The 108,393-nt window shown below is 39.2% G+C and carries 95 protein-coding genes, 2 tRNA genes and 1 other RNA gene; 68 read left to right on the top strand and 30 right to left on the bottom strand.

Annotated elements, in window-relative coordinates; genetic code table 11:
• The first annotated feature begins 493 nt into the window (after positions 1–493).
• From nfsB to V6260_RS13410, 5 genes are all read left to right on the top strand, one after another.
• The gene (nfsB, locus tag V6260_RS13390; protein ID WP_341594654.1) at positions 494–1,162 is read left to right on the top strand and encodes an oxygen-insensitive NAD(P)H nitroreductase; all 669 of its coding nucleotides are present in this window, start codon (positions 494–496) and stop codon (positions 1,160–1,162) included.
• Positions 1,163–1,218: 56 nt separating this feature from the next.
• Positions 1,219–1,851 carry a putative quinol monooxygenase gene (locus V6260_RS13395; RefSeq protein ID WP_341594655.1) on the top strand — a complete coding sequence of 211 codons (633 nt, stop codon included), beginning with the start codon at positions 1,219–1,221 and terminating at the stop codon, positions 1,849–1,851.
• A gap of 286 nt (positions 1,852–2,137) precedes the next feature.
• Positions 2,138–3,553 (top strand): TolC family protein, encoded by a 1,416-nt coding sequence (locus tag V6260_RS13400; RefSeq protein WP_341594656.1) that lies wholly within the window; start codon positions 2,138–2,140, stop codon positions 3,551–3,553.
• The gene (locus tag V6260_RS13405; protein WP_341594657.1) at positions 3,543–4,862 is read left to right on the top strand and encodes an efflux RND transporter periplasmic adaptor subunit; all 1,320 of its coding nucleotides are present in this window, start codon (positions 3,543–3,545) and stop codon (positions 4,860–4,862) included. Before V6260_RS13400 ends, V6260_RS13405 begins: the two co-directional genes overlap by 11 nt.
• Positions 4,859–7,942 (top strand): efflux RND transporter permease subunit, encoded by a 3,084-nt coding sequence (locus tag V6260_RS13410; RefSeq protein ID WP_341594658.1) that lies wholly within the window; start codon positions 4,859–4,861, stop codon positions 7,940–7,942. The genes V6260_RS13405 and V6260_RS13410 overlap by 4 nt, the downstream gene beginning before the upstream one ends.
• Positions 7,943–8,078: 136 nt before the next feature.
• On the opposite strand, the gene ssrS is transcribed toward V6260_RS13410, so the two are convergent.
• A non-coding RNA gene (gene ssrS / locus V6260_RS13415) (6S RNA) lies at positions 8,079–8,261 on the bottom strand.
• A gap of 193 nt (positions 8,262–8,454) precedes the next feature.
• Between ssrS and V6260_RS13420 the strand changes: the two genes are divergently transcribed.
• Genes V6260_RS13420 through V6260_RS13435 form a run of 4 tightly spaced genes read left to right on the top strand, consistent with a single transcriptional unit; the run spans position 8,455 to position 12,744 of the window.
• Positions 8,455–9,018, top strand: coding sequence for a UPF0149 family protein (locus V6260_RS13420; RefSeq protein WP_149593990.1), 564 nt, complete (start codon positions 8,455–8,457; stop codon positions 9,016–9,018).
• A 38-nt stretch (positions 9,019–9,056) separates the two neighbouring features.
• Positions 9,057–10,379: a Xaa-Pro aminopeptidase gene (gene pepP, locus V6260_RS13425; protein WP_341594659.1), complete on the top strand. Its 1,323-nt coding sequence runs from the start codon at positions 9,057–9,059 to the stop codon at positions 10,377–10,379.
• Positions 10,380–10,393: 14 nt separating this feature from the next.
• On the top strand, positions 10,394–11,581 hold the full coding sequence (ubiH, locus tag V6260_RS13430; RefSeq protein ID WP_341594660.1) for a 2-octaprenyl-6-methoxyphenyl hydroxylase: 1,188 nt from the start codon (positions 10,394–10,396) through the stop codon (positions 11,579–11,581).
• A complete protein-coding gene (locus V6260_RS13435) occupies positions 11,578–12,744 on the top strand; it encodes an FAD-dependent monooxygenase (RefSeq protein ID WP_341594661.1) in 1,167 nt (388 codons plus the stop codon). The genes ubiH and V6260_RS13435 overlap by 4 nt, the downstream gene beginning before the upstream one ends.
• Positions 12,745–13,032: 288 nt before the next feature.
• On the opposite strand, the gene V6260_RS13440 is transcribed toward V6260_RS13435, so the two are convergent.
• Entirely contained in the window at positions 13,033–14,232 is a 1,200-nt protein-coding gene (locus tag V6260_RS13440; protein WP_341594662.1) for an alpha/beta hydrolase-fold protein, read from the bottom strand.
• A 344-nt stretch (positions 14,233–14,576) separates the two neighbouring features.
• Between V6260_RS13440 and rpsF the strand changes: the two genes are divergently transcribed.
• The 9 genes from rpsF to alr all read left to right on the top strand — a co-directional run bounded on the left by rpsF (position 14,577) and on the right by alr (position 20,730).
• Positions 14,577–14,918 carry a 30S ribosomal protein S6 gene (rpsF, locus tag V6260_RS13445; RefSeq protein WP_008110420.1) on the top strand — a complete coding sequence of 114 codons (342 nt, stop codon included), beginning with the start codon at positions 14,577–14,579 and terminating at the stop codon, positions 14,916–14,918.
• Positions 14,919–14,961: 43 nt separating this feature from the next.
• Entirely contained in the window at positions 14,962–15,279 is a 318-nt protein-coding gene (gene priB, locus V6260_RS13450; RefSeq protein WP_004588456.1) for a primosomal replication protein N, read from the top strand.
• A gap of 12 nt (positions 15,280–15,291) precedes the next feature.
• Positions 15,292–15,519: a 30S ribosomal protein S18 gene (gene rpsR, locus V6260_RS13455; RefSeq protein ID WP_002962753.1), complete on the top strand. Its 228-nt coding sequence runs from the start codon at positions 15,292–15,294 to the stop codon at positions 15,517–15,519.
• Positions 15,520–15,554: 35 nt separating this feature from the next.
• Complete coding sequence (gene rplI / locus V6260_RS13460; protein WP_058548074.1) at positions 15,555–16,007, top strand: 50S ribosomal protein L9; 453 nt, start codon at positions 15,555–15,557, stop codon at positions 16,005–16,007.
• A gap of 186 nt (positions 16,008–16,193) precedes the next feature.
• Positions 16,194–16,742, top strand: a complete 549-nt coding sequence (locus V6260_RS13465; RefSeq protein ID WP_341594663.1) for an RNA polymerase sigma factor — start codon at positions 16,194–16,196, stop codon at positions 16,740–16,742.
• Entirely contained in the window at positions 16,735–17,211 is a 477-nt protein-coding gene (locus tag V6260_RS13470; protein WP_341594664.1) for a hypothetical protein, read from the top strand. The genes V6260_RS13465 and V6260_RS13470 overlap by 8 nt, the downstream gene beginning before the upstream one ends.
• Positions 17,212–17,220: 9 nt before the next feature.
• Positions 17,221–18,159 carry a DUF4097 family beta strand repeat-containing protein gene (locus V6260_RS13475; RefSeq protein ID WP_341594665.1) on the top strand — a complete coding sequence of 313 codons (939 nt, stop codon included), beginning with the start codon at positions 17,221–17,223 and terminating at the stop codon, positions 18,157–18,159.
• A gap of 112 nt (positions 18,160–18,271) precedes the next feature.
• A complete protein-coding gene (dnaB, locus tag V6260_RS13480; protein WP_341594666.1) occupies positions 18,272–19,651 on the top strand; it encodes a replicative DNA helicase in 1,380 nt (459 codons plus the stop codon).
• Complete coding sequence (gene alr, locus V6260_RS13485) at positions 19,651–20,730, top strand: alanine racemase (RefSeq protein WP_341594667.1); 1,080 nt, start codon at positions 19,651–19,653, stop codon at positions 20,728–20,730. Before dnaB ends, alr begins: the two co-directional genes overlap by 1 nt.
• A 31-nt stretch (positions 20,731–20,761) precedes the next feature.
• Here alr and V6260_RS13490 read toward each other — a convergent pair whose 3' ends face one another.
• Complete coding sequence (locus V6260_RS13490) at positions 20,762–21,001, bottom strand: DUF2960 domain-containing protein (RefSeq protein WP_002963045.1); 240 nt, start codon at positions 20,999–21,001, stop codon at positions 20,762–20,764.
• A 100-nt stretch (positions 21,002–21,101) separates the two neighbouring features.
• Between V6260_RS13490 and V6260_RS13495 the strand changes: the two genes are divergently transcribed.
• The 3 genes from V6260_RS13495 (at position 21,102) to V6260_RS13505 (ending at position 22,976) form a co-directional block, all read left to right on the top strand.
• On the top strand, positions 21,102–21,353 hold the full coding sequence (locus V6260_RS13495; RefSeq protein WP_008135690.1) for a hypothetical protein: 252 nt from the start codon (positions 21,102–21,104) through the stop codon (positions 21,351–21,353).
• A 201-nt stretch (positions 21,354–21,554) separates the two neighbouring features.
• Complete coding sequence (pnuC, locus tag V6260_RS13500) at positions 21,555–22,172, top strand: nicotinamide riboside transporter PnuC (protein WP_341594668.1); 618 nt, start codon at positions 21,555–21,557, stop codon at positions 22,170–22,172.
• Positions 22,173–22,175: 3 nt separating this feature from the next.
• Complete coding sequence (locus V6260_RS13505; protein ID WP_341594669.1) at positions 22,176–22,976, top strand: phosphotransferase; 801 nt, start codon at positions 22,176–22,178, stop codon at positions 22,974–22,976.
• A gap of 5 nt (positions 22,977–22,981) precedes the next feature.
• On the opposite strand, the gene V6260_RS13510 is transcribed toward V6260_RS13505, so the two are convergent.
• Positions 22,982–23,164, bottom strand: a complete 183-nt coding sequence (locus V6260_RS13510) for a helix-turn-helix domain-containing protein (RefSeq protein WP_341594670.1) — start codon at positions 23,162–23,164, stop codon at positions 22,982–22,984.
• 248 nt (positions 23,165–23,412) lie between these two features.
• On the opposite strand from V6260_RS13510, the gene V6260_RS13515 reads away from it, so the two are divergent.
• Together V6260_RS13515 and V6260_RS13520 are read left to right on the top strand one after the other, a co-directional pair.
• Positions 23,413–23,487: transfer RNA gene (locus V6260_RS13515), tRNA-Arg, on the top strand.
• Positions 23,488–23,915: 428 nt separating this feature from the next.
• Positions 23,916–25,136 (top strand): HD-GYP domain-containing protein, encoded by a 1,221-nt coding sequence (locus V6260_RS13520; protein WP_341594671.1) that lies wholly within the window; start codon positions 23,916–23,918, stop codon positions 25,134–25,136.
• Here the strand turns inward: V6260_RS13520 and V6260_RS13525 are convergent.
• Positions 25,096–25,419, bottom strand: coding sequence for a hypothetical protein (locus tag V6260_RS13525; protein ID WP_341594672.1), 324 nt, complete (start codon positions 25,417–25,419; stop codon positions 25,096–25,098). The genes V6260_RS13520 and V6260_RS13525 overlap by 41 nt on opposite strands.
• Before the next feature lie 284 nt (positions 25,420–25,703).
• Between V6260_RS13525 and V6260_RS13530 the strand changes: the two genes are divergently transcribed.
• Positions 25,704–26,966: an outer membrane protein transport protein gene (locus V6260_RS13530; protein WP_341594673.1), complete on the top strand. Its 1,263-nt coding sequence runs from the start codon at positions 25,704–25,706 to the stop codon at positions 26,964–26,966.
• A 117-nt stretch (positions 26,967–27,083) separates the two neighbouring features.
• Here the strand turns inward: V6260_RS13530 and V6260_RS13535 are convergent, their stop codons facing one another.
• The 3 genes from V6260_RS13535 to pepA form a co-directional block, all read right to left on the bottom strand.
• Positions 27,084–29,939, bottom strand: a complete 2,856-nt coding sequence (locus tag V6260_RS13535; protein ID WP_341594674.1) for a valine--tRNA ligase — start codon at positions 29,937–29,939, stop codon at positions 27,084–27,086.
• A gap of 53 nt (positions 29,940–29,992) precedes the next feature.
• Positions 29,993–30,439 carry a DNA polymerase III subunit chi gene (locus V6260_RS13540; RefSeq protein WP_341594731.1) on the bottom strand — a complete coding sequence of 149 codons (447 nt, stop codon included), beginning with the start codon at positions 30,437–30,439 and terminating at the stop codon, positions 29,993–29,995.
• Positions 30,440–30,593: 154 nt separating this feature from the next.
• Positions 30,594–32,105, bottom strand: a complete 1,512-nt coding sequence (gene pepA / locus V6260_RS13545) for a leucyl aminopeptidase (protein ID WP_341594675.1) — start codon at positions 32,103–32,105, stop codon at positions 30,594–30,596.
• Positions 32,106–32,413: 308 nt separating this feature from the next.
• On the opposite strand from pepA, the gene lptF reads away from it, so the two are divergent.
• Complete coding sequence (gene lptF / locus V6260_RS13550; protein ID WP_341594676.1) at positions 32,414–33,526, top strand: LPS export ABC transporter permease LptF; 1,113 nt, start codon at positions 32,414–32,416, stop codon at positions 33,524–33,526.
• Complete coding sequence (gene lptG, locus V6260_RS13555) at positions 33,523–34,590, top strand: LPS export ABC transporter permease LptG (protein ID WP_341594677.1); 1,068 nt, start codon at positions 33,523–33,525, stop codon at positions 34,588–34,590. The genes lptF and lptG overlap by 4 nt, the downstream gene beginning before the upstream one ends.
• A gap of 76 nt (positions 34,591–34,666) precedes the next feature.
• Here the strand turns inward: lptG and V6260_RS13560 are convergent, their stop codons facing one another.
• Entirely contained in the window at positions 34,667–35,167 is a 501-nt protein-coding gene (locus V6260_RS13560) for an RDD family protein (protein WP_138682113.1), read from the bottom strand.
• Between the two features lie 282 nt (positions 35,168–35,449).
• On the opposite strand from V6260_RS13560, the gene V6260_RS13565 reads away from it, so the two are divergent.
• A tRNA-Leu gene (locus V6260_RS13565) sits at positions 35,450–35,534 on the top strand.
• Positions 35,535–35,969: 435 nt separating this feature from the next.
• On the opposite strand, the gene V6260_RS13570 is transcribed toward V6260_RS13565, so the two are convergent.
• A complete protein-coding gene (locus tag V6260_RS13570) occupies positions 35,970–37,253 on the bottom strand; it encodes a sensor histidine kinase (RefSeq protein ID WP_341594678.1) in 1,284 nt (427 codons plus the stop codon).
• Entirely contained in the window at positions 37,250–38,599 is a 1,350-nt protein-coding gene (locus V6260_RS13575; protein ID WP_341594679.1) for a sigma-54 dependent transcriptional regulator, read from the bottom strand. Before V6260_RS13575 ends, V6260_RS13570 begins: the two co-directional genes overlap by 4 nt.
• 355 nt (positions 38,600–38,954) lie before the next feature.
• Here V6260_RS13575 and V6260_RS13580 point away from each other — a divergent pair, with 355 nt between their 5' ends.
• The 7 genes from V6260_RS13580 (at position 38,955) to V6260_RS13610 (ending at position 47,325) form a co-directional block, all read left to right on the top strand.
• Positions 38,955–40,205, top strand: coding sequence for an efflux RND transporter periplasmic adaptor subunit (locus V6260_RS13580; protein WP_341594680.1), 1,251 nt, complete (start codon positions 38,955–38,957; stop codon positions 40,203–40,205).
• 11 nt (positions 40,206–40,216) lie between these two features.
• Positions 40,217–40,951 (top strand): ABC transporter ATP-binding protein, encoded by a 735-nt coding sequence (locus V6260_RS13585; RefSeq protein ID WP_282098398.1) that lies wholly within the window; start codon positions 40,217–40,219, stop codon positions 40,949–40,951.
• An 81-nt stretch (positions 40,952–41,032) separates the two neighbouring features.
• Positions 41,033–43,465, top strand: a complete 2,433-nt coding sequence (locus V6260_RS13590; protein ID WP_341594681.1) for an ABC transporter permease — start codon at positions 41,033–41,035, stop codon at positions 43,463–43,465.
• A 212-nt stretch (positions 43,466–43,677) separates the two neighbouring features.
• Entirely contained in the window at positions 43,678–44,667 is a 990-nt protein-coding gene (locus V6260_RS13595; protein WP_341594682.1) for a fatty acid desaturase, read from the top strand.
• Positions 44,668–45,067: 400 nt separating this feature from the next.
• A complete protein-coding gene (locus V6260_RS13600; protein ID WP_341594683.1) occupies positions 45,068–46,360 on the top strand; it encodes an amidohydrolase in 1,293 nt (430 codons plus the stop codon).
• A gap of 232 nt (positions 46,361–46,592) precedes the next feature.
• Positions 46,593–47,006, top strand: a complete 414-nt coding sequence (locus V6260_RS13605; protein WP_007377055.1) for a GFA family protein — start codon at positions 46,593–46,595, stop codon at positions 47,004–47,006.
• 97 nt (positions 47,007–47,103) lie between these two features.
• Complete coding sequence (locus V6260_RS13610; protein ID WP_024605837.1) at positions 47,104–47,325, top strand: hypothetical protein; 222 nt, start codon at positions 47,104–47,106, stop codon at positions 47,323–47,325.
• Here the strand turns inward: V6260_RS13610 and V6260_RS13615 are convergent.
• Positions 47,314–48,510: an MFS transporter gene (locus V6260_RS13615; protein WP_341594684.1), complete on the bottom strand. Its 1,197-nt coding sequence runs from the start codon at positions 48,508–48,510 to the stop codon at positions 47,314–47,316. The two genes, V6260_RS13610 and V6260_RS13615, sit on opposite strands and share 12 nt — an antisense overlap.
• A 106-nt stretch (positions 48,511–48,616) precedes the next feature.
• On the opposite strand from V6260_RS13615, the gene V6260_RS13620 reads away from it, so the two are divergent.
• Positions 48,617–49,408 (top strand): helix-turn-helix transcriptional regulator, encoded by a 792-nt coding sequence (locus tag V6260_RS13620; RefSeq protein ID WP_341594685.1) that lies wholly within the window; start codon positions 48,617–48,619, stop codon positions 49,406–49,408.
• Between the two features lie 331 nt (positions 49,409–49,739).
• Here the strand turns inward: V6260_RS13620 and V6260_RS13625 are convergent, their stop codons facing one another.
• The 3 genes from V6260_RS13625 to V6260_RS13635 all read right to left on the bottom strand — a co-directional run bounded on the left by V6260_RS13625 (position 49,740) and on the right by V6260_RS13635 (position 53,250).
• A complete protein-coding gene (locus V6260_RS13625) occupies positions 49,740–51,800 on the bottom strand; it encodes a TonB-dependent receptor (RefSeq protein ID WP_341594686.1) in 2,061 nt (686 codons plus the stop codon).
• A 74-nt stretch (positions 51,801–51,874) separates the two neighbouring features.
• Positions 51,875–52,531: a YoaK family protein gene (locus V6260_RS13630; RefSeq protein ID WP_341594687.1), complete on the bottom strand. Its 657-nt coding sequence runs from the start codon at positions 52,529–52,531 to the stop codon at positions 51,875–51,877.
• 29 nt (positions 52,532–52,560) lie between these two features.
• The gene (locus V6260_RS13635; protein WP_341594688.1) at positions 52,561–53,250 is read right to left on the bottom strand and encodes a substrate-binding periplasmic protein; all 690 of its coding nucleotides are present in this window, start codon (positions 53,248–53,250) and stop codon (positions 52,561–52,563) included.
• A gap of 124 nt (positions 53,251–53,374) precedes the next feature.
• Here V6260_RS13635 and V6260_RS13640 point away from each other — a divergent pair, with 124 nt between their 5' ends.
• From V6260_RS13640 to V6260_RS13650, 3 genes are all read left to right on the top strand, one after another.
• Positions 53,375–53,623, top strand: a complete 249-nt coding sequence (locus V6260_RS13640; protein ID WP_341594689.1) for a TIGR03643 family protein — start codon at positions 53,375–53,377, stop codon at positions 53,621–53,623.
• 76 nt (positions 53,624–53,699) lie between these two features.
• Positions 53,700–54,062, top strand: coding sequence for a hypothetical protein (locus V6260_RS13645; protein WP_341594690.1), 363 nt, complete (start codon positions 53,700–53,702; stop codon positions 54,060–54,062).
• A 23-nt stretch (positions 54,063–54,085) separates the two neighbouring features.
• Complete coding sequence (locus tag V6260_RS13650) at positions 54,086–55,168, top strand: endonuclease/exonuclease/phosphatase family protein (RefSeq protein WP_341594691.1); 1,083 nt, start codon at positions 54,086–54,088, stop codon at positions 55,166–55,168.
• 209 nt (positions 55,169–55,377) lie between these two features.
• On the opposite strand, the gene V6260_RS13655 is transcribed toward V6260_RS13650, so the two are convergent.
• The gene (locus V6260_RS13655) at positions 55,378–55,719 is read right to left on the bottom strand and encodes a hypothetical protein (RefSeq protein ID WP_341594692.1); all 342 of its coding nucleotides are present in this window, start codon (positions 55,717–55,719) and stop codon (positions 55,378–55,380) included.
• Between the two features lie 402 nt (positions 55,720–56,121).
• Between V6260_RS13655 and V6260_RS13660 the strand changes: the two genes are divergently transcribed.
• Positions 56,122–56,469, top strand: a complete 348-nt coding sequence (locus tag V6260_RS13660) for a hypothetical protein (protein ID WP_341594693.1) — start codon at positions 56,122–56,124, stop codon at positions 56,467–56,469.
• A gap of 158 nt (positions 56,470–56,627) precedes the next feature.
• Here V6260_RS13660 and V6260_RS13665 read toward each other — a convergent pair whose 3' ends face one another.
• Together V6260_RS13665 and V6260_RS13670 are read right to left on the bottom strand one after the other, a co-directional pair.
• Positions 56,628–58,004, bottom strand: a complete 1,377-nt coding sequence (locus V6260_RS13665; protein WP_341594694.1) for an NAD-dependent succinate-semialdehyde dehydrogenase — start codon at positions 58,002–58,004, stop codon at positions 56,628–56,630.
• A gap of 218 nt (positions 58,005–58,222) precedes the next feature.
• A complete protein-coding gene (locus V6260_RS13670; RefSeq protein ID WP_341594695.1) occupies positions 58,223–58,738 on the bottom strand; it encodes an NUDIX hydrolase in 516 nt (171 codons plus the stop codon).
• Positions 58,739–59,126: 388 nt separating this feature from the next.
• Between V6260_RS13670 and V6260_RS13675 the strand changes: the two genes are divergently transcribed.
• The 6 genes from V6260_RS13675 to V6260_RS13700 are packed head-to-tail and all read left to right on the top strand — an operon-like array spanning position 59,127 to position 65,319.
• Positions 59,127–60,467 carry a sigma-54 dependent transcriptional regulator gene (locus tag V6260_RS13675; RefSeq protein ID WP_341594696.1) on the top strand — a complete coding sequence of 447 codons (1,341 nt, stop codon included), beginning with the start codon at positions 59,127–59,129 and terminating at the stop codon, positions 60,465–60,467.
• Between the two features lie 34 nt (positions 60,468–60,501).
• Entirely contained in the window at positions 60,502–60,711 is a 210-nt protein-coding gene (locus tag V6260_RS13680) for a histidine kinase (RefSeq protein ID WP_058548035.1), read from the top strand.
• 43 nt (positions 60,712–60,754) lie between these two features.
• Entirely contained in the window at positions 60,755–62,239 is a 1,485-nt protein-coding gene (locus V6260_RS13685) for a sensor histidine kinase (protein WP_341594697.1), read from the top strand.
• Positions 62,240–62,701: a response regulator gene (locus tag V6260_RS13690; protein ID WP_341594698.1), complete on the top strand. Its 462-nt coding sequence runs from the start codon at positions 62,240–62,242 to the stop codon at positions 62,699–62,701.
• Positions 62,702–62,712: 11 nt separating this feature from the next.
• Positions 62,713–64,683 (top strand): ATP-binding response regulator, encoded by a 1,971-nt coding sequence (locus tag V6260_RS13695; protein WP_341594699.1) that lies wholly within the window; start codon positions 62,713–62,715, stop codon positions 64,681–64,683.
• Between the two features lie 15 nt (positions 64,684–64,698).
• A complete protein-coding gene (locus tag V6260_RS13700) occupies positions 64,699–65,319 on the top strand; it encodes a fumarylacetoacetate hydrolase family protein (RefSeq protein ID WP_341594700.1) in 621 nt (206 codons plus the stop codon).
• On the opposite strand, the gene V6260_RS13705 is transcribed toward V6260_RS13700, so the two are convergent.
• The 3 genes from V6260_RS13705 to V6260_RS13715 form a co-directional block, all read right to left on the bottom strand.
• Entirely contained in the window at positions 65,270–66,193 is a 924-nt protein-coding gene (locus V6260_RS13705; RefSeq protein WP_341594701.1) for an ABC transporter substrate-binding protein, read from the bottom strand. The two genes, V6260_RS13700 and V6260_RS13705, sit on opposite strands and share 50 nt — an antisense overlap.
• A 116-nt stretch (positions 66,194–66,309) precedes the next feature.
• Positions 66,310–67,362 carry an aldo/keto reductase gene (locus tag V6260_RS13710; RefSeq protein WP_341594702.1) on the bottom strand — a complete coding sequence of 351 codons (1,053 nt, stop codon included), beginning with the start codon at positions 67,360–67,362 and terminating at the stop codon, positions 66,310–66,312.
• An 18-nt stretch (positions 67,363–67,380) separates the two neighbouring features.
• Positions 67,381–67,809, bottom strand: coding sequence for a thioesterase family protein (locus tag V6260_RS13715; RefSeq protein WP_341594732.1), 429 nt, complete (start codon positions 67,807–67,809; stop codon positions 67,381–67,383).
• 225 nt (positions 67,810–68,034) lie between these two features.
• Between V6260_RS13715 and dinB the strand changes: the two genes are divergently transcribed.
• Positions 68,035–69,087 (top strand): DNA polymerase IV, encoded by a 1,053-nt coding sequence (gene dinB / locus V6260_RS13720; protein ID WP_341594733.1) that lies wholly within the window; start codon positions 68,035–68,037, stop codon positions 69,085–69,087.
• Between the two features lie 129 nt (positions 69,088–69,216).
• Positions 69,217–70,737, top strand: coding sequence for a leucyl aminopeptidase family protein (locus tag V6260_RS13725; RefSeq protein WP_341594703.1), 1,521 nt, complete (start codon positions 69,217–69,219; stop codon positions 70,735–70,737).
• Between the two features lie 70 nt (positions 70,738–70,807).
• On the opposite strand, the gene V6260_RS13730 is transcribed toward V6260_RS13725, so the two are convergent.
• Both V6260_RS13730 and V6260_RS13735 read right to left on the bottom strand, forming a co-directional pair.
• The gene (locus V6260_RS13730; protein ID WP_341594704.1) at positions 70,808–72,445 is read right to left on the bottom strand and encodes a methyl-accepting chemotaxis protein; all 1,638 of its coding nucleotides are present in this window, start codon (positions 72,443–72,445) and stop codon (positions 70,808–70,810) included.
• Between the two features lie 138 nt (positions 72,446–72,583).
• Positions 72,584–74,809, bottom strand: a complete 2,226-nt coding sequence (locus tag V6260_RS13735) for a S9 family peptidase (RefSeq protein WP_341594705.1) — start codon at positions 74,807–74,809, stop codon at positions 72,584–72,586.
• A gap of 111 nt (positions 74,810–74,920) precedes the next feature.
• Here V6260_RS13735 and V6260_RS13740 point away from each other — a divergent pair, with 111 nt between their 5' ends.
• Positions 74,921–75,325 (top strand): HIT domain-containing protein, encoded by a 405-nt coding sequence (locus tag V6260_RS13740; protein ID WP_341594706.1) that lies wholly within the window; start codon positions 74,921–74,923, stop codon positions 75,323–75,325.
• A 31-nt stretch (positions 75,326–75,356) separates the two neighbouring features.
• On the opposite strand, the gene V6260_RS13745 is transcribed toward V6260_RS13740, so the two are convergent.
• Complete coding sequence (locus V6260_RS13745) at positions 75,357–77,057, bottom strand: dipeptidyl-peptidase 3 family protein (protein WP_341594707.1); 1,701 nt, start codon at positions 77,055–77,057, stop codon at positions 75,357–75,359.
• Between the two features lie 298 nt (positions 77,058–77,355).
• Between V6260_RS13745 and V6260_RS13750 the strand changes: the two genes are divergently transcribed.
• Positions 77,356–78,195, top strand: coding sequence for an HDOD domain-containing protein (locus V6260_RS13750; RefSeq protein ID WP_341594708.1), 840 nt, complete (start codon positions 77,356–77,358; stop codon positions 78,193–78,195).
• A 66-nt stretch (positions 78,196–78,261) separates the two neighbouring features.
• On the opposite strand, the gene rdgC is transcribed toward V6260_RS13750, so the two are convergent.
• Together rdgC and V6260_RS13760 are read right to left on the bottom strand one after the other, a co-directional pair.
• On the bottom strand, positions 78,262–79,179 hold the full coding sequence (rdgC, locus tag V6260_RS13755; RefSeq protein ID WP_341594709.1) for a recombination-associated protein RdgC: 918 nt from the start codon (positions 79,177–79,179) through the stop codon (positions 78,262–78,264).
• A 123-nt stretch (positions 79,180–79,302) separates the two neighbouring features.
• Positions 79,303–81,054 (bottom strand): sensor histidine kinase, encoded by a 1,752-nt coding sequence (locus tag V6260_RS13760; protein ID WP_341594710.1) that lies wholly within the window; start codon positions 81,052–81,054, stop codon positions 79,303–79,305.
• A gap of 452 nt (positions 81,055–81,506) precedes the next feature.
• On the opposite strand from V6260_RS13760, the gene V6260_RS13765 reads away from it, so the two are divergent.
• The 14 genes from V6260_RS13765 (at position 81,507) to V6260_RS13830 (ending at position 97,661) form a co-directional block, all read left to right on the top strand.
• Positions 81,507–81,872, top strand: coding sequence for a response regulator (locus V6260_RS13765; protein WP_341594711.1), 366 nt, complete (start codon positions 81,507–81,509; stop codon positions 81,870–81,872).
• Between the two features lie 228 nt (positions 81,873–82,100).
• Complete coding sequence (thrA, locus tag V6260_RS13770) at positions 82,101–84,518, top strand: bifunctional aspartate kinase/homoserine dehydrogenase I (protein ID WP_341594712.1); 2,418 nt, start codon at positions 82,101–82,103, stop codon at positions 84,516–84,518.
• Between the two features lie 9 nt (positions 84,519–84,527).
• Complete coding sequence (gene thrB, locus V6260_RS13775) at positions 84,528–85,463, top strand: homoserine kinase (RefSeq protein ID WP_341594713.1); 936 nt, start codon at positions 84,528–84,530, stop codon at positions 85,461–85,463.
• An 11-nt stretch (positions 85,464–85,474) separates the two neighbouring features.
• The gene (thrC, locus tag V6260_RS13780) at positions 85,475–86,758 is read left to right on the top strand and encodes a threonine synthase (protein WP_341594714.1); all 1,284 of its coding nucleotides are present in this window, start codon (positions 85,475–85,477) and stop codon (positions 86,756–86,758) included.
• A gap of 269 nt (positions 86,759–87,027) precedes the next feature.
• Complete coding sequence (glyA, locus tag V6260_RS13785) at positions 87,028–88,284, top strand: serine hydroxymethyltransferase (protein ID WP_341594715.1); 1,257 nt, start codon at positions 87,028–87,030, stop codon at positions 88,282–88,284.
• Positions 88,285–88,652: 368 nt separating this feature from the next.
• The gene (nrdR, locus tag V6260_RS13790; protein WP_002961761.1) at positions 88,653–89,102 is read left to right on the top strand and encodes a transcriptional regulator NrdR; all 450 of its coding nucleotides are present in this window, start codon (positions 88,653–88,655) and stop codon (positions 89,100–89,102) included.
• Between the two features lie 2 nt (positions 89,103–89,104).
• A complete protein-coding gene (gene ribD, locus V6260_RS13795; protein ID WP_341594716.1) occupies positions 89,105–90,238 on the top strand; it encodes a bifunctional diaminohydroxyphosphoribosylaminopyrimidine deaminase/5-amino-6-(5-phosphoribosylamino)uracil reductase RibD in 1,134 nt (377 codons plus the stop codon).
• A 16-nt stretch (positions 90,239–90,254) separates the two neighbouring features.
• Positions 90,255–90,908, top strand: a complete 654-nt coding sequence (locus tag V6260_RS13800) for a riboflavin synthase (RefSeq protein ID WP_341594717.1) — start codon at positions 90,255–90,257, stop codon at positions 90,906–90,908.
• Between the two features lie 29 nt (positions 90,909–90,937).
• A complete protein-coding gene (gene ribBA / locus V6260_RS13805) occupies positions 90,938–92,050 on the top strand; it encodes a bifunctional 3,4-dihydroxy-2-butanone-4-phosphate synthase/GTP cyclohydrolase II (RefSeq protein ID WP_341594718.1) in 1,113 nt (370 codons plus the stop codon).
• Positions 92,051–92,150: 100 nt separating this feature from the next.
• Positions 92,151–92,615 (top strand): 6,7-dimethyl-8-ribityllumazine synthase, encoded by a 465-nt coding sequence (gene ribH / locus V6260_RS13810; protein ID WP_002961753.1) that lies wholly within the window; start codon positions 92,151–92,153, stop codon positions 92,613–92,615.
• Positions 92,616–92,630: 15 nt separating this feature from the next.
• On the top strand, positions 92,631–93,041 hold the full coding sequence (gene nusB, locus V6260_RS13815; protein ID WP_341594719.1) for a transcription antitermination factor NusB: 411 nt from the start codon (positions 92,631–92,633) through the stop codon (positions 93,039–93,041).
• Positions 93,042–93,086: 45 nt separating this feature from the next.
• Complete coding sequence (thiL, locus tag V6260_RS13820; RefSeq protein WP_341594720.1) at positions 93,087–94,061, top strand: thiamine-phosphate kinase; 975 nt, start codon at positions 93,087–93,089, stop codon at positions 94,059–94,061.
• On the top strand, positions 94,058–94,543 hold the full coding sequence (locus V6260_RS13825) for a phosphatidylglycerophosphatase A (RefSeq protein ID WP_341594721.1): 486 nt from the start codon (positions 94,058–94,060) through the stop codon (positions 94,541–94,543). Before thiL ends, V6260_RS13825 begins: the two co-directional genes overlap by 4 nt.
• 31 nt (positions 94,544–94,574) lie before the next feature.
• Entirely contained in the window at positions 94,575–97,661 is a 3,087-nt protein-coding gene (locus V6260_RS13830) for a diguanylate cyclase domain-containing protein (protein WP_341594722.1), read from the top strand.
• Between the two features lie 74 nt (positions 97,662–97,735).
• On the opposite strand, the gene dxs is transcribed toward V6260_RS13830, so the two are convergent.
• The 3 genes from dxs to V6260_RS13845 form a co-directional block, all read right to left on the bottom strand.
• Complete coding sequence (dxs, locus tag V6260_RS13835; protein WP_341594723.1) at positions 97,736–99,598, bottom strand: 1-deoxy-D-xylulose-5-phosphate synthase; 1,863 nt, start codon at positions 99,596–99,598, stop codon at positions 97,736–97,738.
• A 105-nt stretch (positions 99,599–99,703) separates the two neighbouring features.
• Positions 99,704–100,591: a (2E,6E)-farnesyl diphosphate synthase gene (gene ispA, locus V6260_RS13840; protein WP_341594724.1), complete on the bottom strand. Its 888-nt coding sequence runs from the start codon at positions 100,589–100,591 to the stop codon at positions 99,704–99,706.
• 2 nt (positions 100,592–100,593) lie between these two features.
• On the bottom strand, positions 100,594–100,836 hold the full coding sequence (locus tag V6260_RS13845; protein WP_341594725.1) for an exodeoxyribonuclease VII small subunit: 243 nt from the start codon (positions 100,834–100,836) through the stop codon (positions 100,594–100,596).
• A gap of 318 nt (positions 100,837–101,154) precedes the next feature.
• Between V6260_RS13845 and pomA the strand changes: the two genes are divergently transcribed.
• The 4 genes from pomA (at position 101,155) to V6260_RS13865 (ending at position 105,490) form a co-directional block, all read left to right on the top strand.
• Entirely contained in the window at positions 101,155–101,922 is a 768-nt protein-coding gene (gene pomA, locus V6260_RS13850; RefSeq protein ID WP_341594726.1) for a flagellar motor protein PomA, read from the top strand.
• A 2-nt stretch (positions 101,923–101,924) separates the two neighbouring features.
• Positions 101,925–102,848 carry a flagellar motor protein MotB gene (locus tag V6260_RS13855; protein WP_341594727.1) on the top strand — a complete coding sequence of 308 codons (924 nt, stop codon included), beginning with the start codon at positions 101,925–101,927 and terminating at the stop codon, positions 102,846–102,848.
• A gap of 157 nt (positions 102,849–103,005) precedes the next feature.
• Positions 103,006–103,494, top strand: coding sequence for a hypothetical protein (locus V6260_RS13860; protein ID WP_341594728.1), 489 nt, complete (start codon positions 103,006–103,008; stop codon positions 103,492–103,494).
• A gap of 70 nt (positions 103,495–103,564) precedes the next feature.
• The gene (locus tag V6260_RS13865; protein ID WP_341594729.1) at positions 103,565–105,490 is read left to right on the top strand and encodes a DNA topoisomerase III; all 1,926 of its coding nucleotides are present in this window, start codon (positions 103,565–103,567) and stop codon (positions 105,488–105,490) included.
• Between the two features lie 25 nt (positions 105,491–105,515).
• On the opposite strand, the gene V6260_RS13870 is transcribed toward V6260_RS13865, so the two are convergent.
• Complete coding sequence (locus V6260_RS13870; protein ID WP_341594730.1) at positions 105,516–106,826, bottom strand: amidohydrolase; 1,311 nt, start codon at positions 106,824–106,826, stop codon at positions 105,516–105,518.
• A 113-nt stretch (positions 106,827–106,939) separates the two neighbouring features.
• Between V6260_RS13870 and V6260_RS13875 the strand changes: the two genes are divergently transcribed.
• Positions 106,940–107,797 carry a tetratricopeptide repeat protein gene (locus V6260_RS13875; protein ID WP_211000783.1) on the top strand — a complete coding sequence of 286 codons (858 nt, stop codon included), beginning with the start codon at positions 106,940–106,942 and terminating at the stop codon, positions 107,795–107,797.
• Positions 107,798–108,393: the final 596 nt, after the last annotated feature.

Below are 108,393 nucleotides of genomic sequence, written 5' to 3' on the forward strand. Positions count from 1 at the left end.
TTCGACTCGGTTAGTCGGCACCATTTATTTAAAGCCTCGCTTAATTGCGGGGCTTTTTGTTTTGGATCTTAGAATTAAAAATACCCATAGTTAATAGCTAAGCAACTGACTTGTAATCAGTAGTCTGTATAAGTTACCCATTCGACTCGGTTAGTCGGCACCATTTATTTAAAGCCTCGCTTAATTGCAGGGCTTTTTGTTTTGGATCTTAGAATTAAAAATACCCATAGTTAATAGCTAAGCAACTAACTTGTAATCAGTAGTCTGTATAAGTTACCCGTTCGACTCGGTTAGTCGACACCTTTTATTTAAAGCCTCGCTTATTGCGGGGCTTTGTTGTATCTGTAATTTATTCAAGGTCATTATGGGTAAAATGTTCCATATTCATTGGGTTGTTTCTTCCTTTTTCTATTGCCATATTTTGCGCACAATTACCTCATCGAAAAGCAAAGACCTTGACTTATGTGTTTTCAATCCGAGATAAGGGAGGTTTATGACTCAAGATATTACTCATTACGCAAAAAATAGACAGTCAGCTAAAGCGTACAATCCAATCAAAAAGATCTCTGCTGACAATATTGAAAAAATTAAAGAGTTACTTAGATTTAGCCCTTCAAGTGTTAACTCACAACCTTGGCATTTTATATTAGCGTCTAGTGATGAGGCTAAAACCAAAATAGCTAAATCAACAGAGCGTTTATTTCCATTCAACAAAAAATCAATTTTAGATGCATCACATGTACTCGTGTTTGCTAGTAAATTAGATATTGAGCAAGACTATTTATTACGTATTTTAAATCAAGAAGAAAAAGATGACCGTTTTGTAGCAGACCCAGTCGTGTTTAAGGAGCGTATGCATGGTGGCCGTAATATGTTTATTAACTTGCACAAACAAGATTATAAAGACGTACAGCATTGGATGGATAAGCAAGTTTATTTAAACTTAGGCGCATTTTTATTGGGTGTATCTACTTTAGGAATTGATGCAACGCCAATGGAAGGAATTGAAGTTAGCGTACTTGATGAAGAGTTTGGTTTACGCGAAAAGGGTTATTCAAGTTTAGTTGTTGTTCCTTTGGGGTATAGCGACGATGAAAATGACTTTAATGCCACTCTTCCAAAGTCGCGTTTAGAGTATTCAGAAATTTTAACTGAAGTTTAATTTTTACTTACTGCATTGGTTTAACTGATGCGGCGCTAATTTCTTTGGAGTTAATTATGATCACGCAAATAGTTAAATTTAATATTAAAGACGAATACATAAATCAATTCAAAGCGCTGCTTGAAGATGATAAGCAAGGCGCTAAAGCCGAAACAGGCCTACTGGAAATGCGTTTATATCAAGATAAAAATGCATCTGGAGTCTTTTTTGCTTACGAGCGTTTTGAAAACCAAAATGCAGTTGATTACCATGGTGATCAAGTGTATACACACGCTTTATTACAAGTTTTACCTGAGATTAGCCAATCAGCACCAGAGGTTATGCTTCTTGAAACCACTGCTCCTGCACCACTTTACGAAAGTAATCCAAAAACCATAAGCCCAGAAGATGATGTGTTTATTTTATTTTTTATATTTAAAATTAAGCCAAGTTTTAAAGAGCAGTTAATAGAGCATTTTGAAACGCATGTAGAGCAAACTCGTATCCAAGAGCCCGGTAATCTAGTGTTTGACTTATATAGCATTGAAAACAACACCGATACATTAGTTGTATACGAACATTGGCGAAATGAGTCGGCTCTTTGGGATATTCACTTTAATCAGCCGTACGCGCTGGAAACAGCAAAACTGTTAGAGCAAGCTGTTATTGGTGATATGAAACAGTACATGAGCTTTGTTACTGAAATTTAAGCTCTTTACAATTCGCTATAATATTGCCTTGTTAGTGACCTATTTTACTATTGTAATAATAGGTTACTAATTTAATACAGTGTGTGTAACTTCCTACCTAGCAAATGTCATGCGTTATGGCGTTTACTTTTTAACATTTAAACTTGATCAAACTCTCATTTTTGCCGTATAACTGGCTATTATGTTAGTTCATCGCTAGCTATGTAATGTTATGTAAAGTAGGTTGAGCAAAAGTTGCCAAAGTGCTTGAATTACGTTCATAAATAGCAGTAATTTAGGTTTAATTATGATTTGGCAATGCAAGCCAACCCTACTGGCAATTAGTGTGATGCTGCTCAGCGGTTGTGCGAGTAATTTAAACTCGTCTCAGCGTTTAGAACAGCCCGATGATGTGCCAAAGCAGTGGCAACAAAAAGCATCAAATTCAGTATTAGCAGTAAAAAACGATTGGCTTACACAGTTACAAAATCCTACGCTTAACAAATTTGTACAACAAGCACTTAAAAATAACCAACAGCTTTTGCAAACGAGTTATGATGTTGAAATTCAAAAGCAGCAGCTAATAGTATCTGGCGCAGCACTTTGGCCAAACTTAGATATATCTGCTCGCACAAGTCGAAGTAAAGATAATCGCCCTGTTAGTTACGATAACGCAAGTTCAGTCAGTTTAGATTTAACTTATGAAGTTGATTTATGGGGAAAACTGTCTGATTCTAAGCGTGAGGCTAATCTTAACTATTTAGCTCAACAAGCACGCTTTGAGCAAGCTAAGCAGCAACTGGTCGCAGATGTTGTTACCAGTTGGTTTGATGTCGTTTCAGCGCAGCAGTTGCTAGATCTATTTAAACGCAGAGAAGAAAACGCCCAACAAAGCCTAGAAATAATTGAATCAGGCTATCGTCAGGGGATTAATGAAGCACTTGATGTGTACCTTGCTCGAAACGAGCTTAACACTGAGCGCACTCGCATAGCGACGCAGCAAGCCAATTTATCGGCCTCATCGCGTATTTTGGAACGCCTGCTAGGCGAATATCCAAAAGGTGGTATTAGCGCTAATAGTGACTTACCCGTTATTAATACCGATATACCTTTAGGTTTACCATCAGAACTTATAACGCGCAAACCCACATTGCGTGCTAGCTGGTATGAGCTTTTAGCTACCGACGCAGCTTTAGCTTATGCACACAAACTGCGTTTTCCTAGTTTAAATTTAACGGCTTCTTTGAGTGATAGCACTGACAGAGTAAGCGATTTATTTTCTCCTTCAAGCCTTGCATGGTCGTTATTAGGTAGTATTTCAGCACCGCTTCTTGAAGGCGGGCGCTTAGAAGCAAATGAAGAAATAGCGCGTCTTAATACTCAAAAGCAAGAGCAGCTTTATTTACAAACGCTTTATGACGCTTTTGGCGATGTTGAAAATGCAATTTCGCAGCAGCAGTCCCTCAAAGCTCAATATACAAGCACACTAGAGGCACAAGAAAACGCCCTCGCAGCAGAGCAGCTTTCGTTTGAGCAATATCAAAGTGGCTTGGTGACTTATACAACGGTACTTGATGCTCAAGACCGTTCTTTTGACGCGCAAAGTTCTTTAATTGAAATCAAAAATCAATTAATAGCTAACAGAATTAACTTACACATTGCCCTTGGTGGTGATTTTGCAAAACCCTCAAGTGAACTAAAGAGCAATAACAATGAAAACTAAACCTGCAAAAATTTTAATCCCTGCCGTAGTTATCGTGGCGACTTTATTAATTGTTATGTTTATTAAAGGTAATCCACCTGAAGCTAGGCGTTCAGGTAAGCCACCTAAAGCAATAATAAGTGTTTCAGCACTTGAGCTAAAACCGCAAAATTACCAAATTATGATAGACAGCTATGGCACGGTAAAACCGCGTACGCAAAGCTTATTGGTAGCCCAGGCTTCGGGGCAAATAATTGACGTAAGCGATGACTTTAGAGAAGGCGGTTTTTTTGAAAAAGGCGATGTACTTTTAAAGTTAGATGATAGAGATCACCAAGCTGAAGTAAAGTCGGCGCAAGCTAATTTATTAAGTGCAGAGCAAAGCTTACTTGAAGAAAAAGCCCGAGGACAGCAAGCCATAACTGATTGGCAGCGTTTAGGTGGCTCTGAAAAAGCAAGTAGCTTAGTGCTTCGTGAACCACAATTAGCAGCCGCTGAGGCAGAAGTTTTGTCAGCGCAGGCTGCACTTGAAAAAGCACAGCTTGATTTAGAGCGAACAAAAGTAACAGCGCCTTATGCTGGGCGTATACTCAGTCGCAGTGTTGACTTAGGGCAAGTGGTGAGTAATAACACGCAACTTGCCACTATTTATGCAATCGACAGTGTTGAGATCCGCCTGCCTATTAAAAATAAAGATTTGTCGTTTGTTAATTTACCAGAGCAGTACCGTGATGGCGCTAAAAACCAAGCAGGTTCTTTAGTTGAGTTTACCTCTGATTTAGTAGGAGAGCAGCAATGGCAAGGGCAGCTTACACGCACTGAAGGCGCTATAGATGAAAATGCACAGCAACTTTATGTTGTTGCTAAAATTGATGACCCATACAAAGCGACAGCTAATAATCAATACCCTATCAAAATAGGACAATACATAAAGGCGCAAATTACCGGGAAAACAGTGTCTGATGCACTCATAATTCCTAATAGCACCATTTACCAAGGCACTTACGTTTACATAGTGCAAGAGGGTGTACTTAAACGCAAAGACATCACGCTTGCTTGGCAAAACGCGACACAGGCAATGATAAAAACAGGCCTAACTGCGGGCGATAAATTGGTGCTAACACCACTTGGACAAGTGAGCTCGGGTACTCAAGTGAGTATTTTAGGTGAGCAAAATGCAGAGCAAACTAAAGGAAAAAGTGCGCAGGGGCAAGGCAGAGGAAAGCGCATGACAGCAGAGCAGCTTGAGGAAAAAGCAAAAGAGTTGGGTATTAGCGTTGAAGAGTTAATGAAAAAGCGCCGCGCTGAAAAACAAGGAGGCAGACCATGATAGCTTGGTTTACTAAAAACCATGTTGCTGCCAATTTATTATTAGTAACATTATTATTGTCGGGGCTTTTTAGTTTATCAAATAAGATACCGCTTGAAGTTTTTCCGTCTTTTGAAACTGATATGATAAGCGTAAATGTAAGCTTATTGGGCTCAACACCAGAAGATGTAGAGCAAGGGGTGACTATACGTATAGAAGAAGCAGTACAAGACTTAGAGGGCATTAAACAAATATTTAGTCGCTCATCAGAAGGTTCTGGTTCTGTTACTATCGAAGTAGAAAGCGGCTACGACCCTCGTGAATTACTCGCTGATATAAAAAGTCGAGTAGATGCAATTAATACCTTTCCTGCTGATGCTGAAAAGCCTGTAGTGGCTCTTGCTGAGCGAATTAGAGATGTAATTGCTGTTACCGTATCAAGTGTTTATGGCGAAAAAGAAACCCTTGAATACGCCGAAAAAGTCCGCGATGATATTTTGCGTCTACCCAACGTAACGCAAGTAGAGCTAAGTGGTGTTCGTGATTACGAAATTGCTATAGAAGTAAGCCAAGATACCCTTCGTCAGTACGATTTAAGCCTTGCAGAAATATCCAGCGCTGTCGCTAATTCGAGCAAAGATATTTCTGCTGGTAACTTAAAAACGCAAGGGGGAGATGTACTTATTAGCTCTAAAGGGCAAGCTTATCGTAAAGATGAATTTGCCAGCATTGTGGTAAAAAACCAAGCAGATGGCACCATTATTCGCCTAGGGGATATTGCATTAATCAAAGATGACTTTGAAGAAACCCCAGTGCGCACTCGCTTTAATGGTAAGCAAGCGGCCTTTATTGATGTGTATCGTATTGGTCCGCAAAGCGCGATTGCAGTTGCAGATGATGTAAAAAATTACATTAAAGAAGAGCAAAGTTCATTACCTCAGGGTTTTGAGCTCAGTTATTGGGATGACGACTCAGAGCTTGTTAAAAGCCGTATTTCAACCTTAACAACTAATGCGCTACAAGGCGGTATTTTAGTTCTTGCTTTACTTACTTTATTTTTGCGCCCGGCCATTGCATTTTGGGTGTTTATTGGTATTCCGGTTTCATTTATGGGCGCGTTTATAGCCATGCCTATATTTGGCGTAACACTTAATATTATGAGCCTATTTGGCTTTATATTAGTGTTGGGAATTGTGGTAGATGACGCCATAGTAACCGGCGAAAACGTCTATACCCACTTAAAAACAGCCAAGTCTGGCGAACAAGCTGCCATTATGGGTACTCAAGAGGTCGCAACCCCCGTTACTTTTGGTGTATTAACAACCGTTGCCGCATTCCTACCTTTAGCCTTTATTGAAGGAGCGCGGGGTGCCTTATTTGCTCAAATTCCGGTGGTGGTTATTCCGGTATTACTATTCTCATTGATTGAATCTAAATTTGTATTACCGGCGCATTTAAAATATATAAAACTGCGTCATGAACAAAGTAAACCTTCAAAGTTCGATGTTCTTCAGCAGCGTTTTGCAGATGGATTTGAAAACGCTATTTTAAAGTACTATCAACCAATATTAAATTTAGCGCTGCGCCATAAGCTGGCATCGGTTAGTTTATTTATCGGTGTGTTTTTTATCATCTTAACCATGATCACCAGTGGTTGGACTAAGTTTGTGTTTTTCCCGCGTATCCCAAGCGAAACAATAAAAGTAGAGCTTACATTGCCTACTGGGACTCCGTTTGAAGTGACTAATAAATACGTGATTGATATGTCGCAAAAAGCGCAGCAATTACAAGAGAAATACCGCGATCCGGATACCGGTGAGAGTGTTATTTTAAATATATTAGCAACAACAGGTGGGCGAGGAGGCGTTTCTAATTCAGGCTCTGTGCGCTTTGAAATTACACCTGCTGAAGAGCGCGAATCAGACATAGGTTCCAGTGAGCTTGCAAGTGAGTGGCGTGATTTAATTGGGATTATACCAGGGGCAGAAAGCCTCACGTTCAGAGCTGAAATAGGACGAAGTTCAGATCCAATAGATGTGCAGCTAAGCGGTACCTCGTTAACTATTTTACAAGATGTAGCTGATCATATTAAAACACGCTTGGCTACTTACCCAACGGTATTTGATATTGCAGATAGCATGTCAGATGGTAAAGAAGAGTTACGCATAGAGCTTACCGATCAAGGTTTAGCGCTTGGATTAAATAGATCCGATGTTGCAGGGCAGGTACGTAGCTCGTTTTATGGCTCGCAGGTACAGCGTATTCAACGTGGTCGCGATGATGTGCGTGTAATGGTGCGTTTACCTATTGATGAACGTCGCTCAGTTGCTGATTTGAAAAACATATTAATAGACACCCCCTCAGGTGGCTCAGTACCGTTGTCACATGTAGCTACGCTAAGTGCTGGGCAAAGTCCATCGACTATTTACCGTATAGATCGTTACCGTACTTTAAATATTACCGCTGATATAGAAAAAGATAACACTAACATGACGGTGCTTCAGGCCGATTTAGCTGAGTATTTAGATGGTTTAATGCAGCAATATCCTGGTGTTGATTACAAACTCGAAGGTGAAGCTAAAGAGCAAAGAGAGTCGTTTGGCTCACTCGGCTGGGCACTCATTTTTGTGTTCTTTATAATTTATGCATTACTAGCTATACCGCTTAAATCGTACATGCAGCCAATTATTGTAATGAGCGTTATACCATTTGGAATGATTGGTGCCGTGGTTGGGCACTGGATCATGGGCATGGATTTAACCATTATGAGTTTGTTAGGTATGCTTGCACTCATTGGTGTTGTGGTAAATGACTCGCTGGTTTTAGTTGATTTTATTAATAAAAAGCGCAGTGAAGGTGGGGCTATAATTGATGCGGTTAAGGCTGCTGGTGCATCACGCTTTCGCCCAGTAATGTTAACCAGTTTAACTACATTTATAGGCTTAATGCCGCTGTTATTTGAAAAGGCAACGCAAGCACAATTTTTAATTCCAATGGCGGTAAGTCTCGGGTTTGGGATTATTTTTGCGACCTTTATTACGCTATTACTAGTACCAATAAACTATATGCTGATGGAGCGGTTTCAGGGTTGGTTTAAGTAAATAAGCGTAAGCATTTAAAATTTAGCTGTAAGTAAGAAATTGCTTGCAGCTTTTTTTTGCCAAAAATTATAAAAATAATGTACGAAGGTATAGCAAAAAATGAATAAGTAATAAGAGGGTGTATAAAAATAAGAAGGTGTTCCCCAAGATACGGTACCCGGTTTCAGTCCTGAAACCAGAAGGTTTCAGGGCGGAAATCTGCGGTCTACCGTAGGCTTCTCGGTACATGCCGAGCTTGCACAATAGTAGACGAACAGAAATCCTGGTATAAAATTTATCGGCTCAGGGACTTAACCAAGCTCCGGTACCCCAGGGAACAATTTAAGTATATAAGACATAATCCAATCCTTAAACCCTAAACGTAAAAAATTAAACCGTTCGCTTAGTTTTCCCACAGCTTTAACTCATCATTTACTTTATCGCATGGTTTTTGAGCTTGATCATACAATTAATTGGAGTTGCTTTTTATCGAGTGGTAGCATTGGTTTAACTAGCAAAGTGAAGATATAAACATGAGCGATTTACCAGATTACGAAAAAGCCCAGCTGCTTTTAGAAAAAAATGAAATTTTTGTATCACCTGCAGAAGCCCACGGCGTTATTAGTGGCTTATTAGCATGTGGGTTGAGTATTGATGACAAAGAATACTTAGGCTTATTAAGCGACGTATTCAACGATGGTGAATCGTTTAGTAACGATTTAAAGCAATTTTTTGGCACTATTTATAAGCAAGTAGTTGCAAGCTTTAACGATGAAGCCTTTGCGTTTGATTTATTTTTACCAAGTGACGACGAAACACTCATCGATCAGGCAAATGGCCTCGTATCATGGGTTGCAGGCTTTATGCTTGGCTTTGGTTTAAAGCAAAAAGATTACGGTAAGTTATCGGCAGATGTTAAAGAGGTTATTAGTGATTTTAGCGAGATCACTCGTCTAGATACCACCTTTGAAGAAACCGAAGAAGACAGCAATGCGCTTCATGAAGTGATTGAGTATGTACGTGTGTCAGCACTGCTTTGCTTTGCAGAGTTAGGTAAAGAGCAAAAAGCACAAACAACTAAAAAAACTCTGCATTAAACATTCACTTTTAAAACAGCAAAACGGGTTGGTAAATAATGGTTGAAATAGATAAGTCAGAATTTAAAGCACGTCGCGAGCGCTTACTTGCACAAATGGATGCAAACAGTGTGGCAATTATTCCTGCCGCCAGTGAAGTTACCCGCAGCCGCGACACTGAATATGCTTTTAGACAAGATAGCGACTTTTTTTACTTAACTGGTTTTAACGAACCCGATGCTGTTTTAGTGCTTAGTAATAACAGCGAAATACCTAGTACACTTTTTTGCCTTGATAAAGATAAACTAGCCGAAATTTGGCATGGCCGCAGAATAGGCTTTGATAAAGCTAAAAGCGACTACTTGTTTGATGAAGCTTACCCGCTAAGTGAATTAAACGATAAGCTAGTAACTATACTAACTGAAAAAGATGCAATTTATTTTGCACAAGGCGCTTATCCTTCATTTGATACTAAAGTGTTTTCGTTACTCGGTACGCTTAGAAGTGGTGCGCGAAAAGGCCTTAAAGCACCGAGTACTTTAAAAGAGATACGTGGCCTTATTCATGAAATGCGTTTGTTTAAATCGCCAAGCGAGATAGATGTTATGCGCGAAGGCTGCGAAATTAGTGCCCGAGGGCACATGCGGGCAATGCGCTATTCACATGCTGGGGCTGCTGAATTTCAGTTAGAGGCAGAGCTGCATCATCATTACGCTATGAATGGTGCGCCGCACCCCGCGTACGGCACCATTGTTGGCAGTGGCGATAACGCTAATATTTTGCACTACACGCAAAATAGCGATGTGTTAAAAGCGGGTGACTTAGTATTGATTGACTCTGGTTGTGAGCTACAAGGTTATGCTGCTGATATTACACGTACCTTCCCTGTAAATGGGCAATTTAGCGAGCCGCAAGCCGCGCTTTATAATATTGTGCTTAAGGCGCAAGAAGTGGCTTTTGAAGAGGTTAAACCCGGCGGGTTTATGTCGCACGCTAATAAACGTGCAATGGAAGTGATGACCCAAGGTTTAATCGAACTTGGTATTTTAACCGGCGATTTTGACGAGCTAATGGCAACAGGGGCATGCAAAGAATATTACATGCACGGGCTTGGGCATTGGCTTGGTTTAGATGTTCACGATGTTGGCGCTTACAAAGTAAATAACGTTGAGCGTGCATTTGAGCCGGGTATGGTGCTCACTATAGAGCCAGGGCTTTATATAAGCGAAGATTCAAACGCACCGCAGCAATACAAAGGTATAGGTATTCGTATTGAAGATAACTTACTTGTCACCGAGTCGGGGCACGAAAACTTAACTCAAAGCGTACCTAAAACCATAAACGATATTGAAGCACTTATGCAAAGCGCTAAAAGCGCATAAGCTTGGAGAGTAAAGTGGCTAAGCAGTTTGATGTTGTAGTTATTGGGGGCGGGCTTGCAGGAGCTAGTTGCGCGCTCAGTATTGCTAAAACAAACCCTTCACTCACTATTGCGGTAGTAGAAGCAAATCCAGTAACGGGCGATTACCACCCAAGCTTTGATGACAGAAGCATAGCGCTTGCTCAGCAATCGGTTGAGTATTTACAGCGCTTAAATTTGTTTGATAAAAACGCACCGTATACTGCGGCGATAAAAAAAGTAAGCGTGTCGGATCGCGGTCACTTTGGTAAAACGCATATTAGTTGCGACGAGTTTGCTAAGCCCTCACTAGGTTACGTCGTTGAGGTAAACCCATTTGGCCGAGCACTCTATCAGCGATTAACACAGGCGAGCATTTCACTTTATTGCCCCGACAGTGTAAGCACTATTAAGCAAAGCCTAAACAATAACGAAATTACCCTACAAAGTGGCGAGCAATTAAATACTAAGCTACTTGTTATTGCCGATGGTGCACAATCTCCAACCCGCAAATTACTTGGTTTACGCTTTAATACTCAGCCCTATGAGCAAGGCGCTATTATTGGCAATGTTGAAGTTGCAGGTGGGCATTACAACCATGCCTACGAGCGGTTTACCGAGTACGGCCCTATGGCACTTTTACCAATGAGCAATAACCGTTACTCGTTAGTGTGGTGTATGAAGCAGCAGCAAGTTGAGCAGCATACCGCCTTAAATGAAAGCGACTTTTTAAATGCCCTACAAAGTGCATTTGGTTACCGAGCAGGACAATTTATAAAAGTGGGCACACGTACAAGTTATCCACTGGTTTATGGCCAAGCAGAATCATTAATGGCACATCGTACAGTAGTAATTGGTAACGCCGCGCATGCTATTCACCCTATTGCAGGGCAGGGCTTTAATTTAGGCCTACGTGATGTACAAGTACTGAGTGATTTAATTGCAACGAGTAAAAACGAATTAGGCAGCTATGCGTTTACCCGTGAGTATTCACAAAAGCGCAGTAGCGATATAAACACCGTAATGAGTTTAACCGATGCACTTGTTAGACTTTTTTCGAACTCATCGCGAGTGCTCGCATTGGGGCGCAGTATTGGGTTGTTTTCGATGGATTTATTTCCCGCATTAAAAGCGCCATTAGCCAAACAGTTAATGGGGCAAGTTAAACAAGGTAGGCGTTTATGAAGCAAGCACAGGTTTGTATTGTAGGTGGTGGCTGCGTAGGGCTAACACTGGCACTTGGATTAGCAAAAGCCGATATAAGCGTAGTTGTACTCGACGGCGCACCAAATCAAGCATTACCAACTAACGAATATGGTTTGCGCGTAAGTGCGCTAAGCATTGCAAGCCAAACTTTGTTTGAGCAATTAAACGTGTGGCCACACATAATGGCAGAGCGAGCGTGTGCCTATACGCATATGGACGTACGCGATGCCGACAGCTTTGGCAAAATAGCCTTTAATAACGAGCAGCTAGAGCTTGATCACTTAGGCCATATAGTAGAAAACGACATTATTCGTTTTGCACTTATAAAAGAGCTAGCGCAACAGCCAAGTGTCACACTCATGTTTGATACCGAGTATCAACAAATACACCAAAGTGAGTCCGACGTATTTATAACCCTTAAAAGCGGCGAGCCTATTATTGCTAAGCTGCTGGTGGCGGCCGATGGCGCAAATTCAGCTATACGCAAACAATTTAATATGGCGCTCAGCTTTAAAGATTACGACCACCACGCGCTAGTTGCTACGGTTAAAACTAAAGAGCCACATGCAAGCACCGCGCGCCAAGTGTTTTTACCAACTGGGCCACTCGCGTTTTTACCTCTGAGCGATGCAAATACGCATTCAATAGTATGGTCTACCAGCCCAAACCACTGCGATGAGCTCCTTGCAATGGATAACACTGCCTTTAATAAAGCCGTTATGGCTGCAATAGATGGCCAATGCGGTTTGTGTGAAGTGCAAAGTAAACGCGCTGCTTTCCCACTTAAAATGCGCTACGCCCAGCAATGGGTTTCAGGTAAAGTGGTACTCATTGGCGATGCTGCACATACAATCCATCCACTTGCAGGGCTAGGTATGAACCTAGGCCTAAAAGATGCGGCTTATTTAATTGAGCTACTCACAAGTGATAGTAAGGAGTTTGCAAGCACGCGCACACTTCGCGATTACGAGCGTACCCGTAAGCTCGATGCGCAAAAGCACATAGCCATGATGCAAGGGCTCAAAGAGTTATTTGAAGGTGTAAACCCAGTTAAAAAACTTATTCGTGGAGTCGGGCTATCTTTAGTTGATAACCTAGGCCCAATAAAGCATCTATTCGCCAAAGAAGCGATAGGAAAATAACGTAGGTTGGGAAGAGCGAAGCCTAACAGATAAAGTAAAATGGTTAATTTTTAGCTTTCAGCTGTTAGCTTCCAGCAAAAAAAAACGATGTTTAGTTTAAACATCGGTTTTTTGTTTAAGTGACTTTAAATAGATTAAAAGCTGTGCTTTTCACGCGGGCAAGCTCGGCGTCTACAATAAATTTTAACCACCCAGTTTGGTTCTAATTGTAGGCGTACAGCTTGCTGACGCGACGAGTGGAGCTCGTAATTACTATCGTTAGTTAAAAAACGCTTTGCGTTAAATCAGCTACAAATTCTCTTGTGCTTCACTCACCATATCTTGTAGTGCATCAACTAACATTGGATCTCGCGAGTTTTGTTTAGCAAGCTTTAGTGCGTATTTCATGCTAGTAACGGCTTCTTTAAACTTTTTGTCAGCCGTGTAGCCTTGTGACAATCGCATGTGAGAATAAGCGGCATTAGGATAATCGCGAGTAAAGTGTTTAAGCGTAGTTATCGCTTTTTTAAAGTTACCAAATTTTTGCTGGCTATGGGCAAATTCTACGTACACGTCTTGTGGAATTTTAAGCTCAAAACCGTATTTATCACTTAGCGCTTGGTAGTAACCAGTAATAAGGGATACATCAGCAAACTTTCCGTGCTCGTCAGTCACTTTGAATATTAGGTCACTAAATAAGGTAATTAGGCTATCGCTAAGTGCTGGTAGTATGGTGCCCATATGAGAAAAAGTAGGGTAATGCTTATACTCCCATTTTAGCTGCGTAGGCATTTGTTGTTCTAAATTTACTAACGTATTTAGCACACCTGTATAAAAGCGTGACCCTTCACTTGCTACACTAATAAATAACTCTTGAGCGCCTTTAGGGTTTTTAGCGTATTTAATAATGTTATTTTTTAACTCTTCATCACTCCACCAACTATTTGGGCTTATAGCTATGTAGTTGTTAAATAATTCAGGCTGATTAACTAAAGTATAAAGCGCTAATGTACCAGCATTAGAGTGACCAATTAAGGTGTTGTAGCCGTTAGTTGAGTAATTACTGTTTATGTAAGGCATGAGTTCGTTAGACACAAACTTTAAAAAATTGTCGGTTTGCCCAGCGTCAGGCCACTTATTTTTAACAAAGGTTTGAAATTCAGTTTTTGGCTCACCTTGTACTTTAGGTAAGTAATCACGAACGCGGTAGGTTGTATCAACACCAACAAGCATGGCATTAGGTATCTGCTCGTAATCAACAAGGGATTTTATAACGCCAGATGCCGTATGAAAGTGCTCAACACCATCAAGTAAATAAATAACATAAAGCGGCTGATCGTCTTTTACGGTTTCAGGTATAAAAATTCTGATAGGCCTGTCTTCGTTAAGTATTTTGGATTGTAGAATAACTTTTTCACCAACGGATATGTCGGTTGCAGAGGTGTTTGCATAGCTTAAAAAAGAGGTACTAACTGTAAGTACTAACACAAGCGATAGTAAGAGCTTCATAAATATCCTTATTTAATAATGTGTTGTTTAATAATTGCACGGCTTAAAGTTTGAGTAAATGTTTATTTTTTAGGGGCAATTGTAGAGCTTAAGTAATTAACAGCTACGCTTTTCACAAGAGCAAGCTCAGTGCCTACTTATGGGTGTGCAGCTCGCTGGCGTGATGAGTAAAACGGGCAATATTTACCTCTATAAACTTATCTATTAAAGCTTAAAAAGCTGCTTGCTTAATTATCAATCTAAGCGTAAAATGCGCGCTCATTTCGGCTTTTAAACTATTAATTCCTTGCCTTAAACCGACCGGCCGAAACGGTAGAAGGCTCTATTAACCGTAAGGAATATCCATGCGTCATTACGAAATCGTATTCATGGTTCACCCTGATCAGAGTGAGCAAGTATCTGGTATGATCGAACGTTATACTGGTTCTATCACTGAAGCTGGTGGTACTATTCACCGTCTTGAAGACTGGGGCCGTCGTCAACTGGCTTACCCAATCAACAAGCTTCATAAAGCTCATTATGTTCTTATGAACGTTGAAGCACCTACTGAAGTAATCAGCGAGCTAGAAACTACTTTCCGCTACAACGATGCAGTGCTTCGTAACTTAGTTATGCGTACTAAAAACGCTGTAACTGAAGCGTCTCCTCTTGTAAGAGAAGAGAAGAAAGAAGCACCAGCTGCTTAATTGTTTTGAGTCCTAGCATGGCACGTAGTCAGCAGTTAGTGTAATGGTTAGCCCATATATGAATCAGCTGGTTATATCGGGGGTTGTTTGTAAAACACCCAAGTTTAGCCAAAGCCCTGCAGGCATACCGCATTGTATTTTTGTTGTAGAACATAAATCAATGCAGACCGAGGCAGATCTTAACCGTAATAGTTACGTTAGGCTTCAGGTTGTTGCCAGTGGTAAGCAAATGCAACAACAGACTCAACATTTGCACGTTGGGCAGGCATTGCAAGTGAGTGGTTTTTTAAATCGCCACGAAGGTCGTAACGGCCTTAGCCAATTGGTTTTGCATGCTCAGCATATAGAAAGAATTATTTGAGGAATTAATCTCATGGCACGTTATTTCAGACGTCGTAAGTTCTGCCGCTTTAAAGCGGAAGGCGTACAACAAATCGATTACAAAGATCTAGCTACTCTTAGAAACTATGTTACAGAAAGTGGCAAAATCGTACCTAGCCGTATTACAGGTACTAGCGCTAAATACCAGCGCCAGCTAGCAACTGCTATTAAGCGTGCTCGCTACTTAGCCCTTCTTCCATACACTGACTTACATAAGTAAGCAGCGGATTAACAGTTTTTAAAAGGTGTAGAAACATGCAAGTTATTCTACTAGATAAGATCGCTAACCTAGGTAGCCTAGGTGAACAGGTTGTAGTTAAATCTGGTTTCGCACGTAACTTCCTTTTCCCGCAAGGTAAGGCAGTTCCTGCGACTAAAGCTAACATTGAAACTTTTGACGCACGTCGCGCAGAACTTGAAGCGAAAATCGCTGAACAGTTAGTTGCTGCACAAGCACGCGCTGACAAACTAGAAGCATTAGCTGAAGTTACTTTAGTATCTAAAGCTGGTGACGAAGGTAAGTTATTCGGTTCAATCGGTACTCGTGACATCGCTGACGCTATCTCAGCTGTTGGTGTTGAAGTTGCTAAATCAGAAGTTCGTTTACCTCTAGGTACTATCCGTGAGACTGGCGAATTTGATGTTGCAATCGCAGTACACTCAGACGTAACAGCTACTATTAAAGTAATCGTTATTGCTGAAGCTTAATTTTTAATTAAGCCCAAAAAGCCGTGCTTTTAGTGCGGCTTTTTTGTGTCTAAAATTCCTCTAAACGCCTTCTAAATATCCCCAAATAAATATTTTTATTATTTATTTAAACCTTTTTTGTCTGTCTTTGCGTCTTACTAATCAATAAACTAAAAACATAAAAATAACTAAAAGGCGATATCACGGATGTTACACGTTAAACCCGAAAACGCGCCCATGTGCGAAGCTGCATTAATTGAGCAAGTTAAATCGGGTGACCAAGGTGCATACAAAGCGTTATATGAGCTGCACATAAAACGTGTTTACGGTTTATGTTTGCGCTTATTGGCCGACGAAGCGCACGCTGAAGATGCAGCCCAAGAAGTGTTTGTACTGGTGTGGCACAAAATAGCGCAGTTTGACGGGCGTTCTCAGTTTTCTACTTGGTTATACAGTGTGGCAAGTAACGTGGCGATTAGTTATGTACGTAAGCACAAAAGCTGGTTAAACAAAGTAGTAAGTATTGAACAAAGCGGCATGGATGAGCAAAGCGCACAAAGTTGTAAAGGTTTAAACGGGTTAGATAAATTAATTGTTCGCTTACCAGAGCGTGCCCGCATGGTTTTTGTTTTATATGCTATTGAAGGCTACCGCCACGAAGAAATAGCTAAGCAATTAGGCATGGCTGTAGGGTCTAGTAAATCGCAATATCATCGCGCAAGGCAGTTATTACAAGAGTGGTACGAGTATGAGTAAGCAAAATTTTGATGACTACTTAAATGAGTCTTTAAATAATTTAAATAAAGACATAGCACCTAATAAACCGCTTTGGGCGGGAGTCGAACACGCCATAGTGACGGCAAAGCCAAGTGCAAATAATAAATCATTGTGGCCAAAATTAACGTCTATTGCTGCTTGTAGTGTGGCCGCATTGCTTGCTGTAAATATGTTTATAAACAATAACGAGCCTAGCCAGGTAATGGTTATGAGCGATTATTTTAAAGCGCAAAAGCAAAATTTATTAGTGCAGTATAAAAACCAAGATGCACTTACCAATAACTGGCAGGCACAGCTACAAGAACTGGAAGAAGCAGAGCAAGCAATCAAACAAGCGCTTGAAAACGAGCCTCAAAATCAAGCGTTACTGACTATGCTGGCGCAAGTTTACCAGCAGCAACTCGATTTAATAAACAAGGTGCATGCACCGCGTTGGCAGCAAATATAGGGGAATAACATGAAAGCAATTTTACTCGGATTAAGCCTATTACCACTAAGTGTATTAGCGGGTGATAAAATAGATAAGCAAATAGGCGTACCAAGCGGTGGCACTATTTTCATTGAAAACCAGCGTGGCGATGTACAGATAACTGGTTGGGATAAAAATGAGTTTAAAGTATCTGGTGAGCTTGATGATAAAGCACAAGGCTTTGAGCTAAAAACAACAGGCGATAAAACCGAGTTTATAGTAAAAATGCCAAGCAATTTGGGCTGGGGAAACAATGGTGATGGCTCTAACTTAACTGTATTTATGCCAAAAAACAGTGGTTTAGAATTTGTGGGTGTTAATGTGTCGGTGGTAGCTAAAGCTCTTAAAAATGGTGTTGAAGTTGATGTAGTTAATGGTGAAATTACCGTTGATGATATTACTGGCAATATTAAGCTCTCCACGGTAAATGGTGATGTAAACGCAGAAAATTTAAACGGTAATATTCAATTTGAAACCGTAAACGGTGAAATTAACGATAGTCAATCAAGTGGCGAGCTGCGTTTTAGTGCCGTAAATGGTGATATCAAATCAAGCTCAACAGCAAGTGATGTACGATTAGAAAACGTCAACGGCGATATTGATTTTACATTATCGAGCATTAAAAATTTACGTATCAATACCGTAAATGGTGAAGCCGAAGTACACATTAAAGAGCTGCTAAAAGGTGGTGATGTGCGTTTTGAGTCGGTTAGTGGCGATGGTGAGTTTTATTTCCCGCAAAGTGTATCAGCTAAATTTGAAATTAAAGCCCATGCTAATGGTAAAATTATTAATAAAGTAACCCGCGATAAAGTAAGCAAAGCTAAATACGGCCCTTCAAGCGATTTAGAGTTTAGTGCAAATGGTGGCAATGCAAATGTTGAAATGGATACGATAAGCGGGCGTATAGCGCTTCGTACTAAATAGCCTATTTAGCGTGTATGATTACAAAAAGCAGGAAAAGATTTCCTGCTTTGCTATTTGCACAGCCCCGCCAAGTCGATAGAATAGAGCCATTCAATTTTAGTACTGTGAAGTTATGGCCAAACCAGATAAGCAAGTCGACACCCTTAAAGTTCCTCCCCATTCAATAGAAGCTGAACAATCTGTTTTAGGTGGCTTAATGCTTGATAATCAAGCTTTTGACCGCGTAGCTGAGCTTGTTGTATCGCAGGACTTTTATACCCGCACGCACAAGTTAATTTTTGAGGCGATGACGGCGCTTGCTGAAATTGGCGATCCGATAGATTTAATTACAATTTCAGAAAGCCTAGAAAAAAATAATCAACTTGCTGGTATTGGTGGTTTTGCTTACTTAGCTGAAATAGCTAAAAACACCCCAAGTGCCGCTAATATTGATGCTTACGCAAACATTGTACGTGAACGTGCTGTTGTACGTGAAATGATTGGCGTGGCAAATGAAATTGCAGAAGCGGGTTTTAATACCGAAGGGCGTACTAGTCACGACCTACTCGACTTTGCCGAAAGCAAAGTATTTAAAATTGCTGAGCAACGTACAAAAAGTACGGAAGGCCCGCAAAGTATTCATAACATACTCGAAAAAACCGTTGATAAAATAGAAGAGCTATATCAATCGCCACAAGATGGTGTAACGGGTGTAAGTACAGGTTATGCTGACCTTGATAAAATGACCACAGGCTTACAACCTTCTGATTTAATTATTGTTGCAGCACGTCCGTCGATGGGTAAAACCACCTTTGCGATGAACCTTGCAGAGCACGCGGCTATGACTCAAGATAAGCCAGTGCTTATATACTCATTAGAGATGCCCTCAGAACAAATTATGATGAGGATGCTCGCATCACTTGGTCGTATTAACCAAACTAAGGTACGTACCGGCCAACTAGATGATGACGATTGGGCGCGACTTTCATCAACGATGGGCTTGTTGATGGAAAAAGGCAAAATGTATGTTGATGATGCATCGGGGCTTACACCTACCGATGTACGCTCGCGTGCAAGGCGTATAGCGCGAGATCATGGTGGTATTAGTATGATCATGGTCGATTACTTACAATTAATGCGTGTACCTAGCTTATCGGATAACCGAACACTTGAAATTGCAGAAATCTCGCGCTCTCTTAAGTCGCTTGCAAAAGAGTTAAAATGTCCGGTTGTTGCGCTTTCGCAGCTAAACCGTACGCTAGAGCAACGTGCCGATAAGCGCCCAATTAACTCAGATTTACGTGAGTCAGGGTCGATAGAGCAGGATGCCGATTTAATCATGTTTATTTACCGTGACGAAGTTTACAACGAAGACAGTACCGATAAAGGCATTGCCGAAATCATCATAGGTAAACAACGTAACGGCCCAATTGGTAAAGTGCGTTTAACATTCCAAGGTCAATTTTCTCGCTTTGATAATTACGCGGGGCCAGCGGTAGATGACGATTACTAATGCGCTTAGCCACTGCTGAAATTAATTTAACTGCACTTGCGCATAATTTAGCGCAAGTTAAGTGCTTTGCACCTAACAGCAAAGTAATGGCAGTGCTAAAAGCAAATGCTTACGGGCATGGATTAGTAACGATTGCGCAGCATTTAAATAATGCTGATGCATTTGCTGTAGCACGTATAGATGAAGCCTTAGCGCTTCGTGCAGGCGGGTTAACCAAACCAATAGTGCTGCTGGAGGGCTTTTTTAACAAAGCCGACTTACCTATTCTACTTGCCAATAATTTTCAAACTATTATTCACGATGAGTACCAATTAGCGGCGCTTGAAAAAGCAAAGCTTGATGCGCCAATAACATGCTGGCTAAAAGTAAATACAGGTATGCATCGATTAGGTATTGCGCCAGAGCAGTTTGAAGCGTTTTATAACCGCTTACAAAAAACACCTAACGCTAAAAATACGGTTAATTTAATGACCCACTTTTCGTGTGCTGATGACGTTGATAATGCTAAAACGGTTCAACAAATTATGCTATTTGATAACTTAGTAAATGGCATTGACCAAGCACATTGCTTATCAAATTCAGCGGGTATTATTGCATGGCCAAGCGGCCATGGTGATTGGGTACGCCCTGGGCTTATGCTCTATGGTGTATCGCCAATGGCAAATAGCATTGGGCAACAACACAAGTTAAAACCTGTTATGCGTTTAACTACGCGCGTAATTGCAGTACGAAATGTGCCTGCTAATGAGGCTGTTGGATATGGTGGCCGTTGGAAAAGTGATAAACCAACCAAGTTAGCTGTTGTGGCTATGGGTTATGGTGATGGCTATCCTAGGCATGCTAAAGAAGGCACGCCCGTTATAATTGGTGAGCAACGTTATGGTATTGTAGGTAGCGTAGCTATGGACATGATTAGCGTAGATATAGGCGCTAATGAGCATAATATTAAAGTTGGCGACAGAGTCACTATGTGGGGCCCTGAACTACCAGTTGAAGAAATAGCACTATGCGCTGATACCATTCCTTACGAGCTATTATGTAATATTACACCACGCGTAGGTTATGAGTATCAGCCGTAGTTAGTTTTTAGCGTATACCAATTGGGTGTAATTACTCTTTTATGAAGTAAATGTCGCTAAAGCCCATACGGGCAAATTCTTGGTCGCGAAAGTTACGAACAGAAGCAGACCCTTTTGAGGTCATTTCTATTTGGCGTACCATGTTTAAGTAATTTGTTAAATCAATACCCTCGGCAGCAGCAATAGCTTGATACATGTCGTGGTATTTATCTTTTGCGAAGTTAATCTCGCGCGGTTGGTTTTTAAATGTATACGTTATTCTGCGTGCCATAATAAGCTCAGTAAAATTGAGTGTTAGTCTAATTTTACACTGATTTGAACTGGCATTGAATGATTTGTTTAAATCAAATAATTAAAAAGTAGAGTTTAAAATGAAATTATCAGTAGAGATCAGTAAATATCCACTTCACCAAGATTACATTCCGTTTATTAAAGGCTTTATTGACCGCTTAAACGAATACGAAGATTTAAAAGTGATTACTAATACACTATCAACGCAAATTTTTGGTGATTATGATTTAGTAATGCAGGTGTTAAATACCGAAATTAAGCGCTCATATGAAGAATTTGGTAAAGCTATTTTTGTATGTAAGTTTCTCTCTGGCGATTTATCGCCTGAATAACCTATAATACCAACCTGCATAAATCTTTGATCAATTTAACGAATTAAATTGCACTATAACGTCATTAAAAATTTTTTATTTAGAACAACTAGATACAAAAATTTTTGCCTAGTTCTAGCGTGATTTTCTTAACGTTAAATAGACCCCGTATATAAGCAGATTGGTATAACAATCGGCACAACTAAACGGTAACTGCATAATATGGACTTATTAACACAAACCTTAAGCGGTTTTACAGCAATGTCGCATTGGGAATACATTGCGGTAGGGTTGTCGATGGCGTACTTATTATTGGCAATAAAAGAAAGCTTATGGTGTTGGCCAGCAGCATTTTTTAGCACGCTCATTTATACAATAATGTACTGGAATGGCGCACTACTCATGGAGTCATTACTTAATTTTTATTATATGTATATGGCTGTATTTGGGTGGGTTGTATGGCGAAAGGGCAAAGCTGAGAATTTAAATATTACATCATGGTCGATAAATCGTCATGCTGTTTTAATTAGTTTAACAACCGTAGCTGCAATTACAATTGGTTACGTTATGCAAAACTATACGCATGCCGATTTTGCTTATCTTGATAGTTTTACAACATGTTTTGCCGTAGTAACTACTTACTTAGTTGCTAAGAAAGTCCTCGAAAACTGGCTGTACTGGATTGTAATAGATGCCGCTTCTATGTATTTATATTATGAAAAAGGCTATTACCCAACGCTTGCGCTATTTATATTTTATACCATTATGGCGGCGTGGGGATTTAAAACCTGGTACGAAGAGTACGAACAAAGCCAAGCTAAGCCTTTAGCACAGCTTTAATTAATGATTGAGCATACCCAGTTAGTAAAAGTGTGTAGTGCGTTTATAGAGCCTACAAGTATTGTTTCAACGGAGCGATTACTTAATGGCTTTAGTAACGATAACTTTTTAATACGCACGCAACAACACGCTTATTTATTAAAATACTATAAGTCAAAGTGGCCGACAGTTGGCTTGAAAGCACAGCATGACTTGAGCAATCAACATATTTGCCCCAAGCCAATTTGGACCGATGAAGTTAATAAATATGCAGCTTTTGATTATATTGAAGGCGATATAGCGCAAGCTAGTTTTTCAAAGGACCTTATTAATAAGCTTATTAAAGTACACAACTATACTGTTTCTACTACGCGAATGAATATCACTAGGGAACTTATTTTTTATCAATGTAGTAATGTATATCAACAAAATAAATCGCATCTAGAACGAGCGTTAAAAGCCATTGCAAATATGCCTTTTAACGAAGGCTTTTGTCATAATGATTTGGTAAAAGAAAACATTATTGTTAATGATTCAGGAATGTATTTAATTGACTTTGAATATGCACAAATTAATGATGTTTACTTCGATTTAGCGGCCATTGTTGTGAGCTTTAATTTAGGCGAACGTTGTAAATCAGCGCTTTTAGAGAATTATGAAAGTTGTGTAGAGCATGAGAGTGGGTTTTATTCATCAATGTACAAGCTTGATTGTTATACATTAGTTTTTCTAGTTTTATGTATTGGTTGGTATGAGCAGCGCGACGTAAACTCGAAATCTCTAGGGTTACGCGCGCAGCTAACTAAATTAATCAGTCATTTATAAAGCTCTTAAAGGCCACCGAAACGTGCGGCAAGCTCTTTGTATTTAGCAACTTCATCGGCATCAAATTGTGGATCACCATTTTCATCTTCTGATTTAGCAATAAGTAAACTTTCTCTGGCAAGTCGTTTTACTCGCTCAGACTTTACGCCTAAAAACTCAGCTGTTTGCTCAGTTGACATTAAACTCATAATTACTTCCTCGTATTAATATTTATAAACAGCACTATATAATAGTGATTTTGTTATAAAGTCGTTACTATTTTTTTATAATAATACGAATAAATAACGCGTTTTAAGCTTATTGGGAAGCATTTTATTTGAAATAGCTTAATTTGCGACCATGTAAACGATTGGCGCTGGCAATTATCTAAAGATATCTTTATCATTGCTGACGCTAAAGCACTGATATCGCGAGTTAGTGTGGCGGCAACAAATGTGCTCTCGTGGTGAAATGGATATCACGTGGCCCTCCGGAGGCTGAGTTGTAGGTTCGATCCCTACCGAGAGCGCCATTTGCTTTAATATTATTAGTGATAGTATTCGTTATCACTTCATTACTAGTGACAAAGTAATATTATAACTTTCTAGGCCTGAGGCCTCAAATCTGACGCTTACTACGTTAAAGATTTATTACGACATAGATGATTGAAGTTGTGTGATGCAAGAGTGGCTGTTGATAACAACTAAATCATGAATTTTTGTCCTGTTATTGACGACGTTTTCACCTCAAAATAATTTACTTAATTAAGTAAATTGGTATCATTAAATACACCATTCAGCTTAATGTATTTTATTGCTATTTATATTGAATCGCTTTTAATGATGTTAGATATAGTCCTTTTTGGTCATATATCATTAACTATAACTCAAAAGCTAGACTTTTATGCTTAATAAATGTTATTTAATGAACTGATTCCCTAACTATAGACCCTCTATTTCTATGCTAATCACTTTACCTATATCTGAACTTAGACCTGGCATGTACGTTGATAGCGTTACTAAGCAGCAGGAAGAGATCAATAATATAAAGATAAAAACAAGTGGTTTAGTAAAAGACACATCTATTATAAAACGCCTAATTGCTGAAGGTGTATTAGAACTATCTATTGATTTTGATAAAAGTGATATAGCTATCCCTGCTAAATATCAAAGTGAAGTCGATACTAAAGATACTCAAAGTAGCATTAGGAGAAGACAAGCTCCATCGAAAGTCATAATGACGGTACAACATGAATTTGCAAAAGCAAGTCATGCATATGATCAGTATGATCGTAAACTACAAGTTTTATATAGTGATTTATCATCTGGGCTTAGCATAAATAAAACACTTCTTGATGAAATTGTTAATGATATCGTCGCATCTGTTTTTCGAAATGAAAATGCTATGACTATACTAACGCGTATCAAAGATAAGCATAGTTACAATTGGCGTCATATGATTAATTGTGCAATATTTGCTGCAGTATTTGCAAAGTATCTAGGGTATGAAAGAGCGGTAGTAGAAGAATTCGCTATGGGAGCTTTAATACATGATCTTGGGCAAGCAAAGTTACCACAAGGTATTTTTTCAAAACCTGGGAAAGTTACAAGTAGTGAACTAATAGCGATAAAAAAACATGTTTCTCAAGGTTTAGGACTAGTAAAAAATGAGAAAGGGGTCACTTCATTAATGGTTGATATGATAGTTAACCATCATGAACGATTAGATGGAACTGGCTATCCTCGAGGCGTTACTGCTAATGAATTAAGTAAGCCAGCTCGGATTATGGCAATTGTAGATGTGTATGATGCAATGACTGCTGATAGGCCCCATCAAGATGGTGACGAGCCTATAAATGTTTTACGCTACTTATTAGCTAATAAAAAAATGTTTGATAGTGAGCTAGTACAACACTTTATTAAGTGTTTAGGTGTGCATCCTGTGGGAACTATTGTAAAGCTGACTAACGAACGGCTAGCACTAGTGCTAGAAGGTAATAAGCTCAACCCAATCAAACCTAAGGTAAAGCTATTTTATAACGCTAAACACAACCACTATGTTACCGCAAAAGATATAGATTTAAGTGATGAATTTGAAGAACTTAAAATTTTAGCAAGTGTAAAACCCGCAGACTATCAAATTAATTTGTCTCGTTTACTAAAAGAGCATTTGTTGATGTAGTTTTCTTACATTTTTTGTATTTACTTTTCTTTTGCGAAATAATCGCTCCTAAAAAACAACTCCCCATCAAAATTAACCATAATAAAGTACCTAACTCTACATGAAGCGCAAAACAGCACAGCGCAAAAGAGGTTAATGCATTTAGCATTGCTCCTAGCCAATAATAATTTACCGGGTTATCACATTGCCCAGCTTGTGTGCATGCGCAATAGTTTGCTTTACAGAAGAAAAATACACTTGCACCGCAAAATATTAGTCCTGCAATAATAAATGAAATGATCACAGCGTTACTTCCTTAGTGATTTTATAAAGAGTGTAATTTGCTCTATATTTCAAGTCAATCTAAATGATAATTAATTACAATTAGAGCTAATGCTCTAATACCACACTTCTCGTCCGATGAGTTTTAAATAGTTGTTAAAATGTCGTTAAAAAACATGTTTTTTGCTATTTTTTGACGTATTCATAGAGTTTTTTACAAAAAATTAAGGTAGTGTAGCCAGGTTTCAAACCCTAATAACAACACACATAGCTACCCAAACAGTTTGTTTGGTTAAGGATTCAACAATGAAATTTTCTAAAACTCTTATTGCAGCTTCGCTTGCATTTGTTTCGGCTGATAGTTTTGCAGCTGCGTTTCAATTATCAGAGCAGAATGCATCGGGTTTAGGCCGTGCATATGCTGGAGAAGCCTCTATCGCAGACGACGCGTCTGTAGTTGCTCGTAATCCAGCACTAATGACTTTATTCAAAGACAAGCAGCTAAGCGTTGCAGCTATTGGTGTAATTCCAGATGTAAGCTTAGAAGGTGAAGGCGCACCAACTGGTATTGATCAATCTTCATTAGATGACGATAGCATTGCACCAAGTGCAGTGGTACCAGCTGCTTATTTCACAATGCCTTATAATGATAAGGTTTCACTTGGTTTTGGTGCATTTTCTAACTTTGGTTTATCAACTGATTTTGATGATGATTATTCGGCAGGTCAAATTGCCGGTAAAACAGAAATATTTACTGTGAACTTAAACGCGAGTGTTGCATATAAAGTAACCGATAAATTTAGTTATGGTATTGGTTTAAACGTAATTTATGCAGATGCAGAAATTGTTCGTCATTTAGGCACTACTCCATTACCTATACCTGCTAAAACTGAAGTTGTAAACCTTGAGGGTGATGACACTGGCTATGCTTTGAACATTGGTTTAATGTATCAACTAGATGATAACAGCCGTTTTGGTTTTAATTACCGTACAGAAACAGATATTACATTTGAGGGTACTTACTCTAACCAGTTACCTATGACAGCAATGACACCACAAGGGTTATCTGGAGCCGAACTTCCGGGCTCTGTAGAGATAACACTTCCAGCAATAGCCGAGTTTTCAGGTTCTCATCAGTTAGATGAAAAACTAGGTCTTCATTACAGCATTTTGTGGACAGGTTGGAGTAGTTTTGATTCATTAGAAGCACTAGTTACACCAACATCTGGTGATAAGTTTAGTGCATTTAATAAAGATGAAAGCTTCTCTGATTCATATCGTTTTGCCGTTGGTTCAGACTACCAGTTAAACGAAAGTCTATTACTTCGTGCAGGTGTAGCATTTGATGAGTCTCCAGTTTCACAAGATCACCTATCGATTTCTATTCCTGATACAGATCGTTTTTGGTTCTCATTTGGTGGTAACTACGCAATTGATAAAAACTCAGACGTTGATCTTGGTGTAAGTATTATCCGTGGTAAGACTCAGAACTTTGAGGAAGAAGACTTTGAGTTCGAATCTAAAGGTCATGCAGTACTTATTGGCGCTCAGTACAACTACAAATTCTAATATTTGTATAAATGCTTAGAGTTTAGGCTCTGGGCACAAAAAAGCCGCTCACTTTAATTAAAGTGAGCGGCTTTTTTAATGCCTATTAAATAGTGTTAATAGGCATTCTATGAAAGCTTATAAGCTTTCTATTTTAGTTTTTTGCTCAAGTAGCTTAGTTTTAGCGTCAGTGAATTCAGCTAATTTAGCGTTTTCTTTTGCAAGTACAGCCTCTGGTGCGTTGTTAACAAACTTTTCGTTAGCGAGTTTGTTTTGCACTTGTGCTAAGCCCTTTTCAGCTTTTTCTAGCTGCTTATTAATACGTGCAAGCTCAGCTTCAACGTCAATTAAGCCCGCCATTGGGATCATGATTTCAAGATTGCCAACATAAGAGGTTGCACACGCAGGTGCTCCGTCTTTGTTTTCAAGCATGGTAAACTCTTCAAGCTTCGCAAGTGATGCCAAAAATGATTTGTTTTCTTCAATACGGCGCACATCGTCGCTCGATGCATTAGCAAGTAATACGCTCAGTGGCTTACTTGGGCTAATGTCCATTTCACCACGAATGTTACGAATAGCTAAAATGAATTGTTTAACCCACTCTAAATCGTCCATTGCTTGTGCATCAACGCTTGCTTCATTATAAACAGGGAAGCCTTGTACCATAATGCTAGTGCCTGTAGTTTCAAGGCCTGCAAGTGGTGCTACACGTTGCCAAATTGTTTCAGTGATGTATGGCATCATTGGGTGCATTAGGCGTAGTAAGCTCTCAAGTACGGTAATAAGTGTATTACGTGTACCGCGCTGTTGTGCTTCACTGCCTTTAAATAATACGGGCTTAGTTAGCTCTAAGTACCAATCACAGAACTGGTTCCAGGTGAATTCGTAAAGTGTATTAGCGGCTAAATCAAAGCGGTAGTTATCAAGGTGCTCAGTGTAGGTTTTAACGGTTGCTTCATATTGGCCTAAGATCCAACGATCAGCTAACGAGAATTCTTTTTCAGCATCGTTTGCAAAGCCACAATCTTGCTCTTCTGTGTTCATTAGTACGTAACGACTCGCGTTCCATAGTTTATTACAGAAGTTACGGTAACCCTCAAGGCGGTTCATGTCCCAGTTAATATCACGGCCGGTAGATGCCATTGCTGCAAGGGTAAAGCGAAGCGCATCGGTACCGTGAGCTTCAATACCATTTGCAAATACTTTGCGGGTATCTTTTTCTATTTTTGCAGCAAGTTTTGGCTGCATCATGTTACCAGTACGCTTTTGTACTAAATCTTCAAGCTCAATGCCGTCAATCATATCTAGTGGGTCAAGTACGTTACCTTTAGATTTCGACATTTTATCGCCGTTGTCGTCACGTATTAAGCCCGTTACATACACTGTTTTAAATGGCACTTGTGGTTTGCCATTTTCATCTTTTATAAAGTGCAGCGTCATCATGATCATGCGCGCAACCCAGAAAAAGATAATATCAAAACCTGTTACCAATACGTCAGACGGGTGGAAGGTTTTTAAATCATCGGTGTTTTCTGGCCAGCCTTGCGTTGAGAAAGTCCAAAGCGCAGACGAGAACCAAGTATCAAGTACGTCTTCGTCTTGGCTGAGTGTTACGCTATCTGCGATGTTGTTTTCACGGCGAACTTCTGCTTCATCGCGACCAACAAATACATTGCCTTCATTGTCGTACCAAGCTGGGATACGGTGACCCCACCAAAGCTGGCGTGAAATACACCAATCTTGTACATCGTTCATCCACGAGAAGTACATGTTTTCGTATTGCTTAGGTACAAATTGAATGTCGCCGTTTTTAACTGCATCTTTTGCAGGTTCAGCAAGTGGTGCAACACGTACATACCATTGGTCGGTAAGTAGTGGCTCAATTACCACACCAGAACGGTCGCCGTAAGGAACGGTTAGGCCATGGTCTTCAATTTTTTCAAGTAGGCCAAGTTCTTCAAATTCAGCCACAATTGCTTTACGCGCTGCAAAACGGTCAAGGCCGTGTAAGCGCTCAGGAATTGGCGCATCAAACTCAAGTTCTTTACCGTCAAAGGTGTATGTTTCACCTTGCGTTAAAATAGCAGCGTCTTTATCGAAAATGTTAATCATTGGCATCTTGTGACGTTTGCCAACTTCGTTATCGTTAAAATCGTGTGCAGGAGTGATTTTTACGCAACCTGTGCCTTTGTCTTTATCGGCATGTTCATCTGCAACAATAGTAATACGACGATTAACGATAGGTAGTAAAATGTCTTTACCGATTAAGTCTGTGTAGCGTTCGTCATCTGGGTTTACTGCAACACCCGAGTCACCAAGCATAGTTTCAGGGCGCGTGGTGGCAACAATAATATAGTCTTTACCGTCTTGTGTTTTAACGCCATCGGCTAATGGGTAACGTAAGTTCCACATGTGCCCTTGTTTGTCTTTGTTTTCAACTTCAAGATCAGAAATAGCTGTGTGTAATTTTGGATCCCAGTTTACTAGGCGTTTACCACGGTAAATTAGGTTTTCTTTGTGAAGGCGTACGAATACTTCTTTAACAGCTTCAGATAGGCCATCGTCCATAGTAAAACGTTCACGGTCCCAATCAACTGATGCACCAAGGCGACGTAATTGCTTAGTAATGGTGCCGCCTGATTCGTTTTTCCATTCCCAGATTTTATTAATAAAATCTTCACGGCCTAAATCGTGGCGAGTTTTACCTTCTTCAGCGTGTAGTTTGCGCTCAACCAACATTTGCGTTGCAATACCTGCGTGGTCAGTACCTACTTGCCATAATGTGTTGTTACCTTGCATACGTTTAAAACGCGTTAGGGTATCCATTATTGTATCTTGGAAGGCGTGGCCCATGTGCAAGCTACCAGTGACATTTGGCGGCGGGATCATAATTGAATATGGTACGCCTTTGCCAGATGGCTTAAAGTAGCCTTTTTGTTCCCAGTCTTGATATAGAGACTGTTCAATATCTTGCGGATTGTAGGTTTTATCCATTACACAGAACCTTAAATAAGTACTTAAATTAGTTGGTTAGTTTGCCTGATTGGCTAGCTATTTATATCTTGCGTGGTGAGATTGGCACCGAGTTGACGTAGCTTTTTAAAGCGTTCGCGAGCAGCTTGCTTAGCACTACGTTCTACGGGGACAAAATCAAAAACTTGGTTAAACCGACGAATAAAATCCGGTAATTGAGTGGCCAAGTTAATTAAAACTTTACGATTGCCAACAGGTGGCGTAATGCCAATCTCTACAGGTGCGCCGCCTTTTGGGCCCTCACCTTGTAGATTATGTGGCACAAAACTATCTGGGTCGAATGCCCAAATTATTTCATCAATGGCACAGGCAGTTTCGTTATCGTTTACACAAATAAATACACGCTGCCCATTTCGATACTGATCGGCCGCAACTTGTGCAGCCAAAGTAAAATGATCATCAGCCTGGGCTTTAGACTCATCTTGTTGCTTTAGAACGAAAAATTTAGCGTTCATGTTCATTGTATCGGGGTTTCCCATGACATTGAATGCATACCAATTTGATACACACAAATTAAGAGGCAGATTTTGCCATATAACCTGGTTTGCTTCAATTAATACACAAATAAATAAGGCGCCAAATGGCGCCTTATAAGTAGCTTTTTACAGAGTATGTTTAATCTTGAGCGGCTTCACTTATACCGGCTCTGTTTAATAAATACTGAGTAAGCATAGGAACAGGACGGCCAGTTGCGCCTTTTTTAGCGCCACTGCGCCATGCTGTACCGGCAACATCTAAATGTGCCCAATTATACTTTTTAGTAAATTTAGATAAGAAACATGCTGCAGTAATAGTTCCCGCAGAACGCCCGCCTAAGTTTGTAAAATCGGCAAATGGGCTTTCTAGTTGATCTTGATAGTCATCCCATAACGGTAACTGCCATGCACGGTCGCCACTTTGCTCAGAGGCTTTTAATAAGTCATGCGCCAGCGGGTTATGATTTGAAAGTAACCCCGTAGCATGTGCACCAAGGGCCACAATACATGCGCCAGTTAATGTTGCTACATCAATAACTGTATCTGGGTCAAAGCGCTCAACGTATGTAAGTGCATCACATAATACTAAGCGGCCTTCAGCGTCGGTATTAAGTACCTCAACAGTTTGCCCTGACATTGTTGTTAATATATCACCTGGGCGATATGCATTAGAGCTAGGCATGTTTTCACAGCCTGCTAAAACACCAATTACGTTAATCGGTAATTGCATTTGTGCTAATGCACGCATTGCGCCAATAACACCCGCTGCACCGCCCATGTCGTATTTCATTTCATCCATGGCTTCGCCAGGTTTAATAGATATACCGCCTGAATCAAACGTTAGGCCTTTACCAACAAGTACAATAGGGGCTTGGTCATCGCTTGCGCCTTTGTAGTTAATAATAGACATAACAGATTCATTATCACTACCACGGCCAACTGCTAAGTATGAGTTCATACCAAGCTCTGCCATTTTTTCTTCGCCAACAATATCAACAGTAATATTATCAAAATTGGTTGCCAGCTCTTGAGCTTGCTCGCCTAAATACGCAGGGTTACAAATATTAGGTGGCATGTTAGCCACGTCTTTGCACAGCTTACTGCCTGCTGCAATAGCTAAACCGTGCTCAATAGCGCTTTCGCCAATAGTAAGTTCGCGACGAGTAGGCACATTGAATACCATTTTACGAAGTGGGCGACGCGGGTCTACTTTTTTACTTTTTAGCTGGTTAAACGTATATAAACAATCTTGCGTTGTTTCTACTGCTTGACGAACTTTCCAGTAAGTGTCGCGACCTTTAACGTGTTGCTCTGTTAAAAAACAAACAGCTTCCATAGAGCCAGTTTCGTTTAAGGTATTAATAGTCTTAGAAATAATTTGTTTATATTGCTTATCATCAAGCTCACGTTCTTTACCACAACCAACAAGCAATATGCGCTCGCTTAATACATTTGGTACATGATGAAGTAATAAAACTTGCCCTGGTTTGCCTTCTAGGTCGCCACGGCGAAGTAAATTTGAGATGTAACCATCACTGATTTTATCAAGTTGTTCACCAATGGGGGATAACCTACGTGGCTCGTAAACGCCAACTACAATACATGCGCTGCGTTGTTTTTCTGGGCTACCACTTTTTACGTTAAATTCCATTGTCACTCCTGATTTTGAGTCATTTAAGTTATAAATTGGGGCTAAAAAATTATTTTCTAGTCTTAATTACGTAACTTATGTAGAGATAGTTTTAATTTTAACTGACTTTACTAGACTCTTACTGTGTAATTGAACTTTATATGCTTAAGGGCTACTAATGCAACATTATATCCTGCACTTAGGTAGGATAATTAATTTTGATGGCTTATAATAATAGCCTATTTGCCAGTTTTAACTGGGTAAAATAGCTATTTAACTATTCAACACTCACTTTTGTAGTGAAATTCCATGTTTAACAGGGGCGAGCATTGCTTATTTTTCGTTATTTGACCGCTGAGGTTTTAAAATCGCAGGTCGCCGTATTTTTAACTTTAATGACTATATTTTTGTCACAGAAGTTTGTTGTTATTTTAGGTGATGCTTCTGAAGGCAGTATTCCAGCTAAATTAGTGCTATCTATGATTGCACTAAAACTTCCGCAACTTGCCTCGCTAATACTTCCGCTGAGTATATTTTTAGGCATTATTTTGGCTTACAGCCGTATTTACGCCGATAGCGAAATGACCGTACTTAAAGCTTGTGGTGTAAGTGAGTGGTATGTGGTGCGCGTGACGCTTATATCAAGTGTTGGACTTGCCATATTAGCCGCAGCACTGACTATGTATATAGCACCGTGGGCAAGCGAGCAAGAGTACCAATTAAAAGAGCAAGCTAAAGCTGATGCAGGGTTATCAGCACTCAGAGCTGGGCGTTTTCAAGAAACTGGTAACGAAAAAGCCGTGGTGTTTATTCATAATATTGAAAATGGTGGTAAAGAGCTCAATAAGGTGTTTGTTGCACAGTTGCCTGATAGTGAAAAAGACAACCTTGCACGTTTGGTCTATGCCGAGCAAGGTGTGGTGGTTGAAGCTGTAAATGGTGAACAACAGCTAGTTCTTACTGACGGCAAGCGCTACGAAACTGATGGCAAAACACCAGCACTTAATTTAACGGAGTTTGATGGTTACAGCGTACAAATCCGAGAGCAAGAAATAGAGCACCAACGTCGTAAATTAGAGGCTGTGCCAACCAATCAATTGCTCGCAATTAATACTTCTGAATCTATAGCGCAGTGGCAGTGGCGACTCGCAATTCCGTTATCAATCCCATTACTTACCTTACTGGCAGTTCCATTAAGCGTGGTTAATCCTCGTCAAGGTAAATTTGCAAAACTAGTGCCGGCTATTAGCTTGTACTTAGGCTACTTTATTTTACTAAATGCCGCTAAATTTGCAGTTGAAGATGGTAAAATCCCGCCTTCAATTGGCTTGTGGTGGATTCACCTGAGCGCCTTGTTTATTGGCGGATTATTAATTATAAAAGGGCGGCCACTGGGCGTCTGGCTTAAGGCCATTGTCACTAAGCGGGAGTTAGGCTTATGATGAAAACACTTGATTGGTATTTAGGCCGTAGTATTTTACAAACGACAGGCTTTGCATTGTTGGTATTAGTTGGTATTAGCACCCTAATTAAATTTATCGACCAGTTAAAGTCAGTTGGGCGCGGTAGTTATGATTTAATGGTAGCTATGCTTTACACACTTTACACAATACCGAGTGATTTAGTGGTGTTTTTCCCGATGGCTGCATTAATCGGAGGCTTAACCGGCCTAGGTGCACTTGCTTCAAACAGTGAGCTTGTCGTAATGCAAGCAGCTGGTATGTCACGGTTGCAAATAATTGGCTCTGTAATGAAAACGGCTATATTTATGGCTGTCTGTATGATGGCTCTAGGTGAGTGGGGAGCACCTGAAGCGCAGCTACATGCAAAAGAGATGCGTAATCAAGCAATACATGGTGGCGATGTATTTAATGCTCAAAAAGGTGTTTGGGCAAAAGATGGCAACAACTTTATTAATATTGAAGATGTAGATCAAAACGGAAAGTTAAATGGTTTGCACATGTACCACTTTGATAAATCGTTGGATTTAACGCAAATAACAAAAGCCCGTGAGGCCGTAAGCCGAGATGAAGGCTGGTTATTACGTGATGTAAATAAAGTACATATAACAGATGATGAAATTAGCAGTGAACAAATAAAAGAAGAGTTTTATCCATCGCAATTAACAGCTGAAAAGCTAGGTGTGGTATCGGTAAAACCTGAGTCATTATCGTTTACTGGGCTTTGGTCATACTTAGGCTACTTAAAGCAAAATGAGCAAGATACAAGCACCTACGAGTTAGCGTTATGGCGAAAAATAATGCAGCCAGTATCGGTTGCGGTTATGTTGCTGGTGGCGCTGTCGTTTATATTTGGCCCGCTGCGAACTGTAACAATGGGCGCACGTATTATTATGGGTGTGGTGACAGGTATTGTATTTCATCTAACGAATGAAATATTTGGCCCTGTGGTTATGGTTTACCAAATACCAGCAATTATTGGTGCGGTGCTACCGAGTGTAATATTTATAAGTTTTGCTACATACCTTATGAATAAGCGGGTGTAGTATTATTGCTAAGCATTAAAAAAGGGTGACCACTTCAAATGGTTACCCTTTTTGCTTTTAGCCACTTTAATTAGTACTAATCAAGCTCGCGGTAAATGCGTTTATTTTCTTCTTTGGTAAGCGCTATTACCTCTGTTTTAGAGAGATAGTCTTGCAGTGCTTTATTGTTTTTAAAATCAACTAATACCAGCAAATTACCTAAACCAAGCAATGCACAAAGGCTGCGAATAATAGCCTGTGGCCAGCTAATTAAGTTACCTTCAAGAGTTTGCACCTTTAAACGCCATGCACGCATACCGATTGTTTGACCGCTTTTAGTCCAAAAATAGCCAAAAAATACCAAGGTAACAATAACAAGTAGGGCGCTTCTAATACTTGAAAATAATAACGATTCTTGAATAAGTGCCGATACATCTTCAGCGCCATTTAAACTAATAACATCGAGGATAATAAGCCCTTGTACGGCAAACAAATAGAGTACAACCGTTAACATAGCAAACGCAATAATGGCTAACGTATCGTAGACTAACGACGCAAAGCGACGCCAAAAACCAGCACGTGGAAACTCACCCGACATAAATATACTCTCACTATTAATATGCGCGCTAGTTTAGCAAAAAAGCTTACAAATACTAAGCGCTATAGTTTAGCGATACTATTTAACCTAATAATTACTTTTATAAATGTTAATAGGTGGCTAAATGTTAAGCGGTTGATCATGCTAATGTCATAAAGTGCTTGCTGCTCCCCCTATTGTTTGTATAATGCTTGGCATAGAGACGAAGGCACATAAATAATCCTTAGCTCTAAAGTGGTTTTTCTTTATCTTCTCTTGTTTAGAAGGTTAAAGAAAAATGATGCCAGCGTGATGAAATTGGTAGACATGGGGGATTCAAAATCCCCTTCCGAAAGGAGTGGCGGTTCGAGTCCGCCCGCTGGTACCACTTTTTACAACCTCTGCTAGTTTTAGCAGAGGTTTTTTTATGCCTGAAATTTGAGTGGGGTGGACTCGGGCGCCACTCAAGTGGCGCTAATATCAGTTACAGTCCGCCCGCTGGTACCACTTTTTATAACCCTAACCAGATTGGTTGGGGTTTTTTATACCTAAAATTTATGAAGGCTTACTCGAGCCCACTGAAGTGGCGCTAATATCAGTTACAGCCCACCTGCTGGGTGAGAGTGAACCGAAACGAAGTTTCGCAGTTACTCGAAGTGAGTTCATGGATGAACGATGGATACTGCTTCAGGGATGAATTAAGTATTCGTAATAAAATTTGTGGGGCGGACTCGAGCACCACTGAAGTGGCGCTAATATTAGCTATAGTTTACCTGCTGGGTGAGAATGAATCGAAACGAAATATCATAGTTGCTTAAATCTACTATATTGGCAGTAAAATTGTAGCTACAGCGCCTTTGATGTCACCTCTATTTACTAAATTCAAACTGCCATTGTGTTGCTCAATTACGTTACGACAAAAGCTGAGACCAATGCCCTGGCCTTGTTGTTTAGTGGTGTAAAACGGCACAAATATATTATCCGGGTTTGCAAGGCCATGTCCGTTGTCAGAAATAGTAATGCAGTTCACCGTGTTTTGAGTGTTAATTTTCAATGCTATTTTAACCGGGCAGGAACTGGCTTCTATGGCATTTTTTATCAGGTTAATAATTACTTGATGTAAAAATGTACGATCGGCATTAAAAGTTGGGCAGTTAATGCTACGAGTAAACTCAACATCAGGGTAAATAGCGCAAACTTGATTAAAAAAAGCCTGACTGTCTATCGTAACAATGTTGAGTGAAAGGGCTTTATTTATATCACCGTAGCGGGTTACAAACTCATTTAGGTGATTACAACGCTCACTTATTACGTTTAACGCTTGTGCCTGACGCGGCTCGGTAAGTTTTACCGCGAGGTTTTCGGCCATACCAATTACCGGAGTAAGCGAATTACGAATTTCGTGGCCGAGTACGCGAATTATTTGCTGCCATGCTTGTAGTTGGTTTTCGCGAAGAGCAGAGGTGATATTAATCATTACAATAAGTTGATGGCAACTGCCTAGCTCTATAAATTCACTGTGGCGTATCTGCCATTGCTGCGCAGTAATCGCATCGCTGAGTTGCCAATGAGCATCATGCTTTATAAGCCCTAATGCCTCTGCACTTGAGTAGCGCATAGTTTGCCATGGTGTATTTTTAAATTCGCTATATGCGTTGTTGGCATAGCTCAGCTTATTGTTTTGATCGAGCACCATTATTGGTACATTAAAGTGCTCAATTAGCTGATATACCAAAAATACATGCTGATCATAACGTGATTTCTTTTTAAATAATTCTTCACTTAAAGTAATTAAGCTTTGCTGCAATCGGTTGATGCTTCCGCCTTGGTAGCTCGGTTTAACGAGTTGGTTGTAGTCCTCATTCAAAATAGCATCTAGGTGGGCATGGTTACGATTAAAGCTACTTATAACTTTGTTATAAGTACTCATAAACAACTTAAAATAAATAACTAAAAATAGCACTGCAATTGTGACTGAACTTGCTGTCGACAAGGTAAAGTATTGGCTAATAAAATAGCAACCAATTGCAGATAAACAACCGCTTAGTGCAGCAAAGCTTATTAAACTACGCTCTAATGAAGAGCTAAAAAGCCAGCGTGCTTTCATACCGTAATGCCGTACTTTTCAAGACGACGGTACATAGATGATTTACCCAGACCTAATAACTTCGCAGCGTTAGGAATGTGGCCTTGAGTTTGTTTTAGTGCTAAATCAATGAGCTGTCGTTCAGCACTTTCTAGGGTCATTAATGGTAGCGTATTATTAGCTTGGTTATTATTTAGGTTAAGGTGACTTGCACTTAAGGTATCTGTTGTTGCTAATAAAACTGCGCGTTCAATAACGTGGCTTAACTCGCGTACGTTGCCTGGCCAAGAGTAGTGTAATAATGCAAGCTTGGCACAATCAGTAAGCTTTATTAAATTATGGTTATACTTTTTGGCGTGATGGCTTATAAAGTGCTCACAGAGCGGGATTATATCCTCTACACGTTCTCGCAATGGCGGAATAACAAATTCAAGCGTATTTAATCGATAATATAAATCTTCTCTAAATGCGCTACTAGCGATGAGTTTACTAAAATCCCCATTGGTAGCACTTATCAGCCTAACATTAGCTTTTTTAGTGTAACTTGCACCCACCATTTCATATTCTTGATTTTCAAGCACTCGCAGTAACTTAGCTTGTTGAGGGAGCGGAATATTTGCAATTTCATCTAGAAATAAACTACCATTCTCAGCTAGTTCAAAGCGACCAATACGTTCACTTTTAGCATCTGTAAACGCGCCTTTTTTATGCCCAAACATTTCACTTTCAAATAACGACTCTACAATTGCGCCCATATTTACTGCAATAAAAGGCTGAGTTTTACGAGCTGATTGTTGATGTATCCATTGGGCTAACTGACTTTTACCTGTGCCATTTTCTCCGGTTAGTAATATATTAGCATCAGTTTTGGCTACTTTTTCTAGTTGCTCAATCAGTTGTTGCATTGCTGTTGAGTTATAAATAAAAGGCTGCGAGGGATGATCGTTTAATTGCTGCTGTAACTTTTTATTTTTCTTAGTGAGATCATTAAGTGTTAGCTGTTGCTGAAGTAACTTTAATAGTCGCTGATTTTGCCAAGGTTTTTCAATAAAGTCGCATGCCCCTTGTTGCATTGCACGTACAGCTAAGTCAACGCTTGACCAGGCAGTCATTGCTATAACAGGAATCGCTAACTGTTTTTTTTGTACATACTGTAAAAAAGCCATTCCTTCATTACCAGACGTTGTATCGCGCGAGAAATTCATATCGAGCAAAATTAGATTCACAGCCTGGTCTGTTTCAAGCAATGCTTGTGCCTCAAAAGGATCGCTGCATTCAAGCACCAGATAACCACTATCTTCTAAAATAAATCGCGCGCTTAGACGAATTTCGAGGCTATCTTCGATGATCAAAATAGTGGCAGGCATAAACTTCCAAGTAAAAGGGGGAAACTAAATTATTGTAGCGTAAAGCGATTTCTATGCCAGTGATTTTATCTATTGAATTTCAAACTGTTAATAATAAAACAAGGCTAAATACTCACGCATTAGTCCGAAATCGGACTGTGATGGTTCGGTTTCGGTACTGCCAAAGAGGTTAATAAAAGTATAACTTTGAAAATTAGGGCTATGAGTTTCAAATTGGTACTGAGGAGTCCGTTATTGCTGTTATTTATTAGAAAAAGTAAGCAATATTATAGTTAATCTCATGTATTTATTTAGTTTTTAATGTTGGCACGTGTTTCGCTTTAGCTTAAATATACAAAGCATTAAGCAGTGAAATATGGATATAGCAAAAACAACAAATACAAAAGCTTTAGCTATTTGGCAAAAATTAATTTTAGCCGCAGCTGTTATTGTAATAATTGGGGTTATTTATCAACAAAGTAACCAAGCTGGAGTATCCGTTTCGCGTAGTAATATTATTGTTGCAACGCTAAAGCAAGGCGCGCTAGACATTACAGTGACGGGTTATGGAGAATTAAAATCGGCACAGCAGCAATTACTTACCGCTAAAACAGCAGCCACAGTTAAAGCTATTTTATTAAAGCCTGGCGCTATTGTCAGTAGCGACTCTGTAATTGTGCAACTTGCAAACCCTGAACTCGATCAACAGTTACAAAGTGCTGAGCAAGAACTTAATAAATTGAATGCGAACTTGCGCCAAACAAAGCTTAATAATACGCGAGAGCTGTTAAATGAGCGCTCCCATGTGGCACAAAGTTATGCTGCGTATGAAAATGCCAAACTAAAATTAAAAGCAGAAGAAGCCCTTGTTAAGCAAGGGATTGTATCTACCTTAAATTACCAGCGTAGTGTGCTTGATGAGCAACAACTTAGCCAGCAATTGGCAATTGCAAAGCAGCGTGCAGAGCAATTAAAAGAAGTACATAAAGAGGCGCAAAGTATTCAGTTGGAGCAAATAAAACAGCAGCAAGGGATTGTTGTTATGTCACAAACAAAGCTTACTAATTTGTCTATAAAAGCAGGGATAAATGGTGTGTTACAGCGCTTACCTGTGGAGCTTGGGCAAAGTGTGAACGCAGGGCAAGAAATTGCATTAATAGGCTCGGTTGATAACTTAATTGCTTTGATCCAAGTTCCACAAAATCAGGTTGATGATATTCGTTTAGGCCAAGTTGCACGAGTAGATACACGCCGAGGTATAGTTGATGCGCGCGTTACGCGTATAAGCCCTGTAATCGTTAATAATACGGTAGAAGTAGAGCTTGCTTTGCCTAAAATATTACCCGAAAACGTGAGGCCGCAACTAAGTGTTGATGCAAATATTATTGTTGCAAAGCTCACTAATGTTACCTTCATAGAGCGCCCGGCAAACGTTAAACCCTATACCGAAGTTGCGCTATATCAGCTTAACCCAATATCAGGTGATGCTAGTTTAGTTAAAGTGAAATTTGGTCGTTTAGCTGGACGCTATATTGAAGTGTTAGGTGGTGTAGCTGCTGATCAGCAGTTAATAATTTCAGATTTAGCCAACCTTACTCAAACCAACCAAACAATTCACATAAATTAAGGATGAATGCAATGGCAGAGCAAATAAATAAAGCCCTTAAAAGTGTCGTGCTAGAAATGAAAGCACTTAGTAAAGTTTTTGAAACTGATGAGCTGCAAACTTATGCGCTTCGCAGTATTGAATTAAAAGTTTACAGTGGTGAATATTTGTCTATATCTGGGCCATCAGGGTGCGGTAAATCAACATTATTATCAATCCTAGGTTTACTTGATATGCCAACGAGTGGTGAATATTTTATTGATGGTGTGAATGTTTCTAAGCTTAAACTAAATCAAGCTGCTGACATTAGAAACGCTAAAATAGGTTTTATTTTTCAGTCATTTAACCTAATTGATGAACTAAGTGTATTTGATAATGTGGCATTGCCACTTCGCTATCATCACTCTAAACCAAACAAGCATGAGATTGCTGAAAAAGTAAAAGCGTGTCTTGAAAAGGTAGGGCTTGGACATCGAATGAGCCATAAACCAAGCCAACTTTCAGGTGGTCAGCAACAACGTGTTGCCATAGCACGTGCTTTGGTAGCAGAGCCTACAATTTTGCTGGTGGATGAGCCAACAGGTAATCTTGACTCAAAATCGGGTGACCAAGTAATGCAAATATTGACTGATTTAAATAATGCGGGAACAACTATTTGCATGGTAACTCATGATCCTCGCTATGCCGATATGGCAAGTCGTCAGCTAAAACTCCTTGATGGTGAATTACTTGGTGAAATAGCGGTAAAAGAGCCATTAAATGCTTAAGTAGCTCTTTATCAGCGAGAATAAGATGAAAATATTTAAAACAAAAACCGTGATTAATCAGTTACTCAAAGGAGTGAAGTAATGACTTACAATTTTAAAAATGCATTACTCAATATTACAAAGCATAAAATTTATAGTGTAAGTGTTGTCGCAACCTTGAGCATTGTTTTGGCTGCGTTAATTACTGTACTTACGCTTGCGTATATTATGCTGATAAAGCCATTGCCTTATCCTGAACAAGCACGGTTAGTTAAAGCTGAGTATGCGCAAATAGACTCAACAGGGTCGCTTAATACACGTGCATTTAATTACCCTGCGCTAATTGATTTATATAAAAACCATAACGTATTTGAACAAGTCGCTTTGGTGTATTACGCACAACAACGCCTCGATGATGTGGCTGGCTTGCCCATCGTAAATACATCATTTGTAACACCGCAGTGGTTTGATTTATTTGCTATTAAGTTACATTTGGGGCGTGGTTTTAGCCAAACAGAGAAGCTAGATAGTTTTAATCCTGTGGCAGTGATCAGCTATCAAACATGGATAAATGATTTTGCTGCTAAAGAAGATATTATTGGCCAAAAGTTGGGTGTAGGGGGGCAACAATTTAAAATTATTGGTGTAGCTGCTGCCAATTTTAAAGCTCCAGCCCTTATCAAAACAGGCCAAGAAACGGCTATATGGCTGCCTTGGGATTACAATCTAACATCTGAAGAAGCCAAACCTTTTTGGTGGAACCGTTATTCAAACAGCCATTTTGTTGCTAAATTACCAAGTAATATAAATCGAGTTCAAGCAAGTAAAAAGCTATCTCAGTATGTTGATAACGTGTGGCAGCAACATATTACAACAGAGGCATTTTTTGCCGGTTGGCATATTCAGCTTGAGCTTAATCCACTGCAAAATGTAATATTAAAAGAAACGCCGAAAAATATTTATTGGCTTATTTTAGCTGTGCTAGGTTTGGTTATTATTGCGTGTGTAAACATTAGCAATGTATTTATAGTTCGTACAGCTGCGCGTAAGCATACCTTAGCACTAAGTGCTGCCGTAGGCGCAACACGGTTTATTTTGTTTAAACAATTTTGGCTTGAAATTGTATTATTAATAGGAAGTGCAAGCTTTATAGGTCTTACTCTATCAGCTGTTATTTTGGCTGAGTTGAGTCATTTAGCGCAGGCCATATTACCTCGAGCAAGCGAGTTGTCGGTTAATATGGCCTCAGTACTTATTGCGGTATTGAGCTGTTTAATACTGAGCACTCTATTTGCCTATTTGTGTACGCGTATTATTAATTATCGTGAATTAATCGGTGGCTTAAAGTCAGCAGGAAAAGGCAAAACTGTACAGGTAAGTAAGCGTGTTTGGCAAAGCTTGGTGGCATTTCAGGTTGCAATTACATGTACTTTATTATTTATTAACCTTTTAATCTTTAACGTTAATAATGCCAATATAAAAGAAGCTTTCACACTGCCTATTAAGCAACTAACCAGTGTTGAAATTAACTTAGCTAATTATTTATCAGCAAACAGAGAAAAAGCAAACCAAGTACTAAATCAAGCAGCTAATGAAATAGCTTTATTGCCAGAAGTCGCTCAGATTAGCCGCTCATCCTCACCTATCAATGATAATTTAATTACTTGGTCACTCATTGAAGTTACGCACAATAAACAAGTGCTACCGTCAGGTAAATCCGTTGATGAGCATTATTTTTCAGTACTTAAACAACCTATTCTGCAAGGGCGTAGTTTTACAGCTGAAGATGTTAAAAGTGACGCTAATGTAATAGTTATCAATGATGTACTTGCCAAGCAGTTATCAAGTGATGGTAACGCATTAGGAATGCGCTTAAGTTTCGATATTACATCTGGTCGTGAAAACGATTTAACAATTATAGGTATTGTTAAGGCGATGCCAATTCCTGGTAAAGCACTAAAAGAGCCTAAAGCCTTTTTGACACGTGAAGGGTATCGCTCATTTATTATAGAGCTTAAAAATAATCAACAATTAAAAAAACAAACGCTTAATACGTTATTGCAAAAAATAGATGCGGGCATTTCGGTGCATAAACTTGAGTCGTTAAATTCTCAGCGTGATACTGCATTATTTCGACAATACGTTGTATCAGCTACGACTATAGCGTTAATTGTTGCGACAATAGTATTAACTAGCATTGGCTTGGTGAGTATTATGCGTTACTCAGTGCAGTTACGACGTGCAGAAATTGGCATTCGTTTGTGTATAGGCGCTAAACCGTTAGATTTATTTTTGTTAGTATTTAAGCAAAGTGGCGCTGGTATTTTAATAGGGGTTTTATTAAGTGTTGGTATTTTATTTTTACTGCAACAGCAATTACAAAATATAGCTAATACAGTACCTACGTTAACTCAGCTAGTATTATTCCTTACTACCCTAATATTTGTAGTAACTCTTGGTGCAATAGCATGTTACTTACCTCTAAATACACAATTAAAGCGCCCAGCAATTTCAGGCATACAAAGCGAAAGCTAAAACTTTTGTACAGCATGGCTTTTAAATTGGTAGCAAGCCCTAATATTTAGTTTCTAGGTGTGGTTGTTACAATACAACTGCACTTATAAATTACAATCTAATGAACAGGTCTGTTAATAAGTAAGCGCATTATAATAATTATTCCCGCTTTATTCCGATGTTGCGCTTAATTCAGGTATTATTTGTACAACAAAGTTTTTAAGACATTATATATGAGCCAATTAACTGCCAAGCAAAATATTCAAGCGATTGTAAAAGCTATCAAGGCAGAGGAAGCATCACTTCGTCAAAAGTATCCATTACTTGCCCATCAAAATATTTTGGGGTTAATTATTTTATTGCTGTCGCTGATTGTACTTATTGGCGTTGGGGTTTTATATTATTTGGCTATAATACCTGCTTGGGTGTGTATAGTGCTTGCGGCTATAGCTGCGTCTATTTCCCATGAGTTAGAACACGACCTTATACATAAACAATACTTTAGTAACCAGCCGTTTATGCATAATTTTATGATGCTAACAGTATGGTTAATGCGGCCAAATACTATTAGCCCATGGTACCGACGTAAAATGCATTTACACCATCACAAAACCTCAGGCACACAACAAGACCTAGAAGAACGCTTGGTGGGGAACGGTATTAAAAATCCATTTTTACGTGCGCTAGTCATTGTATATGGGTTATTAGGGTTAGTTATTTCTACTAAACGTTTTAGAAAAGAAATTAATGGCTTTAGTTTTTCGAGTGTTTTTAATGCGGGGTTTCCGATAGCGACTGCGTATTTTGCTATTTTATACAGCGTTATTGTGTTTCATATTGTTGATTTATTTATACCACTTTCGCTAAATTCACCTAACTGGTTATTAAGTATAATGAATGTGTTTGAATTTTTAATAGTCGTACTTATTGCGCCTAATATTATTCGCTCAAGCTCGCTTAATTTTGTTACCTCAAGCATGCATTACTATGGCGGCGTTAATAATATGCTTGAACAAACACATGTACTAACGAGTCGTTTATTTATGCCGTTTCACTTGTTTTGTTTTAACTTTGGTAAAACGCATACCATTCATCACTTTGTGCTAAATCAGCCATTTTATTTACGCCAAATGTTAAGTGAGAAAATACTTAAAGTAATGGCGCAACACAACGTGCGCTTTAATGATTTTGACAGCATAAAAAATGCTAACGCATTTAAATAATTACCCCCAACATAAGGGGAGGTTCTACATTGCTATTTTTATTTTATAGTTTGAATAGCAACTATGTACCAAGCCTATTACTTGTTAACTTCTTCTATTCACCACCGTGCTTATTAAAACTCACTTTACGTGCGTTGGTTGACTATTCAATGTCATTTTTAAATCAACAAAAGCAAAAGTGGTAGGCTTAATTAGCGCTAAACCTTCAAACTAAAAATAGTAAAGCCAGTGAAAAGTGAAGTGGCCCTTCATAGTTGGGCATCTAGCTTAAATGGGATTGATTATTGTAGAGCCTTCAGTAATAGTGGTTATAGAGTGAACTAATTATGTTCTCAATAATACATAAGGGCTCGTGCTCATCAATATTATAAAACCAATAAATATAATAAGGACAAACAGGATGAAAAAATCACTAATTTCAGTAGCGCTGGGCTTTGCTGCCCTTAGTGCGCTTAATGCCAATGCAAACATTGATCAGCAAGTGAAAAAGGTAGAGCAACAGGTTATTGATTGGCGACGTGATTTTCATCAAAACCCTGAGCTTGGAAATCGCGAAACCCGCACAGCAGGTATTGTCGCTAAGCACTTAAAGTCGCTGGGTATGGAAGTACAAACAGGGATTGCTTATACAGGTGTTGTGGGGCTATTAAAAGGTGCAAAGCCAGGTCCAACAGTAATGCTACGGGCAGATATGGACGCGCTGCCGGTTACTGAAAAAGCCGATGTTGATTTTAAATCAACTAAAACCACCAATTACCGTGGTGTAGATGTAGGCATAATGCATGCTTGCGGGCACGACACGCACGTGGCTATGCTAATGGGCGCTGCACAAGTGCTTGCAAACATGAAAGGTGAGCTACACGGTAATATTATGTTTGTATTTCAGCCTGCAGAAGAAGGCGCACCAGAGGGGGAAGAGGGTGGCGCTGAGTTAATGCTTAAAGAAGGCATATTTAAACAATACAAACCAGAAGCTGCTTTTGGGTTACACATAACATCTAGTTTGCACAGCGGTAAAATTGGCTATAGAAGTGGCCCTGCAATGGCCAGTGCAGACCGATTTGAAATAACAGTACATGGCAAGCAGGCACACGGCTCTGCACCGTGGACTGGGGTTGACCCCATTGCAGCAGCTGCGCAAATAGTAACAGGCGTAAATCATATTGTTAGCCGCCAAATCAACATTACCAAAGAGCCTGCTATTGTTTCGTTTGGTAAGATAGCGGGTGGGGTACGTAATAATATTATTCCTGAAGAAGTTGAAATGGTAGGCACGATTCGTAACTTTGATATGGATAATCGTGCACAAATTTTTGAAAAAATAAAAACCACAGCCACGCACATTGCTAAATCGTCAGGAGCTACAGCAGAGGTACATATTCACGAGGGTTACCCTGTAACGATTAATAACCCACAGCTTACTGCGCAAATGTTACCTAGCCTTAAAAAAGCAGCAGGTAACAGTAACGTAGTTGAAATGGGAAAAATAACTGGCGCAGAAGACTTTTCGTTTTACGCTTTAGAAGTGCCGAGTGTATTTGTATTTTTAGGCGGCACACCCAGTGAGCAAGATTTAAATACAGTGGCTAGTAATCACTCCCCTTATTTTTATGCCGACGAATCATCGTTTAAAGTAGGCACTAAAGCACTCAGCTTATTAGCCGTTGATTATTTAAACGCACATAAAAAGTAATTTACACGCACCACGTTACGCTATTAGCTTAACGTGGTATTGCTGTTTTATTTAAAACATCGGACCATGTTTGTAGCACTTGTTCAACGTTGAAAATCACTCTCAAAATTAAAAATCTAACCGAATATAAAAATGAACCGGTGAGCAGTTTTTTATATTATTAAAAATAATGAATCGATATTGCCGGTCTTATACCTCGATTCAATCTTCATAAGCATTAAGGATTTAAATAATGGAAATTACTGGAAGCTGTTACTGTGGTGAAATTAAATACCAAGCAAAATCTCAAAATAACAACGCACTTGTTTGCCATTGTAGCGATTGCCAACGTATGTCGAGCGGCCCATTTAGAGCAGTTATAATTGCAGAGCCAAATTCGGTCGTGTTTACCCAAGGTGAGCCAAAAGAGTTTGTTAAAACAGCGCAAAGTGGTAACAAGCGTGCGCAAGGTTTTTGTGGCACATGTGGTACAACACTTTATGCAACTAACGAAGCTAAAGCTGACCGTGTATATGGCTTGCGTATTGGTGCGGTTGATCAGCGTGATCAGTTTACGCCAACAGCACAAATTTGGGCTAAATCAACATTGAGCTGGTTGAGCGGCTTACACGAAGTACCTGCGTTTGATACAACCCCACAAAACTAGTTAGTTGGGGTTATCAGTATTACTTTTTTAGTAAGCGGTTTGAAATTTATTTAACCAAATGACTGTCTACTTATAGGTCAGTCATTTGGAGAATAATATGTGTAGTTCACCTAAAAGCAGCCGTGCAGTTAAAAAAACAGCCATTAGTTTTAATGATGAGCTTACTCAAGAGCAGCGCTTACGTTTTGCTGCAAAAGCTAATTTAGCGCAAGAGCGTCGTGAGCAGCGCGAAGCAACGAATAAACGCTATGAGCAAAAGCACGCGAGTAGTAAACCTTCATCTGGTTTATTTTCGTGGTTACAGCAGCTAGTTAGCTGATTTAGCTAAAGTGGTGTTTTTACCACTGCCTAAACCACATAAAGCACACAGTATTCCGGCAATAGCGCACAACCACAATGGCGCATTCCAACTGCCTGTTGTAGTGTGTAATGCACCAGCTAGCATAGGACCAATTGCCGCGAGTAAATAGCCTACGCTTTGCGACATACCTGAAAGCGACGCTGCTTGTTGCGAATCGTCAGTTCGTAAACTAATAAACGACAGCCCAAGTATAAAACATGCCCCAGAGCAAAAGCCCAGCATTAGGGTCCAAACAAAAGCAAAGCTAGGCATGTAAAGCAGCCCCAATGCACTGAGTGCACTCAACATGGCTAAAATAAAGCTAAGCGCGCTTTGATCTTTTAATTTGGCAAGTAACGGAATCAATATTAAACCCGGTAATGCAGTCGCTATTTGAAAAGCACCATGATAAGCACCTGCTTGGGTAGCTGAGTGACCGCTTTCGATTAATATGCTTGGTAACCACGTAATAATTATATAATTTAAAAACGAGTTTAAGCCCAGCAGTAGGGTAATTTGCCATGCTAGTAAATAACGCCATACACTTTTTGACGTGTCAGAGTGCTGAGCAATACTCGCGGGTTTTGTGTGCTTACTTAATTGCGACATCCATACAATAATACTTGCCAAGGTAATAAGTGCTGATGAACCCAGTGCAAGTTGCCAGCCTAATCCGTTTAACTGACTAAGCGGAAAAACTAAAGTAGAAAATCCGCCCGATACAACGCCCATAGTAAGCACGTAGGCTGAGGTCATTAACGCAACCTTTGCAGGGAAGTCGCGCTTAATTAAACTTGGTAATAATACGTTTGCTATGGCAATACCTACACCAATAATCGCGGTGCCTACAAAAAGCATGGCTGAGGTATTTATTACCCGCGCCGCAACCCCTGCAAGTATAAATAACAAAGCCAGAAACAAGGTGCGCTCAAGACCCTGTCTTTTAGCAAGAGTTGCGGCCATTGGCGATACAACCGCAAAGGCAATGAGTGGCAGTGTTGTTAAAAAACCAGCTTGCGATGCGCTAAGCCCAAAGTGATTAATAATTTGTTCAAGCACAGGTGCAATACCTGTAAATGTGGCGCGTAAATTTGCGGCTATAAGTAATATGCCAAGCACAAGTAATATGCCAGCAAAGCGTGATTTAGGTGTGTTATTTAACAAAAGGAAAGACCATTAAAGCTAATACTTAATGGGCGCTAGTATAAAGGCTTAGCAAAAACTATAATTTAGAGATAATGACATTAAATCACTAAAAACAGACAAAACTATGTTTGATGCAATTGGTTGGGACGACATTAAAAATTTTGAAACTATGGCGCAGCCCATAATAGCCAAAATAGAGCACGCCCATGCAAGTCACGAAATACCACTACATACCCATCCAAAAGGGCAATTAATTTTAGCGCTACATGGTTACGTAACGTGTGAAGTGTCGGCAAAAATGTGGATGGTGCCTACGCATAGCGCAATTTGGATCCCAGCACAAAAAGTGCATAGTAATAGGGCGTCTGATAACGCGCAGCTTTGTCATTTATTTATTGATAGCAGTAAAAGCGGTATGCCGTTAAATACCTGTACGTTAGCTATTACGCCGCTGGTTAAAGAGCTAATGTGCGAGTTGGCTGGGCATAATCAGCATTATACTTTAAATAGTAAAACAGCACGTTTAGCGCAGGTGTTATTTGATCAACTTATTGAAATGCCCGTACAACCACTGGATTTTGTATTATCTAAAAACGAGGTAATTCAAACCATGAGCGATCAACTTATAAATATGCCAAATAACCGAAAAACACTACCACAATGGGCTAAGCAGTTTGCATTAACTGAGCGCACATTAGCGAGGTTAATAAAAAAAGAAACCGGTATGACATTTGGAAAATGGCGTACGCAATTGCATATAATTACAGCGTTAAAAGCGCTTTCAGATAAGCAAAGTGTGCAGCAGGTGTCGGAGTTATTAGGGTATGAGTCGGTGAGTGCATTTATTACTATGTTTAAAAAGGTAATGAAAAAGTCGCCCATGAAATACATGAGCGATTTAAATCAGTTAAATTAGCTTAGGGTCTGTTGATCTTTGCGGATTAAAATTTGTTCAAACTAGGAGCTATTTAACCGCGCGCGAGATTTGTAACCTAGTGGGCTGAGTAAAAACCGAGCAAAGCTTCCGCGTCCTGCTCACGCCCCTTACCTACATCCATGTAGGCAACAAAAAGTAAATAGCCCCTAGGCAGAACCCTTTGGGCAGCGCCTGTTTGGTATTAATGCTACGTTATCGCCTATTTATGGGGAATAACCACACTACATAGGCTCTGCCTTGCCTAAATACCAAACAGAATGCTGCAAATTCAACCTTGAAAGTTCAACAGACCCTAGTCTTTAAATAAGTACTACCACGTGTAAGTTGCCGAAAGCATCGCGTTACGAGGCCTACCCGGGAAGTACCTGTCGCCGGTGAAACTGGTGTAATCGGCGCGCTCCGCATAAGCTTCGTCGGTTAAGTTAATAATACGAGCAAGTAGCTCAAGATTGCTAGTAACTTGCCACTGTGCGCGTAGGCTTAAAACATCATGCCCTTGGTATTTATTTAAGTTTTCTGGGTCGGTGTAGTAGTTACCAACACGGTGCCACTGCAAAGCAAATTGCGCGTTGTTTAATGCCTGCCATGTTAAATCGAGATTAGCAATATTACGCGGCGCGGTATCTATGTCGTTGCCGTTTATATTTAAACCGTTAAGTATTTGGTTGTTAGTATAAGTATGCTTTGCGTGAGTGCCTGCAAAGTTAAGTGCAAGCGACTTAGTGAGCTGGTAGTCAAGCTCAAGCTCAATACCACGATGGCGAGAGCTGCCATTATTGACCGTAAAAAAGTCGCTATCGCGGTAAATCGTATTGTGTTTACTCATAGCGTAAAGTGACACACCATAACGTAGTTGTTCGTAAATCCCTTTAATACCCAGCTCTGCGTTATTCGCTATTTCGGCACTTAAATTTGCAGTGGTTTGCTCGCGTTGTAATTGGTATAGCTCAGCCGCTTGTGGTGCTCGGTAACCGCGAGAAAAATTCGCATAAAGTGTGTTATTTGTATTGTACTGATAACTCAATCCAAGCTTTGGCGATAAGTTACTAAAGCTATTTTTAGCACTCGCTGGGCGGCTGTATCTACAGCCACCAAAGCCACATTCTGTGCCATCGTCTTTTGTTCTACCTGCTAGCATATTATTGGTGTAGTCGTACTGCATATGCTCGTAGCGCACACCTGCGGTAAGTAACCATTTATTTAATTGCCAATCAAACGATGCAAAAGGAGCATAAAGCGTGGCGTTTACATCGTAATCGTAATGCTTACCTTGTGGCACTGTAGCAACTAAAAATGCAGAGCCTTGCGTTGGCTCGGTTTGGCTTTGAATAAAGTCGGCTTGCGTGTATTCTCCATCAAGCCCTAGGTTTATTTTTATATTACTTTGTAAATTATGTTGATAAAGCGATTGTACGCCAAAGCCTGTTTGACTGTTTTTTTCAAGCGGTGTGCCGGGCAAAAAGTGCTTAAAAAAGTCCATGCTTTGGTCGCGAAAATAAACCGTAGTAGAGAGCACATCATCGTTATTTAATTGCCATGTCGCGTTGCTCCACGCTCTAAATGCACGTGCTTTTCTAAATGCGTCAGGGTCAAAGTTTTTTTGCGCGAGGTCTTCGTTTTTATAGCTTTCAAAGCCTGTAATAAATCCAGCCGTTTGCTGATCTAAATTTGTGTAAGTAAGGCCTGAGGTCAGTAATAAGTTATTATTTGAATAGCGATGGCGAATATTTACTTTTTGTTGCTCTACGCTTTCGTCATCGCGGTAACCGCTATCGTCGGTAACACTTGCGTTAATGCCTATACCACTGTTGCCGTAATCTTGTCCTGCGCGTAATTTGTAGCGAGCATAACCGTATGAGCCATAATCTAAGCCTACTAAGCCACCGCCTTGTGTGGTGTCGGGCGTTATTACATTAATAACACCATGTACAGCGTTTGAGCCATAAAGTGCAGAGCCAGGGCCTTTTAGCACTTCAATGCGCTGCGCCATTTCGCTGTGCGCCTCAAATAGCTCATTTATGTTACAAAACCCAGCGGCTCTAAGTGGTATGCCATCTTCTAAGGTTAATATGCCACCACAAGCGCCAGCGCCCGAAAGTACCGGCGAGCGCAGTGCAGGTAAATATTCTTGGCCATTTCCGCGTTGAATATTAGCACCCGCTATACGTTGCAGGGCTTCTTCAATATGGGTAGTCGCAATGCTATTTAGCTGTGCTTGCGTTAGTGTGCTTATTGATAAAGGGAGTGGGGTCGATAGCGCTTCAATACGGGATGCCGTAGTTGTTATGGTTTCTATTACATCGTTGTTTTGATTATCGGCAAACGCAGTGTGGCTAAAGGGTAATATCAGCGGCAAAAAATAAGGTTTCATACATTCCTTGAAAGTAATCTAAATTACATTGTCTCTATAATATGTGGTTTTAATGTGCATTTAAACTTGTTGCGTTAAAGTGTACGTAACCTATAAACCCGATACGTAATTGATAAAACAAAACAAGCCACAGCAGGAAACACCAAAGCCAGCACTAAGTAATGCTCAAATAAAACAAAGCCAGTTATACCTCCCAATAAAAAGCCTGTAATAATGAGTAAAAACATAACGCCTTTACGGGTATCAAATTGCTCACCTTTAAGGGCTTTTCCTATCATTAAACCAAGGTCAGTAAAAATACCCGTCAAATGTGTGGTTCGAATTACTGCACCACTGTAATTAGTGGCTAACGCGTTTTGTAATCCACATGCAGCAGATGCGAGCGTAATGCCATAAACATAGGATTGATTAAGTAGGTAGGCACTTGCTAATAGTAAAGTGCCTTCAATAAATAAGAGCGTGTCGTAATGGCGGCCGAGTTTTAATGAACGCCCTGCAAGTAAAAAACCAGAAAGTGCAGACCCCAGCATAAAGCTTATTAGTATGCTCAATAACAGTAAAGCAGCTGAAATACTGCTCATTAATTTAATACCTAACAAGGTAACAGAGCCTGATAAGTGCGAAATAGCCTGGTGTTCAAATCCTAATAAGCCTACAGCGTTTACTATGCCCGCTATAAATGCGAGCGTAAACGCGCCATATTCAACCCACTTTGGTAGTTTTGTAAACATTGGTTATCTCTTAACGTGTGCAGTGTTAATTATTGAGTTTGTGCTTTAAAACGCTTTATTTGCTCATCAACTAATTTTGTATCTATTACACCACGCTTAAAAGCAATGTAAGTAGGAAACGCAAACTCATTGAACTGCCTAGCGTATATATTTTTATATTCCTTTGAGTACCACAAACCTGCTTGATAGTTAGTTATTGCGTATTCAACGCGTTTTTTTTCTAGCAGCTCAAAAGTGTCTTTAGTTGAAAGTGAACGAAGCAGATTATTCTCATCAAGGTTATACTTTTTAGCAATAACCTCAGGCAAAACAACACCGCGTAGCACTGCTATTGGGGTATTTGATAAATCGTCAGTGAGGAATTTATCTTTGTTTAAAGTAAATAAACCATACTTAGTAGTATGCAAGGGCACGCTTGTAAAATCTAAATACTTTGCTCGCTCCTCTGTATTGGCCAAAGAGAAATAGCAGTCGTAGTAACCCAGTGCCATTTCTTTTTTAACGCGCGCCCATGGCAGATGAACTACGTCAATTTTAATATTTAAATTACGTTCAATAAAGGTTAAATATTCAATATCTAAACCTGTGAACGTATCGCTTTTCTCATCAAATATAGTAAAAGGCGGGTAGTGAGTTGTTACGCAGCGCAGGGTTTTACTTGGCGCTGCAAATAATAGCGGAGGTAAAGTTAAAGCTAAAAACAGAAATATTGCGCGCATAAACACAAATCCAAAATTTTTTATAAGTATAGAACCTGAACGCTTATTATACAGATTAATTGCCTTTAATTGTGTTGATCTATGTATTTTTATATCGCGTATAAAATGAATTTGTGAGAGCCACATGTTTAACGCAGAGCAGCAATCGCGCATTATTGAAATGGCGTGGGAAGATAGAACACCATACGAGGCAATAGAGCAGTTGTACGGGCTTAAATACCCGCAGCTGGTGGTATTTATGCGCGAAAATATTTCAAAAGGAAGTTTTAAAGTATGGCGTAAACGCCATGCAGGGCGTGCAACAAAACATTTAAAACTTCGTGATCCTTCAATAATGCGCAGCCATTGTAAAACCCAATATAAGCATCGCTAGTTTTAAAATCGTTGTTTCATACAATGTTCAGCCGTGTTTGTTAATCTTTAGTTATTAACTACACGAGAGATTATGTATGAAAGCACCTATTTATACCGCTTTAATCGCATTTGCTTTATTTTCAATGAGCGCTGATGCAAAACCACATAAAGAAAAGCATGGTTATAAGCACAGCCATAATAAGCATTATTCAAATAAGCACTATGACGATAATCACCTTTCTAAAAAAGAGGAAAAAAAGTTAATCCGTGCAGGGTGGATACCACCGGGCTTAAGTAAACGTTATTATCGTGGCGATTATTTAGATCGTGATATATACAAGCGAGGAAGAGTGATTGAACGCTCTAAAGATAATGGTACAGTACGTATAAAATTTGACCACACCATTATTCATATGGTGCGAGATACTCGAGAAATACTTTCTATTTTAAGCCGTTAAGTTAACTTTAAAAGGATATTATTATGTTTGTAGCGGTGGCTTTAATTATTGGCTTTTTTTTACTCGTGACTTTGTTACCTATGTCATACAGTCAGCATTATTTAGTTCGTAGCTGTGACTTTGTTCGTTTACAAGTTTTCTATATCGCTAGCTTTGTCGCTTTAGTATCGTTCTTTTTATTATGGCAAAGTAGCTACACTGGATATTTGCTGACGGCTTTAACGTCAATCGTCATTATGGCACTGCAAGGTAAATGGATTTTTCCTTACACTTGGCTTGCCAAAAAAGAAGTTAAAACGGCGTCAGTAAGCGAAGATCACAGTGTAAGAATAATGTCCGCTAATGTGCTTATGTCAAACCACAATAGCGAGCAACTTATTTCACTGGTTAATAAACACCAGCCTGATTTATTAATAACACTAGAAAGCGATAGCTGGTGGGAAAATAAGTTATCGGTACTTAAAAAGCATTACCCATACTTTATAGAATGCCCTAAAGACAACCGCTACGGCATGCACTTATACAGCAAGTTTAAGATACTCGATGCACAAATATGTGAGTTAATTGAAGATGATATTCCTTCAATTCATATATTGTTCGAAAATGATGAAGGCCTGCAAATGCAAGGGCACTTTATTCACCCCGCACCACCAAGCCCAACAGAGGAAGACTCATCGCGCCCGCGCGATTCAGAGCTAATAATGGTGGCTAAAGCACTTAAAAACCCTTCACGACCTACTATAGTTGCCGGTGATTTAAACGACGTAGCATGGTCGCGTAGCACCCGTTTGTTTATGCAAATAAGTGGCTTTTTAGACCCTCGAAAAGGTCGCGGCTTTTATAACACCTTTCATGCGAGTTACTTTTTTATGCGCTGGCCGCTCGATCATTTATTTCACAGCCAAGGTTTTAAAGTAAAACGTATAAAGCGCCTTGCTAAGTATGGCTCAGACCACTTTGCACTGCTTACCGAGCTGGTGTTTGAAAATGCTAATCAGCATTCATTAGAAGATAAATCAGACGAGCTTAAGCAAGAAGAGATACAAGAGCTTGCTATGAGCAAAGCCGATAAACGAAAAGTACCAAGGTTTGAGAAAGAGTCGTAGTTATTAGCTTGTGTAGGTCGGATAAGCGAAGCGCCATCCGACACAGTAAAATACCTTGTCAGTTATAATCATTATTTATGTTGTCGAGTGGCAGGAGAGTGCCAATTGCAAACAGTGGTAACGCCAACATAAGCGGCAATAAAATAGTTGGTTAAAATGTTGAGCGAAGTGAAAACAACCAACTGTTTTTTGTCCGTTTGATGTTCTTGTTAGCTGCTTACTTTGTTGATAATAAACTTGAATGATTGTTCACCAAGTTTTAATTGTAGTTTTTTATCTAAATCAAAAACTACATGAGTACTTCTTTCGAATTCTCCTTGTTTAGAGGTCAAGTCGAGTAATACTTGTGAATCACCTTCTGGTTTTACGTTTACACTAAACTTATACTGCTCACCCACTTGAAGGGTCGCGGTTTTACCTTCTTTTACAACTAAAACTGGAGAACCAATAATTTGATTCGCTTCTGTGATTTCTGAAGTGATTTTGTAGTCTTGAGCATAAACAAAACCATTGAAACTCAAAATAGAGGTAAGAAGTAATAATTTTTTCATCGAATAATTCCTTTTAAAAAGTTGATTGATAGATTTGCAGCTAACAATTTAATAGTGCGCTCATCGTGCATATTTCTGCCGACGCTACGCTCATTTTTCTGCATTATATAGTTTTAGCAAATAACCTAAGGTATTACTATCACTAAGTTTTCTAGAGTTTTTAGATAAAGTTAAATTAACCAATATGTGCTCAGCGCTCATTTTCATGAATATATGCGCAAAGAGTAGCCTTACCAATCAATTCACGACGATATTTAGCCAAACTCAATGACCGGTTATCGCTCATTATTACCTGTCAGGTTAAGTCTAGTGAAATAGATTGCATTGCATAGTTAAAGTTTTTATATTGTTCGGTAATATTTTATTTGGTGCTAATAAAGCACTGTGCGCAAAGGAAAGCATGTGAATTATAAAAAAATGTATTATCCGGTTAGAGCGCTTGCTGTTTTATCTTTAGTTGCAGTTGCTATTAAGTACTGGATGCCAACTGAGATTGGTTTTGCGTTTATGCTATTGCCTTATTTAGTTTTGTATTATTTAGCGAATGCGAATAACTACCGAAATAAACGGCTTTTTCTTACCAGAATTATAGCTGCACTATTTACTATTATTTTAGCGCCAGCTCTCATTTTTGGCATTGAACCTGACCCTCAAGCTGGAATAGGTATTATGTTTTTGCTGATAATGCAGCTAGCTGTAATTAGTGCCTCTGAATTTATAATATTATTTTTTTATGCTGATAATGATTAAAAAGCAAACTGCTCATTTACAGTTATTACTGTGTAGTTACTTTGTGGTTTTAACTTAGTAGAGACTAAGCTCTTCTGTAATCTAATTTTAAAGTTAAAAAAACCTAAAAGCGGTTACCCACTTTTAGGTTTTCTAATGTATTAGTATTTAAAGCTAAATTAGCTGGCGATCATAATGCTTTTAACATTTACAAATTCGCGCATACCAAAACCGCCGTGCTCTCGGCCGTAGCCACTGCCTTTAACGCCGCCAAACGGTAAGTTAGGTTGAGCAAGGCCATAACCGTTAATATTGATCATGCCGGTGTCAAAGTACTTTTTAGCCAGTTCAATGGCTTTTTTCTCATCTTTAGAGAAAATGCCACCGCCTAAACCATAGCGAGAGTCGTCAGCGATGCGCATGGCATCGTCGTTGTCTTTAGCTTTAATAAGCGAAGCTACTGGGCCAAACAACTCATCATCGTATGCTGGCATGCCAGGTGCTAGGTTATCTAGCAGAGTAGGTGGGTAGTAATAACCCGTTTGCGAAGGTACTTCGCCACCCGTTACAATATTTGCGCCCGCTTTAACTGATTGCATTACTTGGTCATGAATTTTGTCGCGTAAATCTTCACGAGCCATTGGCCCTAGGTCTGTGTCATCAGCCATTGGGTCGCCCATTTTCATGGCTTCAAATTGCGCTTTAATTTGTTCTTTAAAGTCATCGTAAAGTGAATCAACTACTACAAATCGTTTGGCTGATACACACGTCTCACCGTTGTTGATCATACGACCTGTTACACAGGTTTTAACGGCAAGCTCTAAGTCGGCATCATCGAGTACTAAGTAAGCATCGTTACTGCCAAGCTCTAGTACTGTTTTCTTCACATTTTTACCGGCTTCTTCGGCTACTTTTTTACCCGTGCCATCACTACCTGTAAAAGTTACGCCACTAATCGCTTTGTGAGAAATTAGTGAGCTTGCTGTTTTGCCGTCAATAAGTAAATTGCTAAAGCAATGCTCTGGGAAGCCCGCTTGTTTAAATAGCGTATCGATTTTTTCAGCCATGCCAAAAACATTACCCGCATGCTTAAGTACGGTCGTGTTACCGGCCATAATATTAGCTGCGCTGTAACGAATAACTTGATAAAGCGGGAAATTCCAAGGCTGAATACCTAATAGAACGCCCGTTGGTTGATAGCTGATAATTGCACGGCCGCCGTCCATATCGCGCTCTTCATCAGCGAGTACTTTTGGGCCATTTTCAGCGGTATAACGGCAAATACCAGCACATAGCTCTACTTCTTGAAAACCTTGCTCGTAAACTTTACCCATTTCTTCGGTCATTAGTTTAGCGATTGCTTCTTTTTGCTCTTCAAAAAGTGATGCTAGTTTATTTAAATACTCAGCACGTTCAGTAAATGAAGTTAGTCGCCATTTTAAATATGTTTCGTGAGATTTTTCGATTACCTGTTCTGCCTCTTCTTGAGAAAGCAGTGTATAGGTTTCAATGGTTTGTTCAGTTGCGGGATTAATCGTTTTAACTGTGTTACTCATTTCTATCTCCTTACAAATTAGTTGTCTGTAAGGGTGCAAAGGCAAAGCCACTTTTAATTTTTTTAAAATAAAGCGCTTAAGTTTTTGATTTTATTTGTTTTATTTTTAAATTTTTAGAGAGCTTTAATATTATAGGTATAAAAATTAAAAAGTTAATCCAGTAAAATATTCTGGGGGCTGCAAAATTTACAACACCCATAAGCTGTCATTTTTTTGAGCTACTGAAGCTCGCAAGCAATTCGCTTAAGTAAAAAAGTTTCTCGTAAAATAGAGAGCCCTTGCTTGTCGCTATTGGCAATTGTGCGTTCGTTGTGAGCGATGGCTTCGTTAATATCAACCCACTTAGTGCTCATGCCATTTTGCTGCTCGTAATGCTCTAATTTAGCTTTACCAAATTCATCTGCAATATTGCATACATAGCAGTACGACTTTATGTGAATAATATCAAAGTTATCTTTATACCAAGGGCGATATTCTTCGTATAAGCCAAAAGGTTTAATTACTTGTATATTTTGAGCACCGGTTTCCTCATTGAGCTCTCTTATTAAGCCTTGCTCAATACTTTCGCCTTCATCAACGCCACCACCGGGGAGGCTATAATCTTCATAGCGTGCAGTATACATAAGTAATATTTTATTATTTTTAATAACAATGGCACGTGCCGTTAAACGGGTAAACGAGTTACCTTGGTTAATATTAATACCAGAATGAACCAATGTTTTTAATAGCCGCATTTTCTCTCCTTTTGTGTAGAGCTTATGATAACAGTTGCTATCACGCTATATAACCTAGACTATTGATAATAAGTTTACTTTTATTGGCTGTTTTTAAGGCTAACCGTGGTGTTGTTTTTATTAAAAATTTAATGCTGTTATAAATGAAATTGAATATCATTACGGTGTAATCAATTGTTAAACTGTTTAATGTAAGTATGGCTATTTAATTAATGACTCGAATTTTTTAGTGATTTAGTGATCGTTATTTTTCAGCTAACGTAAATATTAGGTTGGTAAAATAAATCGTTGAATTACTAAGTTTAAAATTTGATGAAAGCAAGTTCGAGCTACCCTTTAAATTAATGGTTAGGGTGCGTAGAATAATAAAAAAGCATAGGGATTTATCATGTTAAACATTCTTTTAGTTGATGACGATATAGAGTTTAGTGACGTCGTTTGCCACATAGTCGAATTCCTCGGCCACAATATTAATACTGCAACAAGTTTAAAAGAAGCACATCAATGGTTTGAAAATAATACCTTTGATCATGTGCTGCTTGATTTTATGCTGCCCGATGGCAGTGGCTTGCATTTACTCGATCATTTAAAAATGATTGGGCAAGATCCAAAAATTACACTTATATCTGGTCACCCGTCAGTTAAGGGGATTTTAGCTGACATGTGTGAGCCAAATGTTGGCCATTTATTAAAGCCCTTACAACGTGAAGATTTAGAACTTGTACTGAATGGCCCTAAAAAGGCTCCTAAAAAAGCAAAGCAAAGCGGAATTACACGTCACTTTGGTGGCTTAATTGGCGAGTCTGAGCCAATGCAACAGCTTTACAATATGATTGAACGCGTAGCTAAAACTAATGCTAACGTTATGCTTATGGGCGAAAGTGGCGCTGGTAAAGAAGTGGTTGCTCAGGCGATTCATAACGCGAGCCAATGTGAAGGCCCGTTAGTTGCTAGTAACTGTGGTGCGCTTTCTAAAGAGCTAATTGGTAGTGAGCTATTTGGCCACGAGAAAGGTGCATTTACAGGTGCTATAGCACGCAAAGAAGGCGTATTTGAGCAATCGAACAATGGTACTTTGTTTTTAGATGAAGTAACCGAAATGCCTATAGACATGCAACCTAATTTATTACGCGTACTTGAAACTAAAAAAGTAACGCGTGTGGGTGGCAACCGTGAAATACCGACTAATTGTCGTGTTATATCAGCAACAAACCGCACGCTAACTGATTTGGCGCAAAATAATGTAATACGTGAAGATATTTATTTTAGGCTTGCTGTATTTCCTATTGATATTCCGCCACTTCGCGATCGTAAAGAAGATGTTCCTCTTTTAGCTAGGGCTTTTTTAGAGCAGTTAAATGACGAAAATGGCACTGCATTTAGTTGGACAGCTGCACAGTTAAAAGAGCTACAAAGTTATGAGTGGCCAGGTAACGTGCGAGAGCTACGCCATGCCATACACCGCGCATTTATAATGAGCGATCCACAAACAAGCGATATCACTTTACCCGATAATTTAGAGTCACCTTTTTCACGCGTAAATGCGCAAACCGAAGAAAAGCAAGTGTCGGCAGGGCAAACAATAGAAGAAGTTGAAAAAGATCTGATTCATGCAACGCTCGATAAAGTGCAGGGCAACAAAACGCTTGCCGCGCAAATGTTAGGTATTAGTACTAAAACACTATATAACCGTTTAAATGCTTATGGCGGTATCGGAGAATACAAATAATCGTAAATTTTAGTTAGTAGGTTTAAGGATAAGAATGACATCAGAAAAACAAACAGAGCCGTTAAATAAATTAGTGCACGATGCAAGAGCACCGCTTAATCGTATATCAATGAACGCCGAACTTATTAAGCTTGTGCTTGAAAATGATATGCCAAAGCAAAAAGCACTCGAGGCGCTAGATAAAATTATTGCTAATTGCCAAGACTGCAGTAACAGCTTACAAAAAATTTCTGACTCTCAATAATGAAAATAATAACCAGTTTTAGTATGTGGGAAACTAACGTTAAATGATCAAGCAAAAACAGCAGGGTAAGGCAAATGTGACTTGGGCAGCATTTATTGTTGTAGTGCTAAGTATTATTGTTGGTAATGCATTTTTAGCACTTAATACAATACAAAGCTTAACCCAAACACAAAAAAGCTTAGATAACACTAATATGCTCACTACGGCGATTGAGAAGTTGCACTTGTCTATTGTGCAGGCTGAATCGGGCCAGCGTGGTTATTTATTAACAGAGGAAGACGATTACCTTACTCCCTATTACGACACGCTTGCTCAATTAGAGTCCCAAACCGAGCTTGTTAAATCACTTCATTCTGAAATTGATGGACAAGCACCGCGCATAGCTGAGCTATTAATATTAGTACGTAGCAAAATGAAAGAGCTTAAAAAAACCGTTAATTTGGCATTAGATGATAAAGAGCGACGCGCCATTTACCTGTTAAATACGCATAAGGGGCGAGAGCTTTATAAAGATATTCGTGCCAAAGTTAATGACATTTTAGACAGAGAGCTATTGTTCAAAGTTAGCCACTTTTCTAAACTTGCGAAGATTAAAAACGAAGCCAAAATTACGTTTGCTATCACCGCTATTACCAGTGCTTTACTTATCATTGGTATGTTTGTAATGACAAGGCTTAATTTAAGAAATGCTGCGCAATATCGCGCCGATCTTGAAAAGCAAAACGAAACTTTAGCGAGTAAAGTTTCAGAGCGTACTCAAGAGTTAACTTTGTATTCTGACGAGCTGAGTCGTTCAAACCGTGAGCTTGAAGAGTTTGCGTTTGTAGCGAGTCACGACTTGCAAGAGCCGCTTCGTAAAATTCAGGCATTTAGTGACCGTCTAGAAACTATGTTTAAAGATGAGCTAGGTGAAAAAGGCATAGATTACATTGGCCGCATGAAAAATGCAGCGCAGCGCATGTCTAACCTCATCAACGATTTGCTTGAGTTTTCACGCGTTACGACACGTGGTAAAGACTTTGATGATACCGACCTTAATGGCGTGGTCACTGATATTTTAAGTGACTTAGAAATAGCAATTAAAGAGAGTAATGCACAAGTAAATGTTGACGAATTACCCGTAATTCAAGCAGATAAAAGCCAGATGCAACAGCTGTTTTTAAACTTACTTTCTAACGCAGTTAAATTTAGAAAAGCAGGCACTACTCCTCGTATTGATATTACCTATGAGGATGTAAATGAGTTTAGTGAAGAATTAAATGTTGATACTCAATGGCAAGTAGTAACGATTAAAGATAATGGCATAGGCTTTTCGCAAGAGTATGCAGATAAAATATTTGTACCTTTTCAGCGTCTCCATGGGCGCTCAGAGTACAAAGGCACAGGGATTGGGCTTTCGGTATGTAGGCGTATAGTTGAGCGTCATGGTGGTATTATAAACGCTCAAAGCATAGAAGGTGAAGGTGCAACCTTTACTATAAAATTACCAGTGGAAGCATCGCTTTTCACTTTGCAAGGAGAGGCGTAAATGCCGTATTCAAAAGTAAAACCAATCACCATATTAATGGCAGACGATGATGAAGATGATCGCTTGCTAACACAAGACGCACTTGCAGAGAGCCGCGTTTTAAACGAACTCCATTTTGTAGAAGATGGCGTTGAGTTGTTAGAGTATTTAGAGCGTCGCGGTAAGTTTGAAGATAAAACAACATCGCCTCGTCCTGGGCTTATTTTACTTGATTTAAATATGCCAAGAATGGACGGCAGAGAAGCGCTTGAAGCTATAAAAGGCAACCCTAATCTTAAGGGTATTCCAGTTGTAATTTTAACTACGTCTAAGCAAGAAGAAGACATGGTAAAAGGTTATAACTTAGGTGCTGCATCTTATATTACTAAACCAGTAACATTTGATGGCTTAGTTGATCTAATGAAAACATTAGGAAAGTACTGGGTAGAGTTTGTAGAGCTACCATCAACATTTAACGATTAAAGGGAGATTCTATGTTAGATAAAGTGACTAAGCTGCTGCTAGTAGAAGACGATGAAGATGATTACATACTCACCTGCGACTATTTACAACAATTAGATTCACATAAGTTTAATGTAGAATGGATTAGCTCTCCTGAGCAAGCAATTGAAAAGCTGAGTAAAAATGAGCACGATATTTGTTTGCTCGACTATCGCTTAGGCGCATCTAATGGCTTAAGCGTTTTAAAAAAAGCGATAGCTAACGGTTTTAGCGGCCCAATCATAATGTTAACTGGGCAATCTAATGATGAGCTAGACTCTGCCGCACTCGATGCAGGTGCAGTAGATTATTTAATAAAAACTGAAATGAGCTCGAGTCGATTTGCGCGTGCTATTCGTTACGCGTTAGCGCGTAAAGATGTAGAAGGCGAGCGAGTAGAGCGTTTAAAAGCAGAGGCTGAAAACCGTTCAAAAGATAGGTTTTTAGCTCATTTAAGTCATGAACTACGTACCCCTCTTTCTTCGATTCTAGGTTACACCGAATTATTACTACAAAGTGACTTTAGCCACCAAGCCGAAAACGAGTTAGGTGTTATTTATCGAAACGGTAAACATTTATTAAGTTTGTTGAACGACGTACTCGATTTATCAAAAATAGCCGCAGATAAGTTAGAGCTTACGCTTAGCGAAGTGAATTTAGATAGCATGCTTGCTGATGTGTACACATTAATGCGGGTATCAGTGCTTGATAAAGGCCTTACTTTACGTTTTGAATCTCAAAAACCCCTCCCTTTAGTTGCCAAGCTAGATGCAACACGCGTGCGCCAAATACTTATTAACTTAATTAATAACGCCGTTAAATTTACCGATAAAGGTGAGATTGTCGTAAAAGTATGGACACAATGGGTTGATGAAACTGAAATGCTATTTTTTAGTATTAAAGACTCAGGGATGGGCATAGCGCCCGATAAACAACAACTTATTTTTAAACCTTTTGAACAAATAGCCGATGTTGAATCTCGCTCTGTTGGGGGCGCAGGTTTAGGTTTGGCTATTTGTGCTGAGCTATTAAATAGAATGCACGGGTGTATAGATTTACATTCAGAAATAGGCAAAGGTTCTACTTTTACTATTTCGGTTTATCCGGGTGATATTAGTAAAGTAGAGCGTCAAACGCTTAATTTTAGTAGCGCACCACAATTACAGAGTAAATCAGCGCCCTGTAAAGTACATGGGCGTGTGTTAGTTGTTGATGACTTACGCGACTTACGTATGCTGGTAGGGCATATGATAAGTACGTGTGGCGCTCGGGTCGATTATGCAGAACACGGCCAGCAAGCGCTTGAAAAAGTACGTATAGCTGATGCGTATAAAGCGCCATATGATATTATTTTTATTGATATTCATATGCCAATAATGGGTGGTAAAGAAGCCACAATAGAACTTAGAAAAATGGGCTACAAAGGCCCTATTATTGCGCTTACAGCAGCTACTATGAAGGGCATTCATGAAGAACTTGCGGCGCTTGGTTTTAACGATGTAATACCAAAACCCGTAGATAGCAGCGCGTTATATCAATGCTTACAGGATTATTTAATTGCTCCTGAGTGTGCGCCACAGGCTAAAAATATTGCGTCAGATAAAGTGCTAACAGAGAAAAAACAACGCTTTTTACTTGTTGAAGATGACCATGATGCTGCACAAATCACACAGCTTTTACTCGAAAGTTTGGGTGTTGAAACGGTTATAGCCTCAAGCTGCGCGCAATGTTTACAAATTCTCAATCATGACCGACAATTCAACAAAGTACTGCTAGATATGCACTTACCCGATGGTCGAGGTGTTGATTTAGGAGAGCAAATTAATGAACGTTACCCCCAGTTAAGATTGGTTATTGTAAGTGGTGCTGAGCCTGATCCTAAAGAGATCAAAGATTTAAATATAGATCGCGTTTTACTAAAACCTATTAACTTAAGCTTGTTAGAAACACTAATTAGCTCATAACTGAGATGTAATTATATGCAGTCAATAAAGTTAGGAACTGAGAAATTAATACCTACTAAAGTGGTGTGTGTTGGACGCAATTACACCGCACACATTGCAGAGCTAAATAATGAAACACCGGATCAAATGGTTTTATTTAACAAGCCAAATAGCGCAATTACTAATACGTTATTTGCAGCTCACAACGGCGATACGCTGCATTATGAAACCGAGCTATGTTTTGTCGTTAAAAATAAAAAATTTGTAGGTGTTGGGCTCGGGCTTGATTTAACTAAGCGTACTGTGCAAAGTAAATTAAAAAATAAAGGGCTTCCATGGGAGCGCGCTAAAGCGTTCGATGGCTCTGTAATTTTAACTGATTTTGTAGCGCTAACAGATGCTATGAAGCACTTTACCTTTGAACTTAAAATTAATAATGAAGTGACTCAGCGAGGTGATACTCATTTTATGCTGCACAACCCTGACTCAATTTTACAAGAAATTAGTGAATTTATGAGCTTAGAAGACGGTGATGTAATAATGACAGGTACACCGTCGGGCGTAGGTGAGGTAATAGCTAAAAGTATTTTTGCTGTGGCGCTTTATGCTAATGATCGGTGTTTGCTTGAGGGTCAGTGGCAAGTAAGTAAAAGTTAATGACTTGCTGTTGGTAGTGTTTATCAAAGTCAGTAAAGGTGGTTTTAAGCCAATTATGCTGACTTTGTTGATACTCTGGCGATTGGAGTACATTATTTTTTAATGCACGGTTAATTTTTTTAAGCGCTTGCTGTGCAAAATTATTAGGAGCTTTAGCCGCACAGCCTATTGCTCCTCTTATAAATTGAATGTCATTTTCTGCAATTGGCACACTTTCTATATTCGTATACTTCCCTTGTTTATTAAAGTAATCAGCCATAAATGGGTAATCAATTGAGTAGTCTAAAAAGCCGTGACTCAAGTGTGCTATAACCGCCTTACTTTCATTTTCGCTACTCCAACTTAATGACGACTCTTTATCTCGTTTTGTATTTTCAATAATTGTATTAATTTTAGTTGTAAATTTACGCGCAGCCGCTTGCCCGTATACATATTGCGGGTCGGTTAATAAATTAATGAGGTGAATAGGCGAGCCGTGCTTTTTTTCTAATTGCGGTTTTAGCTCTTTAGTCGTGATAATTGAAAATGGGGGATATACCGTTGTTGGATTTGAGTAGTTAAGTTGTTGGTTATTATTTTTTTTATAAATAACACATGGAAAACATACATTTTTTCCTTCATTTAAATATTTATTTATACGCTGCTGAGGAACAATTAAGCGGGTATGTTTTACATCAGTTATGGTGCTAATGAGTTGCTCGGTTAGGTTATCGCAAATTCCGCCCTGTGGTGCACTTTTGCTTTTAGCTATATGAAAAGGGGGCGTGTAACTTTGCAGCCAAATGATCTCTTCTAGAGGTTGTACTTTTTGCTCAACGGCGTGGGCGTTGAATACAATTAATAAAAAAAATGCATAGTATCTGTTTTTCAGCATTGATAAGTGTTCGTTGGATTAAGAAAACTTAATAAAAGTATAGTGTTGGTTGTAGTAGGGTCAAATATTTTAGTTAAAAGCAGCCTTGTGCAGGGCTGCTTTTAACTGATAGATGCTTAATAAGGCATCGGATAGTTTCTAAATATGGTGCTAATCTCACTAAGAATTTCGTCGTTTAACGTGATGTTAAATGCATCAATATCTTCTTTTAATTGGGCTATAGATGTTGCCCCAATAATTGAAGAGGTTACGCCATCTACTTGGTTACACCATGCTAAGGCTAGTTGTGCTGGAGTGATATTGTTTGCATGAGCCAGCTCAACATACTGCTTAGTGGCTTGCTCTGCATTGGGTGTATCTCTAAAAATACCGTTGCGCTGCATGAAGGTCCAACGAGAACCTTCAGGGCGAGCACCGTTTAGGTATTTACCCGTTAATAAACCTGCTGCTAAAGGTGACCACGGTAAGTAGGCAATATCTTCGTGTACACATTGTTCTATTAAATACGGCCAGTCTTTAGCATGCGCTAAGCTAAACTCGTTTTGAATAGATACCATACGCGGTAAGTTATGTTCTTTGGCTAAGCTTAAAAACTGGCTTATACCCCATGGCGTATCATCAGATAAACCGCAGTGCTTAATTTTACCTGCATTAACACATTCATTAAGGCCTTCTAGAATATCAAGCATACTAGCTTGCTGCTCTTGTGTATTTACGTCGGTGAATTTAAGAGTGCCGGGCCACTGTCTGCCAAAGTGCGGGGTAGAGCGGTTTGGCCAATGTAGTTGATATAAATCAATGTAGTCTGTTTGAAGTCGCTTAAGTGAATCATCCACGGCTTCTATTACTGTTTGACGAGTAATATTGCCGCCATCACGTACCCACGATAATCCATTGCCTGCAATTTTTGTAGCTAGTACCACTTCGCTGCGCTTTTGCTGATTCCGCGATAGCCAATTGCCAATAATTTCTTCGGTTTTACCATAGGTCTCTGGCGAAGGAGGTACAGCATACATTTCGGCTGTATCAATAAAGTTTACGCCTTGCTCTAATGCATAGGCTATCTGTTCATCAGCGTCGCTTTGAGTATTTTGTTTACCCCAAGTCATACTTCCTAGGCACACTCTAGATACGTTTACGCCACTGCTACCTAGTGGGTTGTATTGCATAAAAATTCCTTAACTAAATTAGTTTTGAGCATGGCTGATTAAAGCCGATAAAAGAGGCTCGGAGATTGGGGCTTTTTGCCCAGTAGTAAAATCAAACATTACAACTTTAGATGAACCCGTAGTCGTTACTGCTTTTTGTGCATGGCTGTAAACGGTGTAGTTCATGGTAAAGCGATCTGTTTTAAGATCTGTAATTGTAACGCCTACAGTGAGTGTGTCTGGGAAAGTTACTGGGCGTTTATAGCGAACGTTATTTTCGCTTATTACTGGGCCCACACCATTTGAACTTATTGTGTCGAATAGGTTTATTTTGTTTAAAAAGTCGATACGGGCTATTTCAAAGTAACGTAAATACACTACATTATTCACGTGCTGTAGTGCATCCATATCAGCCCATGCTACGGTAATGTCAGTATGAATAGGGTACTGATCTTTAAACGTTTGCATCATTTATTGCCCTTAATTTTAAAGCACCTAGATTAGCAACATGATGTTACGAGCTCAAGTAAATATCCCCAGACTTTATCAGCTATTTTCTGGAAATATGATTGTTGAAATGTACTAACTTAAGAAATAAAGTCGCTTAAATGTGTTGCTTAGCTTTATTAATACTTGCTTATTAAATATGGCTGCACAATAATGGCTGTATATATAAACAGTTGTTTTGTTGTGATGAAAAAGTTTATACATATAGACATGGATTGCTTTTATGCAGCAGTAGAAATGCGAGATAACCCAAAACTTGCATGTGTACCGCTTGCTATTGGAGGCAATAGCCGACGAGGCGTTCTCTCAACCGCTAACTATATAGCTAGAGAGTATGGCGTACGATCGGCTATGTCGAACTATCATGCAAAACAATTATGCCCCGATTTAGTTATTGTCCCAGGGCGCATGGCCGTATACAAAGAAGCTTCAAACCAAATACGTGAAGTGTTTAGCCGCTACACCGACTTAATTGAACCTCTCTCTTTAGACGAGGCCTACCTAGATGTAACAGACAGCAACGCTTGTAAAGGCAGTGCGACACTTATTGCACAGCAAATAAGAGCCGATATTTACAATACTACAGGTCTCACTGCATCAGCTGGTATTGCACCGATTAAATTTATTGCCAAAATTGCTAGTGACGAAAATAAACCGAATGGTCAATTTGTCGTTTTACCTGATGAGGTCGATGACTTTTTAGCGCAATTACCACTGGGGAAAATTCCAGGAGTGGGCAAAGTAACACTCGAAAAGTTAAACCTAAAAGGCTTATATACCGGCAAGGATGTACGTGAAAAAGGCGTTAACTGGATGCAGCAACATGTAGGTAATTTTGGTGTGTCGCTTTATCAAAAATGTGCAGGTGAGTATATTGGTAAAGTCTCCACAGATCGTATAAGAAAATCGCTGAGTGTTGAGCATACCTACGAGTACAACAAAACAAGTTTGCAGGAGTGCCTAGATGAACTACCAAAATTGTTAGGCGAATTAGTTTTAAGGCTTAATAAACAGCAGTTACAAAACCGTGTTAATAAATTAAGTGTTAAGGTGAAGTTTGCAAATTTTGTAGTGACCTCAGCCGATCAGGCATATCACGAGCTAAACACAGAAATATTTGTTCAACTACTTACTAAGGCCTACCAGCGGGGGTTACAACAGCCTGTAAGATTACTTGGCATAGGCGTCGGCATTAAAAGTGAGCCTGAGCAAAACTTCCAACTTAGTATTCTCGATTAAGCTGTAAAGCCTGTAACCCCAAGTTGCCATTTATTGGCAGGTTATGTGATTAGCTCATCGCTCCTTGCTGGCCTTCAATATTCAAATCGACGATAATAGGGACTTATGTTTTCTAACAGGACCTTATTTATGGCATACCCTCAAGCGATTAGTGCAAGCATTGAATGCACATCTCATGATGCGCTTATTATTATTAGTAATGACTTTTCTCAGTTACCAAATAACTCATTACGTGATGCTATTTTAGCTCAAGCAAACGTAGATTCTCGCATCGGTAAGCAAGTTACTTTATCAGTAATTGAAAACAAGCGCGTTGTACTTGTGCCAACCGGTCCGTTAAATAGAGATTACGACGATGTGCGTCGTTATTTTGATGCTGCTAAATTAGCAATTAACGAAGCAAAAGCATCGGGTAGTGTTAACCCTGCATTATTTTTACCAGATTTAAATGGCGATAGCCGTTATCAGCATGCTTTAGAAGTTTCTTATTTAGGCGCTTGCCAAGCCTTATGGCAGCCATTAGAAGCGCGTGAATATCACGGTGAAAGCATTGAACCTATTACACAAATTGGCTTAGTTGGCGCAAGTGAGCAAACGATTAAAGCTGTTAATGCAATTGCAGCTGGCCAATATGCAGCGCGTGACCTTTGTGGTACTGAACCTGAGCGTATGGCTCCACCACGTTTTGCTGATTACTGCGTTGAATTGTTTAAAGGCTCAAACATTGCGGTTGACGTAATTGATGATATTACAGCTATTGATAAAAACTACCCAATGCTAAGTACAGTTGCTCGTGCATCGTATGCAGTTGAGCGCCATCACCCACGTGTTGTTAAGCTTGAATATGTACCAGAGGGCGAAATTACTCGCACACTTATGTTTGTAGGTAAGGGCCTTGTATACGATACAGGCGGTGCAGATTTAAAAGTAGGCGGTTACATGGCTGGTATGAGCCGTGATAAAGGCGGCGCAGCTTCTGTTGCGGGCTTTATGAAAGCCGTTGCTGATTATCAGCCTAAAGGCGTTAAAGTGGTATCGTACTTAGCTGTTGTTCGTAACTCTATTGGCTCAGATTGTTTTGTACCAGATGAAATAATTACTAGTCGTGAAGGTGTCCGTGTACGTATTGGTAACACCGATGCAGAAGGGCGCTTAGCAATGGGGGACTTGCTTAGCGAAATGAAAGATTTAGCTAAAACAGAGGTTAATCCAACGTTGTTTACTGTTGCTACATTAACGGGTCATGCGGCACGTGCAATGGGCCCTTACGGCGCTTATGTAGAAAACGGACCTGCACGCAGCGCTAATACATCTCGTCAAATAGCTGACCTTGGAGATTTGTGGGCTGATGGTGCTGAAGTATCGCGTTCTCGCCGTGAAGATTACGACTTCATTAAACCACGCACACTAGCTGACGATGTTTTATCTAGCAATAACGCAGCTTCTGCCGTTACTGCTCGTGGACATCAGTTCCCAATGGCGTTTATGGCTATTGTTGGTGGGCTTGATAAGCATGGTAACGACTCTGCACAACCTTTACCTTATGTGCATATGGATATTGCAGGTAGCGGTGTTGAAGGTGGTGATTGGCAGCATGGCAAGCCAACAGCTGCATCAGTAACGAGCTTGTTTGCACGTTATTGTTTGTAAGCTAAAAACTTACACTCTATAAAAAAGCCCTGTTAATTCAGGGCTTTGCATTTTATGATAATTATATGGGTTAATCTAATTTAAAACGATTAACTACACTCGAAAGTCCTTGGCTACTTTGCTTAAGATTATCACTGGCATCGGTAAGCTGTTTAGTATTATTTAATGATTCCTCAGTTGATTGAGATAACTCATTAATACGCAAATTAACCTCGTCGGCAGCTTGCGTTTGTTGCTCTGTGGCTCGTGCTATTTGGCTGTTCATTTCGGTAATAATTGAAACAAGTCGTTCTATTTCATTAAGCGATGTATTGGCTGATGACGCCTGTTCTACGGTAGAAACTGAAAGTGCTTGGCTTGATTTAACTGCTTCTACTGCGGCTTTTGCACCTTCTTGTAGTTTAGTGATCATGGTTTGAATTTCGTCGGTACTTTGCCCTGTACGACTGGCCAATGTTCTTACTTCATCAGCAACAACAGCAAATCCTCGACCATGCTCTCCTGCGCGAGCAGCCTCAATGGCAGCGTTTAATGCCAGCAAGTTTGTCTGCTCCGATATGCTTCTTATTACATCAAGCACAGAGCCTATATTATGGCTTTCGTTGGCTAAATCTTCTGTTACACGGCTGACTGTTTCAATGTTGCTTGAGAGCGTTTCTATTGCTGTAATTGTTTGCGCAACCACATTTTTTCCCGTCGATGCGTTTTGTGCTGCATCCTTAGCCGCTTGCTCTGCGGCTTCGGCGTTACGGCTTACATCATGTATTTGGTGAGTCATTTGCTCCATTGCGGCTGCAACTTGAGTTGAACTGTCATTTTGTAACTCAATAAAAGAGTGACTAGTTTTAGTTGATTCATCGACAGTATGAGCATGCTCATTAACATCATTAGCACTATGCGATACGTGGATTAAGGACTCTCGTATTTTAGATACAAATAAATTAAAAGAATGTGATAACTCGGAAATTTCGTCATTCCCTGTTTCGTTTAAGGTGCGGGTTAAATCCCCTTCACCTTGAGAAATATCTTTCATCATATCAGCTGCTAAGCGAGTAGGCGTTAAAATACTTTTGCCAATAAAGTAACTTAGTAAGATAACTGCAACAATCATTACTATTGCACTGGACACTATAAGATTACGCTGAGCACTAAATGCTTCATCAATCGAATCAAGATAAACGCCAGAGCCAATGATCCACTGCCATTGCTGAAATCCTTTAACGAAAGCAATTTTATCAACTGGTTTGTCTTTTCCTGGTTTTGGCCATTTGTAAGGAATAAATCCTTCTTTAGATTGTTTAACGATATTAACCATTTCTACAAATAATGCTTTGCCGTCTGGGTCTTTATTGTTTGTTAAATTTTTACCGTCTAGAGCAGGCTTAATTGGATGCATTATCATCTTTGGGTGATAGTCATTTATCCAAAAATAATTGCTTTTGTCATATCTAAGATCGCGAATAGCGTTAAGAGCGTTTAATTTTGCTTGTTGTTGCGTTAATTCTTTATTTTTTTCTAATTTATAAAAGTGCTCAATAATACTGTAAGCAGTTTCCACTACATTTTGTGTTTTTATATATTGTTCATTTTTGAGTGCGTCATATTGATGATTTAAACTGGATATACTTAATATAATTAATCCTAAAATAACAATTCCAACTAAAATAGCAAAACGCTGGAAAATACTAAAACTACGAAGATTTGGCATCTATTTATCCTTATGTGTGTACTGTATATACCTTTATTAAGCGTAGTTAAAAAATATGTTTAATCTAGGCTGTTTCTATAAAACAAAAAAAAGGCTGATTTATCAATCAGCCTTTAGTCTACTTTTCAACCTGTTGTATTATTTTACATCAAAATGACGATTAAAGAAGTTTGTAATTGTTTGATGTAAGTGTGTTTGCACTTGTTTACCACGTAGGCTGTGCTTAGAGCCTGGGTAGGTCATCATTTCAAACTGTTTTTCGTTATCTTGCAGTTGTTTAAACAATTTTGTGGAATGCGTAAACAATACGTTGTCATCAGCCATTCCATGGTAAATCATTAATGGGCCTTTTAAGCCATCTGCATATGGAAATACTGCGCTGTCTTCATAGCCTTTAGCATTTGTATCAGGGTGACCTAAATAACGCTCTGTGTAATGTGTATCGTATAGAGCCCAATCGGTTACTGGAGCACCTGATACGCCGGCTTGAAAGTAATCGCCCGCTTTAAACATAGTCATAAGCGCCATGTAGCCGCCGTAGCTGTGGCCATAAACACCAATGCGTTGTGGGTCTACGTAGTCAAGTGTACGTAAAAACTCTACGCCTTTAATTTGATCGGCAACCTCAACCACACCTAAGTGTTTATAAATAGCATCTTCAAACTTCTTACCACGGTTGTAAGAACCTCGGTTATCTAGTTGAAAAATGACATAACCTTGTTGCGCCATGTATTGAAAGTACAAGTTCTTACTGCGCCAGCTATTCGTCACTCGTTGAGCATGTGGGCCGCCGTATACGTTAACAATAACAGGATGCTTTTTGCCATCAGCAATGGTGCTAGGTTTAAATAAACGGTAATGCATAACTTGGCCATCTTCGGCTTTAATTGTGCCGTATTCTGGTTTTGTTAAGTCGTTTAAATAAGGAGTAAGCGGGTGACTGCTATCTAGCTTATTTTCTTCAAGCCAGGTAATAAATTCGCCGTTTACTTTACGAAGCGCTGCTGAGTTTGGTTTATTATCAGACGAGCTATTATCGATAAAGGTTTTATTGTCTTTTGCTAGCACAACATTATGGTACTGACCTTTTTCGGTGATACGTTTGGCATCGCCTTTTTTAAATAAAGGCGCGCTGTATAAATGGCTTTCAAGCGGTGTATCTTTTCGACCAGCAAAGTACACAATGCCTTTTTTCTCATCAATACCTTTTAAGCTATCAACAGCCCAGTCACCAGAGGTAACTTGGCGAACAAGTTGACCGTTTGTGCGATACAGATATAAGTGTTTAAAACCGTCGCGCTCAGATGCCCATACAAAATGTTTTTTGTCTTTTAAAAACTCAAGGTCAAAATGTAGGTTAATCCACGTTTCGCTGTTTTCGGTTAATGCTACTTTTTGGACTTTTGTTTCGCTGTTATAAAAACGCAGTTCTAATTTATGTTGTGAGCGGTTTTGCCACTGATAAGAAAGCGTAGTGCCGTCTTTTAGCCATTTAGCGCGTGCGATGTAAATGTCTTCATCTTTACCTAAATCAATCCAGTCGACTTTTTGGTCGTTAAGTTTAACTACGCCTAGCTGGATTTTTACGTTATCGGTGCCTGTAAACGGGTAGCGTTGGTTAAATAATTTAACTTCATCAGCGTAAATTTCGTTACGGATAGCTTCTTTTACTGGGGTTTCGTCAACGCGGGTATAGGCAATTTTAGTTTCATCACCTGACCACCAGTAACCCGTCATGCGGCTCATTTCTTCTTGAGCCACAAATTCGGCCATGCCGTTTTTAATTACGCCGCCGCCATCTTTACTAAGCTGAATTTCTTTACCAGACTCAAGCTCTAAAGCATAAAGGTTTTGCTCTCGAATAAACGATACGTAGTTACCTTTAGGTGAAAAGCGTGCATCAGTTTCAAATGCTTCAGTGTCGGTTAGCTTTTTACTTTTAGCTGAGGCTAAATCGTAATAATAAAGGTCGCCATTGAGTGGGAATAAAAGTGCTTTGCCATCTTTAGACCATTTGTATTCGAGTATACCTTTACCAAAAATACGTTGGCGTTCGCGGCGTGCTTTTTCTTCATCTGATAGGTTTTCTGGGCCTGAAAATAACTTTGCTGAATCAACTAGTACACGGTTGGTGTTATCTTTTAGATTGTATTCCCATAAATCGTAGCGGTTGTAGTCATCGCTTTTGCCTTGTAGGTAAGTTACACGGCTGCCGTCAGGCGAAAACTTAAGTTGTACAGGCGATTTACCCGAAAGGCTCGGATCGTCAAAAATTCGCTCCAGCGATAAAGGTTTTGCTTGAACACTAATAGCGCCAACCATTAACGGTATAGCTAGTGAGAGGTGTTTTATTTTTTTTAGCACAAGGTTGCCTTAGCTTATTATAAATATTGCTTTGATGTTAAAGCCAAGCGTGTGCAACTGCAACTAAATGCTATAAAGTGGCGATTATCAAAGACAAAGTAGGACATAGCAATGACTCATACTGAATTTAAATTAGCCCCTGAGCTTAAGCGCGACTGCATAGAGCTTGCCGATTGGCCACTGTGTAAAGTGCTTTTATTAAACGATAGCCAGTATCCGTGGTTTGTATTAGTGCCGAGGCAGGCAAACTTAAGAGAGATAATTGATTTATCTGAGGATGATCAAATTGTTTATTTAAAAGAGTCAGCCAGGCTAAGTAAATTATTAATGGATGTATTTAAACCAGATAAATTAAACATAGCGGCTTTAGGTAACATGGTGCCGCAATTACATATTCATCATATTGCACGTTTTACGAGTGATTCTGCTTGGCCTGCGCCAATTTGGGGTAAACACCCCGCAGTGCCTTATACAGAGCCACAAATTGTAGAGCTAAAAAAAGCGTTACAGTTTTAAGCAGCAACGCTTTTTTAGGGTTTAACTAAACTTATTTAAGCCCTAGTACTTCTTTACCTTGTTTAAAGGTTACATCTACAGGGATATTAGCTTTACTTAGTTTTTCTAAGTCTTTAGCAAGCTCTTCTTTAATATCGCCATGTGTTGCGATTAGTTGATCTACTTTTTCGTAATCACCATCACCTTGTAAGGTTAAAATTAGGCGAGATAATTTAGCCATTGCTACGCCCATTTTTTCCATATTTACGCGGTATAAACCCTCGTCATTTTTAGAAAATGCACCTTCTTGTGCAAAGAAGTTAAAGCGGATCATATTGGCTTTACCATGTGCACTTGATGCGCCAAAACGTACAGAGCGGAAAATACCAGCCATAAACGTAGTGTAGTAATCCTCTAGTGTACCTTCGGTAATTTCGCCTTTTTTGAGTAACTGCTCAACCATGTATAAACCTAAAATATCGGCTTTACCTTCTTCAAGTGCACTAGCGTGTTCTTGCAATGATTGGCGAACGGTTCCTTTACCTGTAAGCGTGTTTTTAATACCTAACCCATGTGCTACTTCATGGAACATAGTATTGGCAAAAAATGCGTTAAAAGTAATATGTTTTCGTTGCTCTGGTACAATTAACTGCTCTGAAATTGGCACTAAAATTTTATCAAATTTAGCACGCATTGCGTTTTTCAGCTGCAGGCGGCGAGTGCCTTTTTCTAGCTGAACCTGCTCATCGTTTGGTAAGTTAATAGCGATAGTTTTACTACCTGCGTTAGAGTGGCCTGCGTAGTAAACAACATCATATGCATTTAGGTCGGCATCCGAACCAGGGACTTCTTGTTTGTATTTAGCATCTACTGGTAAGTCTTTTTGAAGCTCAGGTAAAAAGGCTGCAAACTTAGCCAGACGCTCGCTCCATTTTAAATCTTTAATTAATACGTAAGACTCATAAGCTGCGCGGTAGCCAAACAATTGATCTTCGTATGTTTCTATTGGACCAATAACCACATCTACTGGATTATTTTTCATATCCATCCACGCAAAGTCAGACACCTGGAAGTCATCTTTTTGCAGTGCTTCAGCGCGTAGGTTTAAGTAATTAGCAAATTCTTTATCGTCAGCAAGTTTACTTGCTTCACGTAATAGTTTTGCAGCTTCTGCAAGTTCATTAGCGTATTCTTTAGAGTAAGGTACGCTGTATAGTTTACCTTGCTCGTCACGTTTAATTACTGAGTAAAGACCTTTTTTATCTTCTACGTCAGCTTTATTTAACTCTTCTTTAGTTATGTCTGCTGGGTAAAATTGTGCACCAAGGGCTTTTTCTTTATAGCCTGATAAAAATGCTTCATCACCATTTAAACGATCCCATGGACCATAGTTAATATCGGCAAATTTACGTACTTTTTCGTCGTTTAGTTTTGCTAAAAACGCATCTTTATTTTCACCAAATGCTTGCTTCCAAAATAACTCATCCATTATTTTTGAAACATCAATAAGCTTTGCAACCATCGCTCTTTGGTTGTCGCTTAAGTGTGATAAATCACTTTTCAAGCTAAAGTCGGTGTAAATATCTAAACGTTGGTTATCTGCATTAATAAGCTTAGGGCCTGATTGTGCACTGCCTTTTTGAGCAAGCTCTACGGCTGTGTTGTCGGTAGAAGACGGTGCTTGTTCTGAACACGCACTAAGAAAAACGACACCAGTGAGCATAATTGCTTGGCTAATTTTATTTAAGATCATTGTATTGCCTGTTAAAAAGTAAGTTTAATAATTTGTACGACCTTAGTTAAAAGGCTAAAAATGTACAAACGCTTCCTTAATTGTGAATGCATTAAAGCAAAACTGAATAGTAAATAGCAAGTATTTGACGTTGTAAGACAAGTATGTGCGGTAAAGCATTAAAAATAAAAATAAACTTCTATAATTCCCTTAACTTTAGCGTTAAGTTAGATAATACTGGTAGCATTACTTAAGTACTGATTATTAACTGTCTAGGTTGTAGTTTAATTACATAAAAGAACAAAAGGATGGCAGCTTTATGTCTACAGAAAATGCATTATTTACGATATTAGTTGATAGAATAGACAACGATACGCTTGTGTTACCAACGCTCCCCGAAGTCGCAGTTAAGGTTCGCCAAGCTGCAGATAATCCTGATGTAAATTTGATGCAAATGTCAGATGTTATTGCTCAAGACCCAGCGCTTTCTGCTCGTATGATTAAAGTGGCTAATAGTGCGATTATGGGGCGATCAGTAAAAGTGTCTAACTTACAGCAAGCAGTGACACGTATTGGTCTGCGCCAAATTAAAAATATTGCAACAGCAATGGCAATGGAGCAACTGTTTGTATCAAACAATGAGCTAATTAAAGGTTACATGGGTAAAGCGTGGCAAAAAACGCTAACGGTAGCGAGTCATGCAATTTCACTTATGGAGTTTTATTTACAGGACAATAAACATACTTCATTAAATCGTGATTCAATCACTCTCGCAGCACTCGTTTATAATATTGGGGTTTTACCGATATTAACCGAAGCAGAGCGTCATCCTGAAGTATTTGCGAATCCTAGCTTTTTGGCCCATGCAATTCAAAAGCTCAGTGGTAAAATTGGTTCATCAATCATGGCTGCATGGGAATTTCCTAAAGAGTTTGTTGATGTCTCGTTAAGCTGGGCAGATCCTACTTATAAACCTGAAAAAGTAAGTTATGTCGACTTTATCAGAGTTGGCGCTATATTGGAGGGCACATTACAAGTTTCTGATAAATCTGCTGCTCTGCAAACTTATATAGATAAAGGTGTAATACCTTCTATGCAGCTTTTTTCGAGTGATGAGTATAATGATATGCAAAGTGATGTAAAAAACATGTTTAGTTAAGTCGCCTTATTCATACATAAAAAGCACGTTAAACTAAGTCGTGCTTTTTATGTATTAAAATTAGGCTTATGCTTTATCTAAATCATCAATGTCACCTAGGCCTGCAGTTAGTTCCTCAAGCAATTGCTTTATTTCTTCTGAGGCAAGAATGAAATCGGCATCAAGTTTTACTGCCATGTCTTCTTTAGGGATATCAGCGTTTTCTTCTTTTAAAGTTTCAGAGTAGTTTAAACGCTTTAGTGAGCCATCGTTTTGTAGCATAAATTTAACGCGTTCTTGCCAGTCAAGTGCTAGTTTAGTTACGCGTTTACCACTTTCTAAGTGTGATTTGACTTCATCACACGATAGGTCGTGGCCTTTAAGCTTAACTTGGGCACCGCTATCATCTGCCTCTTCAAGCTCTGCATCAGAGCCAATAGCGAAACCCTCAGGCGTACTGAAATTAGTTAACCAGTCAGTTAAAAATACATCTAGATCGTAGTTAGCAAACGCAGGTACTACTGGTAATGTGCCTAAAGATTTACGTAATAAAGCTAAAAGTTCTTCTGCTTTATTAAAACTACCACTATTGACAACTACCCAACCATTTTCTTGGTCAATAAATGCAAATTGTAAGCTTGATTTTTTAAATGCTTGAGGAAGAAGGGTATGGAGAATATTCTCTTTTAGTTCGTCTTTTTCCTTCTTTTTAACAGGGCGGTTTTCTTCTGTTTCTATCTGATCAATTTTTTCAGCAACAAGCTCATTAATAACGGATGCCGGAAGTACTTTTTCTTCACGTTTTGCGCATACTAAAATACTTTTTTGAGAAAAATGAGATAATGTTTCGCTATGCTTCCCAAACGCTTTTGTCCAACCAAATGTAGCAAGCTCTTGGCCTGTACATGGACGAAATAAGTCTTGCTCTAACGCTTTATCAAAGTCTTCCTGAGTATAAGAAACATCTTGCTTAAAACGATAACAAATAAGGTTACTAAACCACATAAAGGATTTATCCATTTAAAAATTTTTTCAATCATAACAATAAAAACAACATCTCGAAATGGCTGATTTTATTACAGACAAGTTTAATAAAATTTGCTCTGTAGCTATTACGATTAATTAAAGCTAGGTCGTGCTTTTTTGCATGTTTTTTGGGAACTTTATGTGGTAACTCAATCCTTTGCCTGTGTGAGATGTTGCCTTAATTGAGCCATTTAGAGTTTGTTTAACTAAATTAAGCATTATATGTGTACCAAGTCCACTACCGCCTTGGTTTCGTTTTGTAGTAAAAAAGGGGTCAAATAATTTTTTAAGTTGGGTATCAGTTACTCCGTTACCATTGTCATTATAGTCAATAATTAAATCTGTCTCATCGCTTGTTATTCTTATAGTTATAACCCCGTTATTTATACCTTCGAAACCATGAATTAGTGAGTTCATTATTAGGTTAGTGAATATTTGACTTATTGCACCTGCAGGTAAATTTAAAGTTAAATGTTCAGGACACTCTAGTTTTATTGTATGGGCTGATCTTTTGAGTTTAGGGTGAAGTGAACGAATAACTTCATTGACGTAGTCTTTTACGTTAATGCTTCTTATAGCTTCGCTGGCTTGATCAACGGCTATTTGTTTAAAGCTTGCAATTAATTCTGAAGCTCTATCAAGGTTGCTCGTTAGCAAGCCGGTACCTTGTTTTGCGTCAGCGATAAATTTTTCAAGGTCTTTAGGGGAAAGTGTTTTGTCTCTAAATGTAAGTTCTAATTGAGTTAAGCGTTCTTGTAAAAATGATATAGCAGTAACGCCTATACCAATGGGCGTGTTGATATCATGAGCAATACCAGCTACGAGCCCCCCTAATTCTGCCATTTTTTCAGTGCCAAGTAGACGCTCTTGCGCAAGATTCAATTCATCGACATATCGTTCAAGTTCTGTTTGCTTTGTTAGAAGTTCTTTTTCAGTACTTCTACGTAAGTCAATTTCATCGGTAAGTATAATTTTTTGTTTTTCAAGTTCGTATTTTTGTTGCTGTAAGTCCATCATTGCTTGACTTAAAGTCGATGTTTTTCGAGCAACATCTTGCTCTAATTGGATGTTATGATGATCTAATTTTTCATTACTTATTATCAATTCTTTTTGAGTGTTCTCTAGCTCTTTTCTATATTGTACTACCTTGTCTATTAAGTTGTTGAATGATTTTTCCATAACTTTCAGTTCGTTATGTTCATCTGTTTCAATCTCAATATGTTCACCTTCGAGCTCATTAAGTTCTAAGTTTTCAATTTGTTCTGTGAGCTGAGCTAAAGGAGTGGTGAGTAATTTTCTAAAGGCCATTAAAAACAAAATAATTAAAAATGTTGTTTTTATCATCGCATTACCAATTAAAAAATAAATTGATACCATTATGCGACTAAAAACAACCTCTCGACTTGAGAATAACGTAACGTCACCAACTTGCGTTGCTCGCCCAGAAAATTCAAAAATAAGGGGGAAGGTGTAACCAAATAAACCTGATTTTGAATCTTCTAACAGTACTTCTTCTTGGACTAGTTGCTGGCTATATAATTTATGTATATCTAAAGAGCGGCCGAATTGTGAAATTACTTCGCCACTGTCATCGCGAACAATTATTCCTTCAATCATAGGTACAGCCAATAATCCCTCTGCTGTAGTGATTGTTTGCTTAGTATTTAGCTCCCAAATTGCTCTTGTTAAACTTCTACTAAAGGTTTGTTGTAAAGTAGCTAATTCATTTTTAATATAATCTTTGGTATTTATATATTCTGCTAGCACTTGTCCACAAGTAACCACAAATGTTAATAAAAAATAGACCGATAACACACTAGTCAGTAACTTTTTAGAAAGGCTTTGTTGTAACATATGAGGTTTATAATTCCTTTGATTTAAGTGAAAACTTACTTAATTGTTCTGCTTAAATAAAAATATATCTAAATGAGTAATTATTAGAACTAATAAAGCAAACCTCTAAGTGGAAAATAGTTTTTGTAGTTAATTTTTTATCCAATATAAAGTTAGTCAATAAACCTTTAAAATAAAAATATTTTTATACTATTTGTTTTTTAACAAGTGATTGCAAGTTAAAGATTAATTTTTTGCTTACCTACAAGGCTATACTATTAATATGGATATCATTAAAGTAACTCTAGCTAACTCTACTTTATTTTTATAGTTTGTATATATTCTTAGTTAGGAATGAGGAATTAAATTTCGTTGCATATATAGGGGCTGTGTTACAGTAGCTAAAAAAGCTATAAATAATTATCAATAACTGCTTTTGATAATTCTCTTAATATTTTTTAGTAGTAAGTAATATGAATTTTTCTATTTTAGTATGCGACGATTCAACCGTAGCACGTAAACAGGTCATTAGATGTCTACAGCAATGTATTGATGTAGATATTATGCAAGCTATAAATGGTGTACAGGCCATCGAACTTTTAGAAGTAAAGCATTTTGATTTACTTTGTTTAGATTTAACAATGCCAGAAGTAGATGGTATACAGGTATTAGAGTACATTAAATCAAATAAGATCGAATGTTTTGTCCTTGTTATTTCTGCTGATATACAAGAAAAAATGAAGGGTAGAGTTATGGAACTTGGAGCTATAGATTTTGTTAATAAGCCTATCGATAAATCTAGACTAAATGAAATACTGCATAAATTTGGCATTCATTAGGCTTTTTTATGTTTAAAAAGGCTGATTTATCTTTTGATTTAGGGTTGACAGCATAGCCTTTGTTGAGGCAGTCTTAACATATGAAAACAATTAATCGCGTACTGACCATTATTATTACAACCATCATTCTTACTGGATAGTGGCATAGGTCGGTGCAACAAATTTTAAGGCCTGTGTTCACTTAGAACACAGGCCTTTTTTCGTTTTATGGGATGAGGAACATAAACAATGCGAGTTTTAAAATTTGGTGGGTCTTCACTTGCCGATTATGCATGCTTACAACAGGTAGCTCAGTTAGTTAAAGCACAGTTAAAAGATGAAATGTTATTGGTGCTTTCTGCTCCAGGTGGAATGACCGATTCGCTAGTTGCACTTGCAAGTGCTGCAGAGCAAGGCTTAGATTTTTTGCAGCAATGGCAAGCATTAACTAGTCGTTGTGAAGGCCTAAAAGCTGACGTTGAAAAAAGTGGTGTAGTAGTTACAAGTTGGCCAGACTTAAGGGAACTTAAAAATAAACTAGATGGCGTGTCGCTTATACAGTGTTGCCCTGATCAAGTTCGCGCATTTGTAATTAGCTTTGGAGAGCGCGTTAGCGTTTCTTTAATGCAGGCTTTATTGAGCTCACAAGATGCAAGGTGCTTAGAAGCAACAAGCTGTATTGCTTCAACGGGTGGTTACATTGATGCAGAAGCTGATTTGGTGGCAAGTAAAGCGCGCTTTCAAGCTGTGCTTAAAGAAAATCCTGCAACTATTTATATTATGCCTGGTTTTACGGCGAGTAATGACAAGGGCGAGCTTACAACGCTTGGCCGTAACGGCTCAGATTACTCAGCAGCTATTGCCGCAGCATGTTTAGAAGCTGAGATTTGCCAAATTTGGACTGACGTTGATGGCGTATATAGCGCTGATCCTCGTTATATTAAAAAAGCCACTAAAGTAGATTTTTTATCTTATAAAGAAGCGATGGAGCTTTCTTACTTTGGTGCAAAAGTACTTCACCCTAAAACAATTTTACCGTGCGCTAAAGCAGGCGTGCCCTGCGAAATTAAAAATACGCATAACCCAGACGCACAAGGCTCATTGATTGGTAATGATTATTCATCTGATGAGCCCGTAAAAGCGCTTTCGAGCTTGCAAAACCTTGCAATGTTAACTGTTTCAGGCCCAGGCATGAAAGGTAAAGTAGGCATGGCGTCTAAGGTATTCAACGCGCTTGCTCACGATAACGTATCAATTGTATTGATCACGCAATCATCATGTGAATTTAGCATTAGTTTTTGTGTACACGAAACAGATCTAGCACTTGCACTCGATGCGCTACAAACTGCATTTGAGCTTGAATTACAAGCAGGGCTTATTGAGCCTGTACAAGTACAGCGCAATTTAGCCATTGTTACTTTAGTGGGCGACAATATGCGTGCACACCGTGGCTTGGCTGCTAAGTTTTTTGCATCCCTTGCACAAGCGCAAGTAAACATTGTGGCAATTGCACAGGACTCTACAGAAAGTGCTATCTCTGCTGTAATTGATGGCGAGTTATGTAACGACGCCGTAAAAATATGCCATGAAAACTTTTTCACGCATGTGCCGTCAATTGATGTGTTTTTACTAGGTTGTGGCCTAGTAGGGCAAGAGCTTATTTCTCAGTTAGAGCGACAACAAGCATGGCTTGAAAAACGTAATATCAAGTTAAACCTTTATGGCGTAGCTAATTCTCGTCAATTACACCTTGATAACGAAGGCATTGCTTTTAGTGATTGGCAGCAAAAACTAGCCTCATCTGAGCAAGCATTTGACTTAAATTTAGTAGAGCAATTTGTTAAACAAAACCACTTAGTGAATCCGGTATTAGTAGATTGCACATCATCAGATGCACTTGCTGCGCAATATGTAGACTTTTTAAATGCAGGTTTTCATGTGGTTGCAGCTAATAAAAAAGCAACAACTAGCTCGTACACGTACTACCAAGACTTAATTGCAGCAACACAAAAAAATAATCGTAAATTTTTATACGAGACTAACGTAGGTGCAGGCTTACCAGTAATCGATAACCTACAATCGTTATTTGGTGCAGGTGATGAGCTACTTGAGTTTAGTGGTATTTTATCGGGCTCGCTTTCATACATGTTTGGTGCCCTACAAGATGGTTTATCACTTTCTGAAGCCACAATTAAAGCTAAAGAAAGTGGTTTTACAGAACCAGATCCTCGTGATGATTTATCAGGTACCGATGTAGCACGTAAATTATTGATCATAGCCCGCGAAGCCGGTATGAAGTTGGAGCTAAGCGATATCGAAGTTGAGTCAGTATTACCACAAGGTTTTGCACAAGGTGATAGCGTTGATGAGTTTATGGCAAAACTACCAAGCCTAGATGCTGATTTTAATGAGCGTATTCAAAATGCTGCCGCAGAAGGAAAGGTTCTTCGTTATGTAGGCACAATTAAAGAAGGTCACTGTAAAGTGGGTATTGAAGCTGTTGATGAAAAACATGCGCTTAATGTAATTCGCGATGGCGAAAACGCGCTTGCTATTTTAAGCCAATACTACCAGCCACGTCCGTTTGTTATTCGTGGTTATGGTGCAGGCTCTGAAGTAACAGCTGCGGGTGTATTTGCTGATATATTAAAAACGCTATCGCGCTAGGAGTTCATTATGATTGAAGTATATGCCCCGGCGTCTATTGGTAATTTTGCAGTGGGTTTTGATGCGTTAGGTGCAGCGCTTGCACCAATTGATGGCAGCTTATTAGGCGATGTAGCTGTTGTAAGTGCAGCACCAAGCGACGAATTTATTTGCACAGGTGAATATGCTCATAAGTTACCAAGTGATGCTAATGAAAACTTAGCGTACCAGTGTTTAGTACATTTTAGAGCGCATGTTGCGCCTGATATGCCAAGCGTAAAGCTCGAGCTTAAAAAGAACTTACCAATTGGATCAGGGCTAGGATCTAGTGCATGCTCAGTCGTGGCTACTTTTGCTGCCCTTGATAAATTTGCACAAACTAACTTAAGTCAGGTTGAGCTTATTGAGCTTATGGCTGACTTTGAAGCTGTAGTGAGCGGTGGTCGTCATTACGACAACATCACGCCATGTTATTTAGGTGGTTTGCAATTAACAGGTGATTTAATCCCTGATAAATCGATTGCACTGCCTGTTGATGAAAGTTGGTACTACGTTGCCGCGTTCCCTGGTTTTTCACTCAACACTTCAAAAGCGCGCTCGGTTTTACCAAAAGAGTTGAGTATGCATGCAAGTGTTGAGTTTGCACAACGTTTATCGGCATTTAGTAGCTTACTATTAACTAACCGTTTTGACGATGCGCTGAGCCTAATGAAAGATGAAATAGCAGAACCTTACCGTGCCCCGCTTATTAAAGGCTTTAGTGAAGCCAAAACAAGCTTACCAGCGCTGGGCGCTGAAATAGTGAGTATTTCGGGCGCAGGACCTACCTTGTTTAGTGTATGTAAAACACTTGAAGCTGCACAGCAATGCGCGCAGTGGTTAGAGGCAAATTACATTAACGAGCAAGGCTTTTGCCACATTTGTAAATTAGATAACGACGGCACGCGTCAATTAACAGTTTTATAGGATAGGTAGTCATGCAATTACATAACTTAAAAGAGTGTTCACAAAAAGTGTCGTTCGTTGAAGCCGTAAAAACAGGTTTAGGTCGTAATCAAGGTGTGTTTTTCCCTGAATCCCTTGCCCCACTGTCCGATGTTGATGCATTGCTTGAAATGGACTTTGTTACACGCAGTGGCAAAATATTATCTCACCTAATTGGTGATGAGCTACCAAGCGACACTGTGGCGCAAATGGTTAAAAATGCATTTAACTTTCCAGTTAAACTGGTGGAAGTTGAAGAGAATACATACTGCTTAGAGTTGTTTCATGGTCCTACACTTGCGTTTAAAGACTTTGGTGGTCGCTTTATGGCAGAGTGTTTAGCGCAGTTTAATAAAGATGAAAAAGTAACTATTTTAACAGCAACATCGGGCGATACTGGTGCAGCCGTTGCACATGCTTTTTATAACAAGCCGAATATCGATGTTGTCATCTTATATCCTAAAGGCAAAATTTCACTTGCTCAGCAAAAGCTATTTACTACATTAGGTAACAATATTCATTGTTACGCAGTTGATGGCAGTTTTGATGATTGCCAAGAATTGGTTAAAAATGCCTTTTTAGATGAAGAAGTTAAATCAACACTTGGGCTTAACTCGGCTAATTCAATTAATATTAGCCGTTTAGTTGCTCAGGTTTGTTATTACTTTGAGGCTATTGCACAACTACCAAAAGAAAAACGTGCAACAGCGCATATATCAGTGCCAAGTGGTAACTTTGGTAATGTATGCGCAGCAATGATTGGTGCGGTTATTGGTTTACCTGTCGATAAGTTAAGTGCCACAACCAACCAAAATGATACTGTGCCGCGCTTTATGCTTGATAAAACGTGGACGCCAAACGCAACACTTGAGTCGCTTTCAAATGCAATGGATGTAAGTAAGCCAAACAACTGGCCACGAGTGCAAACAATGTTAGATAATAACTGGTTTAGCTACGATAATTTTTATTCAACAAGCGTAAACGAGCAAGACACGCAAGCCGTGATGAAAAAAATTCAACAAACGGGTTATGTTGCAGAGCCTCACACTGCTATTGCGTACCAAGGTCTTGTTGAAAATCGAGCGCCAGGAGCCACGGGTATCTTTTTAGCAACGGCTCATCCTGCTAAGTTTAAAGAAAGCGTAGAAGATATTTTAAATATTGAATTAGGTATGCCAAAACCACTTAGCGACGCACTAGCAAAACCATGCCTAGCAAGCGATATTAAGGCCGATTACGACGCATTACGTACAGAAATACTTGCTAAACTTGGCTAAGTTAATTTATTCAAAAAGGCGGTTAAGCCGCCTTTTTTTAAAACTTTAGGCTATTAAATCTATTGAGTTGCATTTACTAATTAAATGTAGGAAATAAAATTCATTTAAAATATTTATGTTTTTATTAAGAAATATCATCTTTAAAAGTCTGTGAAATAGTTTCAATCCCTGTTTAAATATCCTCAACTTAAGAGCGTAGGCAAAGAGTCGTTTAAAGCGTACAATAAAGCCTCTAAAAAACACCATACACGTTGCCCTAGGAGACCCCAATGTTAGAACGTAGCATGAATATTTCGGATTTTGATCCAGAGTTATTTGACGCGATAAACAAAGAAACTGCTCGCCAAGAAGAGCACATTGAACTAATCGCTTCAGAAAACTACTGTAGCCCACGCGTACTAGAAGCGCAGGGTTCACAGCTTACAAACAAATACGCAGAAGGTTACCCTGGAAAACGTTATTATGGCGGTTGTGAGCATGTTGATGTTGTTGAACAATTAGCGATTGACCGTGCTAACGAGTTATTTGGTTCTGACTACGCAAACGTACAGCCACATGCTGGTTCGCAAGCTAATGCTGCTGTTTTTCTAGCACTATTAGAAGCAGGCGACACTGTACTTGGTATGAGCTTAGCTCATGGTGGTCACTTAACTCACGGATCACACGTAAGCTTCTCTGGTAAGCTTTATAATGCAATTCAATACGGACTAGATGAAACAACGGGTGAAATTGATTACGCACAGGTTGAAGCACTAGCACTTGAGCATAAACCAAAAATGATTATTGGTGGTTTCTCAGCGTACTCAGGTATTGTTGATTGGGCTAAATTCCGTGAAATTGCTGACAAAGTAGGTGCTTACCTGTTTGTTGATATGGCTCACGTTGCAGGTTTAATTGCGGCAGGCGTCTACCCAAGCCCAGTTCCTCATGCACACGTTGTAACGACAACTACGCATAAAACACTTGCGGGCCCTCGTGGTGGTTTAATTATTTCTGCATGTGGCGACGAAGCAATCTATAAAAAGCTTAACAGTGCGGTTTTCCCTGGCGGCCAAGGTGGTCCTTTATGTCATGTTATTGCAGCTAAAGCAGTGGCATTTAAAGAAGCGCTACAACCTGAATTTAAAACATACCAAACGCAAGTAGTTAAAAATGCACAAGCAATGGTTGCTGTAATGCAAGAGCGCGGCTACAAAATCGTATCTGACAAAACTGAAAACCACTTATTCCTACTCGATTTAATCGATAAAGATATTACTGGTAAAGATGCTGATGCCGCATTAGGTAATGCTAATATTACAGTTAATAAAAACTCAGTACCAAACGATCCTCGTTCACCGTTTGTAACCTCTGGTTTGCGTATTGGTTCTCCTGCAATCACGCGTCGTGGTTTTAAAGAAGAAGAATCAAAAGAGCTTGCTGGCTGGATTTGTGACGTACTAGATAATATCACTGATGAATCTGTACAGGCGCAAGTTAAAGATAAAGTTAAAGCAATTTGTGCAAAATTACCTGTTTACGCTTAATTGCATAAGCAGCAGTAATTTAGATCACATAAGCTAGGGACCTGTTTATCTTTCGAGGTTTAATTTGCAGTAGTCTGTTTGGCTTTTAGGCAAGGCAGAGTCTATGTAGTGTGGTTACTCCACACAAATAGGCGATAACGCAGCATAAATGCCAAACATGCACTGCCCTCGGGTTCGTCCTAGGGGAGATTTACTCTTTGTTTCTCGGTTTTTACTTAGCCCGCTAGGTTACAAACCTCGAGCCGCGATTAAATCCCCCCTAGATAGAACAAATTTAATCCTGAAAGGTCAACAGGACCTATTTTTTTGCTAAGATAAAAGACCGCTATTTAGCGGTCTTTTTTGTTTTAAAACGGAAGTACCGAGCTATGCATTGCCCATTTTGTACCGCAAAAGATACTAAAGTTATTGATTCTCGCCTAGTCGGCGGAGGCCACCAAGTTCGCAGGCGCCGTGAGTGTAACGACTGCCACGAGCGCTTTACTACATTTGAAGGCGCTGAACTGGTTATGCCTCGTGTTATTAAACAAGACGGCAGCCGCGAACCATTTAACGAAGATAAATTATTAAATGGCTTAAATCGCGCACTCGAAAAACGTCCAGTGAGCACAGAGCAAGTAGATGAAGTGGTAAATATAATAAAATCGCAGTTGCGTGCTACAGGCGAGCGAGAAATTTCAAGCCATCTGGTGGGAGAATGCATTATGGAAGCCCTCAAAAAGCTCGATAAAGTAGCGTACGTAAGATTTGCTTCTGTTTATCGCTCGTTTGAAGACATACGCGAATTTGGCGAAGAAATTGCCCGTTTAGGGGAGTAACAATGCAAAGCCAAACTACTTTTACCGAACATGATGAAATGTATATGGCACGCGCCATAGAACTTGCCAAAAAAGGGCGATTTACTACAACGCCTAACCCTAATGTTGGCTGTGTATTAGTTAAAAATAATCAAATAATTGGTGAGGGTTTTCATCAATTAGCAGGTCAAGGTCATGCAGAAGTAAATGCACTGGCAATCGCTGGAAAAAATGCACAAGGTGCAACGGCCTATGTAACGCTTGAACCGTGTAGTCATTATGGCCGTACGCCACCGTGCGCTGAAGGCTTAAAAGCTGCCGGTGTGGTAAAAGTAATTGCCGCTATGGTTGATACAAACCCACAAGTTGCTGGCAAAGGCCTTAAAATATTGAGCGACGCGGGTATTGACGTTGCTTATGGGTTACTCGAATCACAAGCGCGAGCACTTAACGTTGGCTTTTTTAAGCGAATGGAACAAGGCTTACCTTATGTGACCTGTAAAATGGCAGCAAGCATAGATGGTAAAACAGCCCTTAAAAATGGGCAAAGTAAGTGGATCACAAGCCTTGTTGCTCGCCAAGACGTACAATTATACCGAGCGCAAAGCTGCGCTATTTTAACCGGTGCCGATACTGTGCTAGTAGACGATGCTAAACTTAATGTGCGGTTAAGTGAGTTACCATGCACACTACCTACTGATTTGCCGCTTCGCCAGCCCGTGCGTGTTATAATTGACTCTCAAAATCGCTTAACACCTGACCTTGCTTTATTTGAAATTCAAAGTGATGTAATTATATTTACGACTAAGGTTGATAAATCATTGCAATGGCCGCATTTTGTAAAGCATATTGAAGTTAGTGAAAGTAACGGTAAAGTTGATTTACAGGCTGTTTTAGAAAAGCTTGGGCAACTGCAGTTTAATAATGTTTGGCTTGAAGCTGGTGCAACACTTGCTGGTAAAATGACAGAGCTTAATTTAGTTGACGAGTTTGTTTTTTATTTAGCGCCTAAACTAATGGGCCATGATGCAAAAAGTTTAATTAACTTTCCTGAATTGACGAGTATGCAAAACACCGTTGATTTAACATTTAATGAATGTGCGCGCATTGGTGATGATTTACGTATCACCGCGTCAAAACTCATTAAAATCACTTAATAAAAAGAGTAGTGCTATGTTTACTGGGATAATAGAAGCCACAGGCAAAATTGCTTTATTACAAAAAAAACAAGGCGACTTAGCCATTCGTATCCAAAGTGCTGATCTTGATATGACAGACGTAAAGTTAGGTGACAGCATTGCAACCAATGGTGTTTGTTTAACTGTAGTTGATAAACATATTGATGGTTTTAGTGCGGATTTATCTAATGAGACGATTAGTTTGACTGGTTTTGCTCACTATGCTTTAGGGCAAACGGTGAATCTTGAAAAAGCCATGCAACCTGTTTCTCGTTTAGGCGGTCATTTAGTATCCGGCCATGTTGATGGTATCGCAACAATTATAAGTATTACAGCAAATGCCAGAGCAACAGAATATTGGCTTACAACTGACGAAAATTTAATGAAATACATTCCGTACAAAGGTTCCGTATGTATTGATGGTATAAGCCTGACAGTAAACGCTGTAGAGGGCAATAAATTCAAATTAACAATTGTCCCGCACACGAGTGAGCAAACCACAATTGCTCATTTTAAAGTAGGTACCCAAGTTAATTTAGAGGTAGATCAAATTGCACGTTATTTAGAGCGCCTTATAAAGGGTGCAGAGCAACCAACTGGCTCTGATATTTCGATGAGCTTACTCGCTAAAGCGGGTTTTATTAAATAACGAAACTGACAACTTACACGAGCAAATTTATGAATTTACACAGTGCGCAAGAAATCATTGACGATATTAAAGCCGGTAAAATGGTTATTTTAATGGATGATGAAGATAGAGAGAATGAAGGCGATTTAATAATAGCTGCTGAGCATATTAGCGCAGAAGCGATTAACTTCATGGCTACCCATGGCCGTGGTTTAATTTGTTTAACCATGACGCAAGAGCGTTGCGAGCAACTTGATTTACCGTTAATGGTTAAAAACAATGGTGCAGCATTTTCGACTAACTTTACAATGTCGATAGAAGCATCAAAAGGTGTTACGACGGGGATTTCTGCTGCAGATAGAGCGCGTACGGTACAAGCGGCTATTGCTAAAGGGGCAGTTCCTAGTGATATTGTGCAACCAGGGCATATTTTTCCTATCATGGCACAACCAGGCGGTGTATTAACTCGTGCAGGACACACTGAAGCTGGCTGTGATTTAGCACGTTTAGCTGGACTTGAAGCATCATCTGTTATTGTTGAAATACTTAATGCTGACGGCACTATGGCACGTCGCCCTGATTTAGAAGTTTTTGCGAAAGAGCACGATATTAAAATTGGCACCATTGCTGATTTAATCGAATACCGCAACTTAAACGAAACAACAATTGAGCAAGTAGCAAAATGTAAGTTACCAACTGTTCATGGTGAATTTGATTTAGTTACTTACAAAGACACAATTGACGGCCAATTACATTACGTATTGCTCAAAGGCGATATAAAAGATCAAGAGCCGACAAATGTACGTGTACATTTGCAAAGTACCTTTAACGATATTCTACTTTCAGACAGAAGTGCTGAGCGTAGCTGGGGTCTTTCTGAAGCAATGGCCTATATTGCTAAAAATGAAGGTGCTTTAGTTATTTTAGGTAAGCAAGAAAACACCGAAGAGTTAGAGGCAACTGTGAAAGCATTTGCTGCAGCTGATGCAGGCGAAAGCGTTACGCCACGTAAATTCAAAGGTACATCTCGTACTGTTGGCGTAGGTTCGCAAATACTTGCCAATCTTGGAATTAAACAAATGCGATTAATGAGCCGCCCTAAAAAGTACCATGCACTTTCGGGCTTTCATTTAGAAGTTGTTGATTACGTTGAGCCACAATAAGCATCAAGCTTAAACTAGGCTATTATTTTATTTTTATGGTATGATGCGCAGCAATTTTTGCGCAATCGCAACCGCTTGAACTTATTTTTAGGGTTATCAAATGAAAATTATTGAAGGTAATAAGTACGCTCCAGGCAAAAAATTTGCCATTGTCATTTCTCGTTTTAATGACTTTATTGGTAGCAGCCTCCTTGCAGGTGCTGTTGATGAGCTAAAACGCACTGGTGGCGTATCTGATGACGATATTACCGTTATTTATGTGCCAGGCGCGGTAGAATTACCTTTAGCGGCTAAACGCGTTGCGGCAAAAAAAGAGTATGATGCAATCATCGCATTAGGCGTAGTGATCAGAGGTGGTACACCACACTTTGACCTAGTTGCTGGCGAGTCAAACAAAGGTCTTGCGCAAGTATCACTTGAGTATGATATCCCGGTTGCATTTGGCGTATTAACCACAGAAAGCATTGAACAAGCAATTGAGCGTGCTGGCACCAAAATGGGCAATAAAGGCGGCGAAGCTGCTTTAGGCGCGCTTGAAATGGTTAATGTGTTAGATAAAATTTAAGTTTAAGGAATTTTTGTGAAACCAGCAGCAAGACGTAAAGCACGTATCTTAGCACTTCAAGCCGTTTATTCTTGGCAAATAAGTGGCAATTTAATTGCCGATATTGAACAACAAATGTTGATCGAAAATGATGTAACTAAAATTGATGTTGAATACTTTAAAGATTTAGCGACGGGTGTTGCTGTAAATTATAAGCAACTTGATGAGGCTGTATCTCCACATTTAACACGTCCGTTTGATGACTTAGATATGGTTGAACGCGCAATTTTACGTTTAAGTAGCTACGAGCTTAAGTTCCGTGAAGATGTACCTTATAAAGTGGCTATCAATGAAAGTATTGAGCTGGCCAAAATGTTTGGTGCTGAAGACAGCCATAAATTTGTAAACGGTGTACTTGATAAAGCTGTAAAGCATTTACGCAACTAAGCGAACCGTTAAGAGGAGAGCCGGCATAGGCCGGCTTTTTTGTGTATGAAGGAATTTGAATTAATTAATCGTTACTTTAAAGGTCGCGGTATCACCCGTCGTGATGTAAATTTAGGTATAGGGGATGATTGTGCCTTAGTCACCCTTCCTCAAAATTGCCAACTTGCCGTTACAACAGACACTCTTGTTGCTGGCGTACACTTTTTTGATGATATTTCTCCACGCGCATTAGGTCACCGAGCACTTGCTGTTAACTTGAGTGATCTAGCGGCAATGGGAGCTGAACCTACATGGGTTTCAGTTGCGTTAACTTTGCCAAGTATTGACCCACAGTGGATTGAAGAATTTACAGACGGGATGCATGAAATTGCTGAATACTTTAATGTACAAATTATTGGTGGTGATACTACACAAGGCCCATTAACTATTACCATATGCGCAAAAGGGACTGTGCCAGAAGGTACTGCACTGCGTCGTAGTGGGGCTAAAGTGGGTGATTGGATTTGTGTTACAGGTCCGCTGGGTGACGCTGGGCTTGCGATTGAATCTCGAAAACAAGGTATAAGCATTGAGCCAGAGCATTCAAAGTATTTAAATAAACGTTTTGATTTTCCAACCCCTCGAGTTGCTGCAGGGCAGGTATTACGAGGTCTTGCATCATCGGCTATTGATGTGTCGGATGGCTTAATCGCTGATTTAAGTCATATATTAGATATGTCACAAGTAAATGCAGTAGTGAATATTGAAAGTATTCCAACTTCAGATGCAATGCAAGCAAGCCTTGATTTTAATCAGCAGCTGCCATTTATCCTCAGTTACGGTGATGATTACGAGTTAATTTTTACGGTCCCCGATAGCAATAAAAGTATGTTAGATATAAAGCTACGCCAGTATGGTGTAGATGTAACATGCATTGGCCAAGTTAAAAGTGGCGATGGCCAAATTGAGCTTTTACATAACGGTGAAAAATTTGATTTTGAATCGCAAGGTTTTGAGCATTTTGCAAAGGAGCTGGTTTGAACAATAACCGCAAGTTTAATTTAAAGCGTCCACATCAGTTTTTTGGTCTGGGTTTTGGTACTGGATTAGCCCCTAAAGCGCCTGGTACATTTGGTACTTTTGCTGCACTGCCATTTATTTTTATAACTATGTATTATCCGTTATGGTTACAAATTGTGTTTGCAGTTGTGATCAGTATATTTGGCATATGGGCGTGTGGTAAAACGGCTGATGACTTAGGTGTGCACGATCATCCTGCAATTGTATGGGATGAAGTAGCTGGCTATTATATTACAATGATTGGTGCAGCACTTAGCTGGCAAACTCTACTCGTTGGTTTTTTATTGTTTCGTTTTTTTGATATAGCAAAACCTGGTCCAATCCGTATGCTGGATAAGCGTGTACATGGTGGTTTAGGTATTATGGCAGACGATGTATTAGCGGGTATTTTTTCGCTTATATGTTTACAAGCATTAATAAAAGTGGGCTTACTACCCTTTTAATTTTTAAGTTGTTTAACTAGGTGGCAGCATTATGATGCGATTTTTACTGATTTGTGTATTTATGCTTTGCGTGACACCAAGTTGGGCCTCAATTACAGATTATGTAGTTAAGCAATGGAATATTAAAGATGGCTTACCTTCGCAATCACTTAAGAGTGTTGTACAAGATCAGCAAGGGTATATGTGGCTGGGCACTCAGTTTGGTCTTAGCCGCTTTGATGGAACAACATTTACGAACTACAACACACAAAACAGTCCCTTTTTACCTAGCAACGGAATTAATAAGCTTTTAATCGATTCTAATGGCTTATTATGGATAGGGACTAAAAGTGGCTTAGTCGTTATTAATCCAACTACTTTCTCTGCGCAAGAGTTTAATATTAAAGGTCCAGTAAGGGATATTCTTGAGGACTCTAAAGGCAGTATATGGATTGCTGCCAATGGTTTATATTATGTAGATAGAGGACAAATAGATTTACGTACACAACAAAGTACTCCTTTAGCTATTATAAATGCTACCGTAATTACACAAATTGTTGGCTCTGTCAGCCAAATGGCACTTTCTCCTGAAGGTATTTGGCTGGTTAATGATCGTCATTTATTGCGTTTGACTAAAAGCTCATCTGATTTTTCTAAGCTACGTTTAGAGCTCACTGCAAAAATTTCGTTACCTGAGCGTTTAGCGCAGACTATAGTGCATGATTTATCATTTCTAAATGGTAACTTATATTTAGCCTCTGAGCTCGGTGCATACTTTTTAGATTTAGATGATGAACTAAGACCATTTCCACTTCCTAATACTAATAACTCTGCTGTGTATAAATTTATGAGCGATACCAATGGGGGGTTGTGGATTTCGACTTACGGACGTTTATTATTTAGAGATAAAACAGGTGAATGGCAATGGGTTGAGCCAAGTCAGTTAGATCAGAGTATCTGGTTTGCTGATATTTTTAGAGATGATAAAAATAATGTGTGGCTTGCAAGTTTTAGCGAAGGTTTATGGCTTGCTCACGAAGGGCGAGTTGAAAGGCACTCAGCAGTCTCTAAAATGACAGAATCAGTTATGGCTATTAGTCAAGCACCAGATGGGAAATTATGGGTTGCTAATAAAAGCGGTATTGGATATTTCGATTTAGATAAAAGTTTTATTAACTTAGTTCCAAGTAGTCAATATGGGCGTGCATCAGTTCACGATTTGCAATTTGATGGTGAGCGGTTATATATAGCAACGGGACGTGGTTTATTCGTTTTTGAAAATAATACGCTTTATACAGTCCCCGGGCGTGCGCTACGTGATAATCCTGTATTTGCAATAAGTGGTTCTAGTAAAGGTGGTTTTTGGATTGGAACAGGGCGAGGTTTATATCGTTTGAATTACGCTGGTTTGACACCTTTTGCTTATAATGCATTTTTAGGTAGCAAGTTTATTACCTACGTATTAGATAAAACCAATTTTGGTGTTATAGGCACAAGTAAAGGAGCTTATTACTTCACAGACAGAGGCATAGAAAAAATTGGCGATCAAACAACACTTGAAAGTGCTTATGTTACAAGTGTACTGCATATTGATGGAGTAGGTATTTTAATCGGCTCACTTAATGATGGGCTTTTTTATAGAAGTACCCAGGGGCAGTGGCGCCAATTAGATGCCGCAAATGGTTTACCTTACGGCTCAATTTTTAGTCTCGAATATGATGAAGAGCTCAAACACGTCTGGGTAAGTACTATGAAAGGCGTTTACAGAATGCCTGTTGAGCAATTTAAAACAGAAATAAAAAGTTTAAAAGTTGAAGAGGTGATCTCATCTTTTGATCGCCAACTTGATGGTAAAGCTAATCAATGTTGTAGTGGGCTTGGGCATGATGCGGTAGCAGACACAGGCAATTCCATTTGGTATCCAAGCTTACAAGGTGTGGTCGAAATACCTAAAAACGTTAAGCTATTTGGTGTACAAGCATTAAAACCAATGGTAGAAAAAATTACAACTCCGCTGCGAAACTTAACAACTGGGGCACTTGGTAAAAAGCCATTACTTGCAACCAATGAGCGTGATATTACCCTTACTTATACTGCTATTGATTATTATGCTCCTAAAAGTATTGAATTTAGGTATAAGTTGAGTGGCTTAGATAATGATTGGCGTTATGCTAATACACGTCGAGAGGCTATTTATACAAATTTACCCGCTGGTTCATTTTTATTTCAACTAGAAGCTAAACGTCAAGGTGAAGATTGGACTAAAGCACAAGAAGTAGAGTACGGTTTTGTAGTGCCTGAGCGCTTTGACGAAACTATTTATTTTAGGCTTTTAATTACCAGTGGTTTTATTTTACTTCTGTATCTTATTTTTTGGGTATTTAGGGCACAAGAGCGCAGAAAACAAGAAGCGTTAGAGGGGTTGATCACTGAGCGTACCTTAGAACTTCGCCAAGCTAATGATAAGTTAGGCCAAGTTAATTCGCAGCTTAAATTAGTTAGCCACTCAGATGAGCTAACAGGACTTCGTAGTCGTCGTTTTTTGTTTGATCAATTACCTAAAGATATTGAGCACTTCCAACGTAACTCACAATCACTGCAAGCCCAAGGTAAATCATTGGTATTGTTAATTATCAACTTTGATAACTTCAGTCGTATTAATGATGCATATGGCCCAATTGCAGGGGACAGTTGCTTACAACAAATGGCTGCGCTGTTAAATTCACGTACCCAAGGATCTGACTATGTAGCACGTTGGAGCGGTGATGAGTTTTTACTGTTATTACGTGATTTCAAATGCAGTAAAATAGATAATTATGTATCTGAATTATGTAGAGTTGTAGCGGAGTACTCGTTTCAATTACCGAATGGTAAAAGTACGAATATAACCATCTCTATTGGCTGGTCATTCTACCCATTACCATTATTAGGCGGGCAAGTAATTAGTTGGGAGACGTCTATTAACTTGGCTGATATAGCACTCCATCAAGTTAAGAAGCGTGGTGGTGATGGTGTTGCTAATATTACGTTTGATGAACAACTAGATGCATTTGAATTTGAACAAAATTCAAATATTGATCAGCAGCTAGGTATTTTACAAAGTAATGGCCTAGCTGATATTAAAGTGTGGATGCGCTGATCAGCAATATTTGACATTAAAAAAGGAGCCTAGGCTCCTTTTTTAATATGATCTACATTTAAATGTATAGGAAGTTAATTAATAAACGCTTTAATAGCGGTTAATATTCCTTGCTCGCCTAACCCCATTTCATCGTGCATCTCATCTTGCGTGCCGTGTTTAATAAACTCATCAGGAATACCTAAGTTAAGGATATTAATATCAGTTTTTTGCGTTGCTAAGTATTCGTTAACTGCAGAGCCGGCACCGCCAGCAATAGCATTATCTTCAAGCGTAACAATTACATCATGGCTAATTGCAAGCTCACTTAAAAGAGCAGTATCAAGAGGTTTAATAAAACGCATATTAACAAGCGTTGCATCTAATTCATCTGCAGCAAGATGTGCATTTTCAAGTAAGGTGCCAAATGATAAAATAGCAATTCTTCTGCCTTGCTTAATCGTATTTGCCTTACCTATTTCAAGCAATTGCATAGTGCTTTCAATGTCAGCAGTTCCAGCACTACCTCTTGGGTAACGAACAGCTACAGGACAATTTGCTTTATAGCCGGTGTATAGCATTTGGCGACATTCATTGGTATCGCTTGGTGCCATAATTACCATATTTGGAATGCAGCGCATAAAGCTTAAATCGTACGCACCTTGATGAGTTTCACCATCGGCTCCAACAATACCAGCGCGGTCAATGGCAAATAATACAGGTAAGTTTTGCAGTGCGACATCATGTATTAATTGGTCATACGCACGTTGTAAAAAACTCGAGTAAATAGCAACAACAGGTTTTAAACCTTCACAGGCAAAACCAGCAGCTAAAGTAACAGCATGCTGCTCTGCAATAGCCACATCAAAGTATTGATCTGGAAACTCTCTAGAAAAACGTACCATGCCTGAACCTTCGCGCATTGCAGGCGTGATAGCCATTAACTTGCTGTCTTGCTTTGCCATATCGCATAACCAATCACCGAATACTTTTGAAAAAGTAGCAGCACTAGGTTTAGATTTAGGCAGGCTAGTTGTGCTCGGATCGAATTTTGGTACACCATGGTAGCCAATAGGATCGGCTTCAGCCGGTTTGTAGCCCTTACCTTTTTGCGTTTTTATATGTAAAAGCTGTGGGCCTTTTAAGTTACGCATGTTACGTAATGTATCTACAAGCATGTTTACATCGTGCCCATCAATTGGGCCAATGTAATTTAGGCCTAATTCTTCAAAGAATGTACCCGGGATCACCATGCCTTTAATGTGCTCTTCCATTTTACTGGCAAGTTGCTTTACCGGAGGCACACCAGAGAGTAACTTTTTACTACCTTCACGAATGTTAGTATAAAAGCTACCTGATAAAATTCGAGCAAAGTGATTTGTCAATGCGCCAACATTTTCAGAAATTGACATTTCGTTATCATTTAAGATAATAAGCATGTCTGTTTTTACATCACCTAGGTGATTCATGGCTTCAAACGCCATACCTGCAGTGATTGCACCGTCACCAATAATAGCAACGGTTTTGCGTCCTTGATTTTCTTTTTGTGCAGCAATAGACATACCTAACGCAGCTGAAATAGAGGTGCTCGAATGACCTACGCTAAATGTATCATATTGGCTTTCATCGCGAAAAGGGAAAGGGTGTAAACCGTCTTTTTGACGAATAGTGTGCATTTGGTCGCGACGACCTGTAAGGATTTTATGTGGATAAGCTTGATGACCTACATCCCAAACTAGGCGATCGTCTGGAGTATTATAAACATAGTGCAGTGCAACAGTCAGTTCAACCGTTCCTAAACCTGATGCTAAATGGCCGCTACTTTGCGACACTGAGTTGAGTAAATAATCGCGTAACTCATTGCTAAGTGCAGTGAGTTTATCTTGCGCTAAATCACGCAATTGGCCTGGCTTGTCAACCAAATTAAGTAATGGATACTTGCTACTATCAAGTGTCATGATTTTATATATATCCTTCGCTAACATTAACTAAAACAAAGCGTTTGTGAGTAATTAATGTTGAGTAATAATGTCAGTGCTAATTGCAATACGCTAAAGCGGTTATTAATGGTCACGCTCAATAAGGTAATTTGCTAGCGACGCAAGAAGTGTTGTGTCAGCATCTATTTTTGCAAGCGCTTCGTGGGCTTGCTGTATTAAATTTTGCGCCTTTTCTTTAGCGCCTAGCATACCTAATAATGCTGGATATGTCGCTTTATTCGCGGCGATATCTGATCCCTGAGGCTTACCTAAAATAATTGTGTCGCCTTCAACATCTAAAATATCGTCGTGTACTTGAAATGCAAGCCCTATGGCATACCCAAAAGTATTCAGGTTTTCCAAAGTTTGCTCATCTACATTTTCGCTACACAATGCACCAAGTGTAATAGCACAATTAATAAGCGCACCAGTTTTAAGTTTGTGTATACGTTCAAGCTCTCGTACTGTTATTATTCTATCTGTCGCTGCTATGTCTAAACCTTGCCCTGAAACCATACCTTCGAGTCCTGATGCATGGGCTAACTGTGCGATCATTTTGACTTGCGTTTGCGTTGTACAGGTAAAATTATGTTTAGCTATAAGCTCAAAGGCAAGTGTTTGTAAAGCATCGCCCGCGAGAATAGCTTGGGCTTCACCATAAATTATATGGCAGGTAGGGCGACCTCTACGTAAATCATCATCGTCCATAGCTGGGAGATCGTCGTGTACTAACGAATAACTATGTACGCATTCAATCGCTGCTGCGAGTATATCTAGATCAGCCTTATTTGCACCTAGCATGCTCCCAGTTGTATATACTAAAAATGGACGTAACCTTTTGCCACCATTTAGTAAGCTATAATGAGTTGCTTCTTTTATTGTTTTGTCGCTATCGAGCGATTGTTCAAAGTAAAGGTTTAGTGTTGTTTCAACATCTATTTGAGCACGTTCAATATGTTCTTTAATGCTCACAATCATTCCATATCATTATCGAAGTTTGTAAGCATCGATTTTTCATTGTTCCCCATCAAGATAGACACTTTTTGTTCTGCTTGCTGTAATTTACCTGACGAAGCATTCGCTAATGCAATTCCGCGTTCAAATTGTTTTAGTGATTGCTCAAGCGATAAGTCACCTTGTTCCATGTCACTAACGATTGTAGACAACTCTTCTAGTGCTTGTTCGAAACTTAAGTTTTCAGGTTTTTTAGTCGCCATCTTTATTTCAGCTTACATAGTAAATTTAGACGTCAATTTTAAGGGGAATGCTAAACTAGGTCAAAGGATGATATTGGTTTTTTATCTTTAGAGCGTTAAATTATACTTAAATTGAGCCAATAAAGCCTCAAAAGAGGTCTAGTCAGTTAAAAAAAATTGATAATTAGGTTGCACATGTAACTTGATCTAAAATAGTGCTAGATGCTGCTTTTTATGTTTATCTATAAAATGGCTCAAGTAATTCAATATCTTGCCGATATACTGTAAATAATAAAAATTTATGATAAGGCCTTTGAACATGAAACCTCTGGAGGAAATGTGGATTTAGCAACCATTATAGGGATTTTGGGCGCAATTGGCTTAATTGTTATGTCCATGTTTATGAGTAGTAGCGGTGAAGTCGCTATGTTTTATAATACCCCATCTGTAGTTATTGTGTTTGGTGGCTCAATATTTATAGTATTATCAAATTACACCATGGGGCAGTTTTTTAGCATAGGTAAAGTTGCTGCTAAGGCATTTATGTTTAAAATTGAATCACCGGAAGAGCTAATTGAAAAAGCAGTAGAACTTGCTGATTCAGCACGAAAAGGTGGTTTTTTAGCTTTAGAAGAAGCTGAAATCCCTAACCAATTTATGCGCAAAGGTGTTGATATGTTAGTTGATGGACATGACGCAGATGTAGTTAGAGCAACACTACAAAAAGATATTACTTTAACATCAACACGTCATGAAATGGGGGCCGGTTTATTTAAAGCTATGGCTGACATCGCTCCAGCTATGGGGATGATTGGTACTCTTATAGGGTTGGTTGCAATGCTATCAAATATGGATGATCCAAAATCTATTGGTCCTTCTATGGCTGTCGCATTGTTAACTACTTTATACGGTGCGTTTTTAGCTAATGTCGTTGCTATACCAATTCAGGTTAAACTTGAGCTTCGTAAAGATGAAGAAGCCATGAATCAACGTTTAATTTTAGACGCAGTACTTGGAATTCAAGATGGTCAAAACCCTAAAGTAATTGAAGGTATATTAAAGAATTATCTGGCTGAGTCTAAACGTAAAGTGGATACCGAGGAGTAACCATGTCTGATCAAGAGTGCAAATGCCCACCCCCAGGGTTACCAGCATGGATGGGAACGTTTGCCGACTTAATGTCGCTGTTAATGTGCTTTTTTGTACTCTTGCTTGCTTTTTCCGAGATGGATGTTCTCAAATTTAAGCAGATAGCTGGCTCTATGAAGTTTGCCTTTGGCGTACAAAACAAAATTGAAGTAAAAGATATACCTAAAGGAACTTCGGTTATAGCTGTTGAATTTTCCCCGGGGAGGCCCGAGCCTACTCCAATTGAGACAATCCAACAGCAAACGACGGAAATGACTGAGCAAATATTAGAGTTTCAAGCTGGTGATGAAAACTCTGCAGGCGGGCGTCAAGAGCAAAGAGGTGATAAGCGTGGCGGAGAATCTAGAAGTACATCAAATGAAACTTCTTTAGATTCTGCTGCGTCAGAATCATCTAATCAAGAGCAGACTAATGAACTCGTTAAAAAAATAGCCCAGCAGCTTGAAAAACAAATAATTGATGGTGCAATAGAGCTTGAATCCTTGGGGCAACAAATAATTATTCGTATTCGTGAAAATGGTTCGTTCCCATCCGGGAGTGCTTTTTTACAACCTAAGTTTAGGCCTATTATCCAAGATATTGGAGCACTGTTAAAAGATGTCCCTGGGGAAATAACAGTATCTGGCCATACAGATGATTTTCAGGTGTCTAATGAGCTATATATAAACAACTGGGATCTTTCTTCTAAGCGTGCCGTCGCTGTTGCAAGTGAATTGCAAAAAGTACCTGGTTTTGATAAAGCACGGATGATGGTCGTAGGGAGGGCAGAAACGAGGCCGCTTGTGCCAAATGATTCAGATGAAGATCGTCGTCGTAATCGCCGAGTCGAAATTTCGATCCTTCAGGGTAAAGCAAAAGAATCAAAGCCTATTGATGTAAGATAAACCTACTTGGCAAGCAGGCTTATTTATCATAAAGTAATGTTTCTTTAACAAACGTAACGAAGTGACTCATGAAAAAGATAGATAAATTTAGTTATATGCCAGGTAACGGTAATGGGCAAGATGATGATGACAACAAAAAAGATAATTAAATAGTCCCATGCCCATATGGTTTGATAGTGGTATGAGGATACTTGAAAATAGCTGGTTCTTAATTCTAAGCCCAGCTATTTTTATATTTTATTTACGCAAAGATCATTTAGCTCTGCGTTTTGTGTTAATTACGGCTGCATTTTTTTTATACGGTACTCTTACTTATAGTGCTCTAAAAGATTTTGATGATGGCATATATTTGTATCGTTATGTTATTTGGGCGTGTAACGATCTTGCTTGGATGGCTTTGATTGCCTATTTAGGAATAAAAGATAAAATCTATTTGTGGCAGTGTGTTTTAGGTCAACTGGTTGTAGTTGGTGCTCCTATTCTTCAATTATTCAGATTAGTTGATCGTCATTTATGGGATCTTTCTTATAGTACATACATTTACAAAACCTTATTGCCGTTTATTAATATTGGTACCGTTATTGTTTGTTATCTTCCGTTTATCTATATCTTAATAAAAGACAAACATACCTCAACGAGCCAATAATCAGAAAAAGATCCCTCCTTTAAAATAGCTGTGCTAGACTACTGTTTATATAAACAGTGGTGAGCAGACTATGAAACTCTACATTGCGGAAAAACCTTCACTTGGACGCGCTATTGCTGATGCGTTACCAAAACCACATAAAAAACACGATGGCTATATAGAAGTCGCTAATGGTGATTGTGTCTCGTGGTGTATTGGTCATTTGCTCGAACAAGCAGAACCTGATGACTATGATGAGCGCTTTAAAAAGTGGCAGTTTGATCACTTACCCATAATACCTGAGCAGTGGAAGTTAAAAGCCAAGACCAAAACACGCAAACAGCTCACTATTTTAAAAAAATTAATTAAACAAGCTGCGCAGCTTATTCATGCTGGCGATCCAGACCGTGAAGGCCAGCTTCTGGTCGACCAAGTAATAGAAGAAGCTAAAATAAGTCAGGCTAAAAAGCAAAGTACGCAACGTTTACTCATTAGTGATTTAAACTTATCGGCGGTAAAGAAATCATTGGGCGCAATGCGTTCTAATCGAGATTTTATTCCGTTAAGTGTATCTGCATTAGCACGCTCTCGTGCGGATTGGTTATTTGGTATGAATTTAACGCGTGCATATACATTAGCTGGGCAAAAAGCAGGATTTGGTAATGTGCTTTCGGTAGGGCGGGTTCAAACCCCTATTTTAGGTCTTGTTGTTAATAGAGATAACGAAATAGCGAACTTTGTATCCAAGCCTTTTTATGATGTATTGGCGCACTTGCTCACTCCAGATAATCAACCATTCATAGCTAAGTGGGTTCCAAGCAAAGCATGTGAGCCACATCAAGATGAAGAAGGGCGAATACTTAACAAAGCCCTTGCAGAGAATGTTGCTTCACGTATTACAAAGCAAAGTGCTGAGCTTACTTCACTTGACCAAAAACAAAAAAGGCAAAGTGCTCCATTACCTTATAATTTATCTGCTCTGCAAATAGATGCCGCTAAAGCATTTGGTATGCCAGCTCAAAAAGTATTGGATATTTGCCAAATACTTTACGAACGTCATAAACTAATCACCTACCCACGCTCAGATAATCGTTATTTACCCAAAGATCACCACCAAGAAGCATCTGCTATTTTTAAGGCAATAAGTGCAAATGGTGGGCAAAGTAGTGAATTAGTAAACGGGGCTGACGCTAAAAAGCGTAGTAAATGTTTTAACGATTCAAAAGTAGCTGCCCATCATGCCATTGTGCCAACGGCAAAACAGTTAAAAACTGCAAACTTAGCTTCTGAAGAAACTAAAGTGTATCAGCTTATATGTAGGCATTATTTGATTCAGTTTTATCCAGACTACATTTATAACGAAACTAAAACTGAGATAACAATCGCTGGTGGTTTATTTAAAGCCAACGCAAAGCAAGATGTAAGCTTGGGTTTTAAGGTGTTAATGGGCAAAGGCGAGCTAAAAGATGAAGCAACCTTACCTCATTTAGCTAAAGGGATGGTGCTTGATTGTACTAAAGGTGAGGTTGTTGAAAAACATACTACACCTCCATCACATTTTACTGATGCAACCTTACTTGCGGCTATGACCGGAATTAGCCGTTACGTTAAAGACCCACAAATTAAAAAAGTATTAAAAGAGACCGATGGTTTAGGTACTGAGGCTACACGCGCAGGTATTATTGAACTGTTATTTAGACGTCGCTTTTTAAAGCGTGAAGGTAAGGCAATTAAAGCAACCGAAACCGGTTTGGCGCTTATTAGTGTTTTACCACAAGGCCTAGCAAGTCCCGACTTAACGGCTAAGTGGGAGTCGAGCTTAGGGGATATAGCGCAACAAGCAATGAGTTATCAGCAGTTTTTACAGCCATTACTTACTGACTTAAACGGGTTTGTTCAATTAGCAGCAAACTGCGATAGCAATGCATTTGCAAAGCTACCAAAAACTTCACCTAAAAAACGTTTTTCCAAACGTAGTAAAAAATCAAATTATAAAAAGAGCTCAGCAACTAGTTAATAGCTAAGCTCTTGAGTACTGCTTGTTAATTATTAAATAAAGCAACTGCAGCGTTACTCATCGCTTTTATACCTGTAGGTAGCGCCACTTTATAATCAGGTGCAAACTTACTTGAATGTAATGAAGGGAGTGTTTCGTTATTTTTCATCGCTTTTGCATATTGTTGTTGGTTAACTCCACCTAACCAAAATAAAGTAATAGGGATATTTTCATCTGTTCTGCCGTATAATCCAAAATCTTCACCTGCCATAACCGCTTTTGTTTCAAGTACATTAGTTGCGCCAATTGCATCAGCAATAGCACTTCTAACTATATTTGTTTGCTCTGGGTTATTGTAAGTGGATGGTATGGACTCATCTTCATGGACGTAAACAAAAGGGTAGAGTGACTCTTCAAGTCCAGCGCTTTGAGCAATACCCGCTGTAATACGTTTTATTGCCGCTATTTGAGCTGTACGAACCTCAGGATTGTAACTTCTTAAAGTAAGTTGTAGTTTTACTTCATCTGAAATTACATTATGTTTTGATCCACCATGAATAGAGCCAACAGTAATAACTGAAGGTTCAAGTGGAGAAAGCTCACGACTCGTAATTGTTTGAATTGCTAATACAGTGCGAGCAGCAATAACAACAGGGTCAACGGTAGTATGCGGGTAAGCGCCATGGCCGCCTTTACCTTTTATAGCAATATCTACTGAATCAACACTTGCCATAGTATACTCATTTTTCATTGATACCTTACCTGCAGGCACACTGGCACTTACGTGTAATGCAATGACGTGGTCGGGTTTTGCATATTTACTAAATAAACCTTCATTTAGCATTGCTTTTGCACCACCGCCTACTTCTTCTGCAGGTTGAGCAACCATCATTAATGTGCCTTGCCATTTATTTTTATGGGCAATAAGTTGCTCGGCTGTACCAATAAATGAGCTCATGTGAATATCGTGACCACAGCCATGCATAACACCTACATTAGCGCCGTGCTCATCTATAACTTTTACTTTAGACGCATACGCTTTACCAGTTTGCTCAACAATCGGTAAGCCATCTGTATCAGTGCGGATCATAATAGTAGGCCCGCTACCATTTTTATATATTCCAACCACACCAAAGCCACCTACGTTATCAGTTACATCAAAACCAAGCTTAGATAACTGAGAAGCTATTTTTTTTCCTGTTTCTTCTTCATGGTAAGAAAGCTCAGGAGATTGATGTAAATCGAGGTAAAACTTTTCTATAGCAGGCATCGTTTTTGATAAGTTTAAATCAAGTGGTTGCGCGTTTAGTATTGGACTTGCTAATAAAAATGCTGCACTTAAATAAGTAAATTTCATAGTTTCCCTCGTTGTTTAATATCTATACCAAGTGATTTATAGGTATATGACTTGTAATTATTATGTTCACCACCATATAAAAACCTAAATAAATGAATATGGCAATAAATTCAATGAGCAACATAGTTAGTATCAACGCACAAAATCTACAGCAAGTACTTGGTGAAACTTCACAGCAAAAGCTGGTTTTATTAAACTTCTACTCTCCGCAGAGTCCAGAATGCATTAGCCAATTATCAATACTGGATAAATTAGCGGGCGAATATACTGACTATATTGTAGTAGCAAACCTTGATTGTGATGCCGAGCAAGCATTAGCCTCTCAGTTAGCGCAACAAGTAGGGTTACAAACATTACCTACGCTTGTGCTATTAAAAGACTCTGCACCGGTTGATCTGTTAGCGGGAGCGCAAACCGAAAACCAAATAAGAGAATCACTAGGCAAGCATTTACCAGCTCAGCAAGATTTATTATTAGAGCAGGCTAAGCAAGCTTTATTAAAGTCAGACCTAAATGCTGCATTTAACTACGCAAAACAGGCCTATGAAATTGACAATAAGAATGCTCGCATAAAATTGGTGCTTGCAGACATATGTATTCAAATTCATAAATTAGATGATGCCCAAGCATTGATTGATACAATTGATGCACAAGAGCAAGATGCATACTTTCATAACATAAAGGCAAAATGCGAAGCAGCTATAGAGGCAACTGATTCTCCAGAAATAAAAGAAAAACAATCTCAAGTTGAAAAATACCCAAATGACTTAGAGTTAAAAGAAGAGCTAAGTATTTTACTCAATGAAGCAGGCAGAAAAGAAGAAGCATTGGATGTACTATTTAAAGTGCTGCAAAAAGATTTGAATTTCAATGAAGCAAAACCAAACTTTTTAGCCATTATTGCCTCTTTACCGGATGGCGATGCGCTTGCAGCAAAGTATCGTCGCAAGTTATATAGTATTTTATACTAGATTTTAATAACTGTTACTGTTGAGAAGCACCTATATAAGGTGCTTTTTTCATTTTTAAGGATTTAATTAAAAGCTTTAGCATGGGTTTACTATGTATAACCAAGAGTTATCAACAGGGTTTTGTGGGTAACTTGTGCTTATCGTGTGTGCTTGCTTGGGGCTTAATTTTAATTACTATTTTGTGTAAATAACGCTTGCGTAAGTATCGAATCTCCCTATAATGCGACCCCACTGAGACGGGAAACGCCGACGCATAGCAAGGCAGCAGCGGCTCAGAGAGTTAAGTAAAACTTCGGTTTTGAATCTTCTAAAAAGAAAGTTTAAAACAAAGTGTTGACTAGAAAAATAAAGGGTGTATTATTCGCATCCCTTGAGGCGCTAAAGCGACTCAAAACGTTCTTTAACAATATAAAGCAATCATCTGTGTGGGCACTCGTACAGATTGAGTTCTAACAGCCAAGCTACTTCGGTAGCGAGGCAAACAAATTAGAGTCTCAATTGAAACTGAGTGACCAACAGAATAATTACTTAGGTAGTTATTCAGCACAGTCAATTCAATATCGAAAGATATTAAATAAATTCAGAATTCATTGAGC

Origin of the sequence: Pseudoalteromonas aliena (assembly GCF_038155085.1) — a bacterium.
Lineage (GTDB): Bacteria > Pseudomonadota > Gammaproteobacteria > Enterobacterales > Alteromonadaceae > Pseudoalteromonas > Pseudoalteromonas aliena_A.

What these genes read in the sequence shown, in the direction of transcription:
- V6260_RS13585 (WP_282098398.1), top strand. Translation starts at nt 40,217, where the DNA reads ATGGCAGAGCAAATAAATAAAGCCCTTAAAAGTGTCGTGCTAGAAATG.
- V6260_RS13845 (WP_341594725.1), bottom strand. Translation starts at nt 100,836, where the DNA reads ATGGCGACTAAAAAACCTGAAAACTTAAGTTTCGAACAAGCACTAGAA.
- V6260_RS13440 (WP_341594662.1), bottom strand. Translation starts at nt 14,232, where the DNA reads ATGAAGCTCTTACTATCGCTTGTGTTAGTACTTACAGTTAGTACCTCT.
- rdgC (WP_341594709.1), bottom strand. Translation starts at nt 79,179, where the DNA reads ATGTGGTTTAGTAACCTTATTTGTTATCGTTTTAAGCAAGATGTTTCT.
- V6260_RS13655 (WP_341594692.1), bottom strand. Translation starts at nt 55,719, where the DNA reads ATGAAAAAATTATTACTTCTTACCTCTATTTTGAGTTTCAATGGTTTT.
- V6260_RS13680 (WP_058548035.1), top strand. Translation starts at nt 60,502, where the DNA reads ATGACATCAGAAAAACAAACAGAGCCGTTAAATAAATTAGTGCACGAT.
- nfsB (WP_341594654.1), top strand. Translation starts at nt 494, where the DNA reads ATGACTCAAGATATTACTCATTACGCAAAAAATAGACAGTCAGCTAAA.
- lptG (WP_341594677.1), top strand. Translation starts at nt 33,523, where the DNA reads ATGATGAAAACACTTGATTGGTATTTAGGCCGTAGTATTTTACAAACG.
- V6260_RS13420 (WP_149593990.1), top strand. Translation starts at nt 8,455, where the DNA reads ATGAGCGATTTACCAGATTACGAAAAAGCCCAGCTGCTTTTAGAAAAA.
- V6260_RS13570 (WP_341594678.1), bottom strand. Translation starts at nt 37,253, where the DNA reads ATGAAAGCACGCTGGCTTTTTAGCTCTTCATTAGAGCGTAGTTTAATA.
- thiL (WP_341594720.1), top strand. Translation starts at nt 93,087, where the DNA reads ATGAAGGAATTTGAATTAATTAATCGTTACTTTAAAGGTCGCGGTATC.
- ribBA (WP_341594718.1), top strand. Translation starts at nt 90,938, where the DNA reads ATGAATTTACACAGTGCGCAAGAAATCATTGACGATATTAAAGCCGGT.
- V6260_RS13495 (WP_008135690.1), top strand. Translation starts at nt 21,102, where the DNA reads ATGAAATTATCAGTAGAGATCAGTAAATATCCACTTCACCAAGATTAC.
- V6260_RS13410 (WP_341594658.1), top strand. Translation starts at nt 4,859, where the DNA reads ATGATAGCTTGGTTTACTAAAAACCATGTTGCTGCCAATTTATTATTA.
- V6260_RS13700 (WP_341594700.1), top strand. Translation starts at nt 64,699, where the DNA reads ATGCAGTCAATAAAGTTAGGAACTGAGAAATTAATACCTACTAAAGTG.
- V6260_RS13630 (WP_341594687.1), bottom strand. Translation starts at nt 52,531, where the DNA reads ATGTTTACAAAACTACCAAAGTGGGTTGAATATGGCGCGTTTACGCTC.
- V6260_RS13395 (WP_341594655.1), top strand. Translation starts at nt 1,219, where the DNA reads ATGATCACGCAAATAGTTAAATTTAATATTAAAGACGAATACATAAAT.
- nrdR (WP_002961761.1), top strand. Translation starts at nt 88,653, where the DNA reads ATGCATTGCCCATTTTGTACCGCAAAAGATACTAAAGTTATTGATTCT.
- rplI (WP_058548074.1), top strand. Translation starts at nt 15,555, where the DNA reads ATGCAAGTTATTCTACTAGATAAGATCGCTAACCTAGGTAGCCTAGGT.
- V6260_RS13750 (WP_341594708.1), top strand. Translation starts at nt 77,356, where the DNA reads ATGTCTACAGAAAATGCATTATTTACGATATTAGTTGATAGAATAGAC.
- V6260_RS13610 (WP_024605837.1), top strand. Translation starts at nt 47,104, where the DNA reads ATGTGTAGTTCACCTAAAAGCAGCCGTGCAGTTAAAAAAACAGCCATT.
- V6260_RS13695 (WP_341594699.1), top strand. Translation starts at nt 62,713, where the DNA reads ATGTTAGATAAAGTGACTAAGCTGCTGCTAGTAGAAGACGATGAAGAT.
- V6260_RS13670 (WP_341594695.1), bottom strand. Translation starts at nt 58,738, where the DNA reads ATGCGGCTATTAAAAACATTGGTTCATTCTGGTATTAATATTAACCAA.
- priB (WP_004588456.1), top strand. Translation starts at nt 14,962, where the DNA reads ATGGTTAGCCCATATATGAATCAGCTGGTTATATCGGGGGTTGTTTGT.
- V6260_RS13715 (WP_341594732.1), bottom strand. Translation starts at nt 67,809, where the DNA reads ATGCAAACGTTTAAAGATCAGTACCCTATTCATACTGACATTACCGTA.
- V6260_RS13540 (WP_341594731.1), bottom strand. Translation starts at nt 30,439, where the DNA reads ATGAACATGAACGCTAAATTTTTCGTTCTAAAGCAACAAGATGAGTCT.
- V6260_RS13605 (WP_007377055.1), top strand. Translation starts at nt 46,593, where the DNA reads ATGGAAATTACTGGAAGCTGTTACTGTGGTGAAATTAAATACCAAGCA.
- pepP (WP_341594659.1), top strand. Translation starts at nt 9,057, where the DNA reads ATGGTTGAAATAGATAAGTCAGAATTTAAAGCACGTCGCGAGCGCTTA.
- V6260_RS13520 (WP_341594671.1), top strand. Translation starts at nt 23,916, where the DNA reads ATGCTAATCACTTTACCTATATCTGAACTTAGACCTGGCATGTACGTT.
- V6260_RS13645 (WP_341594690.1), top strand. Translation starts at nt 53,700, where the DNA reads ATGAAAGCACCTATTTATACCGCTTTAATCGCATTTGCTTTATTTTCA.
- V6260_RS13635 (WP_341594688.1), bottom strand. Translation starts at nt 53,250, where the DNA reads ATGCGCGCAATATTTCTGTTTTTAGCTTTAACTTTACCTCCGCTATTA.
- V6260_RS13465 (WP_341594663.1), top strand. Translation starts at nt 16,194, where the DNA reads ATGTTACACGTTAAACCCGAAAACGCGCCCATGTGCGAAGCTGCATTA.
- V6260_RS13675 (WP_341594696.1), top strand. Translation starts at nt 59,127, where the DNA reads ATGTTAAACATTCTTTTAGTTGATGACGATATAGAGTTTAGTGACGTC.
- V6260_RS13530 (WP_341594673.1), top strand. Translation starts at nt 25,704, where the DNA reads ATGAAATTTTCTAAAACTCTTATTGCAGCTTCGCTTGCATTTGTTTCG.
- V6260_RS13640 (WP_341594689.1), top strand. Translation starts at nt 53,375, where the DNA reads ATGTTTAACGCAGAGCAGCAATCGCGCATTATTGAAATGGCGTGGGAA.
- V6260_RS13690 (WP_341594698.1), top strand. Translation starts at nt 62,240, where the DNA reads ATGCCGTATTCAAAAGTAAAACCAATCACCATATTAATGGCAGACGAT.
- dnaB (WP_341594666.1), top strand. Translation starts at nt 18,272, where the DNA reads ATGGCCAAACCAGATAAGCAAGTCGACACCCTTAAAGTTCCTCCCCAT.
- V6260_RS13745 (WP_341594707.1), bottom strand. Translation starts at nt 77,057, where the DNA reads ATGATCTTAAATAAAATTAGCCAAGCAATTATGCTCACTGGTGTCGTT.
- V6260_RS13765 (WP_341594711.1), top strand. Translation starts at nt 81,507, where the DNA reads ATGAATTTTTCTATTTTAGTATGCGACGATTCAACCGTAGCACGTAAA.
- V6260_RS13665 (WP_341594694.1), bottom strand. Translation starts at nt 58,004, where the DNA reads ATGAGTAACACAGTTAAAACGATTAATCCCGCAACTGAACAAACCATT.
- V6260_RS13595 (WP_341594682.1), top strand. Translation starts at nt 43,678, where the DNA reads ATGAGCCAATTAACTGCCAAGCAAAATATTCAAGCGATTGTAAAAGCT.
- V6260_RS13875 (WP_211000783.1), top strand. Translation starts at nt 106,940, where the DNA reads ATGAGCAACATAGTTAGTATCAACGCACAAAATCTACAGCAAGTACTT.
- thrA (WP_341594712.1), top strand. Translation starts at nt 82,101, where the DNA reads ATGCGAGTTTTAAAATTTGGTGGGTCTTCACTTGCCGATTATGCATGC.
- V6260_RS13650 (WP_341594691.1), top strand. Translation starts at nt 54,086, where the DNA reads ATGTTTGTAGCGGTGGCTTTAATTATTGGCTTTTTTTTACTCGTGACT.
- V6260_RS13400 (WP_341594656.1), top strand. Translation starts at nt 2,138, where the DNA reads ATGATTTGGCAATGCAAGCCAACCCTACTGGCAATTAGTGTGATGCTG.
- V6260_RS13505 (WP_341594669.1), top strand. Translation starts at nt 22,176, where the DNA reads ATGATTGAGCATACCCAGTTAGTAAAAGTGTGTAGTGCGTTTATAGAG.
- V6260_RS13510 (WP_341594670.1), bottom strand. Translation starts at nt 23,164, where the DNA reads ATGAGTTTAATGTCAACTGAGCAAACAGCTGAGTTTTTAGGCGTAAAG.
- V6260_RS13760 (WP_341594710.1), bottom strand. Translation starts at nt 81,054, where the DNA reads ATGTTACAACAAAGCCTTTCTAAAAAGTTACTGACTAGTGTGTTATCG.
- V6260_RS13575 (WP_341594679.1), bottom strand. Translation starts at nt 38,599, where the DNA reads ATGCCTGCCACTATTTTGATCATCGAAGATAGCCTCGAAATTCGTCTA.
- pepA (WP_341594675.1), bottom strand. Translation starts at nt 32,105, where the DNA reads ATGGAATTTAACGTAAAAAGTGGTAGCCCAGAAAAACAACGCAGCGCA.
- V6260_RS13620 (WP_341594685.1), top strand. Translation starts at nt 48,617, where the DNA reads ATGTTTGATGCAATTGGTTGGGACGACATTAAAAATTTTGAAACTATG.
- V6260_RS13730 (WP_341594704.1), bottom strand. Translation starts at nt 72,445, where the DNA reads ATGCCAAATCTTCGTAGTTTTAGTATTTTCCAGCGTTTTGCTATTTTA.
- dxs (WP_341594723.1), bottom strand. Translation starts at nt 99,598, where the DNA reads ATGACACTTGATAGTAGCAAGTATCCATTACTTAATTTGGTTGACAAG.
- V6260_RS13490 (WP_002963045.1), bottom strand. Translation starts at nt 21,001, where the DNA reads ATGGCACGCAGAATAACGTATACATTTAAAAACCAACCGCGCGAGATT.
- ribD (WP_341594716.1), top strand. Translation starts at nt 89,105, where the DNA reads ATGCAAAGCCAAACTACTTTTACCGAACATGATGAAATGTATATGGCA.
- V6260_RS13725 (WP_341594703.1), top strand. Translation starts at nt 69,217, where the DNA reads ATGGCATACCCTCAAGCGATTAGTGCAAGCATTGAATGCACATCTCAT.
- V6260_RS13435 (WP_341594661.1), top strand. Translation starts at nt 11,578, where the DNA reads ATGAAGCAAGCACAGGTTTGTATTGTAGGTGGTGGCTGCGTAGGGCTA.
- thrB (WP_341594713.1), top strand. Translation starts at nt 84,528, where the DNA reads ATGATTGAAGTATATGCCCCGGCGTCTATTGGTAATTTTGCAGTGGGT.
- V6260_RS13625 (WP_341594686.1), bottom strand. Translation starts at nt 51,800, where the DNA reads ATGAAACCTTATTTTTTGCCGCTGATATTACCCTTTAGCCACACTGCG.
- alr (WP_341594667.1), top strand. Translation starts at nt 19,651, where the DNA reads ATGCGCTTAGCCACTGCTGAAATTAATTTAACTGCACTTGCGCATAAT.
- V6260_RS13830 (WP_341594722.1), top strand. Translation starts at nt 94,575, where the DNA reads ATGATGCGATTTTTACTGATTTGTGTATTTATGCTTTGCGTGACACCA.
- V6260_RS13580 (WP_341594680.1), top strand. Translation starts at nt 38,955, where the DNA reads ATGGATATAGCAAAAACAACAAATACAAAAGCTTTAGCTATTTGGCAA.
- thrC (WP_341594714.1), top strand. Translation starts at nt 85,475, where the DNA reads ATGCAATTACATAACTTAAAAGAGTGTTCACAAAAAGTGTCGTTCGTT.
- V6260_RS13865 (WP_341594729.1), top strand. Translation starts at nt 103,565, where the DNA reads ATGAAACTCTACATTGCGGAAAAACCTTCACTTGGACGCGCTATTGCT.
- V6260_RS13855 (WP_341594727.1), top strand. Translation starts at nt 101,925, where the DNA reads ATGTCTGATCAAGAGTGCAAATGCCCACCCCCAGGGTTACCAGCATGG.
- V6260_RS13710 (WP_341594702.1), bottom strand. Translation starts at nt 67,362, where the DNA reads ATGCAATACAACCCACTAGGTAGCAGTGGCGTAAACGTATCTAGAGTG.
- rpsF (WP_008110420.1), top strand. Translation starts at nt 14,577, where the DNA reads ATGCGTCATTACGAAATCGTATTCATGGTTCACCCTGATCAGAGTGAG.
- ribH (WP_002961753.1), top strand. Translation starts at nt 92,151, where the DNA reads ATGAAAATTATTGAAGGTAATAAGTACGCTCCAGGCAAAAAATTTGCC.
- V6260_RS13475 (WP_341594665.1), top strand. Translation starts at nt 17,221, where the DNA reads ATGAAAGCAATTTTACTCGGATTAAGCCTATTACCACTAAGTGTATTA.
- dinB (WP_341594733.1), top strand. Translation starts at nt 68,035, where the DNA reads ATGAAAAAGTTTATACATATAGACATGGATTGCTTTTATGCAGCAGTA.
- V6260_RS13535 (WP_341594674.1), bottom strand. Translation starts at nt 29,939, where the DNA reads ATGGATAAAACCTACAATCCGCAAGATATTGAACAGTCTCTATATCAA.
- rpsR (WP_002962753.1), top strand. Translation starts at nt 15,292, where the DNA reads ATGGCACGTTATTTCAGACGTCGTAAGTTCTGCCGCTTTAAAGCGGAA.
- V6260_RS13590 (WP_341594681.1), top strand. Translation starts at nt 41,033, where the DNA reads ATGACTTACAATTTTAAAAATGCATTACTCAATATTACAAAGCATAAA.
- V6260_RS13705 (WP_341594701.1), bottom strand. Translation starts at nt 66,193, where the DNA reads ATGCTGAAAAACAGATACTATGCATTTTTTTTATTAATTGTATTCAAC.
- V6260_RS13860 (WP_341594728.1), top strand. Translation starts at nt 103,006, where the DNA reads ATGCCCATATGGTTTGATAGTGGTATGAGGATACTTGAAAATAGCTGG.
- glyA (WP_341594715.1), top strand. Translation starts at nt 87,028, where the DNA reads ATGTTAGAACGTAGCATGAATATTTCGGATTTTGATCCAGAGTTATTT.
- pnuC (WP_341594668.1), top strand. Translation starts at nt 21,555, where the DNA reads ATGGACTTATTAACACAAACCTTAAGCGGTTTTACAGCAATGTCGCAT.
- V6260_RS13800 (WP_341594717.1), top strand. Translation starts at nt 90,255, where the DNA reads ATGTTTACTGGGATAATAGAAGCCACAGGCAAAATTGCTTTATTACAA.
- V6260_RS13560 (WP_138682113.1), bottom strand. Translation starts at nt 35,167, where the DNA reads ATGTCGGGTGAGTTTCCACGTGCTGGTTTTTGGCGTCGCTTTGCGTCG.
- V6260_RS13470 (WP_341594664.1), top strand. Translation starts at nt 16,735, where the DNA reads ATGAGTAAGCAAAATTTTGATGACTACTTAAATGAGTCTTTAAATAAT.
- V6260_RS13870 (WP_341594730.1), bottom strand. Translation starts at nt 106,826, where the DNA reads ATGAAATTTACTTATTTAAGTGCAGCATTTTTATTAGCAAGTCCAATA.
- V6260_RS13405 (WP_341594657.1), top strand. Translation starts at nt 3,543, where the DNA reads ATGAAAACTAAACCTGCAAAAATTTTAATCCCTGCCGTAGTTATCGTG.
- V6260_RS13740 (WP_341594706.1), top strand. Translation starts at nt 74,921, where the DNA reads ATGACTCATACTGAATTTAAATTAGCCCCTGAGCTTAAGCGCGACTGC.
- V6260_RS13600 (WP_341594683.1), top strand. Translation starts at nt 45,068, where the DNA reads ATGAAAAAATCACTAATTTCAGTAGCGCTGGGCTTTGCTGCCCTTAGT.
- V6260_RS13685 (WP_341594697.1), top strand. Translation starts at nt 60,755, where the DNA reads ATGATCAAGCAAAAACAGCAGGGTAAGGCAAATGTGACTTGGGCAGCA.